The following is a 115,343-nucleotide window of genomic DNA, read 5'->3' as shown; positions in this document are numbered from 1 at the left end:
TGACCATCGTTGCCATAAAAGTCTTCGATGATCAGCGCCGGATGCTCAAGATCGTCACCTTCCAAGCTGACGTGCAGGTTCTTGCCGACACGTTTGACCGTGATGTTCTCAGGCGCGTGGCCCGTCTTTTCGTCGGCCAGCATGAACTTGCCGCCCTTGAATGCACGCACCTTCGCTGGTGCGCCTTGCTTGCCGCTGCGCAGTTCAGCAGCTTGGGTGACGGTCTTGCCGTCCACGACGGCCAGCTTCACGGTACTCGTATCCACAGTAATGGTCCTTAGTAAGCATGCTGGCCCTCTGCCAGCAAGAACGAAACGAGAAAAAACGACCGGCCTTTTGCAGGCCATTTATCACGAGGGATTCTCCTCAGATGCCTGGCGTGGAGATATGAGACTGGCTGCGAGATGCCTCGGACGAGTACGAAAGTTCAAGGCACGATGACCAACGTGCCCACCGGGCTCGCGCAGGCAAGAAGAAAGGCCGAGAACGTGGAGCTCTCGGCCTTTTCTGTACGCACCTATCCGTGCGATCGGGTTAGGTATTGAACCCTGGCATTGACGGGGCACTCGCAAACACAAAGGCCAGGCCCCTAAGGGTTCCTGGCCTGTGTTGCTGCGCTCCGTTCGTCAAGACGAGTCTTGCGCCTCGTACTGCGTGGCGCCCTGTTGGATGCTCTCGCGCCACAGCTGCGCCAGCTTGCGCCGCTGCGCCGGCGAGGCCAGCAGGTAGTCATTCAGCGCACAGTTGAAGCCGCGCTGGCCATCCTCCTTCAAGTCAATGAAGGCGCACAGGACTTCCATGACTGCGGGCGGCAATCGCCGGTTGCTCTCGCATATCACTCAGGTCTCCCGTTCCTGGTTTGTTCTTGCGGACACGCGCTGCTGCCTGGTGTCCTGGCAGCTGCGCTTGCCCTGCTCTCTCTCAGTTGGCCGCTGCGCTGGTGACGTCTGCCCGCACGACCACGCGCCGGTTCGGCGCGTAGCAGGCGACCAGCTGCTGGCGACTGCCCTTGCAGTCGGTGACCACCGGTTCGCTGTTGCCCGCGCTCTGCACTTCGACGCGCTCGCCCGGCAGCCCGCGCTCAATGAGCACGCGACGTACGGTCTGGGCGCGCTGCAGGCCAAGCGCTTCGGCGGCGGCAGCCGAGCCGATCTGGTCTGCGTGCCCCACCACGACGATGCGCTTGGTGGTGGTGCCTTCTCGTTGCATCTGCGCGACGAGCCCAGCGATGGCATCCCGCCCTGCTGCGGTGATGTCGCGATAGCCGGACTTGCCGAAGGCGAACAGCAGGTCACCCTGGAGCGTGTAGTCCTTGTATTGCACTGCTGCGGGCTGCGCGGTGACGCGGCAGGCTTCCACGGTGGCGGCACGCGAGAGTGCGTGCACCTGGGCGTGGGCGCCCTGCAGCTCTTGCTCGGCCTGCTGGCGCGGGACGGCAACCGGGGCGCCACTGGCACCGCCTTCGCTCACCTTGAGGAAGTAGGTGTTGCCCGCTTTGAGGTCTGCGCGGTAGATGTCCTGGGTCTTGCCGCGGTAGGCGGGCGCGTCGTTCTGGTAGGCACCCAGGGTATGTACGCCAGGCTTGACGCAGAAGCTGGTGTAGCCGTTGGGCAGCAAGCTGGTCTGGTAGTGGCCGTCGATGTAGACGTTGGCGGCCGGACGCGCGACGCCTCCGCTCACCTGCTGGCGGTAGTAGATAACCTGGACCTGGTCGGCTGCGACCTGGCCGGCGGGTGCGTACACGGCGCCGAAGACGCGTCCGGCTTGTTGCCCGGCCTGGTCAACGCTGAGGCTTGTGTCGACTCGCCCTGCTGTGGCGGGTTGCGACGCTTGGGCCAGCACCGGGGCGCTGGCGAGGCTGGCGAGCAGTGCGCTCGCCAGGGCCAGTTGCTTGATCGATGGATGGAGATTCATGTTGGGTCTCTGCGCTTGGCGCAGGAAGCCAGACCCAGGCAACTGGGTCGCCCGGGGCCGGCTTCCTTTGCTGGCTTAGTGGTTGTCGAGGTTGGCGGTCACGCCCAGTTGGACGAGCAGCTCGACGTTGGTGGCTTCGTGGTAGTAGACGTTGTACTGCTCGCCTTCCACCGTCACCGTGCCCGCTTGCTGGGCCCAGTCGCCGATGTCGCTGCCGTCCTTGAGCAGGTCCGACAGCTCGACCGTGTCGCCTTCGTTGCCCTTGACCATCATCTGCGTCTTGCCGTCCGCGATGAACAGGTCCTTGCCTCCCTGCTCCAGTACGTCTGACAGATTCAGCTTCAGGGTGTTGTCGCCCGTGCCGGTGATGTCGATCACCTCCACAGATGACACGCCTTCCAGCTTGGACAAGTCCAGCACCTGGTTCTCGCCGGTCAGCTTGAGCGTGTCGATCACGCCTTCGGTGCCCTTGATTTCCAGTGTGTCCAGCTCGGCCACATCACTCACCTCGATCACCTGCCCAGGTTGTTGCACCACAGGGGCGTTCTCGGCTTGTGCGGATTCCTCAGCCTGCGAGGCTTCCTGCTCCGGCAATGTGGACGACTCAGGCTGCTTCGATGCAGCAGCATCGTCAGCTTGTGGCTCGTCCTGCTTGGGCTGCTGTGCCGCAGCGGCATCCTCAACCGGCGATGCATCCTGCTCGGCCTTGTCTTCTGACAACGCAGCGGCATTGGCTGCCTCGTCGTCAACAGCAGACTCCGTCGTATCCATCGTGCCACTACGGGGGACCCTCGTGCCCCAGACAAAATCATCCAGACCCTGTGACCAGCCGAGGTCCTCATAGACGTCCGGCACCCCACTATTTGTCCAGACCATATAGCCCAGCGTCTTTCCAGCAGGAGCCACAAAGCTGATGTTGATGGGGTTCGTCAAGAAGAAGGTGTAATTCTGCGTACCCAAAAGCTCACCCGTTGGGCTGTAGAACCTAACCGTACCGCCGTCGCGCTCGGCTGGCGTCCCCCCTCCGTTGCCAAAGCCTTGAACAACCCTAAACGAAACATCCGTGGTACCCGACTGGCCAAAGTCAACTCGGACCGTCACATCACGCTGCGCCGCAATCGCCGCATCGGTCCTGCTCGTGCCGCCGATGGGATCAAGCCCCAATCTGGTATGGCTACCACCACTCGAAAGGGTAGCGCTAATTCTCAGGCCGGAGTCTGTTGTGACCGATCCACCGTTAGTCGGAATACCAGTCGGGCCAGGACGACCGCCCACAGCGTATTCATTGAAGTCTTCACTCCCCGAGGAAAGGGGTGAAACCACCGTCAACGAGCGCGTTGTTGCTGTGCTGGTATTGCCGGCAAGGTCAGTCTGCGTGACGCTGAAGGTATGCGAGCCCAGCGACAGCGCCGGCGGCGTGAAGGTCCAGTTGCCGGAGGCATTGGCCGTGACGGTGTAGGCCGTACCGCCATCCACCTGGATGCGCACCGTAGCGCCCGGTTCTGCCGTGCCGTTCAGGGTCGGGGTGTTGTCATCGGTCGTACCAGCATTGGGGATATTTCCTGTGACCGGGCCCACGTCATCGATCACGCTGGTGATGACCGGTGCCACCACAGTCGCGTCGACCACCACCGAACGGGTCGTTGCGCCACTGGTGTTACCAGCAGGGTCAGTCTGCGAAACGCTGAACGTGTGGGTGCCGTCCGCCAGCGACGGCGGCGTGAAGGTCCAGACACCCGAGGCATTGGCTGTGACACTGTAGATCGTGCCGCCATCCACCTGGATACGGACAACGGCATTGGCTTCCGCCGTACCGTTCAGGGTCGGGGTCCTGTCATTGGTCAGCCCCCCATTGGGAATGTTGCCCACGATCCCACCTGCCACGTCATCGATCACGCTGGTGATGACCGGTGCCACCACAGTCGCGTCGACCACCACTGAGCGCGTCGCTGCGCCGCTGGTGTTGCCCGCAACGTCAGTCTGCGAAACGCTGAACGTATGGGTACCGTCCGCCAGCGCCGGCGGCGTGAAGGTCCAGGCACCCGAGGCATTGGCCGTGACGCTGTACACCGTGCCGCCATCCACCTGGATACGGACAACGGCATTGGCTTCCGCCGTACCGTTCAGGGTCGGGGTCCTGTCGTTGGTCAGCCCCCCATTGGGGATGTTGCCCACGATCCCGCCTGCCACGTCATCGATCACGCTGGTGATGACCGGTGCCACCACAGTCGCATCCACCACCACCGAGCGCGTCGCCGCGCCACTGGTGTTGCCCGCAACGTCGGTCTGCGAAACGCTGAACGTATGGGTACCGTCCGCCAGCGCCGGCGGCGTGAAGGTCCAGGCACCCGAGGCATTGGCCGTGACGCTGTACACCGTGCCGCCATCCACCTGGATGCGCACCGTGGCGCCCGCTTCTGCCGTGCCGTTCAGGGTCGGAGTCCTGTCGTTGGTCAGACCACCGTTGGGGATGTTGCCCACGATCCCGCCCGCCACGTCATCGATCACGCTGGTGATGACCGGTGCGTCGGCGTGCAGGTCCACCACCACCGAGCGCGTTGCTGCGCCGCTGGTGTTACCCGCAATGTCGGTCTGCGTGACGCTGAACGTATGGGTACCCTCCGTCAACGCCGGCGGCGTAAAGCTCCACGCACCGGAAGCACTTGCCGTGACGGTGTAGGACGTGCCGCCGTCCACCTGGATGCGCACCGTGGCGCCCGGTTCTGCCGTGCCGTTCAGGGTCGGGGTGGAGTCGTTGGTCAGACCGCCATTGGGAATGTCACCCACGATCCCGCCTGCCACGTCATCGATGACGCTGGTAATGACCGGTGGCAATGCCACCGTGTCCACCACGAAGTCGATCGGGGCGGTTTCCGGGCCGGCGTTGCCTGCCGGGTCAATCGGCTGTGCGGTGAACGAGTGATCGCCATCAGCCAGCGGGGTCTCCGGTTCGAACGTCCAGCTGCCGTCGTCCTTGACGATGGTCGTGCCGATGATCGTGCCGTTGTCGCGCACGACAATGGTGTCACCCGGCTCGCCGCCCGTGCCTTGGAAGGTGGGCTTGGTGTCGTCGGTGGTGTCACCGCTGTGGATCGGGCCCTGGATGCTACCGACGTCGTCGATCAGTTCCGGCGGGTTCAGTGCACCCGGCGCGGTGGTGTCGAGCACCAGGTCGAAGGTATCCGGGGCACTTTCCGCTTGGCCCGGGATCGTGACGGTGGCCTTCAGCGTGTGCGTGCCATCGCCTTCCAGTGCCGGCGTGGTGACGGTGAACGTCCACGAGCCGTCCACGTTGGCGACAGTCGAGCCCAGCAGCTTGTCACCGTCGTACAGCTTGACGATGCCGTTCGGCGTGGCGGTGCCATTCAGCGTCGGCGTCGTGTCGTCGGTCACGCCGCCTGCGGCGATCGCACCCGTGACGCTGCCTTCGTCGTCAATCACTTCGGTGATGGCGATGGTCGGCACGGTTGTATCCACCACGAAGTCGATCGGGGCGGTTTCCGGGCCGGCGTTGCCTGCCGGGTCAACCGGCTGTGCGGTGAACGAGTGATCACCGTTGGCCAGCGGGGTTTCCGGTTCGAACGTCCACGAGCCGTCTTCACCAACGATGGTGGTGCCGATGATGGTGCCGTTGTCGCGCACGACGATGGTGTCACCCGGCTCGCCGCCCGTGCCTTGGAAGGTGGGCTTGGTGTCGTCGGTGGTGTCACCGCTGTGGATCGGGCCGGTGATGTCACCGACGTCGTCGATCAGCTCCGGCGGGTTCAGTGCACCCGGCGCGGTGGTGTCGAGCACCAGGTCGAAGGTATCCGGGGCACTTTCCGCTTGGCCCGGGATCGTGACGGTGGCCTTCAGCGTGTGCGTGCCATCGCCTTCCAGTGCCGGCGTGGTGACGGTGAACGTCCACGAGCCGTCCACGTTGGCGACAGTCGAGCCCAGCAGCTTGTCACCGTCGTACAGTTTGACGATGCCGTTCGGCGTCGCGGTGCCGTTCAGCGTCGGCGTCGTGTCGTCGGTCACGCCACCTGCGGCGATCGCACCCGTGACGCTGCCTTCGTCGTCAATCACTTCAGTGATGGCGACGGTCGGCACGGTCGTGTCGACCACGAAGTCGATCGGGTCCGTTTCCGGGCCGGCGTTGCCTGCCGGGTCAACCGGCTGCGCGGTGAACGAGTGATCACCGTCCGTCAGCGGGGTCTCCGGCTCGAACGTCCAGCTGCCGTCGTCCTTGACGATGGTCGTGCCGATGATGGTGCCGTTGTCGCGCACGACGATGGTGTCACCCGGCTCGCCGCCCGTGCCTTGGAAGGTGGGCTTGGTGTCGTCGGTGGTGTCACCGCTGTGGATCGGGCCCTGGATGCTACCGACGTCGTCGATCAGCTCCGGCGGGTTCAGGGCGCCCGGCGCGGTGGTGTCGAGCACCAGGTCGAAGGTATCCGGGGCGCTTTCCGCTTGGCCCGGGATCGTGACGGTGGCCTTCAGCGTGTGCGTACCGTCGCCTTCGAGCTTCGGCTCGGTGACCGTGAACGTCCACGTGCCGTCGGCATTCGCGACGGTCGAGCCCAGCAGCTTGTCGCCGTCGTACAGCTTGACGATGCCGTTCGGCGTGGCGGTACCGTTCAGCGTCGGCGTCGTGTCGTCGGTCACGCCACCTGCGGCGATCGCACCCGTGACACTGCCTTCGTCGTCAATCACTTCGGAGATGGCGATAGTCGGCACGGTCGTGTCGACCACGAAGTCGATCGGGGCGGTTTCCGGACCGGCGTTGCCTGCCGGGTCAACCGGCTGTGCGGTGAACGAGTGGTCACCGTCGGTCAGCGGGGTCTCCGGCTCGAACGTCCAGCTGCCGTCGTCCTTGACGATGGTCGTGCCGATGATCGTGCCGTTGTCGCGCACGACGATGGTGTCACCCGGCTCGCCGCCCGTGCCTTGGAAGGTGGGCTTGGTGTCGTCGGTGGTGTCACCACTGTGGATCGGGCCGGTGATGTCACCGACGTCGTCGATCAGCTCCGGCGGGTTCAGGGCGCCCGGGGGCGTGCCGTCAACGATCACGGTCACGGGGTCAGACTTGGCGCTGTTGCCAGCCTCATCCTGCTCCACCACTTCGAACTTGTGCTTGCCGTCTTCCAGATCCGTCGGGATCTCGAACTCCCACTTGCCGTCGTCGCCGACGATGGTCGAGCCCACGACTTCGTCGTCCACGATCACGATGATCGTGTCGCCCGGCGTGCTGCCTTCACCGCCAATCACTGGCGTGCGGTCCTTGGTCACACCGCCGTCTTCGATCGGCACCAGGTTGCTCGGGTCGGTGTTGTCCCAGACGTCACCAATCGACGGCGTCGGGATGTCCGTGTCGATGATGACGGCCCACGGGTCAGACGGCTCGGAGCTGTTGCCCGCGGCGTCGCGCACGATGATGTTGAAGTCGTATGCGCCATCGGCCAGCGGGTTCTCCGGCGTGTAGCTCCACTTGCCTTCGCCGTTGGCGATGGTCGAGCCGATCACTTCGTCGCCGTTGCGCACGATGACGGTGGCGCCGGCTTCAGCCGTGCCAGAGAGCGTGGGGGTGCTGTCGTCGGTGACGCCGCCATCGGCAACCGTGCCTTGCTTGGTGCCAACGTCGTCATACACGTCGTCGATCGTGCCCGGCTGCGGGGCGACGGTGTCCAGCACCAGGCCGAAGGTGGCCGGGTCGCTTTCTGCTTGGCCTGGGACGGTGACGGTGGCGCGCAGCGTGTGCTCGCCCTCGCCTTCCAGTGCAGGGGTGGTGACGGTAAACGTCCACGTGCCGTCGGCATTGGCGACGGTCGAGCCCAGCAGCGTCTCGCCGTCGTACAGCTTGACGATGCCGTTGGGGGTGGCGCGGCCGTTGAGCGTCGGGGTGTCGTCGTCGGTGACGCCGCCCGGGGTGATCGGGCCGGTGACCGGGCCCTTGTCGTCGATCACGCTGGTGATGGAGACTTCAACGGCGCCGGTCTCGACGCGGAAGTCGATCGGGGTGGTGATCGGGCCGGCGTTGCCCACCGGGTCAACCGGTTGGGCGGTGAACGAGTGGTCGCCGTCGGGCAGCGGGGTGGCGGGGGTGAATTCCCACGAGCCGTCTTCCTTGACGATGGTGGTGCCGATGATGGTGCCGTTGTCGCGGATGACGATGGTGTCACCCGGGTCGCCGCCCGTGCCCTGGAAGGTGGGGTTGGCGTCGTCGGTGGTGTCGCCGCTGTGGATCGGGCCTTGGATGCTGCCGACGTCGTCGATCAGCTCCGGCGGGTTCAGCGCGCCCGGGGCGGTCAGGTCGACTTCGATCGGGTACAGGCCGGTCGGCGGGCTGATTTGGCCGCCCAGTTCGGCGGTGGCCTTGAGGTTGTGCTGGCCTTCGGCCAGGGCGTGGGCTTCGTCGGGGGTGAACTCCCAGCGGCCGTTGGCGTCGGCAATCGTGCTGCCCAGCAGCACTTCGTTGCCGTCAACCACGTCGTACACGCGCACCACGGCGCCCGGTTGGGCCGTGCCGACAACCGTGGGGCGTGTGTCGTCCGTCACACCACCCGGGGCGATGTTGCCCGTGACGCTACCAACGTCGTCGATCACGTTGATGATCGCCGGCGCCGTCGGGATACCGCCTGTCATGATGGTCAGGTCGAATGGAGCGCTGAAGCGGCTCCAGTTCCCTGCCGCGTCAAACGCACGAACGTCCAAGCGGTGCGTGCCGTTAAGCAGCGCGCTCGGCGTGATCTCCCAGTTGCCGCTTGCATCGGCATGGGTGCTGCCCACGGGCTGCCGTGCACCCGTGCCGGTGCGCTCGTACAGGATCACGAGGCTGCCTGCCTCGGCCGTGCCGCGCAGGGTCGGGGTGGTGTCATCGGTGACATCACCCGACTCCAGCGGGCCCGTCTGGTCGCCCACGTTGTCGATCACCTCGGTGATGAACGGGAGGCCCGGCGGCACGGTGTCCACGATCACCGTCCACGTAGCCGACGGATCGGAGACGATGCCCGCGGCGTTGCGCACGATCACGTTGAAGTTGTAGGTACCGTCGTTCAGCGGGTTGTCCGGCGTGTAGCGCCAGGTGCCGTCAGCGTTGGCAACAACCGAGCCAATCACTGTATTGCCATCACGGATGATGACCGTGGTGCCGGCTTCGGCCCGGCCCGTCAACGTCGGGGTCGAGTCATCAGTCGAGGTGCCCGGTACGATCGTGCCTTGGTAGATGCCCACGTCGTCGATGATGTCGACGATCGTGCCCGGGGCCGGCGGGGTGGTATCCACAACGCCAGCGCCCTCGCGCTGGCCGTCGGCGTTGATACCGTTATCACCGCCGTTGCCGCCGGCAACGGCGGCGCCCACCATGCCCAACGCGCCCAGGCCCAACAACGATGCAGCCCACGGGAACGAAGCCACGGCGGGCGCGGCCACCAGGCCGGTCATACCCGCCAGCGGCTGTGCGCTGAGCTCCGCCGGTGCACTGGCACCATCAGCCAGCAGAGAGGCTTCCTCTTCACCGGCACCATTCACGACGTACTCGTGGTATGCGCCATCTTCAGCCACGCCAGCCAGTTGGCTGTCGCTGCCATAATAGTCTTCGATGATCAGCGACGGCTGTTGAGCAGCATCGCCCTCCAGGGCAACGTGCAGGTCCTTGCCGACACGCTTGACCGTGACGTTCTCGGGTGCGTGGCCCGTCTTTTGGTCGGCCAGCACGAACTTGCCGCCCTTGATTGCGCGCACCTTGACGGGCGCACCTTGCGCGCCGCCATGCAGTTCCGCGGCTTGGGTGACGGTCTTGCCGTCCACGACGGCCAGCTTCACGGTACTCGTATCCACAGTAATGGTCCTTAATGAGTCTGCCGGCCCCTGCCAGCAAGAACAAAACGAGAGAAATCAAGGCCTTTTGAGGGCCCTTGGTCGCGGAATGATTCTCTCGAGATGCCCCTTGCGGAGATATGGGACTACCTGCGATGTGCATCAGACAGGTACGAAAGTGCAGTGCAAAGACGGCCAACATGCCCATCAAGACCGTGCACAAAAGAAAAGGCCGAGAACTTGGCGCTCTCGGCCCTTCCTATGGGTGCATCAGACAGCGGCGTCAGGATTTGCCCTCAGCTTTTGGCCCCTGCAGCCATTGCACCAAACCGCCAGCCGAGTGGTGCTCGCGGAACACCGCCAGATAGGCATCGAAGCGGTTGGTGACCTCGGCGACACGGTTGCCGTAGTGCTCGCTTTCTGCGGTGAGCACGTCCAGCAGGGTGCGCCGGCCCAGGTGGTACCACTGCTCGAAAAACGCCTTGCGGACCTTGTCGGTTTCGGCCGACAGGCCTTGGTAGAGATCGGCACGCTGCAGCATGGTCCGCGCGTCCTGGTCGGCGGCACGGATGGCGTGCTCCAGATCGCGCTGCTGCTGCTCCATACGCTGCCAACTTGCTGAGGCACGCGCACTCGCCGCTTCTGTCGCTGCATTGGCGGAGCCACCCCGGAAAGCGCCCCAGTTGAGCGAGAGCATGGTTTGCCACCCTTGCCGCTGGCCCAGCGCATCCTTATTCAGGCCGCCCGACACGACCCAGTTCAACTGGGGCCGGCCCGAGGCCTTCACGGCCTGGGCGTTGAGGTCAGCCGCTTCGGCTTCGGCCCGCACCTGTTGCAGCGTCGGATGCACGCTGGCTAGCGACAGCAGCTCTGGCAAATCGCCGGGCTCAATCGACCATTGCCGCGTACGCGGGATCATCACGTCGCCGTCACCAATCAGCTTGCTCAGGTTCAACTGGGCATCGCGCACCCTGGCTTCTGCGGTATCACGCTGCGCCTCGGCTTGCAGCAGGCGCGTCTTGGCTTGCGTCAGTTCACTGCCGCGCCCGCGGTCCACCTGCACGATCTCGCTCAGCATCTTGACGAGCGTTGCCATGCGGTCGACGTACTGCTGGCTCAACTCGACGATGTTGCGTTGCTTGCCGAGTTCGACCAGCGTGCTTGAAACCTCGAAACCGGAGTTTTCCATCGCGGTCTGGTAGGCCTGCTTGGCCGCAGTGGACAGGTGTTCACGACTGCCGATGGTGTTTTTCGTACGGCCCCAGTCAAACACGTTGGTCGTAACGTTCACCGTCAGCGGGTTGGAAAAATTGCCTCCGGTGCGCGAGTTGCCGCCAAAGTTGGCCGACGGGGATTGCGAGCCGATATCGACCTGCGGCCAGCGCTGGCCCTTGGCTTCAGCCACGTCGGCATTGGCTGCCAGATGATTCGCCTGGGCTTGTCGCACTTCCGGGCTACGGTCGGTCGCGCGGATCACGGCGTCCAGAAAGACTTGGCGCAGTTGGGAATCCGACAACGACGGGCCCTTGCCATAGGTATCGGGTTCGCTTTCCAGCCATTGTGCGAACTGGCCCGGCGCGGCGTTTCCAGCAACCGGCCGCACAGGGTCGCGGCGGGCGGCATCGAGGATCGCGCTGGTCTGCTGCCCCGCGGTGCGGGCCGTGGTTGCGGGCGAGGTCTTGCCCACGGCCTCCGGCGAATCTACGGGCGCATTTTGGGCAGTGGCGACGGGAGCGACGTCCCGGTTCTCGCGCGCAGCCTCTGCCAACGCTTGGGCGCGTACGGCGTCCGCCGTCTGCATGGACTCGGCTTCGCGCGCAGCTTCCGCCTCTCGCGCTTTTTGTGCGGCTTGCGCTGCCAGCTCGGCTTGTTGCGCCTGGGCTTCTGCCTGGCGACGCTGTGCTTGTGCGGCTTCGGCAGCTTGTTCCGCCTTGGCCTTGGCTTGCGCTTCGGCTGCTGCAATGCGCTCCGCTTCAGCGTGTCGCGCTGCTTCAGCCTGTTGGGCTTGCGCCGCCAAGCGCTGCTTTTCTTCTGCCTGCTGTGCTGCCAAACGCTGCCGCTCGGCTTCGCTGCGTCGAGCTGCCTCGGCTTCGGCTGTAGCCTTGGCGGCAGCATCGCGCTGGCGGGCCGCTTCAGTTTGCGCCTCGGCTTGGCGACGCAGCGCCTCGGCGTGCATCTGGGCTTGCTTGCGCGCCTCTTCGGCTTCCCGGCGAGCCTGCTCGGCAAGGCGTCGATTCTCTTCGGCCTCAGCCAGCGCCTTGCGGCGGGCGTCTTCAGCTTCGCGTTGGGCTTGCTCTGCGCGAGCACGTGCGGCGGCCTGTTCGCGCGCCACACGCTGTTGCTCTGCTTGTGCCTCGGCAGCTGCACGGCGCAGGGCTTCTGCCGTGCGCGCCTCTTCGTTCAAGCGCTGCGCCTCACGAGCCTGTGCGGCCTTGAGCATGTCTTCCTTCGCCGCCTGAGCGGCTTGCTGCAGCCGAGCTTCCTCGTCGCGCTTGGCTTGCGCAGCGAGCTTTGCCTGGCCAGCAGCCGTGTCGGTCTCAGCCAGCCGTTGCTTTTCGTCCGCACGCGCCTGGGCGGCCTGTTTGGCCTCCTGAGCCTGAGTGGCAGCAGACGTGTCAGGCGGAAGCTGGCTTGCCCATTCCGTCATGCGAACGTGCGAGCGCAGCCCGTCCAGGCTCTGCGCTGCAGCAGTCTCCGCCAATGCGAACGGTGCCAAGGCGAACAGCGAGGAAACCATCCACGCGATCGGCTTTTTCGCCGGGCGTGATGTCACCAAAGGACGTTGTCCGGCCATGATCAACGCTCCCGGAAGGCTTCACGCGCCTTGAAGATGGGCTTGAGCAAGTAGTCGAGGATGGTCTTCTCGCCCGTGCGAATGTCAACGGTCGACACCATGCCGGGCAGGATGGGCAGCGTCTTACCGCCAGCGTGCAGCGCGCTCGAATCGGTCAGCACAAGCACGCGGTAGTACGTTGCATCCGGGCGGCCCGATGCTGCCTTCTGGTCATCCTTGAGCGTATCGGGGCTGATGTGTTCCACCTTGCCCTTGAGGCCGCCGTAGATACCAAAGTCGTAGGCCGTCACCTTCACCATGGCCGGTTGACCAGGGTGCAGGAACGCCACGTCCGACGGCTTGATGCGCGCCTCGACCAGCAGTTGGTCTTCCAGCGGCACGATTTCCATGATGTGCTCGCCCGGCTGGATCACACCACCGATGGTATTGACGCGAATGTTCTTGACCGTGCCATAGACAGGTGCGACCACCGTCGTGCGTTGCAGGACGTCAGCGCGGCCGACCACGGTTTCGCTGGTCTGTGCGAGTTCCAGTTCGAGCTTGGTCAGCTCGGAGTTGGCATCGGCCTGAAAACGATTGCGGCGGTCCACGATCTGAGAACGCAGCTCGTTTGCCTGGCGGCGCATACGCAGCAGCTCGACTTCCGACACCAGGCCGCGTGCGGCCAGCGGCTCGGCCAGCCCGATCTCCTTTTGCGACAGCGCGTAGCTCTTCTCCAGCGCGGCGACGGTATCGTCCAGTGCGCGACGGCGCGCGTTGTAGGCCAGCGTTTCCTGCTGGACCACCGCCTTCACGGTCTTCACATCATCCGGAAACACCAACGGCTGGCTATAAGCTTCCGCACGCAGGCGTGCGATGGTCGCCTTCAGGCCGATCTGCTTTGACCACGCCTCGCGGTAGCTCGTTTCGGCCCGGGTCGGATCGATCTTGGCCAGCACCTGGCCTTTCTTGACGACGTCGCCTTCGCGCACGTCGAGCTGCTCCAGGATGCCGCCCTCCAGACTCTGGATCACCTGCTCGCGGCTCTTGGAGATGATGGTGCCGTCGCCGTGCGTCACCTCTTCCACCCGTGCAAACTTCGCCCAGGTCACGCCGCAGATGATGATGGCGCCGATCAGGTACAGCACCAGCATCGAACCAGGCGTCGACTGCGTAAGCAGCGACTCCTGCACGTCGTTCATGAATTCGGCATCGCCGGGGGTCAGCTTTGGCTTCTTCGGCAGCCACGCCTTGAGGAAATCGAGTTTCATCACTTCGTCTCCTGGTTCACGGAACGCGCGGTCTCGCGCGGCGTGACGGGGTTCGCGTTGGGCGAGCTGTTGGCAGCAAGCGCCGCCTGGTCGCTATTGGCAGCGATGCGCTCTGGGCTCACAGATGCAGGCGCCGGGCGCCTCTCACTGGAACCAGAGAGCGCAGCGAGAACCTTGTCCTTCGGCCCATCGGCCGCGACCTTGCCGTCCTCGACAACGATGATTCGCTCCACCAGTTGCAACAGCGACGGACGGTGCGTGACCACCACGAGCGTCTGACCCTCGGTCGCACGGACAAGGTGATCGAGGAAGATGGTTTCGGTCTGGCTGTCCATCGCGCTGGTCGGCTCGTCAAGCAGCAACAGCTGCGGACGCGCAAGCAGCGTGCGGGCCAGCGACACCAGTTGGCGCTGACCACCGGAGATACCCTCTCCGCCCTCGCTGATCGGCAGGTTGATGCCCCGCGGGTGCTTGGCCGCCACCTGGTCCAGACCTGTCAGGCGCAGCACGCGCAGAAATTCTTCGGCCGAAGCTTCAGGGCGTCCGATCATGACGTTCTCGCGCAGCGTGCCGTGGAACAGGCGTGCATCCTGGCCAACGTAGCCCACTGTCTTGCGCCAGTCGGCCGGATCAATCTGCTCGACGTCCAGGCCATCGGTCAACATCTGACCCTTGGTGGGTGCGTACAGCCGGCCCATCACGCGTAGCAGCGTCGACTTGCCGCTACCAATGCGGCCGAGAATGGCAACCCGCTCACCCGGTTTGATCGACAGGTTCACCCCCTTGAGGATGGCCGGGTTGGGCTGCATCGGCGGCGCCGGGTAGGAGAATTCCACACGCTTGAGCGACAGTTGGCCGGTCAGCGGAGGCTTGGGCAGGTATTCCCGGGTCGGATCACGATCGACCGGTTTCTTCATCAGCTCGTTGAGCGAATGGAATGCAGCCTTGGCTTGCTGGAAACGCAGCGCCAGTCCCATCACCTGGCTCAGCGGTGCCGTGATGCGGCCCGCCAGCATGACGGTACCGATCAGCGCGCCCTGGGTGAGTTGACCGGCATCGATCAGGTACACGCCCAGCACCACCAGCACCACGGTTTGCATCTGCTGCAGAAAGGTCACCACGCTGGTGGCCTTGCTGGAGATCTTGCGCGAGCGCATGGCCGAAGACGCCGCCATACCGCTATAGCGTTCCCAACGGCGCTGCATGTAGCCCTCGCCGCCAACCGCCTTCAGCGTTTCCAGCCCTTCGATCGATTCAATCAGCACGCCTTGCTTGAGCGAGGCTTCGCGCAGGCTTTCCTTCATGACCTTTGCCAACGGCCATTGCACCAGCACGCTGATACCGATGATGAGCGGCACCATGAGCGCAGGCACCCAGCCGAGGTTGCCCCCAATCATGAAGACCACGCCGATGAAGAGGAACACGAACGGCAGATCAGAGACCGTTGCAAGCGTGGCGGACGTTGCAAAGTCACGTACCGATTCGTACTCGCGCAACTGGTTCGCAAACGAGCCTGCCGACGACGGCTTGTTCTCCATCCGGATCGACAACGCCTGGCGGAACAGCAAGGTGCCCATCACCAGATCGGCCTTCTTGCCCGCGACATCCAGCAAGTGCGCGCGAACGTGGCGGGAGATCGCCTCGAACGTCATCGCCACGCACACGCCAATGGCGAGCGACCACAGGGTGACGAACGCCTGGTTCGGCACCACACGGTCATACACGTTCATGGTGAAGAAAATGCTGGCCAGGCCAAGCACGTTGATGAGCAGCGCGCCCAGCGCGGCGCTCGCGTAGTACCGGCGGTAGCGCCACAGCGTGCGCAACAGCCAGTGGCCAGCCGGCTCGGGGTCTTGCTCGCCGGCGCGGGTGTCCACCTTGGCCGCCGGCTTCACGAGAATGGCGTAGCCCGAGTAGATCTCGTTCATCTCCTCCTGCGTGTACTCGACAGGATCGGGACCGATGTCCGACATGATGACCTGATACAGGACGCGACTCTTGGCCTCCTTATCCGGGTTGGCGCGACGGCCGAGCAGAATGCACGCACCTGCACGCTTATGCAGCAGGATCATCGGCATCACGTGCGCGGGCAGCAGTTGCAGATGGCGATCAACCAGGCCGGCCGTCAGACCAGCGTTGGCCAGTGCATCAAGCGCAAGCGAAGGCGTCAGCAGCCCAGCCTTGGGCAGCCCAGCCAGCAGGGCTTCGGGCGTCTTGCCGTAGCCATAGCGATCGCACATCCACAGGACAGCGTCGAGCAGCCCGTCGTGATTGGTCTTGGACTTCGCCGGCTCGGGTTCCGCCGGATGTTGCGAGTCCTGAGGGAGCAATGCGTCTTGAGTCATGGTCTGAGATGGTTAGAGCCGCTCTCGACGCGCGCGACGGAACATCGCGTTCCGCGCTGATGGGTTTCGTACTGCCGAGCGGCTAGCAACCATGGAGGTTGGTTGCGAAACGGGCTCAATTCTGTGGAAATCGTCGCGGCAGCGGTATGCGACACCGCTCTGACGCACATAGGACAGGTACGAAAACCAGAAACCCCAAACAATCCAGTTCGATGCGGCCTAGGCCTACATTGACCTTGCGGGCCTTCATCCGTACTCCACAAGGCCGAGCGCTGTATCAGATGACGAGATCGCGACGGCAGTTTTAGTACTTTTCCGATATGCCGAAGATTGTCGTCACACTAAAGTCATGTTTAACAAACGCTGTGACGGTCGATGACATATCCAGGAACACACGAGGCATTGCCACCATTGATCGCGCCCACCCATCCCAAACAGGACCGAGCTATATGGACAATTTTTCCATCCGTGTGATCGTGGCGGACGATCATCCCGCAATCGTCGAAGGCATGAAGTCAACACTGGGGGAGCACCGCACGGTCAACGTTACGGCCACTGCCGCCAACTCGACCGAGTTGATCGCGGCGCTCAATGCGCACCCATGCGATGTGCTGATTTGCGACTACGCGATGCCCGGCGGTGAATTTGGCGACGGCATCACACTGTTTTCGTTCCTGCGTCGCCGCTACCCGAACAAGCGCATCGTCGTGCTGTCGATGATGGACAACCCTGGCGTCATCCGTTCGCTCCTCAAGCTCGGCATTCAGTGCATTCTGAGCAAGTCCGATTCGACTGCGCACGTACTGCCGGCCATCCATGGCGCCTATGCCGATGGTCGCTATTTCTCACCGGCCATTGCCAAGATCGTCTGGCAGCTCGACGTGGAAGAGCCGGACAGTGCCAAGCGTGAGCTGACCACGCGTGAAGCCGAGGTCATCCGACTGTTTGTGTCGGGACAGAGCATCAATGAGATTGCCGCCACGCTCCGCCGCAGCAAACAGACCATCAGCTCGCAAAAGAGCAACGCAATGAAAAAGCTCGGCATTACCAGTGATACCGACCTCATCAAGTTCATGCTGGGTGTTGAGCTTGCGCGCTCGGATAGCATGCCGACGGCAGCGCCGCCGGTCGAACATCAAGACCGCACGGACGTGGCGCTCGCGCAATAAGCGTCACGCTGTTGAGTCACGCAGCGTGCCCCATATAGGCACGCATTCCCTCAAATTTCGACATGCCTCGCCATCGCTCATGGCGACTGGCATGTCGCCGCCTCGCGCTCAAGAATCATGTCCAGACGCAGCCCTCCTCACGCGCGGTTTGCGCAGAAAAAGCCCTTGCCCAACCGCAACGCACGCGCCCAGATCACGCCGGCTCAGTTTCAGCAATTGGCGGAACAGTTCCGCAAGGCAATGGCCGAGCAAGACTATGTCGCCGGGGTGCAACTCGCGCGCCGAGCGCTTGAAATCACCCCCAACAACATCACCGTGCTAGGCGACTACGCGCTCAGCCTGATGCGCACCGGCGCTCACGAAGAGGCCTATCGCGTCTACCAGCAGATTCACGATGCACCGCCCGAGCAGCGCGCGCGGGCGGCGGGTACGTGGCTCGATGGCCTGGCGGAAGTCTGCGGCTGGCTGGGGCGCACTGACGAAGTACGCCAATATGGATCACGTTCGCTGCGCGAGGCTGACGAGCGACATCGACATGGAGAGCGCTGGCCGCTGCCTGCCACGCCGCCGGCATTCAATGCACAGGCGCCAGAACGCAACATCATTGCCTACAGCCTGTTCGGCGCGCAGCCACGCTATTGCGAGAGCGCAGTGATGAATGCGCGCATCGCACACGAGTTGTTCCCGGCCTGGACTTGCCGCTTCTACCTGGACAGCAGCGTACCGGCGCACGTACAGGCGCGACTGCGCGCAGCCGGCGCACAGGTGGTTGAAATGGATGACCACCCTTACCGTGATATCCCGGCCACGCTCTGGCGCTTTCTCGTGATGGATGACCCGCAAGTCGATCGCTTCCTGGTACGCGACGCCGATGCCTTGCTCTCCGAGCGGGAAGTCCCCGCAATTGAGGCATGGCTCACCAGTGGACGGTTCTTCCACCACATCCGCGACTATTTCACGCACACCGAGCTGCTGCTGGCCGGGCTATGGGGCGGTTGCACAGGCGTACTGCCGCCCATTGCACCGAAAATGCGTGCGTACACCACGACCTATCGCGGTGCGGCACGCTTCACCGATCAGGCCTTCCTGCGAGAAGTGCTCTGGCCAACGGTGCGCGAAAGCATCCTGAACCATGACGAACTGTTCGGCTTTCATGACGCCGCCCCCCTGCCCACCCATGCGCCGCTGCGCTGGGAGAGCAGCGATTTTCATATCGGCAGCAATGCAGCCTATCGCAGCATCGGCGGCAAAACGACAGCGGCTGATGACGCCCTCGTGCGCGTGAAGTTCACCTGCGACGACGAAGCGCCATTCTGCTATGACGCTCCGGTACGCAATGGTGCGTGGCGACTGAGCCTGCCCTTCTTCATGGTCAACGAGATCGAGGCAGGCCGCCTGCAAGTTCTCGCGCAGGCGGCGGGCTGACACGGCCGCAGTCTGTGACAATCCACGGCCAAAACGAAACAGCCCGCTTGGTTTGCATCATGCGGGCTGCTTTATTTTGATGCGGGCCTCAATCCCGGCTACGACGGCCTGCCATGCTGCAATGCAGGGGTACTACCACGCATCTGAGAGAAACCGGCCGCAGAAAAAAGAAAACCCCGGAAGACCGCGATCTTCCGGGGTTGTTCCGCCATTGCTGGCGGAGACGGAGGGATTCGAACCCTCGATCCAGGTTTTGGCCCGGATGCTCCCTTAGCAGGGGAGTGCCTTCGACCTCTCGGCCACGTCTCCCAAACTGACCGTCGCACGAAGGAGCCCGTGCGACGAAGCGCGTATTCTAGCTACTTCACCCCATCCGGTCAACGACAACTGCATGACAACGTGGTGAGAATCTGTGGCTCCCGGGGGTCGCCACCCCGGCCACCCGGTACCGGCTCAGTCGATTACGCCTGATCCAGCTCGAACGCTTTGTGGAGCGCGCGCACGGCCAGCTCCATGTACTTCTCGTCGATCAGCACCGAAATCTTGATTTCCGAGGTGGAGATCATCTGGATGTTGATGCCCTCTTCCGAAAGCGTGCGGAACATCTTGCTGGCGATGCCCACGTGCGAGCGCATGCCCACACCCACCACCGACACCTTCGACACCTTCGGGTCACCCGACACGCTGGCGGCACCGATGTGGCCCTTCACGCTGTCGTTCAGGATCGCCAGGGCACGCTGATATTCGCCGCGCGGCACGGTGAAGGTGAAGTCCGTCTTACCTTCCACCGACTGGTTCTGGATGATCATGTCGACGTCAATGTTGGCGTCGGCAACCGGACCCAGGATCTGATACGCGATGCCGGGCTTGTCCGGCACACCGATCACGGTGATCTTGGCTTCGTCGCGGGCAAAGGCGATGCCGGAAATGGCGGCGGCTTCCATGTTCGAATCTTCCTCAAAAGTAATCAGCGTGCCCGAGTTCATCTCGACGTCGAGCGACATCAGCGGGTCAGTCAGCGACGACAATACGCGGGTCTTCACGCGATACTTGCCGGCAAACTCCACCGAGCGAATCTGCAGCACCTTGGAGCCGAGGCTGGCCATTTCCAGCATCTCTTCGAAGGTGATCTTGTCCAGGCGGCGGGCGTCGTCCACCACGCGCGGGTCGGTCGTGTAGACGCCGTCGACGTCGGTATAGATCAGGCACTCGTCGGCTTCGAGCGCAGCGGCAACCGCCACGGCCGAGGTGTCCGAACCGCCACGGCCGAGCGTGGTGATGTGGCCTTCGCCATCGATACCCTGGAAACCGGTGATGACGACCACGCGGCCGGCGTCGAGGTCAACGCGCACGCGCGCGTCGTCGATCGACTGGATGCGGGCCTTGGTGTAGGCCGAATCGGTCTTCACCGGCACTTGCCAGCCGGTATAGCTGCGGGCGTCGATGCCTTCGGCATGCAGCGCGATGGCCAGCAAGCCCACGCTCACCTGCTCGCCGGTCGAGGCAATCATGTCGAGTTCACGCGGGTCGGGTTGGGCCGCAATCTCTTTGGCCATACCCAGCAGGCGGTTGGTTTCGCCGGACATGGCCGACGGAACGACCACGATCTGGTGACCGGCACGGTGCCACTTGGCAACGCGCTTGGCGACATTCTTGATGCGTTCAACTGAACCCATCGAGGTGCCACCGTACTTGTGAACGATGAGAGCCATCTTGGAAAGATCGAGAGGAGGCGGAACGGTGCAAAAGCTTTTGAAAATACAGCAATTTGCATCGATCGGCAAGCAATTCGCCAGTGAAGATGTGTATCAGGAAGCACCTTGGGTGGCCGACAACCACGCGATCTGCCAGCCGGGGCCGCTGCCTGCGGCTGCCCGGTCGATACCCAGTCCAGCCGCAAAAACCAGTGTTTCGCCAGCGTAGAGCAGTGGCAAACGCCGGCGCTCCCAAGCCGGAATGCCAGCCTCCTGATAGGCCTGTTTGAGTGCGCGCGATGGCCCACCCGGACGCAGCACGATGCGCTCTCCGCCACGACGAGGCGCCAACGCCAGCGGCGCTTGCAGGATTTGCTCAGCGATACCGTCTGCGGCCACAGGTGAAAACACCAGCGCCCCGCCCCACTCAGCCACACTCACACGTTGACTGGTCCGCCGTGCCGGGTCGAACCGCCCAGCATCAAGTGCGACAGGTGCTGGCGTGGCCGCATCGCCAACCCCTGACTCAATCCACGCAGCGCCGCGATAGCGTCTGACTTGCCCGGCCGGCAATTCGATGCACAGCGCGCCATCGTCACGTGCATCGATCAGTTGCGTGCGCAGATCATCAAGGCGGCGCGCGGACAGCGCACGCATACCCGCCTGTGTCAACCACGCCCGCAGCACCGCTCGCTGACGCGGCGCGGATAGCGCGGCCAGCGCCGCCACGTCGAGTTCATCTGTTGAAGCGACCTGCGCCAGATCCGCCTGCGCAATTTCTTCGATCAACGCTGCAGCATCCGCCAGATGGGCAGCGCTGCGTGCAAGCGCCTCCCGATAGCCGGGGAAATGCCCGGCCATGCCCGCCAGCAGCGGCCGCAGCGCATTGCGTGCGTAACGCGAATCTTCATTGGAAGGATCATCGACCCACGCGAGCGCGTGAGTGTGAGCGTACTGCTCGATGTCACTGCGCGGCACATCAAGCCATGGGCGCAGCAACGTGACGCAACTCGCGCGAGTCATCGGCATGGCGGAAAGGCCATCGAGGCCGGCGCCACGCATCAGTTGCAGCAAGATGGTCTCGGCCTGATCGTCCAGATGATGCGCAGTGAGCAGAATCGTGGCACCGGCCTGCGCGCACAGGTCAGCGAGTGCGGCATAGCGGGCCTCGCGCGCGGCCTCTTCCACGCCACGCCCGGCATCAACCGCAACGATCACACGGCGCGCATGAAACTCAGCAGCCGCTGCTTGGGCCATGCGAGCACAGGCAGTTTCCCAGGCATCCGCATCCGCTTGCAAACCATGGTGGACATGCAAGGCAACGAGGCGCACAGGCACGCCAGCATCTCGCCACACGGCGCACGCGTGCAGCAGCGCCGCAGAATCACGCCCACCCGACAAGGCAATCGCGACCGTCGGCACCTCGCCAGAAACAACAAAGGCCGCACACGCGGCAACGCGTTGTGCGACCTTGTCGACCAGCCGGGCTGACGAATCAGCGACCCTCGGTTTCCTTGAACTTGCCATAAGCCATCAGGCGCTCGTGACGACGTGCCTGCAGTTCCGACGTCTTCATGCCCTGGAACTGGCGCAGCGATTCAGCCAGCGCGCGCTTGAGCATCGAAGCCATACCCCTAGGATCGCGATGCGCGCCACCCAGCGGCTCGTTGACGATCTTGTCGATCAGGCCCAGCGCCTTCAGGCGGTGTGCCGTCAGACCCATCGCCTCGGCGGCTTCCGGTGCCTTCTCGGCGGTCTTCCACAGGATCGATGCGCAGCCTTCCGGCGAGATCACGGCATACGTGGCGAATTGCAGCATGATCACCGAATCGCCCATGGCGATGGCCAGCGCACCACCCGAACCGCCTTCACCAATGATGGTGGCGATCAGGGGCACCTTCAGGCCAGCCATCACGAACAGGTTGTGACCGATGGCCTCGGACTGGCCGCGCTCTTCCGCATCAATGCCCGGGAATGCGCCCGGCGTATCGACGAAGGTGAAGATCGGCAGACCGAACTTGTCGGCCAACTCCATCAGGCGCTTGGCTTTGCGGTAGCCCTCGGGCTTGGACATGCCGAAGTTGCGCAGCGCGCGCTCCTTCGTGTCGCGGCCCTTCTGGTGACCGATCACCATGCAAGGCTGGCCGTTGAAGCGTGCCAGACCGCCCACGATCGACAGGTCGTCCGCGAAGGTGCGGTCGCCGTGCAGTTCGTGGAAGTCGGTGAAGATTTCGCGGACGTAGTCGAGCGTGTATGGACGCTGCGGGTGCCGGGCGATCTGTGCGACCTGCCAAGGTGTCAGGTTGGCGTACAGATCTTTGGTGAGTTGCTGGCTCTTGGAGGCCAGGCGGGAGATTTCTTCAGAAATATCGACAGCGGAATCGTCTTGAACGAATCGAAGCTCTTCGATCTTCGATTCAAGTTCTGCGATCGGCTGCTCGAACTCCAGGAAGGTTGTTTTCATGGATCTTCTGAAAGGCTCTTGAAGGCGCGCATTCTACCGGATTTTGACCACCGATCGACGCTGCGCGTTTCATCGAAATTAACAGATCAATAGGTGGTCGCCGTGTCGAGGCTGCGCCACATATACCAGGTGGCCACTGTGCGCCACGGTTCCCAGTTAGCTGCCACTTCGCGCGCTTCGCTGCGAGTGACGGGTTCGCCACTGAAATAATTCTGTGAGATTGCGTTGATCAGCCCGATGTCATCCAGCGGCAGCACGTTCGGGCGCATCAGGTTGAACATCAGGAACATCTCCGCCGTCCAGCGGCCGATGCCGCGGATCTGCGTGAGTTCTGCAATCACATCCTCGTCGTCCATCTCGGCCCATTTGGCGACGTGTACGGTGCCGTTGCGGAAGTGATCGGCAAGATCGAGGATGTACTCGGCCTTGCGCTTGGACAGGCCACAACCCGCCAGCTTCTCTTGCCCGGCGCGCAGGAACTGCGCAGGGACCAGCTTGGGGCACGCAGCCACCACCCGCTCCCACACGGATTGCGCCGCCTTGACCGAAATCTGTTGACCGACAATCGACCGCGCCAGCGTAACGAACGGATCGCCGCGCGACGCCAGGTGCGCCGGACCATACGCGGGAATGATCTTGCGCAGGATACGGTCGCGCTTCATCAGGTCAGCACAGGCCTCCAGCCAATACTCGGGCGGCCCGGACAACACCACCTCGGCCGGCACCGGCTCGTTGGTGGCGAGCGCCTCTGGCAAGGGCACCTTCGATGCGGGCGCGCGCTTGGCTGACACCTTTTCGACGATCTTGGCAACCTTGCCAGCCTTGATGGTCGTGCTCTTGGCGGCCACCGTCTTGCTGGCCACGCCGTCGACCTTCTTGGCGTCCACCTTCTTTGCAGGTGCCTTCACGGCCGGCGCCTTCTTGGCAACCGTACTGCGCACTGCGCTGGCTTTCTTGGCCACCGCGTTCATGCGCGTCTCCACTCGGTCACGCCACCCGGCTTGTCTTCCAGCACGATGCCGGCGGCCAGCAGATCGGCACGAATGGCATCTGCGCGCGCGAAGTCACGCGCGGCCTTGGAGGCGCGGCGTTCTTCGATACGTGCCTCCACTTCAGCCGCATCCAGGCCATCGGCCGTCACGCCGCCTTGAAGGAAGGCATGCGGATCGCGCCCCAGCAGGCCCATCACACCCGCCAGCGCCGCCAGTTGATTGGCCAACTCGGGCGAGCGCGTCTTGTTCACTTCGCTTGCCAGCTCGAACAGCACCGACACCGCCACTGGCGTGTTGAAGTCGTCGTTCATCGCTTCGAGGAAGCGCTTGCCGTGCGGCTCGCTCCAATCGGGCTTGGCATCAGCAGCGGCAGACACGTCCTTGAGCGCCGTGTACAGGCGCGTGAGCGCGTGACGGGCATCATCCAGGTGAGCGTCGCTGTAGTTGAGGTCGCTGCGATAGTGCGAGCGCAGGATGAAAAAGCGCACGACTTCAGCGTCGTACACCTTCAGCACGTCACGGATGGTGAAGAAGTTGCCGAGCGATTTCGACATCTTCTCGTCATTCACGCGCACGAAGCCGTTGTGCATCCACGTGTTGACGAACGTCTTGCCGGTCGCGCCTTCAGACTGGGCGATCTCGTTCTCGTGATGCGGGAACTGCAGGTCGGCGCCACCGCCGTGCAGGTCGAAATGCTCACCCAGCAGTTCGCAGCTCATGGCCGAGCACTCGATATGCCAGCCCGGGCGGCCCTCGCCCCACTGCGAGGCCCAGCGCGATTCAGCCGGCTCGTCAGCCTTGGCGGACTTCCACAGCACGAAGTCCAGCGGATCGCGCTTGGCGTCGTTGGTATCGACGCGCTCGCCGGCGCGTAGGTCTTCGAGCGACTTGCCCGAAAGCTTGCCGTAGCCAGGGAACTTGCGCACCGCGTAGTTCACATCACCGTCGGTCGCCTGATAGGCCAGACCGTTGGTCTGCAGCTTGCCGATCATGCTCAGCATCTGCGGCACGTATTCGGTGGCGCGCGGCTCGTGATCGGGGCGCTGCGTACCGAGCGCGGCGAAATCTTCGTGCATCGCATCGATGAAGCGGCCGGTGAGCGCGCTCATGGTCTCGCCGTTCTCGACCGCACGCTTGATGATCTTGTCGTCGATGTCGGTGATGTTGCGGACGTACGTGACGTCGTAGCCCGACGCGCGCAGCCAGCGCTGCACCATGTCGAACACCACCACCACCCGCGCATGCCCGACGTGACAGTAGTCGTACACCGTCATCCCGCACACGTACATACGCACGCGGCCGGGCTCGATGGGGACGAACGTCTGTTTCTCACGCGCGAGCGTGTTATAGATCTTGAGTGATTCCATGAAGCGGTGTCGGGAGATTCGGTGCGCCGCCACGTACTGAGGTACTGGGCTGGATGCCGGCGGGCGCAGAGCGTCGGCTGGCGACGCACTGTAAAACCAGCGGCATATCTTACCGGAACTGCATGAACAGGGCCGACGAGGCGGGCGACCAACGTGCCTCGCTGCTTCCCGCCAAGAACCTTTTCCGGTGCGCATTGCCGCTGCTGCGCACAAAGACGGTTTGTTAGAATGCGGCGGAGTATAACGGAACCGATTCTCATGAACAGACCGCTGCGAGATCGCGCTGTAACCCCGCACGCTGCAACCCTGTGCGCTGCCGTCGTAAGCGCCCTGCTGGCCACGGCAGCTGCGCCCGCCTTTGCCCAGACCGCCGGCATTGCCCTGCCGGCCGATCTGACGCCCAGCACCCAGCAGCAGCCGCAGGTCGCGCGCCAGAAGCGCATTGACGACTGGCTCGCCAAGAAGCAATACACCCAGGCCCTGACGGAACTGGACAAGGAGATCACCGAACAACCGCGCAACGCGCAGGCCCGTTTCCAGCGCGGCGTGGCGCTTGCCGGCCTGGGCCGCGGCGACGACGCCATCGTCGCGTTCGGCCAGATGACGCAGGATTTCCCCGAGCTGCCCGAGCCGTACATCAACCTGGCTGCACTCTATGCAGAACGCGGTGAACTGCTGCGCGCCCGCGACAGCCTCATCATGGCGAGCCGCGTGGCACCGGAGAATGCGCAGGCGCAGGCCAACCTCGGCGATGTCTATGTCCGCCTGGCCGCGCAGTCCTATCAAGGCGCGCTCAAGCTCAATCCCAAGAACGCCACTGCGCGCGCCCGTCTCGATGCCTTGCCCAATGTGCCGGGTGTGCGCCCGGCGGCTGCACCCGCAAAGCCTGCCGCACCTGCTGTGGTGGCACCCGCCGCCAGCAGCGTGAGCGCCAAACCGGCCAAGTAACCACAAGAAGCGGCCGCCCCGTTTTCCCACCCCCAAGCTCTCTCTCCTCTAGACCATGCTCCGTATCCGTTCTCTCTTTGCCGGGCTCGTATGCGCACTGGCCGTGTCCGCTGCCGCGGCCGCCACACCGGCGCCGCGTGTGCAGTTCAAGACGTCGATGGGCAACTTCACCGTCGAGGTCTATCCGGACAAGGCCCCCAAAACCGTCGCCAACTTCCTGCAGTACGTAAAGGACGGCTTCTACAAGGGCACGATCTTCCACCGCGTGATGGACGGCTTCATGATCCAGGGCGGCGGCTTCACGCCCGACATGAAGCAGAAGGACACCCGCCCGCCGGTCGAGATCGAATCAAAGAACGGCCTGAAGAACGATAAGTACACGATCGCCATGGCTCGCACCATGGACCCGAACTCCGCCACCGCGCAGTTCTATGTGAACGTGGTCGATAACAACATGCTGAACTACCCTGGTCAGGACGGCTACGGCTATACCGTCTTCGGCAAGGTGGTCGATGGCACCGACACCATCGACAAGATCAAGGCGGTGGAAACCACCACCAAGTTCCCGCACCAGAATGTGCCCGTGAAGCCGATCACGATTGAATCGGCCACCGTCGTCACCAAGTAACGCCCGAGCAACACCCAAGCCACGTATTCCGCATTACCCAAGGAACTCACCATGACCCAAGTCAAGCTGCACACCAACCACGGCGACATCACCCTGGCCCTGGACGCCGAAAAGGCACCCAAGTCGGTTGCCAACTTCGTCGCTTATGTGAAGGACGGTCACTACAACGGCACGGTGTTCCACCGCGTCATCAAGGGCTTCATGATCCAGGGCGGTGGCTTCGAGCCGGGCGAGAAGATGAGCCAAAAGCCGACCAAGGCCCCGATCGACAACGAAGCCAACAACGGCCTGAAGAACGAGCGCGGTGCCATTGCCATGGCACGCACCAACGATCCGCACTCGGCCACGGCCCAGTTCTTCATCAACACGGTCGACAACGACTTCCTGAACCACACCTCGCCAACGCCGCAAGGCTGGGGCTATGCCGTGTTCGGCAAGGTGACCGAAGGCATGGACGTGGTCGACAAGATCCGCTCGGTGCGCACGGGCAACCGCGGCTTCCACCAGGACGTGCCGATGGAAGACGTGATCATCGAAAGCGCTGAAGTGATCGAATGAGTGACGCAGCGCACGCCTCACAGGCCTCCGCGCTGAAGACACCGGTCCGGGTTTCCGGGCCGGTGTTTTTTATTTCGGATCTGCACCTGACGGCCAGCATGCCGGCCACCGCCGCCGCGTTCGAGCACTTCCTGCGCACGCGTGCCCGCGAGGCACGCACGCTCGTCATCCTGGGTGATTTCTTCGAATACTGGGTCGGCGATGAAGAGTTGGCCGATCCGTTCCACCGGCACATCGCTAACCTGCTCGCCGAACTGGCGGAGGCGGGCACGCGCGTGCTGTTCATGCACGGCAACCGCGACTTCCTGTTGGGCAAACGCTTCCTGACCGCCGCGCACGCGACGCTGCTGCCCGACCCCAGCGTGCTGGAAGTCGATGGACAACGCATCGCACTCGCCCACGGCGATGCCCTCTGCACGCGCGACACGGCCTACATGCGCTTCCGCCACTGGACGCGCAAGCGCTGGGTGCAACGGATTTTCCTGACGATGCCGCTGCGCTGGCGGCTGAAGATCGCGCAGAAGATGCGCGCCGAAAGCGAAGCCGGCCGCGCCATGTCAGCCAACGTGGCAGGCGAGCCGCGCGCCGCAGCGATGATGGGCGACGTGGCGCCCGAAGCCGTCGACGCGCTGTTCAAGGCCACAAGCACAACCACGCTGATCCACGGCCACACGCACCGCCCGCAGTTACATCACGAGCCGAGCGGTGAACGCTGGGTGCTCTCAGACTGGGATTTCGATCAAGCGCAACCGCGCGGCAGTTTTCTCAAACTGCAGGACGGTGCGCTAACGGTTGAACAAGTGACGGCATAGGTTGACGTAACCTCGCGCCATCCCCCGCCCTTCCCTTACTTCAGCATCCGCTTCAGCTCGCTCGCATCAAACGGATCGTTCGGCGAGTTTTCCAGATGCGCGCCCAGGCGATCGAGCGCCGAGAGAATCGACTCGATACGCTCCTGCTGGAGTTCGCTGTGGTCGATCAATCGCTTGAGCGCCAGCGACACCGGATCATCCGCATCCGGCGTGATGCCGTAGGCCGAGAACTCCTGCTTGAGCGCAGACTGGGCCTCGGCCGCCACATCGCGTTCGATGATGCGCGCCGGAATACCCACCGCTGTCGCACCCGGTGGCACCGGCTTGAGCACCACCGCGTTGGACCCAACGCGCGCGCCATCGCCAATGACAAAGCCGCCGAGCACCTTGGCGCCCGCGCTCACCACCACGCCCTTGCCGAGCGTCGGATGGCGCTTGGCGCCCTTGTACAGCGAGGTACCGCCCAGCGTCACGCCCTGGTAGATCGTGCAGTCGTCGCCGATCTCTGCCGTCTCTCCGATCACGACACCCATGCCGTGATCGATGAACACACGCCGGCCGACGGTCGCACCCGGGTGGATCTCGATGCCGGTCAGGAAACGCCCGAGATGCGAGAACCACCGCCCCAGCAGCTTGAAGCCGCCGTGCCAACACGCATGCGCGACCCGATGGACGATGACGGCGTGCAGACCTGGGTAGCAGGTCAACACTTCCCAGCGGCTGCGCGCGGCCGGGTCTCGCTCCATGATGGCGGCAATATCTTCGCGAATGCGTGTGAACATCTTGGTGGTGTGGGTGGATCGTTATATCGATATGCGCAATGCGCTGAGGGCAGTGTAAGGCATTCCCTTGGCCTTCTACGGCAAGGGTTTTAGCCCGACATGCAGGAGGATGCCGCCTCACTGTGGCGGCTTTCGAAAGGGGTCAGCGACAGTCGTCGGCTGCGCCGGTCGGCGCCTTGGCCATATCGACCGCCTCGCCGCGGCGGCCAAGCATGCGCTTGGCGATCCCGCGCAGAATGTTGACCTCCTCGGTCTCCAACTGCGTGCGCGCAAACAGACGCCGCAAGCGCGGCATCAGCTTCTTCGGCTGGGCGGGGTCGAGAAAACCGATCTCAACCAGGCCCTGCTCCAGATGTTCGAACATGCCGTCGATCTGCTCGGCGGTGGCCGGCTCGCCGACAAAGCCGACGCCTTCCATGCGCGTGTCGCTCGTGCCGGTGTCGGCCAGCAGCGCCATGCGCACCTCGTACGCAATCAACTGCACCGCTTGCGACAGGTTCAACGAGGCATACGCAGGATTGGCGGGAATGTGCGTAACGACGTGGCAGCGCTCCACCACCTCGTTCGGCAAACCAAAGCGCTCGTTGCCGAAGACGAAGGCAACCGCGGTGTCCGGCGCGGCCAGCAAGGCAGCCACCTCTTCTGCCGCAGCACGCGGGCCGATGCGGCGTGGGCCGAACTCGCGTGGGCGGGCCGTCAAGGCAATCGTGAGAGACGCACCAGCCAATGCTTCGCCAATGTCATCGACCACTCGGGCACCGGCCAGCACATCGTCTGCGCCGCTTGCCATGGCAACGGCATCGGCGTGGGACTGGGCATCGGCCTCGCGCGGGCGGACAAGCACGAAACTGCCTAGCTCACCAAACCCCATGGTCTTGAGCGCGCGTGCTGTGGATCCGACATTGCCTGGATGGCTGGTCTCGACCAGCACGAAACGGCAGCGTGCGGCGCGCCGGGACAACGTTTCCGGGTCAGCGGGTGCGGCGTTCGATGGGTTTTCCAGGACGCTGGAAGCGGGGTTCATATACAATACGGCCACTCTTTTGACGGCGGGCAGGATCGTGTGATTGGCCCGCCGCTCGTTCTTCTACAATTCGCTGTGTTGTTCGTCAGTTGCCAAAAGCGCACTGACGCGGAGATCCGTCATGCATCCGATGCTCAATATCGCCGTCCGCGCTGCTCGCAAGGCCGGTACCGTCATCAATCGCGCGTCCTTCGACGTCGATAGCCTGCGCACCGAGCGCAAACAACACAACGATTTCGTCACCGAAGTCGATCGCGCGGCTGAAGCCGCGATCATCGAAGTCATCAAGACTGCCTACCCCGATCACGCGATTCTAGCGGAAGAGTCCGGCCAATCCTGGGCCGACGGCGAAACCGTGAGCGAAAACGTCTGGGTGATCGACCCGCTGGACGGCACCACCAACTTCATCCACGGCTTCCCGCAATATTGTGTGTCAATTGCGCTGATGCAGCGTGGCGTCGTCACGCAAGCCGTGGTGTATGACCCGACGCGCGATGAACTCTTCACTGCTTCCAAGGGCGCGGGCGCCTTCCTGAACAACCGCCGCATCCGCGTCACACGTCGCGACAAGCTGGCTGACTGCCTGATCGGCACCGGCTTCCCGTACCGCGACATGGAAGGCCTGTACGACTACACCCGCCTGTTTGCCACCATGACCGAGAACTGCGCCGGCCTGCGCCGCCCGGGCGCTGCCGCACTGGACCTCGCCTACGTGGCCTGCGGTCGTCTCGACGGTTTCTTCGAGCAGGGCATCAACGCGTGGGACATGGCGGCCGGTTCACTCCTGATCACGGAATCGGGCGGCCTGGTCGGTAATTACTGCGGCGAAGCCGGCTACCTGGACCAAGGCGAAATCCTGGCCGGCAACCCGAAGGCCTTCGTGCAAATGCTCAAGATCACGACGCCGTTCTCGCGTTCTAAGGCATCGGAATAAGCCTGCCCTGCCGAAAAAAAGCCCGCTTTCCAGCGGGCTTTTTTGTTGCTGCGGTTTCGTTACTGGTTTCGTTACTTCTTGGCCGCTGGCGGCTCGTTCGGCGCGAAGCTCAGCGACGGCAGTTCGGACTGCGCCTTTTCCGGCGTTTCCAGTTCCGGCACCACACGACCCACGATCAGGCCCAGCGACGGCGAGGTACGCACGTACTTGGTTTCGCCCGCATCCAGCGCGAAGCTCAGCGTTTTCTCGGTCTCGGTTGCCGTCGACACAACGTACTTGCCGGCAGGACGGTCCACGAAGAAGAAGCCACCCGGCTTGGACTGCCCGACCACTTCGCTGTTGAGCTTGATGTCCGGTTGCAGTGCGGCGCCGATCAGCGACGACGAGCGGAAGAAATACACGCGGCCCTGATCCTGCTTGAGGGTCGGGATGGTCGAGGCCATCTCGGAATACTTCACGCCCGAGGCGCACCCGGCCATGAGGACGGTGATACCAATGGCCGAAGCCAGTGCGCGCAAAACTCCCTTCATTGTGGTTCTCCTGTTGTGATTGGAACGGCTTTGGAAAGCGGGGAATACGCCTGCTCGCCCGGCAGATAGAACCCGACCAGACGTTGATCAGCGATAACGAGGTAGGCCTCGTGAACCTGGCGACCTTCGATCGTGAAGATCGTGCCGACCGGGCGATAGACTGCGCCCTGGGACAGCGAGCCCACACGCTGCCAGTTCGAGCCTGCCGCGAGCGTGCGCGTATAGCCCGTCTCCAGGCGGATCTCGGTTGGCGTTTTCAGTTGGAGGTGCGACGGACTTGTCGCGCTATCGATGGCCAGTGTGGCCGGTGCGGTGGATACCATCGGCGCACACGCGCCGAGGGCGGCTACGGCAATGCATGCCGCAGCCAACTGCAACATTGGCTTTCGCACTACTCACTCCCTGATCTTGTTATGGGTGCCGCATGACGCTGACACGGCGTTTGTGGGGAGCGATCTTAGTGAAGTGCTGCAGAAGTGGCATCCCCCCGAGCCCGTTTTTTCGAGGGGATGCCGATGCAAGTTTCTAAAGACTGATTTAAGTGGCGTTTAGCTTGCTGCATTCGGAGCACTGACGACGACCAGCACCTCGGCCTGCTCTGCCCCCACGGAACGCGTCCGATGCGGAATGCACGCATCGAACACCACCGAATCGCCAACGGCCAGCAGCACGGTCTGCCCGGCAAACGCGACCTCCACCTCGCCGCGATGCACGAACAGCAACTCCTCCCCGTCGTGCTCCTTGAACGGCGACGCGCTGAAATCGGCTGGCGGATAGATCATGAACGGCAGCAGCGTCTTGCCGCTGCGCTGCGTGGCGATCCCCTCATACAGCGGCTGCGTGCCGGCGTTACCAACGCGCGTGCGTTCCCCCGCCCGCACGATGGTGATGGCAGCGGATGACGCCGCCTCGCCAAACAGGTCTTCGGTAGGCACGCCAAGTGCCTGCGCCAGCTTCATCGCCACGGCAATCGACGGCACCGAGACACCGCGCTCGACCTTGGAGAGGTAGCTCTTGGTCAGGCCGGTGCGCTCGGCCAGGGTTTCGAGCGTCCAGCCATGGTTCTTGCGCAGCGGTTTCAGGCGTACCGTCATGGGGATGATTGTGTCATTGGCGTCGCCATCATTGTCACATAGGACACCTTGTGTCATACAATGCAAACCCGCCGATACCTCTTGCCTGACCATGAAAACCGCCCTCGCCCTGCGCCACGTTCCGTTCGAGCATCTCGGTATCCTGCAGCCGCTGCTGGAAGCACGCGGCTATGCGGTGCGCTATGTGGACGTGGGGGTGCAATCCGTGCCGGCCGACGACATGGCCACGGCCGATTTGCTGATTGTGCTGGGCGGCCCCATCGGCGCGTATGACGACGCGGCGTATCCGTTCGTGTGCGACGAAGCGCAGGCCATTGCGCAGCGCCTGGCGGCACGCAAACCGCTGCTCGGCATCTGCCTGGGCGCGCAATTGATGGCGCGGGCGCTGGGTGCCGCGGTCAAGCCGATGGGCGTGAAAGAGATCGGCTTCGCGCCCATCACGCTCACCGCTGAGGGTGCAGATTCGCCGCTCGCACCGCTGGCCGACGGCACGCCAGTGCTGCACTGGCATGGTGACCGCTATGACCTACCGCCCGGTGCGCGTCGGTTGGCGTTCACGGCGATCTGCGCAGAGCAAGCCTTCGCCATCGGCGACCACGCACTGGGCCTGCAATTCCACCTGGAAGCGAATCTAGGTGAGCTGGAGGCGTGGCTGATCGGCCATGCAGCAGAACTTGGTGCGGCGGGCATCGACCCGCGCACGTTACGTGCACAAGCGCCGGTCGTCGCTGAGCGTCTGGCGCAGCGCGCTCGCGATGTGTTCACCGCTTGGCTCGACTGCGCGGAGGCGGCATGACGTTGCCCGCACCCATCCGCATCGATGCGGTCCTCACCGGCCGCGCCGTCGACTACACACGCCCCAGCTCACGCAGCGCCATCGACAAGCGCCGCGTGGTCGATGCGGTGCAGGTGGATATCAACGGCATCGTCGGCGATGAGCAAGGAGACCCGCGCGTACACGGTGGCCCCGACAAGGCGATCCACCACTACCCGTTCGACCATTACGCCGCGTGGCGCGCAGACATCGGAGCGCTGCCGGTGCTCGCGCAGCCTGGTGCGTTTGGCGAAAACCTGAGCACCACGGGCATCACCGAAGCCGACATCTGCGTGGGTGACCGCCTGCGCGCGGGCAATGTGGTGCTGGAGGTGTCGCAGCTACGCCAGCCATGCTGGAAACTCAACGACCGCTTTGACACGCGCGACATGGCCCGCCGCGTGCAGCGCACAGGGCGCACAGGCTGGTACTACCGGGTACTGGAGGGCGGCACGCTGTGCGCGGGCGACACGCTTGAGTGGTTCGAACGCCCATGGCCGCAATGGCCCTTAGCGCGCGTGCTGGACGTGCTCTATCGCAACATGCTGGACCGCGCCGCGCTGGAGGACATGCTGGCGCTGCCGCTCACGCCGTCGTGGCGCAAGCTCGTGGAAGGCCGTCTCACGCTCGGCGAGGTGGAAAGCTGGGCCAAGCGCATCGATGGCCCAGCGAGTACTACGGCCTGATCAGAAGGTTTCCCAATCGGCGTCAGAACCGCCGCCGACCACCGCCAGCGGTTGCTTCTTGGCGGGCACGGGCGCCGCAGGAGCGGAGGCAGCCGGCTGAACGGCCAGCTTCGGCTCGCGCTTGCGAACCACTGGGCTCAATGGTTTGACGGGCTTGGCCGGCTTGACGGCCACGGTTGTTGCGGTGGCCGCTGGCTTGACAGGTCTCGCCAGTTGGGGCGCTGCGAACGCGACCGTCTCGGCACCATCCAAGCGGAACTGCGACACCACCTGCGTGAGGTTCTTCGCCTGCTCTTCGAGCGACTGTGCGGCAGCCGCAGCCTCTTCCACCAGCGCGGCATTCTGCTGCGTCACCTGCTCCATCTCCGACACCGCCTGGCCGATCTGCATGATGCCTTGCGTCTGCTCGGCCGATGCCGCGGCAATGTCCTCGACGATGTTGGCGACGCGGCGCACGGCTTCCACCGTCTCGGTGATCGTCTCCCCCGCCTGCGACACTTGCGTGTGGCCGGCCTGCACGCGCGAGACCGAGTCGTCGATCAGCGTCTTGATTTCCTTGGCGGCGGCCGCGCTGCGCTGGGCCAGCGCACGCACCTCGCCCGCCACCACGGCAAACCCACGGCCCTGCTCGCCTGCACGCGCGGCCTCCACGGCAGCGTTGAGTGCGAGGATGTTGGTCTGGAAGGCGATGCCGTCGATCACACCAATGATGTCGGCCATCTTGCGCGAGCCTGCGCTGATGTCATCCATGGTGGCCACCACGCCACGCACCACCTCGCCGCCACGCGACGCCAAATCGGCGGCGTTTGATGCCAGTGCACTGGCTTGACGAGCGCTCTCGGAGTTGTTGCTGACGGTAGACGTCATCTGCTCCATGCTGGCAGCGGTCTTCTCCAGCGAGGCCGATTGCTGCTCGGTGCGCGTGGACAGATCCAGGTTGCCGCTGGCAATTTCATGCGCGCCGGTGTTGACCGAATCCGAACTGCTGCGTACCTGGCGCACGGTGTTGACCAGGCTCTCGCGCATGCGCGCCACGGCCGCCAGCAGGCGACCGAGTTCATTGCGGCCACCGGTCTCGACATGGACAGCCAGATCGCCCTCCGCCACGCGCGAGAGCACCGTCACCGCTTCATTGAGCGGCGTGATCACGAAGGCCCTGAGCGCGTAGAACACAGCCACGATCAGCGCCAGCGCCATCGCAATGCCCAGCGCAACGAACTTGAGGATCGTTTCGTAGCGCGCGCGACCGCCATCGGCCTGGTCCTTGGCGAGCTTCTTGACGAGTTGCTGGAAGTTTTCGATCTGGGTCGACCAAGCTGCGCCCGTATCCGTCACGTCCTTGTAGTTGAGGGGCGCGTAGGCCGCGGCATCGCCGGCGCGCAGGGCGGCCAGGGCACGCTGGACGGCTTCGATGTGCGTTTGTGCGGCCTGGACGATTGACTGGCGCAACGCGTCGTCCACACCCTCGATGGGTGGCGCGTTCTTGAATGCTTCGACCTGCGCAACGGCCTTCTTCAGGCCCCTCTCCGAGCTTTCAAGCGCAGCGGTCTTGGCTGCGTCGTCCATGTTCTCGCGCAGCACGCTGTACAGGCGTGACATGCCGGTACGCGCGCGCTGCATGTCCTTGTAGGCGTCGTTCAGGAGCATGCTGCGATCCGAGATGTCATGCACACGCTCGGTTGCAGCATTGGTCGTGCGCAGTGCGATCACGCCAACGGCAGCCCCGACCACGATCATCAGCGCGAAGGTGATCAGAATCGCCAGCAAGCCAGCACGCACGCTGGCGTTCTTCAGAACGCGGTCCATCTTTGTCTCCAGAGCCCGGTCAGCACACGATTGCGCCGCGCCGGAAGCAGGCGCGCCATGGCGCCCGCAAGATCAGCGAAGGGAATCGATCAGAAGGTTTCCCAGTCGGAATCGTCGCCGGCGGCCACCATTGGCTTGGGCTTCGCAAGGCTGGCGGGTGCCGCAACAGACGCTGCAACCGCCGGTTTGTCGATCGGCTTACCTGCCGCCTTGCGCAGCAACGGTGCCTTGCGCGGCGTCAGCTTGGGCTTGGCCGCTTCGGTGCTCGGTTTAGCGGGTTCACGGCGCAGTGCTTCGGCCTTGGGCGCAGCCGGCGCAGCGGGTGATACAGGTGCAACGGTCGGCTCGACCTTGGCAACCATCGCCGGTGCACGCAGCGCTTGGGCATCCAGGCGGAACTGCGCAACAACCTGCGTCAGGCTCACGGCCTGCTCTTCCAGCGATTGCGCAGCGGCGGCGGCCTCTTCCACGAGCGCGGCATTCTGCTGTGTCGCGTCGTCAAGCTGGGTGACGGCGTGGCTCACTTCTTCAATGCCCGAACGCTGCTCCTGGCTCGCGGAGGAAATCTCGCCCACGATGTCCGTCACGCGCTTCACGCTCGCAACGATCTCGCGCATGGTCGTGCCAGCCTCTTCCACCAGCGCGCTGCCTGCATCCACGTTGATGACGGAATCATCGATCAACGCCTTGATCTCCTTGGCCGCCGCAGCACTGCGCTGCGCGAGGCTGCGCACCTCACCGGCAACGACGGCAAAGCCACGGCCCTGCTCGCCGGCACGTGCCGCTTCCACGGCCGCGTTGAGCGCGAGGATGTTGGTCTGGAAAGCAATGCCGTCAATCACGCCGATGATGTCGACGATCTTGCGCGACGACGCGTTGATCGAGCCCATCGTCTCCACCACGCGCGTCACCACTTCACCACCGCGCACCGCAACGTCGGATGCAGACACGGCAAGCTGGTTGGCCTGCTGCGCGTTGTCGGCATTCTGCTGCACCGTCGACATGAGTTCTTCCATGGCCGACGCCGTTTCTTCCAGCGAGCTGGCCTGTTGCTCCGTGCGCGAAGACAGATCCAGGTTGCCGCTGGCGATTTCGCGCGTGGCCGTGCCAATGGTGTCCGACGCACCCTTGATACGGCCGATGGTCTGCACCAGCGCGCCGCGCATGCGGCCCATGGCGTAGAGCAGGCTGTGGTTGTCGTCGGCGCGGGTGTTGATCTCGACGGTCAGGTCGCCGCCGGCAATGCGGTTGGCCACATCAGCTGCGTAGGTGGGGTCACCGCCCAGTGTGCGCTGCAGGCTGCGGTTGGCGACACCCGCCAGCGCCACCAGCGCCAGTGCCACGAGCACCAGCAGTCCACCGGTCTGGTACAGCGAGGTCATGAACGCGGCGTTGATGTCGTCCATGTAGACGCCGGTCGAAAACACCCAGTCCCACGGCTCATAGCGCATGGCGAAAGCGGTCTTGGGTACCGGCTCCGTGCCGCCGACCTTCGGCCACACATAGCTGGTGAAGCCGCCTTTCGGATCCTTGGCGGCGTTGGTCAGGCCAACGTAGACGGCGTTGCCCTGCGCATCTTTGAAACCGGATTGGTCTTTGCCGATGAACTCGGCCTTGATCGGATGCATCACCACCACGTTGGTGGAGTTGGTGATGGTGAAGTAGCCATCCTTGTCGTAGCGCAGCGCCTTGAAGCGGTCCAGTGCCTGCTTCTGCGCATCGTCCTTGGTCAGCGCGCCACTCTTGGCCAGGTCGTCGTACTGCTTGACCAGGTTCATGGCCATGGTGGTCACGCTGACGAGGTTGTTCTTGCGTTCCTCGATGCGGATCTCGCGCGCCTGATAGGCGTTGAACACTGAGATCAGGGTCAGCGCGATCAGGCTGATCACCAGCGGCAGCCAAAGCTTTTGGCGGAAGCTGAGCTTGCTCATTCCAGAGTCTCCGGAGTGGGAATCGCCTGCACCAAGTGCGCAATGCGTCTCCCTATGGTTTTAGAGTTCCGGATGATCTATCGGCAACGTGTTCACCAATCTTGAGTCGTCCGCACAGGCAAGTCCTCAGGTACAGGTTGCGGGCGCCCCGGTTCTCGCCGGGTTCCGGACGCGTGTGACTTTGCAAGAATGGCTGCGTTGTGCAGAATATTCTTGACTTGAAATTGACAATCAACAATGAAAACAACGCTCGAAGAACTGCTCGCCTTCCGCACGGTGGTGGATACCGGCTCCGTGACGGCCGCTGCCGAGCAGCTTGGCCAGACCGTCTCGGGCGTGAGCCGCGCGCTGCGCCGGCTGGAAGAGAAGCTGGAAACCACGTTGCTGTCGCGCACCACGCGCCGCCTGTCGCTGACCGACGAAGGCACCTTGTTTCTGGCGCAGGCGCGGCAGATTCTGTCCGCCGTGGATGAAGCCGAAGAGCAGATCGCCCTGCGCCGCCAGCAACCCGCCGGGCGCTTGCGCGTGAACGCCGCCATGCCGTTCATGCTGCACGTGATTGCGCCGCTGGTGCCCGACTTTCGCGCGCAGTATCCGCAGATCGAACTGGAACTGAACACTAACGACCTGATCATCGATCTGCTGGAAGAGGACACCGATGTCGCCATCCGCATCGGCACACTGCGCGATTCCACGCTGCGCGCGCGGCTGCTTGGCACGCGCAGGCTGCGGGTGCTGGCAAGCCCGGCCTACCTCAAGGCGCATGGCCGGCCGCGCTCGGTCCATGAGCTGCAGAAACACACGCTGCTCGGCTTCGTTCAGCCTGAATCGCTCAACCTGTGGCCCCTGCGCGGCCCGCACGGCGATCATTTGCGCATCGAGCCCGCGCTCAAGGCATCCAGCGGTGAAACCTTGCGCCAGCTTGCCCTGCAAGGCGCCGGCATCGTCTGCCTGGCCGATTTCATGACCGAGGAAGACCGCCGCACCGGCGATCTCGCCCAAGTCTTGCCGGATGCCACGGTCGAGGTGCTGCAACCCATTCACGCGGTCTACTACCGCAATACGCAATTGGCCTCACGGATTGCATGCTTTCTGGATTTTCTGGAAGCACGACTGGCCTCCTGACCCCATGACTTCTTCACACGTGCTGATCCGCCCCGAAGCCCCCGCCGACGCGGCCTCCATTGAAGCCGTCACCATTGCCGCCTTTCGCCAGGCGGAGCACACAAGCCACAACGAGCAGGACATCGTCCGCGCACTGCGTGCGGCGGGCGCGCTCACGGTGTCGCTTGTCGCCGAGCGCGATGATGCGGTGGTCGGACACGTCACCATCTCACCGGTATCGATTGCCGATGGCGCATCGGATTGGTTTGGGCTTGGGCCGATTTCCGTACTGCCGGAGCAGCAAGGCTGTGGCATCGGCGCGAGCCTAATGCGCGCCGCACTGGACCAATTGCGCACGCTGGGCGCGGCGGGCTGCGTCGTGCTCGGTGATCCGGCCTACTACGGCCGCATTCCGGGGCACGCTGCCCAGCGGGGCAGTCACCTACCACCGGGCGTTCTACGCCTGACATTTCGACCCATCCTGCTGCGGACAATTCGCCAGGAGGCGGCCGCCCACCTGTGCAACAATTGCGCGATTCAACACCTTCCGCGCGCGATCCCATCGCATCACATCGGATCGCGCGCCGCGCCTTAGTACTCATTGCACCGCATGGCTGAACACTCCGCTCCGGCTCTGGAGATCGACCCGAAATACGGCCCCTTCGACAAGCACACCCCGATGATGCAGCAGTATCTGCGTCTGAAATCGGGGCACCCGAACACGCTTGTCTTCTATCGCATGGGTGACTTCTACGAGCTCTTCTTTGAAGACGCTGAGAAAGCCTCCCGCCTGCTCGACATCACGCTCACCGCACGCGGCAGCTCCAACGGGCACCCGATCCGCATGGCGGGCATCCCGTTCCACGCCGCCGAGCAATACCTCGCCAAGCTGGTCAAGCTGGGTGAATCGGTCGCCATCTGCGAGCAGATCGGGGACCCGGCCACCACCAAGGGCCCAGTCGAACGCAAGGTCGTGCGCGTGGTCACACCCGGCACGTTGACGGATGCTGCGCTGCTCTCCGACAAGGTCAACAACCACCTGCTTGCCATCGCAAACCTGCCCGGCAAGCGCGGCAGCGCACCGCTGATTGGCCTTGCATGGCTGAACCTGGTCGGCGGCGAGCTACGCATGATGGAATGCAGCCCCGACCAGCTCGAGCGCGAACTCGAACGCATCCGCCCCGCCGAAGTCCTGGCCGATGACGCCACGCTGAACACCCTCCAGATCGACGTCGCCCGCACACGCCTGCCCGATTGGCACTTCGACGTTGAAGCTGGCACGCGTCGCCTGCGCGAGCAACTGGGCGTCGCAAGCCTCGTCGCCTTTGGCGCGGAAACGTTGACGGCTGCACTGGCCGCCGCCGGCGCGCTGCTGAACTACGCAGCGGCAACACAGGGCCAATCGCTGCGCCACGTGATCGGCCTGACCGTCGAGCACGAAAGCGAATTCATCGGCCTGGACACCGCCACGCGCCGCAACCTGGAACTGACGGAAACGCTGCGCGGGCAGGAGTCACCCACGCTGTTCTCGCTGCTCGATACGTGCGCGACCAGCATGGGCAGCCGCCTGCTGCGCCACTGGCTGCATCACCCGCTGCGCGACCGCGCCGTGCCGCAAGCACGTCAGCAGGCCATTGAAGTGCTGCTCGGCAGCGACTGGCAGACGCTGCGCGCAACGCTGCGCACGCTGTCAGATGTGGAGCGCATTACCGGGCGGCTGGCGCTGCTGTCGGCGCGCCCGCGTGATCTCTCCTCGCTGCGCGATACGCTTGTACGCCTGCCTGAGATTCGTGAAGAGTTGCCGCAGAGCGATGCCGCCCCGTTGCTCGCCGAGTTGTACGCCGCGCTCACGCTGCCCGAAGATGCCCACGCCCTGCTCCAGCGCGCCGTCATGGCCGAACCGGCCGCCATGGTGCGCGACGGCGGCGTCATCGCCCGCGGCTACGATGCGGATCTCGACGAGCTGCGCGACATCTCCGAAAACTGCGGCCAGTTCCTCGTCGACCTGGAAGCGCGCGAGCGCGAGCGCACCGGCATCGCCAACCTGCGCGTCGAATACAACCGCGTGCACGGCTTCTACATCGAAGTCACCAACGGCCAAGCCGCGAAGGTGCCCGACGACTACCGCCGCCGCCAAACGCTCAAGAACGCCGAGCGCTACATCACGCCCGAGCTGAAGGCGTTTGAGGACAAGGCGCTTTCCGCGCAGGACCGCGCCCTGTCGCGCGAAAAACTCCTATACGAAGAGCTGCTGCAGAAGTTGTTGCCGCACCTGGCCGAGTTCAAGCGCATTGCCGCGGCACTGGCGCAAGCCGACGTACTGGCCACGCTGGCCGAGCGCGCGCATGCACTGTCGTGGTCGCGCCCGATGTTGACGGATGCGCCAGGCATCGAACTGGCACGCGCACGCCATCCTGTCGTCGAACAGCAGGTCGAGCAGTTCGTCGCCAATGACTGCGTCCTGCAGGAAGCACGCAAGCTGCTGCTCATCACCGGCCCGAACATGGGCGGTAAATCGACCTTCATGCGGCAAACCGCGCTGGTCGTGCTGCTCGCCTACGTGGGTGCGTTCGTGCCGGCGGAGGGCGCCACCATCGGCCCGATCGACCGCATCTTCACGCGTATCGGCGCAGCAGATGACCTGGCGGGCGGACGGTCGACCTTCATGGTCGAGATGACCGAAGCCGCTGCCATCCTGCACCGCGCCACCGCCAACAGCCTGGTGCTGATGGATGAAATCGGGCGAGGCACGAGCACGTTCGATGGCCTGGCGCTCGCCTGGGCGATCGCACGCCACTTGCTGTCGCACAACCGCAGCCACACGCTGTTTGCTACACACTATTTCGAACTGACGCAACTGCCACAGGAATTTGCGCAGGCGGCCAACGTGCATCTCTCGGCAGTCGAACATGGTGATGGCATCGTCTTCCTGCATGCCGTGCAGGAAGGCCCTGCCAGCCAGAGCTATGGTCTGCAGGTCGCGCAACTGGCGGGTGTGCCGCAGCCGGTCATTCGCGCCGCGCGCAAGCGGCTGGCCTGGCTGGAACAGCATTCAGCGGACACCGGCGCCACGCCGCAGCTCGATCTGTTTGCGCTCGCAGCGGAAACGCCCATCGACGATGAGGATGAGGACGAAGCGCCGGCCGGCATGGCCAACAGCGCGCTGACGGATGCCCTGGCCGGCATCGACCCCGATGACATGACGCCGCGTGAAGCGCTCGACGCGCTGTACCGGCTCAAGGCGCTGTCCAACCCTTCTGCCTGATGACCCGGCTCGGCTCGGTTTCGCGCACGCTCAACGGCATCGTCATCGCGTTGGCGATGCTGGTGCCGGCCGCCTCGATAGCGGCCACCGCTGCGCCGAAGGATGCCAAGCCAGCCGCTCCGCCCAGCTTCACTTTTTCGGTCATCAGCAATGTGCCCGAACGCGCCGACGAGGAAGGCTCGGTGCGCACACTGCTCGACGCCATCGACGCAGAACACCCGGCCTTTGTCGTCCACCTGGGCAACCTGAAAGGCCGCGACGAGTCGTGCGCGGACAGCCTGCTCGAAGCACGCCATGACTTGCTCGACAGCCTGAGCGCGCCGCTCATCTACATCCCGGGCGACCATGACTGGAGCGACTGCCAGCGTCCCGCCGCCGGCCGCTTCGACCCGATCGAACGCCTGTTGCGGCTGCGCGAATTGTTCTACCCCGACGACAACACGCTCGGTCAGCGCGCCATGACGATCATGCGCCAGTCCGATCAGGCCAAGTTCCGCAGCTACCGCGAGAACACGCGCTGGGAAACCGACGGTGTACTGTTCGTCACCCTCAACGTGCCGGGCGACAACAACAACTACAAGACCGCCGGCGGCCGCAACGGCGAGTACGAAGACCGCCTCGAAGCCAATCGCCAATGGCTGGCGCGCGCCTTTGCGGTTGCCCGTCAGCGCAAGGCGCCTGGTGTGGTCATCATGATGCAGGCTGACCCGCTGTTCGAAGATGGCTGGGAGCGTCGTCGCGCACCCAACCTGCTGGACGGTCTGCTACGCCGTCGCCCGCATGACGGCTACCTCGCGCTCAAGCGCCAGTTGCGCACGCTCACGCGCGACTATGACGGCGCCGTCCTGCTCATTCACGGCGCCAGCCAGAGCTTCCTGCTCGACCGCCCGATGAAGGACGAAGACGGCCGTCCGGACCCGCATGTCATGCGTGCCCGCACGTATGGCTCACCCACGCTTGATCAATGGCTGGAAGTGTCGGTCACACCGGGCCGCATGCCGCTGTTTCATGTACGCGGCCGCCGCATCGCCGGCCGCATGGACAGCGGGCCACCGGAAGCCCCAGCCGCACCGGCACAGTAAAACTCGGTGCAATAAAAACGGGAGCCTAGGCTCCCGTTCTCACATGTGCAGCAAACGATCAATGCAGCGTGTGCGGCTTGTCGTCATCTTCGTCTTCGTCGACCACTTCGATGCCGCTTTCGCCGTGCACGTGACCGTGCTCGATCTCTTCGGCAGTGGCTTCACGCACGTCCGTCACCTTCAGTTCGAAGCGCAGCGCCATGCCGGCCAGCGGGTGATTGCCGTCCAGCACAACCTTGTCTTCCGCCACGTCGGTGACGGTGTAGACCACCGCGTCTTCTTCATCGCCGTCTTCAGGCACGCCTTCAAACTGCATGCCGACTTCGAGCGGCTCCGGAAAGCGATCACGCGGCTCGATCTTGATCAGCTCCTGGTCGTACTCGCCGAAAGCGTCGTCCGGTTCCAGTTGCAGCTTGGTCTCGAAGCCTTGCTCCTGGCCGTCGAGCGCTTCCTCGATCTTGGGGAACGTGCCATCATAGCCGCCGTGCAAGTACACCATCGGCTCATCGGATTCCTCGATGACGTTGCCCTGCGCGTCGGACAGTTTGTAAGCCACCGACACCACCGTATTCTTCGCGATTTTCAATTGCGCACTCCATGAACGAAGTCCCATTATACGCTGCCGATGGCGGCGTCCAACCCGCTCTTCCGGCGGGGCATTCCGCGCAGTTGCTGGGCGGCCTGTCACCGCGCGATTTCATGCGTACGCACTGGCAGAAGAAGCCTCTGCTGATCCGCCAGGCGCTGTCGCCTGAAGAGATGCGTGCACTGCACTTTCCGCTCTCACCCGAGCGCGTGCTGGCCCTGGCTGAACGTCCGGACGTCGAATCCCGCCTGATCGCCCAATCGCGTGGGCGCTGGTCATTCACGCAAGGCCCGTTCGACGAGCGCCCCCTGCCCTCGCGCAAGACCCGCAACTGGTCGGTGCTCGTGCAGGGCGCGAACCTCGTCGAACCTGCAGTTGAAGCGCTCATGCAGCGTTTCCGCTTCATCCCCGATGCGCGGCTCGATGATGTGATGATCAGTTTTGCAACCGACGGTGGCGGTGTCGGCCCGCATTTCGATTCGTACGACGTGTTCCTGCTGCAAGCCCACGGCAAGCGCCGTTGGCGCATTTCGGCGCAGGATGACCTCACGTTAGTGCCAGACCTGCCGCTCAAGATTCTTGCCAACTTCCAGCCCGAAGAAGAGTTTGTACTCGAGCCCGGCGACATGCTCTACCTGCCCCCGCACTACGCGCACGACGGCGTGGCCGAAGGCGACTGCATGACGTATTCGATCGGTTTCCGATCACCGTCGTACCGCGAGCTGGCGGGCCACTTTCTCGGCTTCCTGTCGCAAACGCTGGAGGACGACGCCAACTTTGAAGGCCGCTACACCGATCCGGAGCAGAAACCCACGGAACGCCCCGGTGAATTGCCTGCCGCCATGGTCAAGGCGCTTGCACACAAGCTCAACGCGCTGCGCTGGACACCCGAACTCGTCGGTGAATTCCTCGGTGCCTACCTGACCGAACCGAAGGACCACATCGACTTCATCACCCAGCCGCGCCTGCCCCTCGCACGCTTCGCTGCCCGGGCACGCAAGGAGGGCATCGTGCTGGATGCGCGCACACAGGCGCTCTACAGCGGTCAGCACTTCTGGATCAACGGTGACACCTTTGAGCCGCCGGGTACGCTGCTTGCGTGGCTCTCTGCGTTGTCAGACCAGCGCAGCGCCAGCGGAGCATCCGTTGACGCGGCCGCAGATCTGCCGGACCTGATGGACACGCTGCATGCCTGGTATGAAGAGGGTTGGCTGCGTTTGGCAGGACCAGGTACGCGCTGATCCGCATTGAAACAGATCGTTACAAAAGCGCGTGAATCCCGTGTGTAGCAAGCCGGACTCAACTACACAGGGTGTGTAAAGGTCGCTATAATCCGTCGCTAGCTTGCTGGCCGGCGTTGCCTTTGTGCAGGTTGGCTGGAAGCACAGAAGAAGGTGTAGTTCCAGAGCGATAATTACCGGTAATTATTCATCGCGCTTTCTGTTGTCCGCTTTCCATATTCAGTTTAAGGATCGAAAAAATGAAAAAGTCTCTCCTGATCGCCTCGCTGATGGCTGCTGTGGCTCTGGCTGCTTGCGGTAAGAAGGAAGAAGCTGCTGCTCCGGCTGCTGCTCCGGAAGCTTCGGCTCCGGCCGCTGCCCCGGCCGCTCCGGAAGCCTCGGCTCCGGCTGCTGCCCCGGCCGCTTCGGACGCTGCTGCTGCCGCTCCGGCTGCTTCGGACGCTGCTGCTTCGGCTCCGGCTGCAGAAGCTTCGGCTCCGGCTGCCAAGCAATAATCGCGTTTCTCGCGAGACAAAAAAGCCGACCTTCGGGTCGGCTTTTTCATGGGCGCATGACCGGATGATGTCGTTGCCGGCCCACTCGCCACTCAAAGTTGTATCTGAATCTTACAGGTCGCTCACAGCCGCATTAGACGGTGCACCAGGGTAGCCCTTCCTCCTGATCGGCGACCGGTACATCGCCTGCATCTATGCCCAGCGCCACAGCAATTGCCTGGCCTGCCAACAGCGGCGTGTTGTTCTGCTTGGACAAATGCGCAGCCACCACGGTATGCAAGGCCGCATGCCTCACGCGCGCAAGAATTGCGCTGGCAATGTCATTGGCCAAGTGACCGAAATCCCCACCGATCCGCTGTTTCAATGACCACGGATAGGCCGAGTTGGCCAGCATCTCGCGGTCATGATTGCACTCCAGAACGAGCGCATGCATGTTTTCCAGATGCGCGCACAGGTACTCAGTCGACATGCCGGCGTCCGTCAATACACCGAGGCGGCGTGCGCCGTCGTTGAAGACGAACTGGAGCGGCTCTCGTGCATCGTGCGGCACGGTGTACGGCAAGATCTGCAGATCGCCGACGTTGAACACATCATCGGCACGGCAAAAGCGCACAGCTGCTCGATCGGCGCCGCGCATGTTCACGGTGGCGCGATACGTGCCGTGGCTGGTCCAGACGGGGATGTTGTATTTGGCGGCAACCGTATAGGCACTGCCAACGTGATCACCATGCTCGTGCGTGACGAGGATGGCGTTGAGGGATTCTGGAGCACAGCCTAGACGTTCGAGCCGGCGCACGGTTTCGCGGATACCGAATCCGCAATCGAGCAGGATGCGCGTGCTCGTCGTTCCATCCGAGGACTCAACGAGCAGTGCATTCCCTTCACTGCCGCTGCCGAGGCTGGCGAATCTCAGTGTCATCGCCCACCCAGGCAGCCGTACTCCATGATGCTGATTACCGCAGTTGCTCGTCGAGCAGCGACAGAATGCGCTTGCCGATGTCGCCGGTCTGTGCCGAGCCATCGTCGTTCTGCACCAGTACCGTCGACGAAGCACCGCCGTCCTTGACCACCACGCGATAGCGCTTGGCACGCTTCAGGTCTTCAATCTTCGTGCCCGAGAACAGGCGCGAGAAGAAGCCCGGCGCATTCGCTTCGGCCTTGGTATCGGCATAGCGGACGAAGTACACGCCTTGCGAGCGGTCGCGATCATCCACGGTAAAGTTCACGCGATCCAGTGCCAGGCCCACGGTGCGCCAGGCGCGATCGAACGGTTCCGGCACGTTCAACACCGGTTGACCATTGGCTTGCGCCAGCAGCGACGGCCCTGCGGCACGTGCAGCCTGCACACCCTCAGTTGCCTTCGCACCCTCTTCCACCGGATGCGCAGCCTGTGTCTGCGCAAGCTTCTGCTGCGCGGCTTCCTTGCTGGCGCCCAGACGTTGCATCAGGCGCGAGAGGAATTCGGCTTCGAGCTCAGGATCTGCCGGACGCGGTGTCCACACAGTCTGGTCCTTGGACGAGCCAACCAGTTGTTCCTGCGCGCCACGGTGCGAGATGTAGACCTCGACCGTGCCGTTCGGGCCCTTCTCGATGCGGGTGCGGAACTTGTCGCGCTCACCGGTCGAATACAGACCGTCGAACACCTTGCCGACCGTGCGGCGGATGATGTCCTGCGGAATCTTCGCGCGGTTCTCAGCCCAGTCGGTTTCCATGATGCCGGTCTCGGGCGAGTCGATCACCAGCAGGAAGCCGAGTTCTTGCCAGAACGTGCGCAGGCTCGGCCACAGGGCGTCCGGCGTGGTCTTCACGACCAACCAGCGCTGATTGCCGTCACGCTCGATGCGCATGTCGGACACAGCAGGCAGCACGTTGCCGGAGCCCGAACCAGGCGTCGTGACCTTGGGGGCGGTCGACGTGTAGGCCGACAGCGTGGTCGTGCCCGTGTCCGGCGCAGCATAACGGCGGTCAGCCTGGACGCTGGTCAGGTCGGGCGGCACTTCCAGCGTCGGGCCCTTCTTGGCCTGCGACTTGTAGTCGATGCGGTCCGGCTGCATCACTTCATTGACGGTATCGCAACCGGAAATCATGGCAACCGACAGCGCGGCCAGCAACAGTTGAGCGGACGTCGCCACAGCCCCGCGACGGGTTTGGAGCAGTTTCATTGACTTGCGATCCTTCAAACGAGAACGATGGCCTTAGTGGGCCAGGAAGAGCCGGTGAACATCAGGAGAGCAGCCCGGCATCCTTCAGGGATGCACGCACCACTTCGTGATACTGGGGTGCCAGCGGCGTCAACGGCAGGCGGATACCGCCCTCCATCATGCCCATGGCTTGCAGGGCCCACTTGACGGGAATCGGATTCGATTCAACGAACAAGTTCTTATGTACCGACAGCAGTTGCATGTGGATGCGGCGGGCCGTCTCCACGTCGCCGCGCATGGAGGCAGCGCACAACTCGTGCATGGCGCGCGGCGCCACGTTGGCGGTGACGGAGATGTTGCCATGGCCGCCCAGCAGCATCAGCGCGATGGCAGTCGGATCATCCCCGCTGTAGATCTTGAACGAGGCCGGCGCGCCCTTGATGAGCTGTGCAGCGCGGTCGATGTTGCCAGTGGCTTCCTTCACGCCGATGATGCCTGGCACGTCAGCTAGACGCAGCATGGTCTCGACCGTCATATCGGCCACGGTGCGGCCCGGCACGTTGTACAGGATGACCGGCAGGTCGACCGACTCGGCCACCTTGCGGAAATGCAGATAGATGCCTTCCTGCGTCGGCTTGTTGTAGTACGGCACGACTTGCAGCGAGGCATCGGCGCCCACCTGCTTGGCGTAGGCCGTCAGCTCTACAGCCTCGACGGTAGAGTTGCCGCCGGTACCAGCGATGATGGGGATACGCTTATTGGCCTGCTCGACCGCCACGCGGATCAGCTCACGGTGCTCTTCCACCGACACCGTCGGGGATTCACCGCTGGTGCCGACGATGACGATGCCGTCGGTGCCTTCAGCGATGTGCCAGTCGATAAGCTTGCGCAGGGACGGGAAATCAAGGCTGCCGTCCTCGTGCATAGGCGTGACGATGGCGACGAGACTGCCGGAAATCTGGGTCATGGTTTCGAAAGCAAACAAAAGCGTCAACGTAAACAGTCGGATTGTACCGGATCGTCAAAACGAATTCGCCACATCGGATGCCCGCCAAGAGACGGGTAAGCCTCTGTCGTCAGCAACTTCAAAGTGCGTACCGGGGCGACGATGCCCCTGAACGCTCGCGTACCGCACAAACTCGCTGTACGTAAGCGTCTCGGGGCGACGAGGTGAATCCGTCTTCGTAGCCGATCACACGCAATTGACCCTGCACTGCGCTGAGCAGTTCACCCGGCAGCAGCAGGAATGCGGGGTTGGACGGCTTACCGACGGTTTCGTTTCCAAGGGCGAAGGTTTCGTAGATCAGGCGCCCGCCCGGCGCGACGGCCGCCAGCAATTTCGGCCACAGCGGCCGGTGCAGGTAATTGGTGACCACCACGGCATCGAAAACCGCGCCAGCGGCCAACGGCCACAGGCCGCCCTCGATGTCGGCAATGATGGTTTCGGCGATCCCCGCAAGGCCGGCGAGCGCTGCCGCGTCTCGGTCGATGCCAGTCACGCGCAGACCGCGCGCGGCGAGCCAGCGCGCATGACGTCCGCTACCACAGGCCACATCCAGCACGGACGCACCGGCCGGCAACTCGGCCGCCCAGCGCGCCACCCAAGGGGACGGCGCAGCAAGCGTATGCGGATCGAACACAGCGGCGGACATCAACGGCCCATCAGCTGTAAGTCAGACCCATCGCCTCGCGCACTTCACGCATGGTCTCTTGTGTGACCTTGCGTGCGTTGTCGCAGCCGTCGGCGATGATGGCGCGCAGCAGGGACGGATCGTCCATGTACTTCTGGGCGCGTTCGAGCATCGGCTGCTGCTCACGTAGGATGCCTTCGATCACGGGTTGCTTGCACTCCAGGCAACCAATGCCAGCGCTACGGCAGCCCTTCTGCACCCACTCTTTGGTGTCCGCGTCGGAGTAGACCTGGTGCAGCTGCCAGACCGGACACTTGTCCGGGTTGCCCGGATCCGTGCGGCGCACGCGGGCCGGGTCGGTCGGCATGGTGCGAACCTTTTTCTCGACGCTTTCCTTGTCCTCGCGCATGCGGATGGTGTTGCCGTACGACTTGGACATCTTCTGGCCGTCGAGGCCCGGCATACGCGACGCCTCGGTCAACAGCACCTGAGGCTCGGGCAGGATGATCTTGCGTGCGCCTTCCAGGTAGCCGAACAGACGTTCGCGGTCGCCCAGCGAAAGGCTTTGTGACTCAGCCAGCAGCGCGCGGGCCTGCTCCAGGGCTTCGTCTTCGCCGCGTTCCTGGTAGGCGGTGCGCAGTTCGAGATACAGCTTGGCGCGCTTGCCGCCGAGCTTCTTGGCGGCTTCCAGCGCCTTCTCTTCGAAGCCCGGCTCACGGCCGTACAGGTAGTTGAAGCGACGGGCGACCTCGCGCGTCATCTCGACGTGCGGCACCTGGTCTTCGCCCACCGGCACGAAACCGGCGCGGTAGATGAGGATGTCGGCGGCCTGCAGCAGCGGGTAGCCCAGGAAGCCGTAGGTGGACAGGTCCTTTTCCTTGAGCTTCTCGATCTGGTCCTTGTAGGTCGGCACGCGTTCGAGCCAGCCCAGCGGCGTGCCCATCGAGAGCAGCAGGAACAGTTCGGCGTGCTCCGGCACGCGGCTCTGGATGAACAGCGTGGCCTGCGACGGGTCAACGCCCGCGGCCAGCCAGTCGATCAGCATTTCCCACACGGATTCCTCGATCACCTCGGGCGATTCGTAGTGCGTGGTCAGCGCGTGCCAGTCGGCGACAAAAAAGTAGCACGGGTATTCGGCCTGCAGCCGGACCCAGTTTTTCAGAACGCCGTGGTAGTGCCCCAGGTGCAGGGCACCGGTCGGACGCATGCCGGAAAGTACGCGGTCAGGAAACATGTGGGTGTAAGTTGAACAAGGAATTATGAAAGGACAGCCTTCAGCGGACTCAGCATAGCGAGCAAAACCTGCGCCAGCACCGTAACGACCGGCCGCATCCAGAGTTGCGTTAGAACGCCCGTGAAGATCAGCGCCATGACAATGTAGAAGCCGTACGCCTCAACCCGAGCGAAGGCGGGTGCAAAGCGCTGCGGCAAAATCGCCGCCAGCACCCGCCCCCCGTCCAATGGGGGTACCGGCACCAGCGCCAGGGCTGCCATCGCCAGATTGACGCGCAGGCCGGCGAGCGCCATACCGGTGAAGAAGCGCTCCTCCACGCCTGCAGCAGCCAGACACATGCTGGCCACACCCCAAGCAAACGCCATCACAAAACTTGCCGCCGGTGCGGCCAGTGCGGTCTGCAGCCCATGCCAGCGCGGATTGCGCAACGCCTGGAAATCCACCGGCACCGGCTTCGAGTAGCCGAACACCAGACTGCCACTGGTCAAGAGATACAGCAGCACCGGCATCAGGACGGTACCGATCGGATCGATATGGCGCAGCGGATTGAAACTCAGGCGGCCGGCTAGAAAGGCGGTGTTGTCCCCGTGGTATCGGGCGACATAACCGCGCGCGACGGCCGGCACGGTGATCGCGAACAGCACCGGAATCGCGTAGACCGCGATGGTTTGAATGACAGTGGAATCCATAGGCGGGCTATTGTAGCAAGCACGCGCGGCGGCACGCCGGCCGCGCATACCGCATCGGCACTTGCCTACAGGCCGACGCGAGCCGGATCGCCACGCCCTAGGCGCACGAGTTCCGGCTCACCGCCGGTCAGGTCGATGACAGTGGTGGGTTCGGCCGGAGCCGGGCCGCCGTCAATGACGAGTTCTAGCTGCTTTTCCAGCCGCTCACGGATGGTCTCGGCTTCGTTCAGCGGTGCGTCATCGCCGGGCAGTTGCAGCGTGGAGGTAAGCAGTGGCTCACCCAGTTCGGCCATCAGCGCCAGGGGAATCGCGTGTTCCGGTACGCGCAGGCCAATGGTCTTGCGCGACGGGTGCGAGAGCCGGCGCGGCACCTCCTTGGTCGCTTCGAGCAGAAACACGAATGGGCCCGGCGTAGCCGCCTTCACCACGCGGTATTGCTTGTTGTCGACGCGTGCGAATGTGGCCAGCTCAGAAAGATCCCGGCACATCAGCGCGAGGTGTTGCTTCTCGTCGATGCCGCGCACGCGGCGCAAGCGCTCGACGGCCGACTTGTCGTCCAGATGACAGGCCAGTGCGTAACAGGAGTCGGTGGGCAGTGCGACCAGGCCGCCGGCGCGGATGATTTCCGCCGCTTGGCGAATCAAGCGCCCTTGCGGTGTGGTTGGGTGAATCTGGAAGAACTGGGACATGCGGGGCGCAGGTGAGTTGGATAGACGGTGGAGTTAAGACATCCACCGGCTCCACACCGGCGTCAGGTTGTCGGGCAACGGCGGCAGCTCGCCCAGTTCGATGCGCCCTTCTCCGGGGCCATGGAAATCCGAGCCGCGCGAAGCCAGCAGCCCATAGCGGCGCGCCACGTCGGCGTAGAGCGCGTATTGATCGGGCGTATGGCTGCCGGTGATGACTTCGACACCTTCTCCGCCCAGATCCTTGAACTCGTCGAACAGCGCACTGTGCTCGACCAGCGAGAGCGTGTAACGGCCCGGATGCGCCATCACCGCGACGCCGCCCGCGCCCTTGATCCACCCGATGGCTTCGGTCAGGCGTGACCAACGGTGCGGCACGTAGCCCGGTTTGCCTTCGCCCAGGTAGCGGCTGAACACCTCCTGAATGTCGCGGCAATGGCCGTGCTCGACCAGGAAGCGCGCGAAGTGAGTGCGCGAGATCATGTCCGGGTTGCCGGCGTAGCCCAGCGCGCCCTCATAGGCGCCCTCAATGCCCAGCTTGGCGAGCGCTGCGCTCATATCTTCCGCACGGGCGCAGCGGCCCGAACGCGTGCGCTCCAGCCCCTGCACCAGTTCAGCGTTGTCCGGATCGATGCCCAAGCCGACGATGTGCAGTGTGCGTCCCGCCCACGTGACGGAAATCTCCACACCCGACAGATACGCCATGCCAAACGACGTAGCCGCCTCGCGTGCGGCAGCCTGGCCGCCCACTTCATCGTGATCGGTCAGCGCCCATAGCGTCACGCCATGCGCAGCGGCACGCGCGGCCACATCTTGAGGCGAGAGCAGGCCATCCGACACGGTGGAATGGCAGTGCAGATCAGCATTACGGGCGGAAGCGGTGGAAAGATTCGGCATTTCATCATTTTACTGCTGCGACGCGGGATCGGGGGACCACCCCCCACCTCTTGCCGCCGATCAAGAAAAACCGGGAAGACCCGACTCCCCGTGCCGGTGTTGGCAGCCGACTGCCTGCTGCGCGCTATAGTGGCCGCATTGTTTTGTTCTCTTCGCTTTTCCATGACAACCACAGCCACTCTTCCCACCAATTCCCCCAAGCCAGTCGAACAACGCATCGACGTGCTCGTGGTGGGTGCCGGGCCGGTCGGCCTGTTCGCCGCATTTCAGGCAGGCGTGCTGGGGCTGTCGTGCGTGCTAGTGGATGCGCTGGACCGCCCGGGTGGTCAGTGCACCGAGCTGTACCCAGAAAAGCCGATCTACGACATCCCCGCGCTGGTGTCGTGCACCGCGCAGGAACTCGTCGACCGCCTGATGGCCCAGTGCGCGCCGTTCGGCTATCCCATCCTGTGCGGCCGACGCGCCGAAACCGTGGAGACCATCGAAGGCGAGCGCGGCCAGCGATTCCGCGTCACCACCAATGCCGGCGACGTGTTCGACTGTGCGGCTGTGCTCATCACGGCTGGTAACGGCGCTTTCGCCCCGCAACGCGTGTCCTTGCCCGAAGCCGCCGCACTGGAAAACCGTCACGTGCACTACGCCGTGCGCGATACCGCGCGCTTTGCCGGCAAGCGTGTCGTGATTGCCGGCGGCGGGGACTCCGCTCTCGACTGGGCGCTGGCGCTACGCAAGACTGCTGCACGCGTCACGCTCGTTCACCGGCGGGAAGGCTTCCGCGCCGCCGATGCGTCCGTTGCCGAGATGCGCGCCGCCGTCGCCGCTGGCGAAATGGATTTCGTACTCGGTATGCTCTCGCGGTTGGACAGCACGCCCGAGGGCACGCTCACCGGTGTTGCCATCCGCGGGCGCGAGGGCGAAGTCACCCTGCCTTGCGATGAACTGATCGCGCTGTATGGGCTGGTTTCCGAGCCCGGCCCGATCGCCAACTGGGACGTGGAAATGCGCGCCGGGCGCATCGTGGTGGAAACCACGGCATATGAAACTTCACGCCCCGGCATCTTTGCCGCTGGCGATATCGCGCTGTATCCGAACAAGCAGAAGCTGATCCTCTCGGGCTTCCATGAAGTAGCCATGGCGCTGCGCCGTGCGTACCGCTATGCCAATCCTGACAAGGCGCTGGTGCATACGCATTCGAGCAATGACACGGGGCTGCAGACCAAGCTGCATGTGACGGCGGGTTGAATGACCGCACCCCTGCGAGCAGCGCACGTCGTTGTCATCGGCGGCTACGGCTTTTTCGGGCGGCGACTGGTCGAGCGCCTGTGCATCCACGCATCCCTGACGGTGACGATTGCGGGGCGATCGCTGGCACGGGCGCAGGCTCTGGTCGATACGTTGCAGCCAACGGCGCACGCCGCACTGCGCGCAGCAGCCATCGACATCCATGCGCCCGACTTCGGCCACCATCTGCAGGCGCTGTCGCCCGACCTGCTGATCCACACGGGTGGGCCGTTTCAGGGGCAGGACTACCACGTGGCCCGCACGTGCATCGCTGCGCGCGTGCACTACATCGACCTCGCCGACGGCCGTGCCTTCGTGCAAGACATCACAACGTTGAACGATGCCGCAGCACGGGCCGGCGTACTTGTTGTCAGCGGTGCCAGCTCGGTACCAGCGCTGTCCGGCGCGGCCGTTGATCACCTCGCGCGCGACATGGCGTCGGTGTGCTCCATCGACATCGGCATCAGCCCGGGCAATCGCACCGAGCGTGGACTGTCGACGATCCAGGCAATCCTCACGTATTGCGGCAAACCGCTGCCGTCTGCGGGTGAACCGGTCTTCGGCTGGAGCGGCACGTGGCGCCATATCTATCCCGCGCCAGTGGGTGAGCGATTGATGTCGCCGTGCGATGTACCGGACTTGGCGCTCTTTCCGCGGCGCTATGCGGGCACGCCTCAAGTACGCTTTGGCGCGGGGCTGGAGCTGCGCTTCCTGCATCGCGGGATGAATGCGATGGCTGCGTTGGCGCGGGCCGGGCTGGTCAAGGACTGGGCACGCCATTCGCGCTGGCTGAAAGCCGCGTCCGACTGGTTCCTGCACTGGGGCTCAGACGTGGGCGGCATGCATCTGCGTGTCGAAGGTCTGGATGCTGGTGGCACGTTGTACTCGCGCCTGTGGCACCTGCTGGCCATTCGCGGCGACGGCCCTTACGTGCCGACACTCGCAGCTGCAGCGCTGGTCCGCCGGTTCCTGGAAGGCACGCTGCCGCAGCGCGGGGCGATGCCGTGCATCGGGCTGCTGACGCTGGACGACTTTGCGCGCGAGACCGCCGGTCTGGCGATCACGATGCAAGAGGCGCAGGTATGACTGCCTCGCTCTACGAAACGGTGCTCGGCGCACAGTACGCACAACTCGCGCCCGCCGTGCAGACGTTCCATCGAATGGCCGGACTGGTGGCATTGCGTGGCGAGGTCGAGACGGAGCCACCCGCTACCCGCGTGGCACGCTGGCTCGCCTGGTGTATCCGCACACCACGCACGCCGACGCGCGGCCCCATCCGTTTCACACTCGACGCCACCGCCACCGAAGAAACCTGGACGCGCCATTTTCCGCGCCAGACGATGCGCTCCACGCTGTCGCTGCATCAAGGTCGCATCATGGAGCGGCTTGGCGCGGTGCGCCTGTTCTTCGCGCTGGAGGCAGAGCACGGCATGCTAAGGATGCGCCTGGAGGGCTTGCGCTTTCTCGGCGTCCCCTGCCCCACGTGGCTGCGACCAGCCGTCGTCGCCGAGGAAACCGGCGATGGGGACCGCTTCCACTTCAACGTACGCGCCAGCGTGCCGTTGCTCGGTGTGGTTGCTGCGTACCGCGGCTATCTCGATCTGACAACAATGGAGCCCGCATGATCGTCGTCTACGATGCGCACTGCCTGCTGTGCAGCGGCTTCACGCAATTCCTGCTGCGACACGATCGGCAAGGCATGCTGCGCTTTGCGTCCATGCAGGGACAGACTGGGCGGCAACTGCTCGCACAGGCGGGTGTGAATCCAGACGATGTTGATACGGTGCTCTTCGTGCGAGACGGCCATGCATGGCGCGAAAGCGCTGCCGTGCTGCGCATCCTGCATGTGCTCGGCTGGCCGTGGCGGCTGGCATGGGTTGGCTGGCTGATCCCGGTGCCGCTGCGCGACGCACTCTACCGCTGCGTCGCACGCAACCGCTACCGGTGGTTCGGGCGTTCAGATGCCTGCATCCTGCCGCCGCCCGGCGCAGCACAGCGGTTTCTCGACTGAGACTGGCCCACGGATCAGCCGTGCTGGCAAAACTCCTCGATCAGCATAGCCACCTGTTCCGGCTGGTCGTGATGCAGCATGTGGCCCGCATCGGCGATCAAGACCTCGCGGAAGTCCGGAAACGCTGCAAAGCGCGCCTTGAACTCGGGCAGCGGCATCTCACCGGCAATCGCCTTGAGCGTGGGTGAGTCGACTGCCTCGACGTGCAGCACCGGCGCGGTCACGCGGCGCCAGATTTCCATCACTTCATCCAGGCGATAGAGCTGCGGGTTGATGATCTTGTGTGCGGGGTCGCCCAAAATCTCCCAGCGGCCATCGGCGTTCTGGCGCGACCAGTGCTGCGCGAGAAATGCAGCCTTGTCCGCAGGCAGGCGCGGGTTGGTCTTCTGCAGGCGCGCGGCAACGTCTTCAACGGTGGCGTAGGTGTTCAGGCGCGGCTTGTCCTTGAGCTCATCCAGCCAGCGCGCATAGCGGCGCGGTGCCTGCGAGGCTTTGGAGGCCGTCATGCCGAAGCCCTCCAGATCGACCAGGCGGCGCACGCGCTCGGGCCGGATGCCGGCGTACAGACACACCACGTTGGCACCCAGGCTGTGGCCGACCAGCGTGACCTGTCCTTCCGGCTGGTAGTGATCGACGATGGCTTCCAGATCGGCCACGTAGTCGGCAAACCAATAGCTCTCGACGCCGGGGGCGTCCGTCGAGCGGGCCGACTCGCCGTAGCCGCGCCAGTCCGGCGCCACGATATGCCAGCGCTCGCGCAACGCGTCCACCAGAAACTGGAACGACGCCGACACATCCATCCAGCCGTGGAACAGGAACAGGATGGGCGCGCCGGGCTCCCCCCATTCACGGATGTGATAGCGCAGGCCGCGCACATCCAAGTAAGTCGAGCGAGAGGCTTGGCGCATGGCCGGCAGCGTGGTCGAGTTCATGGTTTCCATCACCGAATAATCGAACGATCGTTCTTTTCTGGTGATTATAGCGACGACTGCCCGACCGCGTGCCGCTTAGAACGAGGCTTCCAGCGCAGCGATCTCGTCGTCGTCAAAACCGGCCTGGCGACGCGCTTCGAGATTGAACGGCCCGCGCAGGCGCGGCGCGCCGTATTGCTCGGCCAGCTTGCGGTAGGTAGACAGAGGGTCGAGCCCCGCGCGCTCGCACAGCCAGCGGTACCAGCGGTTGCCCACTGCCACGTGGCCGATCTCATCGCGCAGGATGATATCGAGGATGCCGGCGGCCGCCATGTCACCCGCCTGCGCCAGCTTGGCTCGAATGGGCGGTGACGCATCGAGCCCGCGCGCCTCCAGCGTGCGCGGCACCAGCGCCATGCGGGCGAGCGGATCAGCGGCGGTCTTTTCGGTCATCTGCCACAGGCCATCGTGGGCGGGGTGATCGCCATAGCGGCAATCCAGCGTGGCCAGATGCGCCGACAGCAACGAGAAATGCGTCGCCTCCTCTGCCGCCACGCGCATCCAGTCCTGATAAAAGGCGACCGGCATGCCGCCAAAGCGCCATACGGCATCGAGCGCGAGGTTGATGGCGTTGAATTCGATATGGGCGAGTGCATGCAGCAGCACGGCGCGGCCATGTTGCGTATCAATGGCACGGCGGCGCGGTACCTCGGAGGGCGGCACGAGACTCGGCGTATCGGGCCGGCCAGGGATACCCGTGGCCGGCGCGGCGATCGCCTCATCGGCGCCCCAGGCTGGGGCGTCAGCGTTCTGTGCGCGTTCGCCCAGGCGCAAGGTCGCGTCAACTTTGCTGGCAGGATGGGTGAGGCACAAGGCCGCCAGAGCGGCGTGGCGCAAGCTGTCTGAGGGCAACTGGGCGGGGGACTGAGAAACGTTCATCAGCGTACAATTCGGGCTTTCCGCCATTTTAATTCGACGTGTCGGGCCCGCCCCGCCGGCAGGCTTGAAGACGCGCGCAATTTCCCCATCTAGACAGATTCTGGAGACCGATCGCATGGCCCTCTACCAACTCGGCGACGTTGCCCCGACCATTGACGAAAACGCCTACGTGGCCCCCGAAGCGACCGTGATCGGCCGCGTGGAGCTCAAGGCACGCGCCAGCGTATGGCCCGGCGCCGTCATCCGCGGCGACAACGAACCGATCACTGTGGGCGAGGCCAGCAACGTGCAGGAAGGTTCGGTGCTGCACACCGACCCAGGCTGCCCGCTAAACATCGGCGACCGCGTGACGATCGGCCACCAGGCCATGCTGCACGGCTGCACGATCGGCGAAGGCTCGCTGATCGGCATCCAGGCGGTGGTGCTCAATCGCGCGGTGATCGGCAAGAACTGCCTGGTGGGCGCGGGTGCGATCGTCACCGAAGGCAAGGTCTTCGAAGACGGCACGCTCATCCTGGGCGCGCCCGCCAAGGCCGTGCGCAAACTGACGGAAGACGACATCGCCAAGATGCACCTGAACACCGAAACGTATGCGGTGCGCCAGGCGATGTACAAGCAGCAACTGAAACGGATCGATGGATGACTGACGAGCTGAAGAAATTCGTATTTGACGCCGCGCCCGTGCGCGGTGAACTGGTGCGCCTGGAAGGCACCTGGCAAGAGATCCTGCGCCGCCGCCGCTACCCTGCCCCGGTGCAAACGCTGCTGGGCGAGATGATGGCGGCCGCTGCACTGCTGTCAGCCAACCTGAAGTTCAACGGCGCACTGGTCATGCAGCTGCACGGCGACGGCCCGGTGCGCATGCTTGTGGTGGAGTGCAACTCCGATATGTCGATGCGCGCGACCGCCAAGATCGCCGAAGGCGCCGAGATTGCCGACGACGCCACACTGGCCTCGATGGTCAACGTGCATGGCCGCGGCCGCTTCGCAATCACACTCGATCCGCACGACAAGCTGCCGGGCCAGCAGCCCTACCAAGGCATCGTGCCGCTGTCGGACGAAACTGGGCCGCTGACCAGCATGACCGAGGTGCTTGAGCAATACATGCAGGCCTCTGAGCAGCTCGACACGCGCCTCTGGCTGGCTGCCGACAACAAGGTCGCCTCGGGCATGCTGCTGCAGCGCCTGCCCTCGTATGGCGGCACCATGGAGGGCCGCCCCGATCGTGAGCCAGCGCAAGTAGGCGAGACCGGCCAGCCGCTGCACAAGGACGTGCAGGAGCAGGATCTCGACACGTGGGAACGTGTCTGCCAGCTCGGCAAGACGCTGCGCCGCGAAGAACTGCTCGAACAGCCGGTCGACACACTCATCAAGCGCCTGTACTGGGAAGAGATGGAGGCCGCCGGCATCCGCATGTTCGAGCCATTGGCACCGCACTTCCGCTGCTCGTGCTCGCGCCTGCGTGTAGGCGCCATGCTGCGCACGCTCGGTCAGCCCGAAATCGACGGCATTCTGGAAGAGCGCGGCAAGGTGGAAATCGACTGCGAGTTCTGCGGCCAGCACTACAGCTTCGACGCCGTGGATTGTGCGCAACTCTTCGTGCAGGAAACCGTCGCACAAGCCGTCCAAAGCGCACCCGACCAGCGCCATTGAGCGCGGCGACATAATATGAAGAAGCGTGGCGCGCGGCACTTACTTGGGCCGCCCACGCTCTAAGTCGCCAGTTTCATCATCTGCCGCCTGCCGCGGAGCGCATCATGTCTGAGCCCATTACCCGGTCGTTGAATCTGCCTCGCGCTGGCGCGCTGCTGCTACCCGTCGTGGCAGCCGTGCTGGCATCGGCATGCGTTGCCGTACCGCGCGGCCCCGGCGGTACGCCTTACACGGCGCGCCTGCCTGCGGACATGCAGCCGCCTGCACCTGCCGCCACGCTGTCGGCAGAAGATCGCAAAAAGCTGGATGACTTGAACGCTAAGGCACTGCGCGAATCCGACCAGGCGATCAAGCGCGACGCGCAGGCACGTGCCTATGCGGCCGCACCCTACTATGCCCCCTATCCCTACTACGGTGGCTACTCGGTCTACTACGGCAGTGGATGGCGCCACCATGGTGGCTGGGGTGTCAGCTACGGCACGCCCGTCTGGGGCTATCCGTACTACTGGTAAATCTGGGAATTGCTTGGTAAGCGAGTGCAGCCGGAAAGGCGCGTTCGCTAGGCACGCTCAGTGCCGTTTTTGTTGCCCGGCCGGAGGCGGCGGGGGCGGAAGTGTGTCGCTGGTCTTCGGCGCCGGCGCCACGAACTGCACGAAGACTTCGTCGTCCTTGACCATCCCCAGCTCATAACGCGCGCGCTCTTCGATGGCACCCGTGCCATCCCTCAGGTCCTTCACTTCCCCTTCGAGCTTGACATTGCGCTGCTTGAGATCCGTGTTGTGCTGATTCTGCGCAGTCACCTGCTTCTGCATATCCCAGACGCGCAGCCAACCGCCCTTACCCAGCCAGAGCGGGTATTGGATGGCAAGCAACAACAGCAACAGGAACAGCGTAATCAGGCGCATACAGTAGGCGTTGGCGGTACAACCCCCAAATACCACGCGACCGCCACAGCGGCGGTCGCACGGTCATCCGAGGCGAAACTGCGAAGGATTATCGCAGGTTATAGAACGCCGACTTGCCCGGGTAGCTGGCGATATCACCGAGGTCTTCTTCGATACGCAGCAGCTGGTTGTACTTTGCCATGCGGTCCGAGCGCGACAGCGAGCCCGTCTTGATCTGGCCAGCGTTCGTGCCAACGGCGATGTCGGCGATCGTGCTGTCTTCGGTTTCGCCCGAGCGGTGCGAGATCACGGCGGTGTAGCCGGCGCGCTTGGCCATCTCGATGGCGGCGAAGGTCTCGGTCAGCGTGCCGATCTGGTTGATCTTGATGAGGATCGAGTTGGCGATGCCCTTCTCGATGCCTTCCTTCAGGATCTTGGTGTTGGTAACGAACAGATCGTCACCCACCAGTTGGACCTTCTTGCCGAGCTTCTCGGTCAGGGCCTTCCAGCCTGCCCAGTCGCTCTCGTGCATGCCGTCTTCGATCGACACGATCGGGAACTTGTCGGCCAGGTTCGCCAGGTAGTTGGCGAAGTCTTCCGACGACAGTTGCAGGCCTTCGCCTTCCAGGTGGTACTTGCCGTCCTTGTAGAACTCGGACGCGGCGCAATCCAGCGCCAGCAGCACGTCTTCACCGGCCTTGTAGCCAGCCTGCTCGATGGCCGACAGAATGGTGTTCAGGCACTCTTCGTTGCTGGCGAAGTTCGGTGCGAAACCGCCTTCGTCGCCCACGGCCGTGCTCATGCCCTTGTCAGCCAGAATCTTCTTCAGCGCGTGGAAGATCTCGGCGCCGCAGCGCAGGGCTTCACGGAAGCTCGACTGGCCGACCGGCATCACCATGAATTCCTGGATGTCCAGGCTGTTGTTGGCGTGCGCGCCACCGTTGACGATGTTCATCATCGGCACCGGCATCTGCATTGCGCCCGAACCACCGAAGTAGCGGTACAGCGGCAGGCCGGCTTCTTCGGCAGCAGCCTTGGCCACGGCCATCGACACGGCCAGCATGGCGTTGGCGCCCAGGCGGCTCTTGTTCTCGGTGCCGTCCAGGTCGATCAGGGTACGGTCCAGGAAGGCCTGTTCCGATGCGTCCAGGCCCATGATGGCCTCGGAGATTTCGGTGTTGATGTGCTCGACGGCCTTGAGCACGCCCTTGCCCAGGTAGCGCGACTTGTCGCCGTCACGCAGTTCGATGGCTTCGCGCGAGCCGGTGGAGGCGCCCGACGGCACCGCGGCGCGGCCCATCACGCCCGATTCCAGCAGCACGTCGCATTCGACGGTGGGGTTGCCGCGCGAGTCCAGCACTTCGCGACCGATGATATCTACGATGGCACTCATGTAATCCCTCTTGATGTCTTAAAGCAGGTAACGCTACGAAGTCGAAAGCGCCCGTCAGACGCCTTCGACCACGATCATGTTCATGTGGGCAGCCTTGGCGCGCGCATTGCGGGCAGCCAGGTATTCCTCGCTGTCATAGAACGCCTTGGCGGCATCGTAGCTGGGGAACTTCAGCACGACGACGCGGGTGGGGTTCCACTCGCCCTCCAACGATTCAGCCTTGCCGCCACGCACCAGCGGCTCGGCGCCGTGGGCCTGAAAGGCTTTGGTCGATAACACCTTGTATTGCTCGTATTGCACGGGGTCCGTCACGTCCACGTACGCGAGGATGTAGCCAGCGGCCATGTGTCTCTCTCCGGAAGCAGCAACAAACGACGACGGCAGCATACGCTGCCGCCGGTCGAGGTGGGATCAGTCAATCAGTCGAACTGATTTTCCAGGAAACCGCTGCGCTTGGTGAGCGCATCCAGTTCTTTCAGTACTGACAGCAAGTCTTTCATGCGGCGCAGCGGCACGGCATTCGGGCCGTCTGATTTTGCGCATGCGGGATCGGGATGCGTTTCCATGAACACGCCCGACACGCCCGTGGCGATGGCAGCACGCGCCAGCACCGGCACGAACTCGCGCTGACCGCCCGAGCTGGTGCCCTGGCCACCCGGCAATTGCACCGAATGCGTGGCGTCGAACACCACCGGGGCACCCGTCTCGCGCATGATCGCCAGCGAGCGCATGTCCGACACGAGGTTGTTGTAGCCGAACGAGGCACCGCGTTCGCAGGCCATGAAGTTGTCTTCCGGCAGGCCGGCATCTCGGGCGGCGTGACGCGCCTTGTCGATGACGTTCTTCATGTCGTGCGGCGCGAGGAACTGGCCCTTCTTGATGTTCACGGGCTTGCCGCTCTGCGCGCAGGCGCGGATGAAATCAGTCTGACGGCACAGGAACGCCGGCGTCTGCAGCACGTCCACGACGCTGGCCACCGGCTTGATCTCGTCGATCTCGTGGATGTCGGTCAGCACCGGCACGCCCACCTGCTTGCGGACTTCCGCCAGGATGCGCAACCCCTCTTCCATACCCAGGCCACGGAACGAGGCGTCCGACGACCGGTTCGCTTTGTCGAACGACGACTTGTAGATGAACGGAATGCCCAGCGCACCCGTGATTTCCTTGAGCGTGCCGGCGGTGTCGATCGCCATCTGCTCGGATTCGATCACGCAGGTGCCGGCAATCAGGAAGAACGGTTTGTCGAGGCCGACTTCGAAATCGCAGAGTTTCATGATGTTCCCGTGTGTCAGCGCTTAAGCGACAGCGCTTTTTTGGACAACTGCGGTGGTCTGCTGGTGATGCGCCAACGCGGCTTCCACATAGGCCTTGAACAGCGGATGGCCATCGCGCGGCGTCGAGGTAAATTCCGGGTGGAACTGCACACCGACGAACCACGGGTGCATCGAGCTCGGCAGCTCCATCATTTCCGGCAGGTTTTCCGACGGCGTACGCGCCGAGATGATCATCCCGGCCTTTTCCAGCTGCGGTACATAGTGGTTGTTCACCTCGTAGCGATGACGATGGCGCTCGTTGACTTCCGCGCCGTAGATCGTCGCTGCCTTGGTGCCCGATTGCACCGGTACGCGCTGCGAGCCCAGGCGCATCGTGCCGCCCATGTCCGAATCGGCCGAGCGCTTTTCCACCGCGCCGTCGCGATCCAGCCATTCGGTGATGAGGGCCACCACCGGGTGCTGGGTTTCGTCGTTGAATTCCGTGCTGTTGGCGTCGGTCATGCCGGCCAGGTGGCGAGCAAATTCGATCACGGCCAGCTGCATCCCCAGGCAGATGCCCAGGTACGGCACGCCCTTCTCACGGGCGTACTGGATCGCGCGGATCTTGCCTTCCGTACCGCGCTTGCCGAAGCCGCCCGGCACCAGGACCGCGTCCAGCGAATCCAGCACCTGCGTATGACCCGACTCCAGCTCTTCGGAATCGATGTACTCGATGTTGACGCGCGTCGAGGTGTGCAGGCCGGCGTGGCGCAGCGCCTCGATCAGCGACTTGTACGACTCGGTCAGGTCGACATACTTGCCGACCATGCCGATGGTGATCTCGTGCTGCGGGTTCTCCAGCGTGTGCACCATGTGCGCCCACACCGAGAGGTCCGCCGGCGGCGCATCAATGCGCAACTCTTCGCAGATGATGCGATCCAGCCCCTGCTCGTTGAGCATCTGCGGGATCTTGTAGATGGTGTCGACATCCCACACCGAGATGACCGCGTCCTGCGGCATGTTGGCGAACAGCGAAATCTTCGCGCGCTCATCATCGGGGATCGGACGGTCGGCGCGGCACAGCAGCGCGGTCGGCTGCACGCCGATTTCACGCAGCTTCTGCACCGAGTGCTGCGTCGGCTTGGTCTTCAGTTCACCGGCGCTGGCAATGAACGGCACCAGCGTCAGGTGAATGAACGCTGCCTGGTTGCGGCCCAGGCGCAGGCTCATCTGACGCGCGGCTTCCAGGAACGGCAGCGATTCGATATCGCCCACCGTACCGCCGATTTCCACGATCGCCACGTCGGCCTTGCCATCGTGCGAGGCTGCGGCGCCGCGCTCGATGAATGCCTGGATTTCGTTGGTGATGTGCGGAATGACTTGCACCGTCTTGCCGAGGTATTCACCGCGACGCTCCTTGCGGATCACGGATTCATAGACCTGGCCGGTGGTGAAGTTGTTCGACTTGCGCATCTTGGCTGAGACGAAACGCTCGTAGTGGCCAAGATCGAGGTCGGTTTCTGCGCCGTCTTCGGTCACAAACACCTCGCCGTGCTGAAGCGGGCTCATGGTGCCCGGGTCGACGTTGATGTAGGGATCGAGTTTGAGGAGGGTGACTTTGAGGCCGCGCGACTCAAGAATGGCCGCGAGCGAGGCGGCGGCGATGCCCTTGCCGAGTGAGGACACTACGCCACCGGTAACGAATACGAACTTGGTCATGACCTAGCTTGCCGGGGAAAGCCGGATTATAGCAAAGGTGCCCTGTTCGATCCGTGACAGAACGGTGGAATTTGCCCCAGCGCGGTCTTGCTTATGCAGCGTGCCGCATGGCGCCTGCATTGGCGCGCATTTCGTTGATCAACTGGCGGATCAACTCGGCCGTTTCCAGCGGCTTTTCCATCGGATACAGATGGCTGCCCTCGATCCAGCGCAGCTTGCTGCCGACAATGCGCCGGGTTGCGCCCAAGCCGACCTGACGAATCTCGCGTGATCGGGTACCGGCCACGAAGCTGACCGGGAACGGCGTGCCGGCGGCAACCTTGCGGCCCATATTGGTCGGCAGCGTGCGGTAGATCTGGTATTCGATCTCACGCGAAAAGCGCAGCGTGCGCTCGCGATCGCGGCCGGTGGGCTCGGTGCCGTGCTCCACGTAGTCGCGCAGCACGTCTTCGTCCCAGCGGTCGAACTTGCGCTTGGCCTTGAAGTGACTCCAGACGGAATCGAGATCCGGCCATAAATTGCGGCGGTTCTTGGTGGCCGCTGCTGGCGACTGGCTCTCGTCGATATCCAGCCATTGCGCCACGCGCAGCAGCTTGGCGCGCCAGCCGGCAATGATGGGCGAATCGAGCATCAACACGCCGCGCACGCGCTCAGGCCGGCGCAGCGCCGCCATCAAGCTCAGGAAGCCGCCCAGCGAGTGACCAACCAGCCAGACCGGCTCGGGCTGCGCGTCAATTTCCGTCAGCAACTCCTTCACCAGCCCCGGCCACGACCGCGTGACAGGGAAACGGGGGTCATGCCCGAAGCGTTCAACCGCGCGGATGTCGAATTCGTCACCCAGCACGCCGAGCATCTTGCGGTAGGTGCCAATGGGAAAGCCGTTGGCATGCGAAAAGAGAATCACATCACGCATCGAACCCGCCTCCGTGCCAACACTCAGTGCGAGTCCTTCGAACCACCACCCGCCACGCGTTGGAGCGTCGACACCTGCTCGAACACGGGGCCAGGCGCGCGTTCCGGCGTGGCCGGAGCATCCGCCACAGGCGGGGCAATGCGTACGGGCTCCACTTTGATCGAAGGATGCCCCTCGCGGCGCAGGGGATGTGTCGGACTGGTATCCGTCTCCCAGTCCGGGTCGTCAATCTCGGCAAACACTTGGCGTAGGCGCTTGCCCCACGTGCCGCGGATCATCGCGAAATATGGGTTCTCTTCGTCAATCGCCACGAAGCGCGTCACGCGCAGCGAATTGGTCTCGTAGACCAGCAAATCCAGCGGCAGCCCCACCGAAATATTCGACTTCAGCGTCGAATCCATCGAGATCAGCGCGCATTTTGCGGCCTCATCCAATGGCAGCCCGGGGGAAACCACACGGTCGATGATGGGCTTGCCGTATTTGGCCTCGCCGATCTGGAAATAGCAGTTCTCGGGCGTCGCCTCGATGAAGTTGCCGGCGGCATAGACGTTGAACAGGCGCGGACGCTCGGCGCCGATCTGTCCGCCGAAGATGATGCTGACGTTGAAGTCGATCTTGGCCTTGGCCAGCGCCGCAGCATCCCGGTCGTACACCTCGCGCACGGCTTCGCCGACGATGGTGGCCGCTTCGAACATGTCACGCGCCGTCCACAGTGAGCGCGGCTTGTCGCGCGCCTCGGTCAGCACCTGCCGCACTGCCTGGCTAATGGCAAGGTTGCCGGCCGTCAGCAGCACCATGACGCGATCGCCTTCGCGCTCGAAGACGGTCATCTTGCGGAACGTGGAGATGGCATCGACACCCGCGTTGGTGCGGGAATCCGACAGGAAGACCAGGCCAGCGTCCAGGCGCATGGCAACGCAATAAGTCATGGGGGCAGCGACAAACGAAATCGGTGGGTTGCAAGCATTCTAGCGTGTCGACCGCAATGCATCGGCACGCTTGGAAGCGGTGTTCAGTTCACTCAGGCGGCCTCAGCAGGCAAGGGCTCGATCGAGATGCTGACGTCCAGCGTCTCTGCCCCACCACCCTGGCGGATACCGCGGATCGGCGCGGCGGATTGGTAGTCGCGGCCGACCGCTAGGCGGATATGGCGCCCGTCGGTAAAGCACTGGTGCGTGACGTCGATACTGCACCAAGTATGCGATTCGGCATCTTGGCAGACGTCGACCCAGGCGTGGCTGGCGAGGTCTTCCTCGCCAGCGGCGTGGAAATAGCCACTGACATAGCGGGCCGGCACGCCCAGCGCGCGGCAGCACGCCACCATCACCTGCGCCTGATCCTGGCAGACGCCAGCGCTCAGGTTAAAGGCCTCGGCCGCGGTCGTCCCGACATCGGTGGTATTGGGCTTGTAGCGCACACGCTGCGCAATGGCGCGGGCGAGGCTCAGCGCCGAATCAGCATCGCCACGCACCAGCGCATGTTCGCGTGCGAAATCGATCATCTCGGGCGGCGCGGAAGTCAGCGGCGTGGTGCTCAGGAAGTACAGCGGCGACACACGGTAGCGCCCCTCCCCGGGAGCATCGGTAAAGCTGCGGCTGCCCGGCGCTGCGGACGGGAAGGCCTCGACGATGCCACGGGCTTCGATGGTGACGTCGCCCGTACGGTTGCCCAGGGTGAAGTGATGCACCACGTTGCCGAAGCCGTCGGTGGCGCGCGTCAGGTTGCCGGGGGCGTGGATCTGCCAGTTGTCCACCTGTTGCAGCTGCCCGCTGCGGGGGGTCAATCGCAGCTCGTGCACGCTGTGGCGCAGCGGCTCGGCATAACGGTAGACCGTCGTATGTCGAATTTGGTATTTCACGATGGCGCGGGCGCTGCCCGAAGGTAACGCCCTGATGTATACAAAATGCCCCGCGCGTCACACTGCATCGAGCGGCACCAGGAAGTCCTGGCTGATGCCGTTGCCCAGATCGCCAATGCGCTCCAGGAAACTGGTCAGCCACGGGTGCAGGCCGACCGCAAAAATGTCTTCGATGCGGGCATACCGCAGGTCGGCGTGCAGTTTACCAGCGCGTCGCTCCGTCTCCGCGGACTGGCTGTTACGTACGGTGGACAGAATCGCCACGACTTCGTCCATGCTGGCCAGCAGCGAGCGCGGCATATCGCTGCGCAGGATCAGCAGCTCGGCCACGCGCGTCGGCGTGATGACGTTGCGATAGATCTTGCGGTAGACCTCGAAGCCGGATACCGAACGCAGCGTGGCCGCCCAGTGATAGAAATCGCCCTGTTCTGCGGCGGCTTCATCGCGCGTGGGGGTGGACTGGAATTTCACGTCGAGCAGCCGTGCAGTGTTGTCGGCGCGCTCCAGGAAGGTGCCCAGACGCATGAAATGGAAGGCGTCGTCCGTGAGCATGGTGCCGACCTGCACGCCGCGCGACAAGTGCGAGCGGAACTTGACCCACTCGAAGAACTGCGACGGATCATCGCGCAGCATGCCCTCGGCCATCAGACGCTGCACGTCCAGCCAGGTAGTGTTGATGGTCTCCCACACCTCAGTTGTGAGGGAGCCGCGCACGGCCCGGGCGTTCTCACGCGCGCCGCGCAAGCAACTCATGATCGACGACGGGTTGGTCATGTCGCGGACCATGAAGTCGATCACGTCGTCGCGCGAAAGCAAGCCATAGCGGTCGGCAAAAACCCGCGTGAGTTCGGAAATATCGAGCATCGCCCACCAGCCCTGCTCCGCCACTTCCGCCGATTGCGGCATCAGCGAGGTCTGATAGTTCACGTCGAGCATGCGAGCGGTGTTCTCGGCGCGTTCGGTGTAGCGCGCCATCCAGAAAAGGTGGTCTGCGGTGCGGCTGAGCATGGCGTTCCCTTCTACGTATTCGATATGCGTTTGATCGACTGCGATGGCTAAGCTTCAGCGCTCCAGCACCCACGTATCCTTCGTCCCGCCCCCCTGCGACGAGTTGACCACCAGCGAGCCCGCGCGCAACGCCACGCGCGTCAGGCCGCCCGGCACCATGCGCACGTCCTTGCCAGACAGCACAAAGGGCCGCAGGTCAATATGGCGCGGCGCGATGCCAGCTTCCACGTAGGTCGGGCAGGTCGACAGCGCCAGTGTCGGCTGGGCGATGTACTGATCGGGGCGCGCCTTCACGACTTCGCGGAACGCGGCAATCTCATCCTTGGTGGCCGCAGGGCCGACCAGCATGCCGTAGCCGCCTGCACCGTGCGTCTCCTTGACCACCAGTTCGCCCATGTGGTCGAGCACGTACTGCAGGTCGTCAGGCCGGCGGCACATGTAGGTCGGCACGTTGTTCAGGATCGGCTCCTCGCCCAGGTAGAAGCGGATCATGTCGGGCACGTACGGGTAGATCGACTTGTCGTCCGCCACGCCGGTACCGATGGCATTGCAGATGGTGACGTTGCCCGCGCGATAGACCGACAGCAGCCCCGCTGCACCGAGCGACGAATCCGGGCGGAAGACCAGCGGATCGAGGAAGTCATCATCGACACGGCGGTAGATGACGTCGATGCGCTGCGGGCCCTGTGTGGTGCGCATGTAGAGGTGGTCGTCCTGCACGAACAGGTCGTGCCCTTCCACCAACTCCACACCCATCTGCTGCGCAAGGAACGCGTGCTCAAAGTACGCCGAGTTGTACATGCCCGGCGTGAGCACCACCACGGTCGGGTCCGCAATGTTCTGCGGCGACACACTGCGCAGCATGTCGAGCAGCAAGTCTGGGTAATGCGCGACCGGCGCCACACGATTGCGTGCGAACAGTTCGGGGAACAACCGCATCATCATCTTGCGGTTTTCCAGCATGTACGACACACCCGACGGTACGCGCAGGTTGTCTTCCAGCACGTAGAACTCGCCCTCGCCGGCACGCACGATGTCGATGCCGGCCACGTGCGCGTAGATGTCGCGCGGCACGTTCACGCCGAGCATGTCGGGGCGGTATTGCGCGTTGTTGTAGATCTGGTCGGGCGGGATGACACCGGCGCGCAGGATGTTCTGCTCGTGGTAGATGTCATGCAGGAAGCGGTTGAGCGCATCCACACGCTGGCGCAGGCCGCGCTCAAGCGTGGCCCATTCACTGGCCGGGAAGATGCGCGGAATGATGTCGAACGGAATCGTGCGCTCGGTGCCGCTGTTCGATTCGTCCTTGTCGCCATACACCGCGAAGGTGATACCGACGCGGCGGAAGATGAGATCGGCCTCGGCACGCTTGTTCTGCAGCGTGGTGGCGGACTGCGTGCCCAGCCATTCGGCGAAGCGTCCATAGTGGCTGCGCACCTCGCCCTGCTGGACGAGGGCTGCCGGGGCCGGTTCGGCGGCATGCGGGCTGCGTTCGCCATGCCAGTTGAGCATTTCATCGTAGAACCGGACTGCCATGCTGTTCTCCCCTGACGGACTGCCATGTCGCACGGGTGCGCGACATGTGGTTTTTATAGCACAGCGGTTTTAGGCGCCACAATGGGGCCAACCCGCGATGCAACCAAGTTTTACGGCAGCGCATCAATCTCGGCTGCGGCTGTCGCCAGGGCTTCCACTTCCAGCGCGGAGGACCAGTAGCGCGGCCGCATCGACCGTGCCGTCTGCACCTCCAGCGCATCGCCGCGCGTCTCGATGACGACGGCGCCGGTCTGGTCGGTCCGCAGCCGCTCGATGTCGCGCGCCACATAGCGCTGCCACACTTGGCGGTGCGGATGTCCGTACCGGTTGCGGTAGCCGACCTGGAAAACCGCCACCTGCGGTGACACTGCGTCCAAAAACGCACCGCTGGAGCTTGTCTTGCTGCCGTGATGGGGTACTAGCAAGATGTCTGCCATCAGCCGCTCCGGCGCCTCTCGGGCAACGAGTGCCGCTTCCTGCGCGGTTTCGATATCGCCGGTCAATAGCGCGGCGTGGCGCCCATTGCCGATGCGCAGCACGCAACTGCGGGCGTTGCTCGACACGCGCGCACCGTCGGTGGGCGGCTGCACCGGGTGGAGCATCTCGAAGGTCACGCCATCCCAGGTCCATGCTTGCCCAGCCAAGCAGCTTGTCAGACCGATATCGTGCGCGGCGGCCGTCTCGTATAGCGCATGTCCGTCTGGCAGAGACGCCAACATGGTGCGTATCGGCACCGCGTCGATCACCGTTTTGGTGCCACCGGCGTGGTCACTGTCTTCGTGGCTGACGACCAGCGCATCCAGGGCTTCGATGCCGTGCCCGCGCAGATAGGGTGTGATGACGCGGGCGGCCGCATCGGCATGGTCGCCGTAGCGCGGACCGGTGTCGAACAGGAGGCGATGGTTGGCCGTTTCAACGAGCGTGGCGGCACCCTGACCAATGTCGAACGCGACGACCCGAAACTCGCCCGGCAACGGCACCGGAACACGTGCCAGCACCATCGGCACGAGCAGCAATGCGCCCTGCGCGCGCCATGCCCAGGCACGATGCGCACCCGGCACCAGCAGCAGGGCTACACCGCCCGTCGCCAGCAGCAATGCCCACGCGGGGGCGGCTGGCGCAACCCAAACCGACCAGGTTGGCCGCGCCAACCACTCAAGCCACACTACCAACCAGCGAAAGCTCACCTCGGACAGTGTCAACACTGGCTGGGCCAACGGATCAGGCAACGCTGCGCCGGCCAGCGCCAGCGGTGTCGTCAAGAAGCTCACCACCGGAATCGCCAATCCATTGGCCGCTGCCGAGACCACCGATGTCTGCTGGAACAGCAGCAACGTCATCGGCAGCAACCCAAACGTGACGGCAAATTGAATGCGCGTCGAACTGGCAAACCCGCGTTGGTAACGCGCCCACCATCCTTCCGCCTCGCGATTGCGCCGCCCATCGAGCACCATCTGCGCCGCCAGAAAGATGATCGCCACCGCGCCAAACGACAGCCAGAACCCGGCCGACATAACGGCCCAAGGATCGACCACTGCCACCACGGCCGCTGCCCAGCACAGCGACAGGCTTGCCGGCACGTTGCGATCGGTCAGCCGCGCAATCGCGACAGTCGACAACATCAGCAGCGTGCGTTGCGCGGGAACCCCCATCCCCGCGAGCAGGCAGTAGCCGAAGGCCGCCAGCATGGCTGCAATGGCTCCTGCTCGCGGCGTCGGCATACGCAGTGGCAACGGCGTGCGCAAGCAGCGCGCCAGCCCGAACGAGCGGCGCCATAACGCCATCCAGAACGCGGCAAACAACCCGGCAATCATCGTGATGTGCAAACCGGAGATGCTGACGAGGTGGCTGATGCCAGTGCGGCGAAACAACTCCCAATCCTCACGGGCGATGCCGCTCTGATCGCCCACCACGAGTGCGACGATGACGGGCGCATACCGCGCGTCGGGCAATGCAGCCAGGATGTGGCGCCGCACGGCAGCGCGCCAACGCTCTACGCTGATCCCCAAGCCTGCCTCGGCCTCGCCCAGCGCGATGTTCTGTGCGCGCTTGCCGGTGCGCACGTAGCCGGTGGCGCGGATGTCATCGGCGAGCATCGCGTATTCACCATCAAAGCCGCCGGGGTTGGACAGGCTATGCGGGCGTTTGAGGCGCAGCGTCAGTTGCCAACGTTGGCCGGGCTGCAGGTCGGGGATGCCGGCGCGACGATCAGGCTCGACGCCCTCCTCACCCATCCCGCCCCAGTTGTGTGTGCCGTACCAAGAAAGGCGTACACGAGAAGGTACGGCGTCGCCAGCATCGCTGGATTCGATCTGGAAGAGAAAGCGCGTGGCGTCTTCGGTCACTTGCGGAAGTTCGGCCACCACGCCTGTCGCGATGATGTCCTTACCTTCCCATACGGGGCTGAGCACGACGGACAATCGCTGTTGCGCGCGCCAGTCGCTCCAGCCAAAGCCAGCAACGAAAGCACTGGTGACCAGCAGGACAGAAAGCAGAATCGGTTTGCGACGCGCCACAAAGGCGAGCAGCAAACACAGCGCCAGCACCACAACCGCTTGCCACGCAGGCATGAGCACGGCCTGCATCTGCAGCGCCACGCACCCGGCGACGAACCCAACCAACCCCAACCGCATGGGCAGGCGTCAGGGTGTCAACAGCGCTGCCAGACGAGGAATGGCCTCGATGCTATTCCGGCGCGCCTGGGCGGCCAGCGCATCGACGGAGATACCACGCAGCTCCGCCATGGCGGCGGCAATGCCTGCCACCTCGGCGGGCGCATTGCGTGCGCCGACCTGCTCGCTGAACTGATCATCAGCAAGCCACGCCGGGGCGAGGTCCGGAGCGTCGGTCTCCAGCACGATCGCTTCAATCGGCATCTCGGCGGCAAGCCGACGGACACGGTTGGCACGCGAAAAGGTGAACACGCCGCCGAACCCTAGCTTGAAGCCAGAATCGACATAGGCGCGGGCTTGATCAGGACTGCCGTTGAACGCATGCGCGATGCCACGTACGCCTGCCTTGGCGGCTGCACTACGCACCTGGTCTTGCGACTTGCGCACGTGCATCAGCACCGGCAAATCAAACTCGCGTGCAATGCGCAGTTGCGCCTGGTAGACGGCGGTCTGCCGCTCGACGTTCGGATCGGGGATGAAGAAATCGAGCCCGATCTCGCCAATCGCAACAAAGCGCGGATCGTCCATCGACGCTGCGACTTGGCGTCGCAGTTCGGCCAGATCGTCGTCGCTGGCCTGGGCAGCACACATCGGGTGAATGCCAAGCGCGTAGCTGCAGCCCGCATGCCGGTGCGCCAACGTGCGCACCGTGTCGAAGTTCCAGCGCGCCACGGCTGGCACGACGATGTGGCTCACGCCCGCCGCATGCGCCTGTGCCACGACCGTGTCACGGTCTGCGTCAAATTCGCGGGCGTCGAGATGGCAATGGGTGTCAATCCACATGATCGGCTCAGGGCTATCGAAAAACGGCAACGTACCGGAAAGACAGGCGTTCTAGAATCCGCCTTTTCTGATACTGGGTGCCTCCGCCCGCACAATGCGATGAAAACAGCCTACCTGACTTGCACCGCACTCGCCGCACTCCTGACCGCCCTGCCCGCCAGCGCGGAAACGCTGCGCTGCGGCAGCGGCTACATCGTCCGCATCGGCGACAACAAGTCGGACGTCCTGCAGAACTGCGGCGAGCCCGTGATGCGCGATACCTTCTGCGCCGCCACAGGCACCGGCAGCACGCAGCCCGCCATCAACGGTGCCTGCAACAATGTCGACGAGTGGACCTACAACCCGGGCACCGGCCAGTTCATGACGACGCTGCGCTTTGTCGAGGGCCGGCTGCAGTCCATCCGCTACGGCAGCCGAGCTCGCTAACGCGCGGCGTCGCGCAGGTATCAACGCTCTATATGCAGGTGGCCGTCGCGCAAGCGCAGAATGCGATCGCAACGGCCAGCCAGCTCGATGTCATGCGTCACGATGACGAAGCTGGTGCCCAGCGTGCGCGTCAGTTCCAGCATCAGATTGAAAACGTCGCCAGCGGTGTGGTCGTCCAGATTGCCGGTTGGCTCGTCGGCGAGCACGCAAGCGGGTGAGCCGACCAGCGCGCGCGCGATGGCCACACGCTGACGCTCGCCGCCGGACAGCTCGCCCGGACGGTGCGCCGTGCGCGGGCCTAGCCCCACGCGTTCGAGCGTCATCTGCGCGGTGTGGCGTGCCTGCGCCTCGTTCACGCCGCGAATGCGCAGCGGCATCGCCACGTTGTCCAGCGCGGTGAACTCCGGCAGCAGGTGGTGGAACTGGTAGACAAAACCCAGCGCCTGGTTGCGCAGCGTGTTGCGCTCGCGCTCTTTCATCGCGGTAAAGGGCTTGCCGAGCAGCGACACGCGGCCGGAGGTGGGTTCATCCAGCCCGCCCAGCACATGCAGCAGCGTGCTCTTGCCCGAGCCCGACGCGCCCACGATCGCCACCTTCTCACCCACACCGATGCGGATGTCGACGCCCTTGAGCACGTCGACATTCAACCCACCCTGCTTGAACGACTTGGACAGCCCCTCGGCCTGCAGCACCGCACCCAGCCGTGCATCGGCCGGCGCATCCATGGAAGTCATGACGGCCTCACTCATAGCGCAGGGCCTCCGCCGGGTTCACGCGCGAGGCGTGCCAGCTCGGATACAGCGTCGCCACCGAGGCGAGGATGAAGGAAATGACGCCGATGGTCGCAATGTCGTTCACGCGGGGGTCCGAGGGCAGTTCGCTGATGAAGTAAATGTCCTTCGGCAGGAATTGCACGCCGAAGAGGTGTTCGATAAAGGGCACGATCACGTCGATGTTGTAGGCGATGAGCGTGCCCAGGCCCACGCCCAGCAGCGTCCCCATGAAGCCAATGGCCACGCCCTGCACGATGAAGATCTTCATGATGGAGCCCGGCTGCGCGCCCATCGTGCGCAGGATGGCGATGTCGGCCTGCTTGTCCGTCACCGTCATCACCAGCGTGGAAACCAGGTTGAACGCCGCCACGGCAATGATGAGCGTGAGGATGATGAACATCATCTTCTTCTCGGTCTTCACCGCCGCAAACCAGTTGCGGTTCTGGCGCGACCAATCGCGGATATACAGCTCGCCGGTGAGCGTGCGTGAGAGCGCCTCGGCCACCTGGGGTGCGCGATCCATATCGGTCAACTTGAGGCGCACGCCGGTCGGGCCATCCAGTCGGAACAGGCGCTCGGCGTCTTCCATGTTGATGAGCGCGAGCGAGCTGTCGAACTCGTAGTGCCCCGATTCAAACGTGCCGATCACGGTGAACTGCTTCAGGCGCGGCAGCACACCAGCTGGGGTGATGGTGCCCTGCGGGGCCACCAGCGTGACCTTGTCCCCCTGGCGCACGCCCAGGCCCTGAGCCAACTGGTTGCCCAGGGCGATGCCGAATTCGCCGGGTTTCAGATCGTCGATGGTGCCGGACTTGAAGTCCTTGGCGATGTCCGACACCTTCGGCTCGTCGGCCGGCGACACGCCGCGCAGCAGCACGCCACGCACGGCGTCATCGCGCGTAATCATGGCTTGCGCGCCCACATACGGCGCCGCGCCAATGACTTCCTTGTTCTGCATCGCCTCGTTGGCGGTGCGCTGCCAGTCGGGCAGGCTGCCCGGCGCCATGACCTCGATGTGCGCGAGCACGGACAGCATGCGGTCACGCACTTCCTTCTGGAAGCCGTTCATGACCGACAGCACGATGATCAGCGCCGCCACGCCCAGCGCAATGCCAAGCATGGAGATGAGCGAGATGAAGGAAATGAAGCTGTTGCGGCTGGCACGCTTGCCCGCGCGCGTATAGCGCCAGCCGATCTGCCATTCGTATGGAAATTTCAAAGGGGCATCCCCGTGTGGTGTGACCGTGTGATGTGACGATGCTGTGTGACTTCGCCGGCGCACGCGCCGGGCAGCCGGAAGTTTACAATCTCGGAGCCATGATCCCTGAACTCTTTCTGATTGTCCCGTTTTGCGCCCCCGCCGCCGAGGTGGCGGACGACGCCTACCGTCAATTGACCTTGCCGGGCCTGGAAAGGTTGCTTGCCCGCGCGCGTGAGACGGAACGCGAGCGCCACGACGACGCCTACCTGCCCACACTGCCGCACGAACGCTGGCTGGCAGCGCGCGCCGGGCTGCCGGTCGCGCCGTTGCCGTCCGCCCCGTATATGCGCCTGGCCGACGGCAGCACCGCCGACACGCGCACCTGGGCCTGCCTGCAACCGGTGCATATTCATGCCGCGCGCGACCATCTGGTGATGCTCGACCCAGCGCAACTCCGGCTGGAAGCGGCCGATGCCGACGCGCTGCGCGCCGCCATCGCCCCACTGCTGGCCGACATGAACTTGCACTTGGACGCCCCGCAGGCTGCCCGCTGGTATATCTCAGATGCGCCGTTTGGCGAGCTGATTGCAGCGGCCCCGCAACGCGCCACCGGCCACAATATCGACATCTGGATGCACAAAGGCGAGCAGGAACGCGCCTGGCGCAAGTTCCAGAACGAAATCCAGATGACGTGGTACGACCACCCCGTCAACCAGGCCCGCGAAGCGCGCGGCCTGCTGCCGGTCAACTCGGTCTGGCTGTTCGGCCAGGGTGCCCTGCTTGATACGCGCCAGATTGCCGAGCGCATGATCGGCGCCGATCCGTTCTTCGCTGGGCTGTGCCACGCCGCCAATGCCACCGAGCTGTGCGCCGAAACGCTGGCCGCCTTGCCGGCTGACGGCACAAGCGCCGCCGTACTCCTCAACGACGCCGGCAAGCCCTACCTTTCCGCCGACTGGTACGACTGGATCGAAACCCTGCGCGCCTACGACCGCGACTGGTTCACCCCCGCCGCCGACGCGCTGGCCGACGGCCGCATCGACGCTGTCTCACTCGTGCTGACCGGCGATTCGCACTACGCCCACTACCGCGTCACCCGCCGCGAACTGGCCAACGGGCCGTTCGGCTGGCTGCGGCGCTTGCGGCCCGCACGCACCTTGCGCGATGCGCTGTCCCCGCTTTCCATGGCTGCCTGAATGACCCGTATCGCTGTCCGCTCACACTCCTCCGAGGCCGCCAACACGCTGGCCGGCCACGGCATCCACCCTGTTCTGGCGCGCATCCTGGCCGCACGCGGCGTTGCTCGACCCGATGAACTGTCGACCGAGCTGGCCGACCTGCTGCCACCGGCGCAACTCAAAGGCATCGACGACGCGGCGCGCTATCTGGCCGACGCCATCGCCGCCAGCAAGCGCCTGCTAATCATTGCCGACTACGACTGCGACGGCGCCACCGCCTGCGCCGTGGGCGTGCGCGGGTTGCGCATGCTGGGCGCGCAGGTGAGCTACATCGTCCCGAACCGCTTTGAATACGGCTACGGCCTGTCGCCCGAGATCGTAGCGCTGGCCGCGCGCGAGAAGCCGGACGTGCTGGTCACGGTCGACAACGGCATTGCCGATGTGGCCGGCGTGGCAGCAGCCAATGCGCTGGGCATCGACGTGGTCGTGACAGATCACCACATGCCGGGCGCGCAACTGCCCGAGGCGCGCGTGATCGTCAACCCGAACCAGCCGGGCTGCGGTTTCCCGAGCAAGAACCTGGCGGGCGTGGGCGTGATGTTCTACGTGCTGCTGGCGCTGCGAGCCGAGCTGCGTGCCCGTGGCGTCTTCTCACCGCGGGAACAACCTCGCCTCGATGCGTTGCTCGATCTGGTGGCGCTGGGCACTGTGGCAGACGTGGTCAAGCTCGACGCCAATAACCGCCTGCTGGTCGCGCAAGGCCTCAAGCGCATGCGTGCCGGCCGGATGTGCCCGGGCATCGCCGCACTCTTCCGCGTGGCAGGGCGTGAGGCGCGTCGAGCGTCGACGTTCGACCTCGGCTTCGGCCTCGGCCCTCGCCTGAATGCGGCTGGACGATTGGCCGACATGTCGCTCGGCATCGAATGCCTGCTCACCGACGATTACGATCGCGCCATGGCCATCGCCGCCGAACTCGACGGCATGAACCGCGAGCGCCGCGAGATCGAAGCCGGCATGCAACAGGAAGCGCTGACGATCCTCGACGGCATGAACACCCTGGATGGCGCTGGCCGACACACGATCGCCGTCTACAACGAAACGTGGCACCAAGGCGTGATCGGCATCGTCGCCTCGCGCATCAAGGACAAGTTCCACCGCCCCGTCTTCACCTTCGCACCCGGCGACGATGGCGTCATCAAGGGCTCGGGCCGCTCGATTCCCGGGTTCCACCTGCGTGATGCGCTGGACGCCGTGCACAAGCGCAGTCCCGGGCTGATCGTCAAGTTTGGCGGCCACGCAATGGCGGCTGGCCTCACGCTGCGCGAAGACGGCTTCGACGAATTTGTTGCCAGCTTTGAGACCATTGGCCGCGAATGGCTGACCGAGGCCCTGCTCTCCCGCGTGCTGGAAACCGACGGCGAGGCCGACCCCGAGTGCTTCTCGCCGCAGTTCGTTGAACTGCTCGAAACCCAGGTCTGGGGCCAGGGCTTTCCGGTGCCGAGCTTCTGCGGGGAGTTCGACGTGCTGTCGCAGGCGGTGCTCAAGGACAAGCACCTCAAGCTCAAGCTCGGCCGCGGCAAACAGCATTTCGATGCGATCTGGTTCAACCACGCAGAGCCCCTTGGCGCCTCGGCTTACGTGGCTTATCGGCTCGACAACAACACCTTCAACGGCATCACACGCGTGCAGATGGTGATCGAACACGCGCAATAGCCACCTGCCCAAACCTTGCGCCAGCGCATAAACACATGCCAAAACTGTCTGACGGTGCGCAGATGACGCAGCCGTCGGGCACGGCGGCTGCGTTACAATGCGTGTTCGCCGGCTTGGCACCTGCCATGACCGCGCGCCCCACGAATTCCTAGCATTAACTTCCAAGCGAAATGACTCACGTCGTTACCGAAAGCTGTGTCCGCTGCAAGTACACCGACTGCGTGGACGTCTGCCCCGTCGACTGCTTCCGCGAAGGCCCGAACTTCCTGACCATCGATCCGGACGAGTGCATCGACTGCGCCGTCTGCGTGGCCGAGTGCCCGGTCAACGCCATCTACGCCGAAGAAGACGTGCCGGCCGATCAACAGAAGTGGATCGCCATCAATGCCGAACTCTCAACCATCGGCTGGCCGTCCATCACCAAGACCAAGCAACCCCTGCCCGACGCCGACGACTGGAAGGACGTGAAGGACAAGGAGCAGTACCTCGAACGCTGATCTCCAACCTTTTTTACCGTCAACGCAAAAAAGGTGTTGACGGGCAGATCGGAAATTAGCTAGAATTCATTTCTTCGCTGTTGCAGCGATTCCTCGATAGCTCAGTCGGTAGAGCGCCGGACTGTTAATCCGTAGGTCCCTGGTTCGAGCCCAGGTCGAGGAGCCAAGTACTTAAGCCCTTGCGAGAAATCGCAAGGGCTTTTTACTTTGGTGAATGGACGTCAATATTGGACAGCCGTCCAATTTCATTTGTGGCATCGGTGTCGTGTATTGTCTTGCACCGATCGTCGTGCCCGAGTGGTGAAATTGGTAGACACCGCGGACTTAAAATCCGCTGCGCCCTCACCGGCGCGTGCCGGTTCGATCCCGGCCTCGGGCACCAATCCCCTTCTCTTCTTTTTCTTGCTCCTGCTGCCTCACGAAGCGTGGCATGCGTGCGCCTTCGGCGCATCGTCGTATTCATCGTGACGGCGCACCCATGACATGGGACCGGTCTCGTTGCGGCCCAGCGGCGCGCGATCAAGCAGCAGCAATGTGCCAACCATGTCTTCCAATCCGCGCGCGTAGGTCGAATACGTGTGGAACACGTTGCCGGCGTCATCCTGATAGAACGCGCTCATGCCGGGCAACTCGTCGTGGGCTTCGGCTCTCGGGGTGGCCGTGTAGTTGTAGTCGACGGCCCCACTGTCCAGCTCTTCGGGCGAGAAGCTCACGCGGTAGTCGTGATTGAACGTAGTGCCGAACGACGAGACCCACGGGAAATGCCAGCCCATGCGCTGCTTGTAAGCCGCAATCTCCGCCATCGATGCGCGCGACACGGCAACCAGCGTCACGTCGTGATGATTCAGATGCGGCAGCATGCCGCCCAGATGATCGGAAAGAAACGAGCACCCGGGGCAACCCGCCTCCCAGCCCGGACCGAGCATGAAGTGATAGACGATGAGCTGACTGCGCCCATCGAACAGTTCCGCCAGCGTTTTCTTGCCGTCGGGCGTATCGAATACGTACTGCGTGTCGACCTTCACCCACGGCAATGCCTGGCGCTCAGCGTTGATGGCGTCGCGCAGGTGAATTGCCTCTTTCTCACGCGCCAGCAGTTCGCGACGCTTGATGAGCCATTCGTCTCTTGAAACCACAGGATGCGGTTGCATGATGAAGCCCTCGTCTACGACAGTCAGACAGGACTTCATACTAGGCCGCCTCTCGCGAATGAAAAGGCGCGGCGCGCAAGTCGCGATTCGGATGCGACCTGCGCGCCATGGAAGAGAATCCGCCGTCTCTACATACCCGACGCCGGGTGTCGAGATCAGCCCATCAGCCAGCGCACACCGACGTTGATCAGCGCACCACCCACCACCAGACCGACCCACAGCACGGCCGCACACAGCAGCGGGCGCACGCCGGACTTCAACAGCATCGGCACATGCGTCTGCGTGCCGATGGCGAACATCGCGCAGGCCAGCATCGCCGTGTCGATCGCGTCGATCGGGGCGTGCCATGCGGCCGGAATTGCACCTGCCGAGTTCAACAGCGTCACGCCGAGCAGGCCGACAGCAAACCACGGCATCGCCTTCCATGCGTGACCGGCTGCCTTACGCAGCGCACCCGCACGAGATTGCGTGGAGGTGGCAGCGTCATCAGCAGCGGGCGTCGTGCAAGCCAGCACCACCAGCAGCGGCGCCAGGGCCAGCACACGCACCATCTTGCTGACGACAGCGGCATTGGTGGCGTCGTCGCCCAGCGGCTTCGCAGCAGCAATCACTTGCGCAACCTCGTGCATCGTCGAGCCGATGTAGACACCGAAGTGTTCCTGCGCCACCGCCATGCCGGCATGCGCCAACAGCGCGTAAAGCCACGGATACAGGAAGATGCCGACGGTGCCGAACAGCACCACACTCGCAATTGCCACGGCCGTCTCACGCGGTTGCGCCTTGACGGCTGGCGCCACAGCCAGCACCGCCGCCGCGCCGCACACTGCGCTGCCCGCCGCCACCAGCACTGCCTGCGTGCGAGCAAGGCCGAACCAGCGTGTGCCGATCCAGGTGCCGGCCAGCATGGTCAGCGCCAGCACCAGCAGCGGAATCGCCACGCCGGAAGCACCCAGGTCGTGGATCTGCGCCAGCGTCAGCCGGGCGCCATAAAGAACCACCCCGGCACGCAGCAGCGTGTGGCGTGCAAACTGAATCGCGCCGGGTGTCAGCCAACGCTCGCGCCCCGGCACATGCCCCATCACCATGCCGAGCAGGATGGCCAGCGTCAGCGCACTCAAACCCAGGTGGCTCGCCCAGCTCATTCCGCCCAGCACCACGGCCACGCCCGCGCATCCGAACAACACACCCACGCTCAGCAGGGTCCGACCATCAAACCCGGGCAGCACGCCCTGGGGGGGCAATTGTTTCTGTGCAATCGTCATCACATCCGCCTTGCTTATTCGTTATACGCATAACGATATGCGGCACGTGATAACATGTAAAATGGGTAATTTTTCTAAGAATGACCAGTTTTATGGATAACAAAGCCCCTCGCGTCACGCTACGCCAATGGGCGGTCTTTGCGGCCATCGCCCAGTGCGAGACCACCACGGCCGCCGGCGAGCAGCTCGGCCTGTCGCAATCGGCAGTGAGCGCGGCGCTGGCAGAGTTGGAATCGACGCTCGGGCACCCACTGTTCGACCGGCACGCACGGCGCCTGCACCTGAACGCGCTGGGGCGACAACTGCTGCCGCAAGCCCAGGCCCTGCTCGACCATGCCGACGCCCTGGAGCACGCTACCGCGCAACCCAACGTGCGCCTGAAGCTCGCTGCCAGCAGCACGATCGGCAACTACGTGCTGCCCGCCCTGCTCGCGGGCTTCCGGCAGCAGATCGCACCTGACAGCCAACTCGACGTGCTGATCGGCAACACACAGGACGTGGTCGACGCGGTACAGCGCTTCGAGGTGGACATCGGCCTGATCGAAGGAACGTGTCGCGGAGAAGCGCTGGAAATCGAAACGTGGATCGACGACGAGATGGTGATCGTCGCTGCGCCGGATCACCTGCTTGCACGTGGGCCGGTCTCATACGCGGCGCTGCGCGAAGCCGGCTGGTTGATGCGCGAACCGGGCTCCGGCACGCGGGAGTTGATCGACAGCCGCATCGCCTCAGTCGTCGGGCCACTGCATGTGGCACTCGAACTCGGGCACTCGGAGGCGATTCAACGCACGGTGGCGGCGGGCTATGGCATCAGTTGCCTGTCGCGCCACGTGGTGGCTGATGCATTGCGCGACGGCCGGCTCGTAGAAGTGCAGAGCGACCTGCCGCGCATCGCCCGCCCGCTGCTCATCGTGCGCCATCGCGACAAGCATCCGACGCACGGCCTAACGCAATTCATCGACGCACTGCGCAGTCACGCAGGCCTGCACGCGAGCCTTTCATAAAAAAATCGCACAAAGGACTAGCGCGATCCGAAAAAGGTTGATATAGTCTCATTTCTTCGCGGGGCGTTAGCTCAGTTGGTAGAGCAGCGGACTCTTAATCCGTAGGTCGAGTGTTCGAGTCACTCACGCCCCACCAGAATATGGAAGGCCCGACAGGCAACTGTCGGGCCTTTTTCATTTCCATCATTCCAGCGAAGACATGGATCCATGCAGACCCATGTCAACGTAGCGCAGCGGCCGTCATCACACGCCGCCATCCTCCACAAACGACACGAACTGCGCAGACGACCACACCTTCTGGTCGCCCCGCTCCCGCCCGTGGAAATACACCGGCCGGAAGCCGAACGGTCCATTGACGGGCTCGACCTCCAGCGCCCCGCTCACGTCGATCGGCAGAGCCTGCTCCGTCAACCGCTCCACCGCAATGAAGAGCTCGGTTCCGCCAAGCTCGAGCCGCAGCCCATCCTTGGCAAGCAACTCGGCCCCGCTGATCTCCCAGTGGAAATCCGGCGCATGTGCGAATGGATTGCGCTGCAGCGGATCGCCGACCTTGATGTAGCTGTCGATGTGCCCCTCGATCACGATCCGTGCGGCAGCGAGGTTGCCGATGTCGATCTCCACGCTATCGGCATCGCCGTAGGTGTCGCTGCGAAAGCCGATGTCGGTGGTGCCTTCACGCCAGCAGGATTCCTCCAGGTGCTCGAAGCCGTTGCCGCCGAAGCGGTGAATGGTGCCGTTGAGAATGCGGATGCGCCCTTGCCAGGCAGCCCAGCGGTAACGATCGCGGATGCGAGCGCCGCCCCAGCGTACGCGGACCAGTCGATCGGAGAAGCCGGCCTCCTGATGCAGGTTGCGCTCCCAGATCAGGCCGGTGTGGTCATATGCGGCGAGGTATTCCCAGCCGGCCTGGCCGAGAAATCGGTAGTCAAAGCGCGCGGGGCCTCGATGTGTGAAGGCATCGCCCTGGATATGTTTGCCGCTGCGCACGAGCAGCGCCGTGTGCTCGCCGGTGCTGGCCCAGGTGTGGCGCGCGCGCAGGGCACGGCCGATCGATTGGCGATCGAGCCGCTCAGCCAGCACACCCGTCAGGCCGCCGCGCACACCGAACACCTGCACACCAGGCGCGCCACCTGCAGGCCGCCCGCGATGCTCATCGCCGCTGGCAGCCACGCCGAGCTGGTAACCGCGTGCAATCACGTCGCGGTACAGCCAGTCGAAGTGCCCCCAACTGGAGGCGATCTCCACCAGTCGCTCAAGCTGCGGGTGATGCCAGTCCGGGATATAGCGGCGCCCGCCCACGTGCGGCATGATCAGGTGTTCTTCGGGCGCGTCGATGTACGCGTCCCACAACTCCTCAATCGGCCAGCGGCCGAGTTCGGCGGCGCTGCCCTTCATGTCCTCGTTCCATACCAGCGTGCGGTTGTGTTCGCCGCGCGCGTTGTACGGAAAACCCGGCGCCTCATCGCCGAGGAAGACGACGTTGTGATCACCACCGGCGGTGGAACTGCCGCACCACTCCTGCACCGGGTACGCAACAAAGCGGCCCGGCTCGTTGAATGCGTTGACGGCATCCAGCCCGAGCTTCCAGTTGGCATCGGTGATCTGGAAATCGTTGACGGTATAGCCGAACACATCAATGCCACCGATATCGCGCGCGTAGGCGGCGTTGTACGCGGGGCTATTGGTGCCGACGGTGTCGTGGGCGTGCACATGCAGGTCTGCATAGAACGCACGCGGCGCGTTGGGCGTGTCGAAGATCGACAACCAGGCCGTGGCCTTGCTCACGTGCGGCGCATTCAGCAGAACGGCCTCCAGCCGCAGCGTGCCGGCGCCCGTGGGTAGGTCATCGATACCGAGCGTGGCCCAGCCGTCTTGCGGCACGGGGTAGTCGCGCTGGTGCACGGGCGTATTGCCATCCCATGCCGTCAGCCGGATCGTGCCGCCGGCATCCGAGCTGATGTTTCCCCAACTGTCGAGCAACGACGCGCGCACCACCAGCGGCGTACCCGGCCGGGCGAAGCGCGGCGCCTGGAGCAGCACCTGTGCTGGCTGCCCGGCGTGGATGTCGATCACCACGTCGCCCGGCACCGCCACGAAGCGCGAGGTGCCCAGCGGGTCCACATACAGACGGAAGCGGAAGCTGTCTTCGATGAAGGTCTGCACGCGCGTGCCGGGCCCGCCGCGCCGCCGGTCACCCAGGCGGATCAGGATGTGGTCGCCCGCGTTCAGGTAGCCGTCGACCACGTCAACAATGATCGCCTTCTGGAACGGCCGCTCGTGGCCCTTCTGCTCGAAGCGCACGTTCAGCGCCTGGACAGTCGCCGGGCTTTGGCCGGGCACCAGCGGGCCGGCCTGGTATTCCGCGCTGAGGTAGTTGGCGCCAGAGGGGTCGCTGGTCTGGAACAGCGCCCAGTCGGAATAGAACTTGAAGGTAGCCTTCAGCCAGGCACCATCGGCGATGCCCGAGGCGCCGACTTCATAGTCGATCAGGATCTCAGCCCACTCGCCCGCCTCCAGCCGGCTCACCGAGCAGGTGGCTCGACCGGCGAACGGCAGCGCCTTGTTCTTTTCATACAGGCCTGCAGGCGCGTAATGCTCGCCCAGCCGCTCACGCAGGGCGGCATAGCCCAACGCTGGGGATGCTCGATCGTTCATGGAAGGACTCCGATCAATGGAAAGGCCACGGCGCACCCGCATCCCAGACGGGGATGCCGAGATGCGCGTACCACGGCGCCATCACGAACACGCCATAGGCGATGCCGATCAGCACGGACACCACGCCCACCTTCGCGTAGTCCGCAGTGGTGAAGGTGCCGCTGCTGTAAGCCACCACGGCGGCGGTGATCTGCGTGGGGAGGATGTAAGCAAAGCTGTCGCTGTCGCACACCAGCAGCGTGAAGGCCACGGGATGCAGCCCCAGCTTGGGTGCGAGCGCCAGCATGATGGGCGCGATCATGGTGACGGCGGCCACGTTGGAGAGCATGGCGAGCCGCGCCACATGCGTGCCGACCATCACGATCAGCAATGCCAGCCACCACGGGTGGCCTTGCGCGAAACGCCGCAGCCAATCGGCCACCCACGGCGCGAGGCCAGTGTCGCTGATGGCGGCGGACAGGCTCAACGCGCCCGCCAGCAGGAAGAACGTGCCCCAGATCGTGCGGTTCTGGATGTCCTTCCAGCCCAGCCCGGTCAGCCCCGGCACGAACAACGCCGCCAGACCGAGCAAGGCCACGATCTCGGAAGGCAAGCCATGCCATGCCTCAGTCGCCCACAGCACCGCCACCGCCGCAAACACCAGGAGGATGGCCTTGGCATGCACATCCACCGGCGGCAGCGCAGCACGTTCAGCTGTGATGGCGGAAGCGCCGCCTGGCAGACGCACCGCGCGCGACTTGAAGTAGAACTGCACCCACAGTTGCGTCAGCACGAACATGCCCAGGTACGGCCACTGCAGCTTGAACCAGTCCAGATAGGACAGATGCAGCCCGAGTTGCTTCTGCAACAAGCCCACGATCACCAGGTTGGGCAAGTGCGCGGTCAAGATGCACATGCCACTGATCATCGAGCCATACACCAGCGACTGGATGACGATGGCCTTCTTGGCGCTACGCTCGCGCGGCGACTCGCCAAACAGATCGGCAATGCCATTGACCACCGGCAGCAGTGCCGCCGCGCGCGCGTTGGCCGCCGGCACCAGAAAGCTCAACACGAAGTTGATGGCGAACATGGACCAGATCACGCCATTGGCGGTGCTGGTTTTGAGCTTGTCGAGCAACCACAGGGCGATACGGCGATCCAGCCCCGCCCCCTGCATGATCGACGAGAACAGAAACGCGGTCAGGCACAGGAACACCACCGGCGTGGCAAAGCCGCTGGCCGCCTTGGAAAACGGCGTGACGGCATGTGCGAGCACCAGCAGCGCGGGAATGAGGATGCCGCTCACACCCACCGGCACCGCCTCGGTCATCCAGATCACGGCCGCCCAGGCCACGACAGCCAAGGTGGCACGCCCAGCAGGCGACAGACCTTCCGGTTGCGGCAATACGAACAAGACAAGAAAGAATGCCGCCCACGCTGCCAGAAAGCCCAGGCGCGCCTTGCGCAGCGGATTCAGCCGGAAACGAGCACCAGCGATTGCCGGTCCAGCTGGCCAGCCAGACTGCGAAGACAGCGATGACGGATTGACTGGACTGCTCACGATGTGACCCCATGACGGTTTGCCGGATGCACAAAGACGCCATGCTGGTCAATCTGCTCCCCTTCTGGAGCCATGCTACGGACTTATCCCGGGCCACCAACGAATCAGTTTGCATATCGTCATGACCCGGCTGTCAGCGCGGTGACGATGCCCGCACGGATCGTCCACCTAGCCTTGAAACTGGGGCGGCAGCCCAGCCGGCCTATCGGCTAGATCACCTGGAGCTCAGCGGCGAGCAATTCCAGAACGGCATCCACCTTAGGCAACAGTTGCCGCCCGACTGGCCACGCGAGATTGAGCGGCAAACCATCGGTCGCCAGTTCCGGCAGGATCTGCACCAGATCGCCGCGCGCAATGTCGTCGCACACCAGCCACGTCGCCAGCTGTGCGATGCCGCATCCAGCCTTGACTGCGGCGACCTGGGCCTCGCCGTTGCCGACGGTGATGCGGCCTTCCATCGTCCGCCGTTCGATCGTCCCCGCGTCATGCGCGATCAGCCAGGGGCTGGTGGCTCCATCACTCTTGCCATAGAGCACCAGGTCGTGCCGGGACAGTTCGGCGGGCGATACAGGCGTGCCGTTCCGCGCCAAGTAATCTGGAGCCGCACAGAAGATCAGGCGCTCGCGGCCCAGGTATCGGTGCCCGACCGAGGCTGGCCAATGGTCGGGGCCGCCAATGCGCACGGTCACGTCGATGCCTTCATCGAGCAAATCGACAAAACGATCAGTGAACGAGACGTCCAGACGCACATGCGCATGCTGCTGTGCGAACCGGAGCAACAACGGCCAGACCCGCAAACGCCCGAACGTTGCGGGTGCGTCCAGGCGCAGGCGTCCCAGCGGCTCGCTGCGCTGCACGGCCAGCACGGCTTCGGCCTCGTCCAGGTCGGACAGGATACGCACGCACGTGCGATAGAACGCGGCGCCAGCGTCCGTCAGCGCGAGCCGACGGGTCGTCCGTTCGAACAGCCGGGTACCGAGTCGCTCCTCCAGACGTGCCACGCTCTTACTCACCGCGGAACTGGTGAGATGCAGTTGCTCCGCCGCCGCCGTGAAGCTACCCGCATCCGCTGTTGTCACGAAGGTTTCAATACCTTTGAGTCGTTCCGAAGACATCATGCTGCGCCCACCAATTCAAGAATCCAATTCCGAAATAAACAGAAAACATATCAGAAATAGGAATCCACTTCCTAAATACACTGCGAGCAACCGCAAACCCTCGCAGGAGCCACCTGATGTCTTCCCTCGCAGCGCCGAGCGCCGCCACTTCGGCCGGCCGCACGGGCCTTTCCATTGCCATCCTGGCGGTGGCTGCCTTCGTCATCGTCACCACCGAATACCTGATCGTGGGTCTGTTGCCGGCACTGGCGCGCGACCTGGAAATTTCGATCTCGGCAGCGGGCCAGCTCGTCACGCTGTTCGCTTTCACGGTCATGCTGTTCGGCCCGGTGCTGACCGCATTGCTGTCGCATCTCGAACGCAAGCGTCTGTTCGTCGCCATTCTTCTGATCTTTGCAGCATCCAACGCCCTGGCCGCGGTCGCGCCCAACGTTTGGGTGCTGGCGGTCGCACGGTTCATTGCGGCACTGGTGCTGCCGGTGTTCTGGGGAACGGCCAGCGAAACGGCCGGGCAGTTGGTCGGGCCGATGCATGCAGGCCGCGCCGTTTCGCAGGTGTACCTCGGCATCTCTGCCGCCTTGTTGTTCGGCGTTCCGCTGGGCACGCTGGCCTCCGACGCCATCGGCTGGCGCGGAACCTTCTGGATACTGGCCGCGCTATCAATGGCAATGGCACTGGCCCTGGTGGCCTTGATGCCCACGGTTGCGCGGCCCCAGCGGATGCGCCTGGCAGAGCAGTCCCGCATCCTCAAGAACCCGTATTTCGTCGCCAACGTCCTGCTGTCCGTGGCGGTGTTCACCGCCATGTTCACCGCCTATACCTATCTGGCTGACACGCTGGAGCGTATCGCCGGTGTGACGCCGGCCCACGTCGGATGGTGGCTCATGGGCTTCGGTGCCATCGGTCTGATCGGCAACTGGCTGGGAGGACGTTTCGTTGACCGTCACCCGCTGCGGGCAACGGCTGCGTTTTCCCTGCTGCTGAGCGTGGGCATGGCGGCCAGCGTGCCGCTGGCAGGCTCGCTCGTCCTACTGGGGCTGGCACTCGCACTGTGGGGCATTGCCTACACCGCGCTGTTCCCCATCTGCCAGGTGCGGGTCATGCAATCCGCCTCGCAGGCTCAGGCACTGGCCGGCACCTTGAATGTCTCCGCCGCCAATGCCGGCACGGGCCTGGGGGCCATCATCGGTGGCCTGGCAATTCCACAATGGGGGTTGGAGAGCATCGGCTATGTCGCCACCGGCATCGCACTGGTGGCGACCCTGATGACGATTTGGATTGCACGGCTGCGGCCATGACCGACCGCGCCGCCCCAGCCTTCAGAGATCAGCCAACGGCGGCGGCGATACGCAGTTGCATGCGCAGGTGCAATGTCTCGCCGGGCGCGAGAACACGAAGCCCTGTCCCGTCCCAGCCTTGCTCGGCCAGATTGATCGCATCGGCCACGTGCGAAACCGGCTCCAAGCAGAAGTACGGTTGTCCAGCCGGCGCATGCAGGATGAAATGATCGAGAGGATCCTCGGCGCGCAACGTGAGCGTTGCACCGTCGGCGCGGGATATGACGGCCTGCTGCCGCCAATTGCTGTAGTAGACGCTCAGGCCGTCGTCCGGCAACGCACGCGCATTGCGGAAATCTTCACGCGACGTGATTGGCTCGTGCCGGATGGCGACCTCACCGGCATCGGTCGGCCACATCGTCTCAGCAACAAACTGCACGCGCATGCCGGGCACGCAAGCGAAGTACGGGTGAAAGCCTCCACCGGCAGGCATGTCGCTGTTGCCGTCGTTACGCAAGGTCATGACGGCTTCAAGCCCCTCGGGGCTCAGCACCAGCGTTTGTGTGGCGGTGAACAGCCAGGGCCAGTTGTCAGCTTCGGGCACATAGCGCAGACCGAGCACGATCGACGAGGCGGTCAGCTGCTCGACCGTCCACGCACGCGCATGCGCCAGACCGTGCATGGCATGCGGCTGGCCCGGATGCGGCGCGAGACGAATCTCGCGGCCGCCCCATACAAAGCGGCCATCGCGGATGCGGTTGGAGAACGGCAACAACGGGTAGCAGCCCGTCTTGGGCCATGCCAAACCGTCGAAGCCATCATGCAGGCATGCCTCGGACATCGGCGCCAGCCAATCGATGCGCTGGCCGCCCTCGCCGGCCGAAGCCAGCGAGGCAATCCGGCCACCGGCCGCCGGCGCGACCTCCATCGTCAACGCGCCGGCCTGCAGCGTATGCACCAGCCCCGGAGCAAGCCACGCTGACATCGTCAGAAGAAGTGGCGAATGCCGATCATGCCGACGAACTGGCTCGGGCCGCTCGACGGCGTACCGTTCTGCGAGTCCCCAACCGAGGCCACAGCGTTGACGATGCTACCCGTCGAGCTCAGCGTCTGGCCGCTTGCCTTCTGGTAACCCTCCACCGCGTAGAGCGCCGTGCGCTTGGAGAACGAATACAGCTGCTCCAGCGAGATCTGGTGATAGCGCGCTGCCTTGTCGACGCCATTGCGCTTGTTCTCGGCGGTGTAGCTGTAGCCGGCGGCCAGGGTCAATGCGGGCGTGAGCGCGTACGTGGCAATGGCACCAAAGGTGTTGAACGACGCCGTCTGTGCAAAGCCGGCCGGCGAACCTGCGCCCGGGCGGTACTGCACGTTGGAGTAGTTCAGGCCCATCATCACCTTGCCGATGGTGTAACGCGCAGCCGTGCCGATGATCTGTGCGGTATCGGCCGTTGCATAGCCCTTGTTGATGGGCGCGTTGTTGGCGAAATCGCCCGTATTGTTTTGGAAGGTGCCAACGTTCTTCAGGCGGATATAGCCAGCCGACCAGGCAAAAGCCTGGTAGTCATACCGCATCGCCGCACTGAAGGCGCTGCCATTCGACATGCTGCCCGCTTGCTCGCCCATGCCGTATTGCAAGCCTGCCTGGAAACCACCGAAGGTGGGCGACGTATAGGTGACCGAATTCGGGACGCGCAGCGTGGTGTCCATCGCATCGATATCGCCCGGGTGTGCACCGATCGCGCCCGTCAGCACGTTGGTCGGGCCCAGCGCGGCAACGTACTGGAAGTACGGCGTGTACTGGCGGCCCATTGTGATCTGGCCGTAGCTCTTGTTGCTCAGGCCAACATACGCTTGGCGGTTGAAGATAACGTTCGCCTTGCTTTGCGCGCCCGTGTCGGCCGCAAAGCCGTTCTCCAGGCGGAACAGCGCCTGATTACCGCCGCCCAGGTCTTCGGTGCCATACAGACCAAACTTGCTGGCCGCGAGCGCACCAGAGTTCATGTACGTATTGGAATGCCCGCCCTGATTGCTCGAATAGGCAAGGGCGTTATCGACCACGCCGTACAGCGTGACCGAGCTTTGCGCAGCAGCCTGCATCGAAACGCCCGCGCACAGCAGCGCAGCCGATGCATAGACCGGGTTGAAGGAAAAAGAACGTTTGGCTCGTGTGGTTTTCATCGTTGTTATCTCGGTAATCTCCTGCACCAAGGGAAAACCGCGCATCACAGGCTCTCCTGGCCCGGGACGTGACGCGCGGCGGGGATGCGGCGTTAAGCCGGCAACTGCAACGTCAGGCGGCGCCAGCCACCCGCGACAGAGGTTTCAAGCACGCGGGCTTGCGGCGTCTGCACCTGCCGCGCGTCACCTACGGGCAGATGCACTTCAACCGTATCGGCCTGCGTCGGCATCTTGCCCTCGCGCGACACGTGCAACGTGATGGTTTGCGCATCAGACACCGCACGCACATTCCAGCGGCCCTGCTCGCCGTTGCGCCATGCTTCGGTTTCGCCGTCGTCTTCGATACTGCCGCCAATGGTTTCACCGGCACCCGGCATCGGCACAACGAGGAAGCCACGTTGATCGGCGCGTTGATCGAAATGCTGCTCGGCCACGTTCAGCGCAATCACACCGCCTTCGCGAATCAGCATCACCGGTTGGTCCCACGGTGCGGGCAGCGTAACGGTCTGTCCGCCGCCGAACACCTCGCCGCTCCAGTACGACACCCAGCGTACGCCGGCCGGCAGGTAGACCTTGCGTTCGGTCTGCCCTTCGTCCACGGTGGGCGCCACCAGCAGCGAGGAACCCAGCATCATGTCGTCGCACTCTTCATAGCAACGACGGTCTGTCGGGAATTCGGCAAAGGTCGGGCGCAGCACCGGCTCATAGGCCTGTGTGGATTGCCACAGCAGTTCGTACAAATACGGAATCAGGCGATAGCGCAGCTTGATGAGCGACGCGATCTGCGCGGTGACTTGCGGATACATCCACGGCTCGTTGACCGTCTTGTCGTCATTCCACGAGTGGATGGAGAAGCGCGGCATGAACACGCCAAACGCCACCCAGCGCACCAGCAGTTCGGGCGAAGGCGCCGGGCCGGAGAACCCTCCGATATCGTGCCCGATGTTCGACACCCCCGAGAGCGAAAGCCCCAGGCCCATCTTCAGGTTGTAGCGCAGCGTTTCCCACGAGGTGTAGTTGTCGCCGGACCAGGTCTGCACGTAACGCTGCATGCCGACGCCGCCTGAGCGCGACACCAGGAACGGCCGACGCTGCGGCGCGTACTCGACTTGTGCCTCGCGCGAGGCACGCATCATCAGCATGGTGTGCAGTACCTTGGCCTCGCGGATCGGATGCTTCTTGCCAAACCCCTGCGCAAACGCATCGGGTGACCACACCTCAAACTCGTTGTTGTCGTTCCAGGTGGAAACCATGCCGTATTCGAGCAGCGTGTTCTTGACGTTGGCCTTCCACCAGTCGAGTGTCTTCGGATTGGTGAAGTCGAGATAGGCGCCCACCTCATCCCAGAACTGCACCCAGGCCGGTTCACCGTTGGCGTCGCAGACCAACAGCCCCGCTTCCTTCGCCTCGGCAAACTTGGGGTGATCCTGCAGCAGGCACGGCTTGATGTTGGGACACAGGCGAATGCCGGCATCCATGTAGCTCTGCACGAAGCCGCGTGCATCCGGAAACTTGTCGGTGTTCCAGTTGAAAACGTAGCGCTTCGGGCCGATCGACGTGTAACCCGACGACAGGTGGAACGAATCACACAGGATGTCGTGCTCGCGGCAACCCTTGATGAACTCGCCCATCTGCTCCTGCGCGTTGGGCGCGTCGGTATACGTCATGGTCGAGCCGGAATAGCCCAGGCCCCATTTCGGCATCCACGCCGGGCGGCCGGTCATCCACGTGAAGCGACGCGTGGCGTCAAGCGGCGTGTCGGGCGAGGCGATGAAGTAGTAATCCAGATCGCCGAACGGCGCGGCAAAGTAACGATAGTGGCCGTGATAGTTGTCCAGCTCGCGGCCCATGTCGAAGCTGCAATCGGACAGCGTGTCGTAGAACAGGCCGAAACCGGTGCCGTTCTCCGGGTGCCACGTCACGTAGAACGGGATGTGCTTGTACAGCGGATCGGTCGTGCGTGCGCTGTAGCCCATCGCGTCGATGTTGCGCATCTCGTAGCGCTGATGCGCGCGGTTGAGCTCACCCGCGCGTTCACCCAGGCCGAAGTACATCTCGCCCGGTTCGCGGCGCACGTAGTGATAGACCTGCTCGTCCCAGTAGCCGAAGTTGTAGGCCTGGGTGGCGCGATCGTGCAGCACGGACTGCCATTGGCCAGCGCGGTTGATCTCCCACGTGCAGAAGCCGCCCGCGAGCGCAACGCTCAGGCGAATCTTGCTGGTCTGCACATGCAGCGTGTTGGCGTCAGACTGCAGTGCAAATGCCGGCAGCGAGAATCCGCTGAGGTCACGCCGATCACGCCCTTCGAGCGGCGTATCGTCGGCGCCCGGCGCAATCGACCACGTGGCCGGACCACGCAAGTCACCGTGCGGCAGCACCAGCACGCGGATGATGTCTTCTTCCAGCACGAAGACTTCAATCGCAGCACCGGTGCTGCTGGCCAGGCGAAGGCGGTTGCCTTCTTGCGCCTGGAGTTCGAATCGGGGGGGATGCAACATGGACATCGGTTTCAACTCAATTTGAAGCGGAGAGTTTCATCTGGCGTGCAGCACGTTCTTCCTGAGACTGACCGCGGATCAGGATGATCAGCAGCACGGCGGCAATCACGTCGAACGCGCCCAGCAGACTGAACAGCGGGCCATAGCCAACCGTATCGGCCAGGGCACCCACCACAGCAGTGAATGCCAGACCTCCGATCCAGCCGGACATCCCGGCAAAACCGCTGGCCGTACCCACTTCTTGCGGATCGAACACGTCTGCGCTCAGCGTATTGACGGACACGGAAATCATCTGGTGCGCGAAACCACCCACGCAGAACAGCGCGATGGCCACATACGGCGATGCCACCAGCCCCACGCACGCCGGGCCGATCATCATCAGCGCGCCCAGTACCACGCCGCCCACGCGCGACCACACCAGCGGCAGGCGGCCATACTTCATCAGCAGCGGCGACAGATAACCGCCGGCCATGCCACCCAAGTCCGCCGCGAGGAACGGCAGCCACGCAAACATGGCGATCTGCTTCAGATCCATGCCGCGCTCTTTGAAGAAGTACAGCGGGATCCAGAAGCTCAGCGTCTGCCAGGCTGGCTCGGTAAAAAAGCGCGCCAGAGCGATCGCCCAGAAACGGCGCGACAACACGATCTCGGAGATCGGACGCTTTTCGCGCTTCTCCCCCGCCGAACGCAACTGCCCGTCGGTGATTTTTTGCAGCTCTTGTTTGGACAACCGTGGATGCTCGTTTGGCGAGCGGTAGAAGGCGTACCACAATGCAGCCCAGAAGAAGCCCAGCGCCCCCGTCACCACAAAGGCAGCTTGCCAGCCGTGCCGCATGGAGAGGAACAGCACCAGCGGCGGGGCCAGCATGGCACCGAACGACGTGCCCACGTTGAACCAGCCCGTCGCCACCGATTTTTCCTTGTCCGGAAACCACTCCGCCACGGCCTTCATGCCCGATGGAATGGCTGCCGCCTCCGTCAAGCCCATGAACGTGCGGAACCCTGCCAGTGACAGCCAGCCCGTCGCACCAGCGTGCAGCACACCGGAAAACGACCACAACACGGCAAACAGCGCAAAGCCAATGCGCAAGCCGATCAGATCGACGATGAAGCCGCACACCGGCTGCATGAGTGTGTAGCCAAACTGAAACGCCATGACCACGTAGCCATACTGCTGCGTGGTCATGGACAGCTCTTCTTTAAGCGTTGGCGCCAGCACGCCCAGTGAATTGCGCGCCAGGTAGTTCATGATCGTGCCCAAACACACCAGCACGATGATCCACCAGCGCAAGCCCTTGATGGTCTTCAAGATTCGTCTCCAGATACTTTTTTATTATTTGAAAGGCGGCCTGAGACCGCCCCAGCGTCTGCCTACATCAACGCACTAGACACGGACGCTTGTTGTTGAACGTCCAGTTCGGCACCAGGCACTGCATGGCAGCCGCATCGTCGCGTGCACCCAGCCCGTGCTGCTTGTACAGCGCGTGCGCCTTCTCCACTTGCGCCATGTCGAGCGTCACACCCAAACCCGGCGCGGCAGGCACATCGATCTCACCACCAACGATCTGGAACGGCTCACGCGTCAGGCGCTGGCCGTCCTGCCAGATCCAGTGCGTGTCGATGGCGGTGATGTTGCCCGGTGCGGCTGCGGCCACGTGGGTGAACATCGCCAGCGAAATGTCGAAGTGGTTGTTGGAATGCGAGCCCCAGGTCAGGCCCCAGTCGTCGCACATCTGCGCCACGCGCACGGAGCCCTGCATGGTCCAGAAGTGCGGATCGGCCAGCGGAATGTCGACCGAGTGCAACTGGATGGCGTGGCCCATCTGGCGCCAGTCGGTGGCGATCATGTTGGTGGCGGTCGGTAGGCCGGTGGCACGGCGGAACTCGGCCATCACCTCACGGCCGGAGTAGCCGCCTTCGGCACCGCACGGGTCTTCGGCATAGGCCAGCACGTCGTGCTTGTCGCGGCACAGGCGGATGGCCTCTTCCAGCGACCAGGCCCCGTTCGGGTCCAGCGTGACACGCGCGTCGGGAAAGGCTTCGGCCAGCGCAGTGGTGACGACCATCTCGTCATCGCCGCTCAGCACGCCGCCCTTGAGCTTGAAATCCTTGAAGCCGTAGCGGGCGTGCGCGGCCTTGGCCAGGCGTACGACGGCTTCGGGCGTCAACGCTTCTTCGTGACGCACGCGGGTCCAGTCGTCGGTGGCGTCGCTGCCGTCGGCGTAGTCAAGGTTCGTGCGCTTGCGGTCGCCCACGAAGAACAGATAGCCCAACACCGGCACCTTGGCGCGCTGTTGCCCCTGCCCCAGCAAGGCGGCCACCGGCACGCCCAGATGCTGACCCAGCAAATCCAACAAGGCGCTTTCCAGCGCCGTAACCGCGTGCACCGTGGTGCGCAGGTCAAACGTCTGCAGCCCGCGCCCGGTCGCGTCGCGGTCGGCAAATTGCCGGCGCACGCTGTTGAGCACGTTGTTGTAGGCACCGATCGGCTGCCCCACCACCAGCGGCGTCGCGTCTTCAATCGTCTTGCGGATCGCCTCGCCGCCCGGCACTTCGCCCACGCCGGTATGGCCGTCGGAATCTTCCAGGATGACGATGTTGCGGGTGAAGAACGGGGCGTGTGCGCCACTCAGGTTCAGCAGCATGCTGTCGCGTCCGGCCACGGGGATGACCTGGAGGCGGGTGATGCGCGGCGTGCGCAGGGTGGATTCAGCAGAGTTGTGATTCATGGCCGTCACGTACGTTATCAGTCGTCATACAACATGGAGCGGAATATAATGGACGCATCCACGCAGAACTACCCCTGGTAAACCCGAAACCCGCCCGGAGACAGCATGCCAACCCCAGGCTCCCCCGCAACGCTCGCGCGCCGCACCCAAAGCCTGGCGGAAGTGGTGGTCGATTACGTCAAGCAGCGCATCACCACTGGCGACCTGCGCATCGGCGACAAGCTGCCCACCGAATCGGAACTGATGGAAGCGCTGGGCGTCAGCCGCACCGTGGTGCGCGAGGCGATTTCACGCCTGCAAGCCAAGGCACTGATCGAGACGCGCCACGGCATCGGCAGCTTTGTGCTACCCCCGCGCCAGGACAACACCATCCAGCTGGGCGCCGCCTCCACGCTGCACGACATCCTGGCCATGCTGGAGCTGCGCGTGGCGCTGGAAACCGAGTGCGCTGGCCTGGCCGCACAGCGCGCCACACCGGAGGCGCTCGCCACGCTGCGGCAGGCGCTCGAGGCCATTGAAGACGACCAGGCCGCCGGCCGTGACAGCGCGGCGTCCGATCTGCGCTTCCACCTGAGCATTGCGCGTGCCACCGGCAACCAGCATTTCGTGACCGTGCTCGACCAACTGGGCAAAACGCTGATCCCGCGCAGCCGCATCGATGCATCGCAGGTCGGCTATCTGAACTCGCAGGAATCGCGCGCCACAGTCAATCGCGAGCACCACAGCATCTTTGAGGCCATCTCCCGCAAGGAGCCGGAAGCCGCTCGCGCCGCCATGCGCATGCACCTGTCGAACAGCCGCGAACGGTTGCGCCGCGCGCACGATTTGGCCGATACAGCCGCGCCGGAAGCCTTTACCTGAACCCTGCAGCGCCTGGATCGGGCATCCAATCTTTAGTTGTACGACGTCTTACAACAAATCGATATACATCGGCGAAGTACGGCATCGGGCTGGTGTTGATAAAGATTTGCATTGTGTCGGTGCCAGCCACGTAACCTGCATAGGCACCGACCCCTCGTGGGTGCGCTCCGGTCGCGGAAGAGAGAGCCGCGATCTACTTGGCCCTGATGCTGCTGTCCCGAGTATCAGGGCGTTTTTCTTTGAGCACGCGCCCCTCCCCGCCCCCCTCTCTTCGACCAACAAAAAAGCCCCGACTGGCGGGGCTTTGTGTTGTGCGGGACGCGCTCTGCGTTGCAGCGTCAGCAAACCGTGCGTTCCATGACACGCTCCAGGCAGAAACCCTGTCCGTAGATTGCCCGCAGGCGCAGCCCATTCTCGTTGCCCAGCAGCAACTTCTTGCGCAGGCGGGAGACATGCGTATCGAGCGTACGCGAGTATGGGCTCAACTCTCGGCCCCACAACGCCAGTTCAATGTCAGCGCGGGACAGCACGCGCCCGGCGTTCGCAAACAGCAGCAACGCCAGTTCAAACTCGCGCGCGTGCACTGCCACCTGCGTGTCCCGCAGGCGGATCGAACGATTCTGCCGGTCAATCGTATAAGGCCCCAAGCAGATTTCTGACGCGCGCACCGCGCGGCTGACAGCAAAGCGGCGGATCAGCGCATCAAGGCGGGCGAGCAGCTCGGGCGGGCGAATATCGCCCTGGAAGCACAGATCTGCACCGTGATTCAGTGCGTCGGCGGTCTCGATGTCAGCCTGACCGTCGGCAAGGTAGACGATGGCCATGCCGGGGCCCACGCGCTCGCGCACGGTGCGCACCAGGGACAGGCCCGGCATGTCATGCGCATTTGCACCGACCATCAGCAGGTTGATGCCGTGCACGTCGATGGCCTCGAACACCTGGCGGGAGAGAAACAGTGGCACGCATTCGAAGCGTGACGGCTGCAGCGCGGAGTGAATTGCCTGTTGGCGGGCGACATGTGTGTCGATCAGGCCGATCTTCATGGCTCGGTCTCTTTCTGGATGGGCCGCGAGATGCATCAAACGCCTGCTTCGCGTAAATCAACTGCAAACGACATCACGCTGGCACGCATCAACCCGACTGATGCCCTCGCCGCGCAAAGCGAATAAACGCCGACCAGCCAGCCAGACACGCGCATCCTGCGGCAGATTCCCGTTGCCGCGCAGGGCTTGGTGCAGTTGCATGCGAAGGTGTTCGTATTCGCATTCGCTCAGCACATCGGTTGCGGTCTTGCTCAACATACGGTGCACCTCGGGTCGCCGGTCTTTCTTGCGTGGTTTGCTTCTGCCTGCGCTTCCGGTTCTCGCTCAGGTGCCGCCGTCTCTCTACCGGGTGCATCCCCCGAGTACGTTGTGCCAGTCGGCCAATGAACTGTAGGGCCGCCAGACAAGCGGATTGCAAATGATTGAAAAGGGAAAGTGGCAGAAGCCGCACCGTGTATGCGGTTGCCGATGTCGCAAACGCCTGCGTGATCAGGCGTCGTGGTGAAGCGGCCCGCGCGGCAGCCAGATCGTGAAGGTGGAGCCCAGCCCCGGCGCGCTCTGCACGGCAATGCGGCCGCCATGGCGTTCAACGGCGGTCTTCACGAAGACGAGGCCAAGACCGGCGCCAGCCGGCGCATTGGCCCCCGTTTCATGCAGGCGATGGAAGGGCTGGAACAGTCTTGGCTGATCCGCCAGCGCGATGCCCGCACCCTGATCGGCCACGGCCACCGTGAACATCGCGTCATCGATCCCCACCGATACCGTCACCACCGAGCCCGGCGCGCTGAACTTGATGGCATTGTTGAGCAGGTTCACCAAGGCGCGCACCAGCAGACGCGGCTCACCGCGCACGGGCGCTTCGATGTCGGCGTGCACACGCACCTCGACCTGATGCCGATTCGCCAGGGCCCAGACCTCGTCGGCGGCATCGAGCACCAGGCCGACCAAATCCACATCCACCAGCTTGAGCGCCTGCGATTCGGCACGCGCCAGGTCGATGAAGGTGTCGGCCAGCTCCAGCGTGCGCGACGAAAGCTGCTCGATACGCGAGAGCAGCGTTTCGCGATCCAGCGCCCGCGAGGCATCGCGCTGCAGCTCGATGAGCGCAAGGATCGCGCTCTGCGGTGAGCGCATGTCGTGCGAGATGAAGCGCAGCGCTTCTTCACGATGGCGCTCAGCCTGGCGTACGGGGGTGATGTCGGCAAAGCTGACGATGATGTCAATGGGCCGGCCGGCGTCGTCGCGCAAGGCGGCAGCGTGCATGAGCATCGAGCGGCCGTCGTGTGTATGCAGCTCGACAGGCTCCAGCTTGGCATCGGGCCCAGCCAACCAGTCCACCCAGTAACGTTCACCCGCGGTCGGGTCGGAAAATGCGCGCGCCAGCAGGCTCGACAGGTCACGCAGCGCAGCGGCACGGTTCTGGCCAGGCGTGCTCGGCTGGCCGGCAAGCCCTGCACTGCGGCCATTGGCCAAGCGGATCGTGCCGTCGGGTGCGCAGATGACCGTGGCATCGGGCAAGCTTTCCAGCGCATCGGCCAGGAAACGGCGCAGCCCGCGCAGCTTGTCGATGAGCGAGGCCACTGCGTCCATATGCGCGCCGAGCGTGCGGCCCGTACGGGCCAGCGGCGCCGTATCGGTGAGCACGCCAGGCTCGCGCGCCAGGCGATACAGCTCGTCGCGCAGGAAACGCAAGGCAGCCTCCTGCTGGCGCCAGCTCCACAGCGGATACAGCACCAATGGCCCGACCAGCGCTGCAAACGGCGGCAGCCAGCGGTTACCCAGCACCAGCACACCGACCACGCCAAGCAGCAGCGCTGCCGCACTCGCCAGCGCCACCGCCAGCGCCATGCGTGGCGTGAGCCAGCGCACCGCGCACGCCGTCATCAGCAACGGCAGCAGCGTCATTACCCAGAACACACCGGTCGGCACCGGCAGGATGGCGCTGCCGTTGAGCACCGTTTGCGTGGCGTTGGCCAGCACCTCCACGCCGCTCATCGTGCGCGATGTGGGCGTGGCGAAAATGTCCGACACGCCCGAAGCCGTGGCGCCGATCAACACCAGCTTGCCCGCGAACACATCAGGCGGCACGCGCCCATTGAGCACATCTAGCGCCGGCACATGTCGGAACGTACCAGCCGGCCCGGCAAAGTTCAGGCGGATATGCGCCTGCCGCGTCCACCCGCCGGCGTCGGTTTCCAGGTCGAGCGTGGCTGGCGTCGACGCGGGCGCCTGTGCCGCCAGCCGCGCAAGTTGAACCGCCAGGTGGTCGAGCACGTGCCCACGTGGGCCTTCAGCCAGATACATGCCGCGCACCACGCTATCCGCATCGGCGGCTGCATTGATGTGTGCAACGGTGGCCTCAATGCCGAGGAACGGATAGTGATACACGCGTCCCTGCTCCGTGCGCTCCGGCAGCGCAGGCAGGATGACGTGACCAGCCTGGGCGATGGCCGCGGTCAGGGCGCGATCGCCTTCGGGGTGCGCGAGGTCCGGTTCGATGAACAGAATATCGACGCCGATTCCCCGCGGGTGCGCCACCCCCACACGCGCCAGCAGATCGGCCAGACGGCTGCGCGGCCACGGCCAGCGGCCCACTGCATCCAGGCTCTGATCATCGATGGCGACGATGACGATATCGTCGCGCGCTGGATGCCCATGCAGCGTGATCACGGTGTCGTACAGCGCCGAGTCCAGCCGCTCGACCACACTCCAGCGCACTGCACCGATCGTCAGCAGCGCAGCCAACAGCACCAGCACGCCCCACTCCACCAGAGAGCGCAGCCTGCCGCGCGGAGCCGCGCGCATCGGTTCAGCGAGGGTTGGTACGACCGGACCAGTCATTGAGCAGGAGGTTGCCGCCGCCGCTCTGCACCGGGCTGCGCGACGAATCGCCGACGAACGCGCCAACGTCAATGCGCTGCGGCTTGGCGTACACGACCGATGCCGGGTCGCCCAGGTCAACACCCGTGCGGATGTAGTACGTACCGGCTGGCGGCTGCGGAATGGCGGCTTCGCTGCCGTCGCTCACGATGTCGGCAACCGGCTTGGCAAAGGTCGGCTCGCTGGCGAGTTGCACACGCGTACGTGCGCCGGCTGCCGCCAGTTCGGGTGTCAGCGCAGGCCAGTGGGCGTGAAGCATGCCGTCGTTGCCCGCGTCGATGGAAGCCGGCGGCACAGCGCCCGGTGGAATATCGAGCGCCTGAAAACGCAGCGCGTCGGTCCACGGGCCAGTCTTGCCGTCCTCAGCCACCGAGCGAACACGCCACCACCAGGTGCCCGCGCTCAACGTCCTGGTCACGCGCACGTCCTGCCCGTGCTCCTGGATTGCGGGCGATGCAAAGGTCTCTGCGTCGGCCACTTCCATATCGTAGCTGCGCACATCCGACACCGCCGCCCACGAGAACGCCAGTTCACCGCTGCGATAGGTTTTTCCACTCGCCGGCTGAATCGTGTACGGCGCCTCCGGATGCAGGCGCACCGTAAAGGGCCGCGTGGCCGACGGGCTGGTCAGGCCGAGCGTGTCAATGCTCTGCACGACCAGCGTGTAGTCGCCGTCTTCGTCACCACACAGCGTGGCGCCCGGTGTCTTGCTGTGCTGATAGGCACTCAGTTCGGTCAAGGCGGCATCACGCGCAACGGCTGCACGGTAGGCAACCGCCCCTTTCACCGGCTGCCACGTCGCCCGGAAACACGGCCGCTGCACCAGATCCGGAATGGCGTCGAGTTTAGGCGCCGCCGGCAGCGCCGCGCGCTTGAGATGTCCGCCTGAGACCTGCACGCCAAACCCGGCCTTGACGCCCTGCGTTCGACGGCCGGCCTTGGTGGCCACCTCCCCTTCGAGCACGGAACTGGTCGACACGGACTCGCTCGCCTGCACGCGGAAGCGCGTGCCGCGCACGCCCGTCACGAGCGCAGGTGTGGAAATTTCATAGCGGCCGACGCCGGTTTTCTTGGGCGAAACGTTCGACTCGGCCTCGCCCTGCTTCACGTGCACACGCACATCGATCAACCCGGCGCGCGCAAACGCACGCACACGCGACAGCGCCACGCGGCTGCCCGGCGGCACCGTCACGCGCGAGCCGTCATCAAATGCGAGCGTGACGGCGCCCTTGTCGCCGGTTTCGATCTGCGCGTCTTCTGCGAGCTTCATGCCAGCCTGCAGCGGCTTGCGGTCGGCAGTCGTGGCGTCGCGCGCAAACACGACCTGCGCCGTGGCCGGCACCACCGGAATGCGATCGAAGGGAATCCGCAGCACAGAGCCTGGCTGCAAGCGGTACGGATCGGCGACATGGTTGCGCTGCTGCAGCAGGCGCCAGCCCTCGACGCTGTTCATGTAGCGGTCAGCTAGGCTGATCAGCGTATCGCCCGGCTGCACGCGGTAGAGAAAATCGTTGCCGTCTGCGCCGGAGGGTTGAGCAACCGCCGCCTGCCAAACGCCCCCAAAAACAACAAACGCGCCGACAACCGCGGCGCGCCCGAACCCTTCGCGTCGAAACGCTTCAACCTGCTTCGCCATCTTCTTGTGTGGTTTCGAGTCGATAGCCATGCGAGTACACCGAGACCAGCCGCACGCCATTCTTCTGATTGAGATCCAGCTTAAGCCGCAGTTTGGAGATATGCGTGGCGAGCGTGCGCGAATCCGGGCCGATGCTGCGCCCCCAGACCGCCTGCTCGATCAGCTCGCGCGGCACCAGCTTGCCGACATTGCGGAACAGGTACAGCCCCAGGTCGAACTCCCGCGGCGACAGCTCGACCTGCGAGCCGTTCAGCGTCAGCACACGCCCGATCGGGTCCACTGCGTACGGGCCCACCCGGATGCGCTCCAGGGATTCGCTTGTACGCGGTGCAGCGCGGCGCAGCAGTGCACCCACGCGCGCCACCAGCTCGGCGCGACGCACCGGCTTGATGACGTAATCGTCCGCGCCGGCAGCCAGCCCGCGTACCACGTCGTCTTCGAGTGAGCGATTGGTCAGGAACAGCACCGGCAACGCCGGGCCAACCGTCTGCCGCACCCAACTCACGAGCTGGATGCCACTGATGTCCGGCAACTGCCAGTCAAGCAGCAGCAGATCGAAGGTTCGATCCCGCAGCGCCTTGACGAAGGCGTCCCCGCTACTGAAAGACTCGCATTCGTATCCGGACGAAACCAGGATCTCTCGAATCAACTCCGATTGCGCCTGGTTGTCTTCTACCGAGGCAATTCGTATCGCCATCTGGACTGCCCTTTCCCCGCTCCGGGTCCGGCTGTTTAGCCGGCTCCCGCCGCCGCTACATGGGACGCCGGCTCGCTCCCTTTGTCGTTGTGATCGGGGTCCCGGACCAGCGCATCATGGTTTGATTCACCGGCCACCTCCGGCGCGGCACCGACTCCCGCGCAAGACCTTACCCAGGCCGCCGACATGCCTTACATATCGACTTGGGCCCAGGTCATCCTAAAAGGCCGCCCCTGTCATATTGCAAACAATTGTGAAAACCTAGACGCAGAGCCAAGGTTTTGTCGTGTTCTATCATTTTTCACTATGTCAGAACAAGGCAGAACCCTTCGAAAAGTATAGGGCCCGGCTTATCGAATGGCAGGCCAGCCGGGTATACACCGGTCCGGCAGGCCCCACCAAGGGGGGAATTGCTAGCGCGCCTCTATCTCCAGCCGGCGCGTCCACGCCGCAGTTGCCGCCCAGAACCCCAGCGCCGCCAAGCTGATACCCGCACCCAAGACACACACGCCCGACCACCCCGCCCGCGCGTACGTCGCCGTCGAGGCCATCGCCCCGAGCCCGCTACCAGCCGCATAGAACAGCATATAGGCACCCACCAGCCGGCTATGCGCCTCCGGGTGCAAGCGGAAGATCAAGCTCTGGTTGAGCACGTGGACGGCCTGCCCACCCAGGTCGAGCAGGATGACACCGACAACGAGCCACGCCAGATGCTGCAAGCCCACCCCCAAGGGCACCCATGCGATCAGCAGCAACCCCAGCGCGGCAGCCGTGGCCGACTGCGCCCGGCCTCGGTCAGCCAGGCGCCCGGCACGTGCCGCCGCCAGCGCCCCAACCGCCCCCACCAGCCCGAACGCGCCAATTCCCGCCGGCGAAAATGCATACGGCGGCGCGCTCAACGCCAATGCCAACGCGCTCCAGAACACGCTGAACGCCGCAAACATCAGAAAGGCGATCAGGCCACGTACCTGCAGCACGCGCTCACTCAGCAGCAGTTGCCACATCGAGCGCAGCAGCGCGCCGTAGCGCATAGGGGCTGACGCCATCACCGGTGCCGGCAGCCAGCGCCACAACGCAGCCAGCATCGCCACCGAGATGCCCGCCGACACGACATACACGGCTCGCCAGCCCCAGGCATCTGCGATCACGCCCGCCACCGTCCGCGCAAGCAACAAGCCGATCACCACACCACCCTGCACCACGCCGAGGACACGGCCGCGCTCCGACGCCAACGCCAATGAGGCCGCACAAGCGATCAAACCCTGCGTCATCGCGGTCCCCAGCAAACCGACACCGAGCATGCCGAGCAACAAAGGCCAACGCGCTTGCGCAAGGCTCACGCCCAGCAGCGCCGCAGTCAGCAGCACAAGTTGAACAAGCAACAGCGGCTTGCGCAGCCAGCGGTCACCCAGCGGCACAACCAGCACCAACGCCAGCGCGCATCCCGCCTGGGTCGCACCGATGACGCCGCCTGCCCAGGCCTCGCTCAACGCAAAGTCGTGCGCCAACGCATCGAGCAAGGGCTGCGCAAAGTAAACGTTGGCCACACTGGCAGCCGCACACGTCGCCAACATGACCACCCACGCCCGCGACATAGGCGCCGCAGAAACAGCCCCCGTCTCCGGCGAATCAGCAACAAGAGAATCGACAGCCATGCATCACCCCATCTAGTTTCAAATTAAAACCAGATGAGTCTAGGCAGACTTGTTTTATCATGCAACCACTTGATGGAAACAGCCATTCGTGGCCAATGGAACATGGTTCAACGCAAACGCTTCGACGATTCCGCCTGCCCTGTCGCCCGCGCACTCGACCTGGTGGGCGACCGCTGGATGCTGCTGATCGTGCGCGACGCCTTCGACGGCCTGCGCCGCTTCAGCGAATTTCAGAAGAGCACCGGCGCGGCGCGCAACATCCTGGCCGACCGCCTGCGCCTGCTGGTCAAGCACGGCATCTTTGCCGTGGCGCCAGCCTCCGACGGCACGGCGTATCAAGAGTACGTGCTGACCCCCAGGGGCGAAGCGCTCTTCCCGCTGGTGGTCGGTCTGCGGCAATGGGGCGAGGCGCATCTGTTTGCACGCGGCGAGAAGCATTCCGTGCTGGTCGACAAACAAACGGAGCAGCCGCTCGCGCCAATGCAGCCCAGGACGCGCGACGGTCGCGCGATACAGGCGCCAGAAACGGAAGTACGGAAGGTGACGGTCAAAGCGCGCGGCTAGGCGCGATGCCAAAGAAAAAGCCCCGAACCAGTCGGGGCTTTTCTGCATTCTGGAGGCGGAGGCCGGAATCGAACCGGCGTACACGGCTTTGCAGGCCGCTGCATAACCACTTTGCTACCCCGCCAAGGGCTCAACACCGCATTGTAGCAATTCGTGAAGAACCGCGTGCTTGCCGCGCCGATAAAGAAAAAGGGAAGCAAGGCTTCCCTTCGGGATTGGAGCGGGAAACGAGGCTCGAACTCGCGACCTCAACCTTGGCAAGGTTGCGCTCTACCAACTGAGCTATTCCCGCGTAACCGGTTATGCCGCCATGCCATCACATCCACATGGCCACACATTCAAAACTGGAGCGGGAAACGAGGCTCGAACTCGCGACCTCAACCTTGGCAAGGTTGCGCTCTACCAACTGAGCTATTCCCGCATTTTGGCTACCAGCACCGCCGTACAACCTTTGTGCTGCCAGACCGTTTCGTCACATCGCTGCAACGAGAAAGAGATTATGGCAAAAAAGAACCGTTCTCGTCAACACTTTTGCGCAAGAGTTTTTGCAGGCTCATTTTGCGCGCTCGCGAATCTGCGGCCAGGCGAGTTTCATGTAGTACGCCATCGACCACAGCGTGAGCACCGCCGCCACATAGATCAGCCACGTGCCCCACACATGCGCGTCGATCACGTCGAGCAGCTTGCCCTCGAACAACAGCAGCGGAATCGCGATCATCTGGAAGGTCGTCTTCAGCTTGCCGAGCATATTGACGGCTACGCTCTTTGACGCGCCGATCTGCGCCATCCACTCGCGCAGCGCCGAGATGGTGATCTCGCGGCCGATGATGATCAACGCGACGATGTCCGAGACACGGCCCAACGCCAGCAATACCAGCAGCGCAGCCGCCACCATCAGCTTGTCTGCCACCGGATCGAGAAAGGCACCGAACGATGAAGTCTGGTTCCAGCGGCGCGCGAGGAAGCCATCAAACCAATCGGTCAGTGCTGCGACGATAAAGAACACCGCGGCCGTCAGATTCTTGGCAGGCAGCGCCATCCAAGTGTCCGGCAGGTAGAACACGCCCACCACCAGCGGGATCATGGCCACACGCAGCCAGGTCAGGAGGATCGGGAAGTTGAAAGGCATGGCAAGTCGAGAGAACAATTGCCGCACCAGGTCATGCACCGGCGCGGCAAGATGGGGCATTGTCGCCGATCAGTGCAGCTGGCGGTAGATTTCTTCAGCCAGGGTCTGGGAGATGCCTTCCACCGTGGCCAGCTCATCCACGCTGGCGGACATCACACCGCGCAGGCCGCCGAAGCGCGCCAGCAGCCGCTGCCGGCGCTTGGCGCCGATGCCTTCGATCTCTTCCAGCCGCGAGGTGTTGCGTGCCTTTGCCCGCTTCGCACGCATACCCGTAATAGCAAAGCGATGCGCCTCATCACGGATCTGCGCAACGAGCATCAGTGCGGCACTGCCCTGCCCCAGCTCTAGTGAGGGACGGCCATCGGCGAAGATCAGCGTCTCCAGGCCGACCTTGCGGCCCTCGCCCTTGGCCACGCCGACCAGCAAACCGATGTCGAGTCCCAGCTCTTCAAACACTTGGCGCGCGACTTCCACCTGCCCCTTACCACCGTCGATCAGCACGATGGTCGGCATGTTGGGCGTGTCTTCGCCGGACTGCTCGACGATCTTCTGATAGCGGCGCGTGAGGACCTGGCGCATGGCCGCGTAGTCGTCGCCGGGAGTGATGTCCTGGATGTTGTAGCGGCGGTATTCGCCGTTCTGCATGGCGTGGCTGTGGAAGACCACGCACGACGCCTGCGTGGCCTCGCCGGCGGTATGGCTGATATCGAAGCATTCGACGCGCAGCGCGGCAAGGTCTTCCAGATCGATGCCGATGGTCTCCGCCAGCGCGCGCGTGCGGGCCTGCTGGCTGCCTTGCTCGGAAAGCCGTCGCATGAGGGACAGCTCCGCGCCCTTCTCGGCCATCTCCAGCCACGCGCGACGCCCGCCCTGCGGCTGGCGCACGACCGACACACGGCGCCCGGCCTGCTCGGCCAGCGCATCAATCAACTCGGTCGCGTGGATCGGGTGGCTGACCACCAGCACCGGCGGCACGAACTGATCAAGATAGTGCTGCGCGACAAAGGCTTCAAGGATGTCGCTGGCCATGCGCTCTGAATCGCGTGCCGACTCGGTTGCGGTGGCGACCTCGGCTTCCACATCTTCTCCGACGATAGCAGCGCCGTCCTCCACATGCGTGGGGAAGTAAGCCTTGTCGCCCAGATGCCGGCCGCCGCGCACCATCGCCAGGTTCACGCAGGCGTGGCCGCCCTTGACGGCCACGGCCAGGATGTCGATGTCGCTGGCCTGCCCGACCTCCTCCACCGACTGCTGTGTGAGCACCGTCGACAGCGCGCCGATCTGGTCACGCACGACGGCCGCCTGCTCGAACTGAAGCGCTTCGGAATAGCGCTGCATCTTGTCTTGCAGCGTCTGCATGACTTCGTCCTGGCGCCCTTGCAGGAACCCGGCCGCGTTGGCGACATCACGGGCATAGTCTTCAGAACTGATCGCCTGCACGCACGGGCCACTGCAGCGATGGATCTGGTGCAGCAGGCACGGGCGCGTGCGGTTGTTGAAAACCGTGTCTTCACACGTGCGCAGCTGGAACACCTTCTGCAGGATCTGCATGCTCTCGCGCACGGCATGCGCACTCGGGAACGGGCCGAAGTACTGGTGCTTGCGATCGGTCGCGCCGCGGTAGTACGCCATGCGCGGATACGCATGCTGCGTGAGCTTGAGATACGGATAGGACTTGTCGTCGCGGAACAGGATGTTGTAGCGCGGCGCCAGCGCCTTGATCAGGTTGTTCTCCAGCAGCAGCGCTTCGGCCTCGCTGCGCACGACCGTGGTGTCGATGCGCGCGATCTTCGCCACCATCATGGCGATGCGCGGTGACAGCAGCGTCTTGTTGAAGTAGCTGGAAACACGCTTCTTCAGATCACGCGCCTTGCCCACATAGAGCACGTTGCCCTGCGTATCAAAGTAGCGGTACACGCCGGGTAGATTCGGCAGGCGCGCGATGTATGCTTTCGCGTCAAAGTCGGGCGCGCTGGGCTCAACGCTCTCGGGCGTCTCAGGCAGATCGGGGGGCGTGGGGTCGGACGGCATGACGTTCGCAGGCTCAGAGGGCGTCAGTGTAGAACAAGCCGCCGACTACAATGTCGGCCCACCGTCTTTCCTGCCCTACTCCCCTTTTCTGTATGCGCACCATCACGTCCTGGGATCTCTTCTGCCGCGTCGTCGACAACTATGGCGACATTGGCGTGTGCTGGCGCCTGGCCCGGCAGCTCACGCAGGAGCACGGCCATACCGTGCGGCTGTGGGTCGATGACCTGCGCTCATTTGAAAAGCTCTGCCCCGCCGTTGACGTGGCAGCCGAGGCGCAGCACGTCTCGGGCGTCGACATCCGGCAGTGGGGCGATGATGCGCAGGTGGCCGCACTGCTCGCCGCTGATGCGCATCCCGCGCCGCATGACGCGGTGATCGGGGCCTTCGCATGCGCCGTCCCGGAGCCGATGCTGCAGGGCATGGCCGCGCTGGCATCGCAGGGCACGGCGCCGGTCTGGATCAACCTGGAATATCTCAGCGCAGAAAACTGGGTGGCCGAGTTCCACGCGATGCCATCGCCACATCCGCAACTGCCGCTGGTGAAGTACTTCTTCTTCCCAGGGTTCGCGCGCAACACGGGCGGCGTACTACGTGAAACGCATCTGGGCGCCCAGCGCGCAACGTTCAACGCCAGCCCGGCGGCTCACCAGGCGCTGTGGCACCGGCTCGGCGTGGACGACCTGATGCGTGAACACCCCGACGCACTGCGCGTGAGCCTGTTTGCGTATGCCAACCCGGCATTGCCGGCACTGGTCGCCCAATGGGAGGCCTCCCCGCAGCCAGTGATCTGCCTGGTGCCCGAAGGCTTGGCCGCCACACAGATCGCCGAGTTGTTCGGGGACCCCAGCGCCGCCAAAGTGGGCGCCCGCTGGACGCGCGGCCAATTGACCGTCGCGGTGGTGCCGTTTGTCCCCCAGGAGCACTACGACCCACTCCTGTGGGCCTGCGACATCAACTTCGTGCGCGGAGAGGATTCCTTCGTGCGCGCGCAGTGGGCGCTGCAGCCGTTCATTTGGCACATCTATCCGCAGAGCGACGATGTGCACCTGGTCAAGCTGGACGCCTTTCTGGCGCGCTACACCCCTGCCTTGCCTCAAGCGGAGGCCGATGCACTCCACACGTTCTGGCATGCTTGGAATGGCAAGCCGGAGACACTCAACTGGCCAGCGCTGATGGCCGCCGCACCGGCCCTGCGCACCCGCGCGAGCACCTGGGAGCACACCTTGTTGCATCTGGGGGATCTCGCCGCGAATTTGGTGGCATTTTGCGAAAAACAGGTAAAATAGAGGGCTGATCTCTGTATGCGGCCCCGGCTTTGACCTGGTTCGCGCGACCCGAGGGTATCGCGCGGTGCTTCGTTGCTTGGCGCGCATCGAACCCTCTTACTCTCAGGAAATGTGAAATGGCTTTGAAAATCGCGCAAGAACTCCGCGCTGGCAACGTGTTCATGTGGGGCCCTCCCGGCAAGACCCAAGAGGCGTTGGTTGTGCTCAAGACCGAATACAGCCGCTCCGGCCGTCAAGGCGCTGTTGTCAAAATGAAGTACAAGAACCTGCTCAACGGTGCTGGTGGCGAATGGGTATTCAGCGCCGACGACAAGCTGGATCAGGTCATCCTGGACAAGAAGGAAGCTGAGTACTCCTACTTCGACGGCACGATGTACGTGTTCATGGACCCCGTCAGCTACGAGCAGTACAACGTTGAGCCGGCCGCCATGGGCAGCGCGCTGAACTACCTGCAAGACGGCATGAAGGTCGAAGTGACGTTCTATAACGAGAACGCCATCTCGGTGGAACTGCCGACCACGGTTGTCCGCGAAATCGTCTACACCGAACCGGCCGTCAAGGGTGATACGTCGTCGGGCAAGGTTCTGAAGGCTGCTCGTATCAACGACAACGAAGAATTCTCGATCATGGTTCCGCTGTTCTGCAACATCGGCGAGAAGATCGAAATCGATACGCGTACGGACGAGTACAAGAGCCGCGCCAAGTAAGCTGGCGCAGCACCAACAAAAAAGGCAGCTTCGCGCTGCCTTTTTTGTTGCCCGCAAGGAACGAAGCGGGCTCAACATCCGCCTTCGCTCTTCTGCGCTTACGCGATCAGCCGAGCCTCACGCAACGTACGCAGCGCCTGCTTGTATGCCGATTGCTGCTGCAGCTTCGACCAGTCCTTGACTGCCCTGCCGCCGAACAGCCGACGCACACGCCGCTGCGACGCTTTGCCCATCGCCACATCCAACTCACCCAGCAGGCGATCGGCCTTGTCCGGCGCATTGCAGATCAGCACCATGTCGCAGCCCGCAGCCAGTGCCGCACGGGCACCGTCCACCACCGAGCCGGCGACGCTCGCGCCTTCCATGCTCAGGTCGTCGCTGAAAATCACGCCGTCGAAGTTGAAATGCGCACGCAGCATGTCCTGCAGCCAGAAACGCGAGAAGCCGGCCGGATTCGGATCCACCTTCGAATAGATGACGTGCGCCGGCATCACCGATTGCAGGCCGAGGCCCATCCAGCCGTAGGGCTGTGCGTCGTCAGCAAGGATGGCTTCAAGCGGACGGTCGTCCACGGGGACAGCGATGTGCGAATCGGCCTGGACATAGCCGTGGCCAGGGAAGTGCTTGCCGCAATTGGACATGCCGGCCAGGCGCAGGCCGAGCGTCAGATGATTGGCGAGCATGGTGACCACGCGCGGATCACGGTGGAAAGCACGGTCGCCGATGACACTGCTGGTGCCGTAATCGAGATCGAGCACCGGCGTAAAGCTCAGGTCGATGTCGCACGCGCGCAGTTCAGCAGCCAGCACGTAGCCGCACGCGGTCGCGGCACGCGTGGCGGCCAGCACGTCACGGTCCCACAGTTGGCCCAGCGCGCCCATGGCAGGCAAGTGCGTGAAGCCATCGGTCTTGGCGCGCTGCACGCGGCCGCCTTCGTGATCGATACAGATCAGTACATCGTCACGGACGGCGCGGATCGCCTGTGTGAGCGCCGTCAATTGTGCACGCGACTCAAAGTTGCGGGCAAACAGGATCACGCCGCCCGTCAGCGGGTGCGCAATTCGGCGGACATCGTCGGGGCCAAGCTGAAGGCCTGCCACGTCGAGAACGATCGGACCGGGGCGTTTCTGCGTCTTTGCTGTGGAATTCATGCGGTGGGTTTCGTTTGCAACTCAGCAACGGCAAAGGCAACTGCGTAGTCGCGCTCGTCCGTCACGCTGATCTGGATGTGGAGGCCGTGCTGCGCAATCCAGTCGGCCAGTTCGCCGCTGTAGCGCACCACGGGTTGCCCTGAGGGCAAGTTGAGCGTCTGCACGGCGCGCCACGTCATCGGCCAGCGCATGCCCAGGCCGATGGCCTTGGACACGGCTTCCTTGGCGGCAAAGCGCGTCGCCAGAAAGGCCAGCCCGCGGCGCTCGGAGCGTGCCTTGCGTGCGTGGTAGACACGCAGCTCATCCGGTCCGAGCACCTTTTCGGCAAAGCGGCCGTTGGTCCGCTGCATCACCCCTTCCACGCGCTCGATCTGGATGATGTCGGTGCCGATGCCGTAGATAGCACCGGACGCCGTGGCAGCGGCAGCCCGCTCGCTCATACAGGCACGCCCGGATGGGCCGCAGTGGGCGTCATGGACGACAGACGCGCCGCCACCATGATTGCCTTCATCTCACGCACCGCGTTCTGCCAGCCAGCAAACACGGCGTGCGCCACGACGGCATGACCGATGTTCAGCTCGTGGATGCCCGCGATGGCGGCAATCGGCTGCACGTTGGTGTAGTGCAGGCCGTGGCCGGCATTCACACGCACGCCCCAGCGAATGCCTTCTTCGACTGCCGTTTCGATGCGGACGAGTTCTGCCTTCAGTTCGGCATCGTCGGTGGCCTCGGCGTAGCGGCCGGTGTGCAGTTCGATGACGGGAGCACCTGCGGCGGCAGCGGCCTCAATCTGCGCTGCGTCCGGGTCGATGAACAACGACACGCGGATACCCGCATCGGCCAGCTGCTTGCACGCTGCCTGCACCTTGGCAAAACCGCCCACCACGTCGAGGCCGCCCTCGGTGGTCACTTCCTGGCGGCGCTCGGGCACTAGGCAGACATCCTGCGGGCCGATGTCGCAGGCGATATCGAGCATCTCTTGCGTGACGGCGCACTCGAGGTTCATGCGCGTGCGCAATTGCGGGCGCAGCGTGCGGACGTCAGCATCTTTGATGTGGCGGCGATCTTCGCGCAGATGCAGCGTGATGAGATCGGCGCCCGCCTCTTCCGCCAGCAATGCCGCGGCGATCGGGTCCGGGTACGTGGTGCCGCGCGCGTTGCGCAACGTGGCGACGTGGTCAATGTTGATGCCCAGGTCGATAACGCCCGGCGAAGCATGAAAGATCATAGTTTCTGCAAGTCGATCAGGATCTGGCGCGTCGAAAGCGGCGTGCCGTGCAAATGATAATGCAGCAGGAAGCGCATCAGGCTGCGGCTCTGCTGCGCGGTCGTGGGGCGAGAGGCGTAATCGTCTCGCTCCATGTCGATCAGGGTCTGGCCGCGCAGCACGGGCCAGGACGATGGGTCGCTCGGCAACGCACGGCGAATGCCGCGTTCCGGATGATAGACGTAGTCGCCCTCGGCCTGCACCGGCTCGCCGTCGATGCAGCGGTCAAGCTGGGCAGCAAAACCGGTCTCTCGCAAGAGCACACGCTCGAACGCGCGCAGTGTGAGGGCCGCGGGTTCTCTGTGAGCGAGTTTGTTAAGCGTTTCGACGTAGTGTGCGAACAGCACAGGGTGGCCGTCTTCGCGGGCAACGAACTTGACCAGCAGTTCGTTCAGGTAGAAGCCCGACAGCAGTCCCTCCCCACCCAGCGGCACCATACCGCCCACCCACTCCGCGCGGGTCAGCGTGCGCACATCACCGCGGCCGCTCCATGACAACGACAGCGGCTGAAACGTCTGCAGCACGGCACGCAGCGCCGAGTGCGGCCGCTTGGCGCCCTTGGCCACCAGCGCCATGCGACCGTAGTCTGGCGTGAAGACGTCGATGATGAGGCTTGTCTCGCGGTACGGATAGCTGTGCAGCACGAAGGCCGGCTGCGCCGCAACACGTGTCTCGGAACGCCCGGCAGGGAAGCCCCTGCGCGGCGCGGCGCCGGCAACGCCTTCTTCGGCCAGCCATTCCGCCGCCTCGTCCGGAATCGGATCGGATCGTCCCGCCATCGAGCGTGTGTGGAGTGACCAGCGAACGGTGAATGGCTAACGGTTACTCGTAGCCGTAGGCGCGCAGGCCGGCTTCGTTGTCAGCCCAGCCGCTCTTGACCTTGATCCAGACCTCCAGATACACCTTGCCATCGAACAGTTTTTCCATGTCCATGCGGGCTTCGGTGGAGATCTGCTTGAGCTTGGCACCCTTGGCGCCAATGATCATCGCCTTGTGCGCGTCGCGGTCGACCAGGATGGTCACGAACACGCGGCGCAGGCGGCCTTCGGTCTCGAACTTGTCGACGACGACAGTGCTGGAATACGGCAACTCATCGCCCGTCCAGCGGAAGACTTTCTCGCGGACGATCTCGGCGGCCAGGAAGCGCTCGCTGCGATCCGTCAGCGCTTCGGGGTCGTACATCGGCTCGCCTTCCGGCAGGTACGGACGCACGATGCCGAGCAAGCGGTCGATATCGTCGCGGTTCTTGGCCGACATCGGCACGATTTCCGCAAACGGAAACACCTGCGCCATGTCTTGCAGGAACGTGGCCACCATCTCGGCGCGCGTGTAAGCATCGAGCCGGTCGACCTTGTTGACGATCAGGATCACGGGCGTTTCGCGCGGCAGCAGCGACAGCACCTTCTCGTCATCCGGGCCATAGCGACCGGCTTCGACCACGAACAGCACGGCATCCACCGACGTGAGCGTGGACGTGACCGCGCGGTTCAGCGAGCGGTTCAGTGCCGTAGCGTGACGTGTCTGAAAGCCAGGCGTATCCACGAAGACGAACTGCGCGTCTTCCGTCGTCTGGATACCGGTGATGCGATGGCGCGTGGTCTGCGCCTTGCG

General features: G+C 64.0%; 99 protein-coding genes and 7 tRNA genes (2 of these 106 running past the window's edge). 35 read left to right on the top strand and 71 right to left on the bottom strand.

Features of this window, described 5'->3' with window-relative positions:
- The 7 genes from ACS13N_RS13775 to ACS13N_RS13745 form a co-directional block, all read right to left on the bottom strand.
- Positions 1-266, bottom strand: the 5' end (the start) of a protein-coding gene (locus ACS13N_RS13775) for an Ig-like domain-containing protein (RefSeq protein ID WP_438932157.1). 6,679 nt of this gene lie to the left of the window's left edge; 266 of the gene's 6,945 nt are visible here — the first part of the coding sequence; it begins with the start codon at positions 264-266; its stop codon lies off the left edge, out of view.
- Between the two features lie 360 nt (positions 267-626).
- Complete coding sequence (locus ACS13N_RS13770; protein ID WP_438932156.1) at positions 627-800, bottom strand: hypothetical protein; 174 nt, start codon at positions 798-800, stop codon at positions 627-629.
- Positions 801-921: 121 nt separating this feature from the next.
- Positions 922-1,914 carry an OmpA family protein gene (locus tag ACS13N_RS13765; RefSeq protein ID WP_438932155.1) on the bottom strand — a complete coding sequence of 331 codons (993 nt, stop codon included), beginning with the start codon at positions 1,912-1,914 and terminating at the stop codon, positions 922-924.
- Between the two features lie 75 nt (positions 1,915-1,989).
- Positions 1,990-9,732: an Ig-like domain-containing protein gene (locus tag ACS13N_RS13760; RefSeq protein WP_438932154.1), complete on the bottom strand. Its 7,743-nt coding sequence runs from the start codon at positions 9,730-9,732 to the stop codon at positions 1,990-1,992.
- A gap of 262 nt (positions 9,733-9,994) precedes the next feature.
- The gene (locus ACS13N_RS13755) at positions 9,995-12,448 is read right to left on the bottom strand and encodes a TolC family protein (RefSeq protein ID WP_438932153.1); all 2,454 of its coding nucleotides are present in this window, start codon (positions 12,446-12,448) and stop codon (positions 9,995-9,997) included.
- 59 nt (positions 12,449-12,507) lie between these two features.
- Positions 12,508-13,755, bottom strand: a complete 1,248-nt coding sequence (locus tag ACS13N_RS13750; protein ID WP_438932152.1) for an HlyD family type I secretion periplasmic adaptor subunit — start codon at positions 13,753-13,755, stop codon at positions 12,508-12,510.
- Positions 13,755-16,100 (bottom strand): type I secretion system permease/ATPase, encoded by a 2,346-nt coding sequence (locus tag ACS13N_RS13745; RefSeq protein ID WP_438932151.1) that lies wholly within the window; start codon positions 16,098-16,100, stop codon positions 13,755-13,757. The genes ACS13N_RS13750 and ACS13N_RS13745 overlap by 1 nt, the downstream gene beginning before the upstream one ends.
- A 449-nt stretch (positions 16,101-16,549) precedes the next feature.
- Between ACS13N_RS13745 and ACS13N_RS13740 the strand changes: the two genes are divergently transcribed.
- Together ACS13N_RS13740 and ACS13N_RS13735 are read left to right on the top strand one after the other, a co-directional pair.
- Positions 16,550-17,269 carry a response regulator gene (locus ACS13N_RS13740; RefSeq protein WP_438932150.1) on the top strand — a complete coding sequence of 240 codons (720 nt, stop codon included), beginning with the start codon at positions 16,550-16,552 and terminating at the stop codon, positions 17,267-17,269.
- A gap of 165 nt (positions 17,270-17,434) precedes the next feature.
- Complete coding sequence (locus ACS13N_RS13735) at positions 17,435-18,694, top strand: tetratricopeptide repeat protein (protein ID WP_438932149.1); 1,260 nt, start codon at positions 17,435-17,437, stop codon at positions 18,692-18,694.
- 215 nt (positions 18,695-18,909) lie between these two features.
- On the opposite strand, the gene ACS13N_RS13730 is transcribed toward ACS13N_RS13735, so the two are convergent.
- From ACS13N_RS13730 to cysS, 6 genes are all read right to left on the bottom strand, one after another.
- Positions 18,910-19,003, bottom strand: a tRNA-Ser gene (locus ACS13N_RS13730).
- Positions 19,004-19,155: 152 nt separating this feature from the next.
- Positions 19,156-20,406 carry an aspartate kinase gene (locus ACS13N_RS13725; protein WP_438932148.1) on the bottom strand — a complete coding sequence of 417 codons (1,251 nt, stop codon included), beginning with the start codon at positions 20,404-20,406 and terminating at the stop codon, positions 19,156-19,158.
- A gap of 96 nt (positions 20,407-20,502) precedes the next feature.
- Positions 20,503-21,915 carry a tRNA lysidine(34) synthetase TilS gene (gene tilS / locus ACS13N_RS13720; protein ID WP_438932147.1) on the bottom strand — a complete coding sequence of 471 codons (1,413 nt, stop codon included), beginning with the start codon at positions 21,913-21,915 and terminating at the stop codon, positions 20,503-20,505.
- Positions 21,884-22,852 carry an acetyl-CoA carboxylase carboxyltransferase subunit alpha gene (locus ACS13N_RS13715; protein WP_438932146.1) on the bottom strand — a complete coding sequence of 323 codons (969 nt, stop codon included), beginning with the start codon at positions 22,850-22,852 and terminating at the stop codon, positions 21,884-21,886. Before ACS13N_RS13715 ends, tilS begins: the two co-directional genes overlap by 32 nt.
- Before the next feature lie 86 nt (positions 22,853-22,938).
- Complete coding sequence (locus ACS13N_RS13710; RefSeq protein ID WP_438932145.1) at positions 22,939-23,823, bottom strand: DNA-3-methyladenine glycosylase 2 family protein; 885 nt, start codon at positions 23,821-23,823, stop codon at positions 22,939-22,941.
- Entirely contained in the window at positions 23,820-25,211 is a 1,392-nt protein-coding gene (gene cysS, locus ACS13N_RS13705; RefSeq protein WP_438932144.1) for a cysteine--tRNA ligase, read from the bottom strand. Before cysS ends, ACS13N_RS13710 begins: the two co-directional genes overlap by 4 nt.
- 258 nt (positions 25,212-25,469) lie before the next feature.
- On the opposite strand from cysS, the gene ACS13N_RS13700 reads away from it, so the two are divergent.
- Genes ACS13N_RS13700 through ACS13N_RS13685 form a run of 4 tightly spaced genes read left to right on the top strand, consistent with a single transcriptional unit; the run spans position 25,470 to position 28,157 of the window.
- Positions 25,470-26,159, top strand: a complete 690-nt coding sequence (locus tag ACS13N_RS13700) for a hypothetical protein (RefSeq protein WP_438932143.1) — start codon at positions 25,470-25,472, stop codon at positions 26,157-26,159.
- A gap of 55 nt (positions 26,160-26,214) precedes the next feature.
- Entirely contained in the window at positions 26,215-26,787 is a 573-nt protein-coding gene (locus ACS13N_RS13695) for a peptidylprolyl isomerase (protein WP_438932142.1), read from the top strand.
- Between the two features lie 51 nt (positions 26,788-26,838).
- The gene (locus tag ACS13N_RS13690) at positions 26,839-27,345 is read left to right on the top strand and encodes a peptidylprolyl isomerase (protein ID WP_438932141.1); all 507 of its coding nucleotides are present in this window, start codon (positions 26,839-26,841) and stop codon (positions 27,343-27,345) included.
- Positions 27,342-28,157 carry a UDP-2,3-diacylglucosamine diphosphatase gene (locus ACS13N_RS13685; RefSeq protein WP_438932140.1) on the top strand — a complete coding sequence of 272 codons (816 nt, stop codon included), beginning with the start codon at positions 27,342-27,344 and terminating at the stop codon, positions 28,155-28,157. Before ACS13N_RS13690 ends, ACS13N_RS13685 begins: the two co-directional genes overlap by 4 nt.
- Before the next feature lie 35 nt (positions 28,158-28,192).
- Here ACS13N_RS13685 and cysE read toward each other — a convergent pair whose 3' ends face one another.
- Together cysE and ACS13N_RS13675 are read right to left on the bottom strand one after the other, a co-directional pair.
- Entirely contained in the window at positions 28,193-28,939 is a 747-nt protein-coding gene (gene cysE / locus ACS13N_RS13680) for a serine O-acetyltransferase (RefSeq protein WP_438932139.1), read from the bottom strand.
- A 142-nt stretch (positions 28,940-29,081) separates the two neighbouring features.
- On the bottom strand, positions 29,082-29,963 hold the full coding sequence (locus ACS13N_RS13675; protein ID WP_438932138.1) for an RNA methyltransferase: 882 nt from the start codon (positions 29,961-29,963) through the stop codon (positions 29,082-29,084).
- 121 nt (positions 29,964-30,084) lie between these two features.
- Here ACS13N_RS13675 and ACS13N_RS13670 point away from each other — a divergent pair, with 121 nt between their 5' ends.
- Complete coding sequence (locus tag ACS13N_RS13670) at positions 30,085-30,897, top strand: inositol monophosphatase family protein (protein ID WP_438932137.1); 813 nt, start codon at positions 30,085-30,087, stop codon at positions 30,895-30,897.
- 71 nt (positions 30,898-30,968) lie between these two features.
- Here ACS13N_RS13670 and ACS13N_RS13665 read toward each other — a convergent pair whose 3' ends face one another.
- From ACS13N_RS13665 to ACS13N_RS13655, 3 genes are all read right to left on the bottom strand, one after another.
- On the bottom strand, positions 30,969-31,427 hold the full coding sequence (locus ACS13N_RS13665) for a DUF2846 domain-containing protein (protein ID WP_438932136.1): 459 nt from the start codon (positions 31,425-31,427) through the stop codon (positions 30,969-30,971).
- Positions 31,424-31,819 carry a hypothetical protein gene (locus tag ACS13N_RS13660; RefSeq protein WP_438932135.1) on the bottom strand — a complete coding sequence of 132 codons (396 nt, stop codon included), beginning with the start codon at positions 31,817-31,819 and terminating at the stop codon, positions 31,424-31,426. The genes ACS13N_RS13665 and ACS13N_RS13660 overlap by 4 nt, the downstream gene beginning before the upstream one ends.
- Positions 31,820-31,975: 156 nt before the next feature.
- Complete coding sequence (locus ACS13N_RS13655) at positions 31,976-32,521, bottom strand: helix-turn-helix domain-containing protein (RefSeq protein WP_438932134.1); 546 nt, start codon at positions 32,519-32,521, stop codon at positions 31,976-31,978.
- Positions 32,522-32,612: 91 nt separating this feature from the next.
- Here ACS13N_RS13655 and ACS13N_RS13650 point away from each other — a divergent pair, with 91 nt between their 5' ends.
- Together ACS13N_RS13650 and ACS13N_RS13645 are read left to right on the top strand one after the other, a co-directional pair.
- The gene (locus ACS13N_RS13650; protein WP_438932133.1) at positions 32,613-33,317 is read left to right on the top strand and encodes a glutamine amidotransferase; all 705 of its coding nucleotides are present in this window, start codon (positions 32,613-32,615) and stop codon (positions 33,315-33,317) included.
- A complete protein-coding gene (locus ACS13N_RS13645) occupies positions 33,314-34,021 on the top strand; it encodes an MOSC domain-containing protein (RefSeq protein WP_438932132.1) in 708 nt (235 codons plus the stop codon). Before ACS13N_RS13650 ends, ACS13N_RS13645 begins: the two co-directional genes overlap by 4 nt.
- Here ACS13N_RS13645 and ACS13N_RS13640 read toward each other — a convergent pair whose 3' ends face one another.
- Entirely contained in the window at positions 34,022-35,827 is a 1,806-nt protein-coding gene (locus ACS13N_RS13640) for a methyl-accepting chemotaxis protein (protein ID WP_438932131.1), read from the bottom strand.
- An 89-nt stretch (positions 35,828-35,916) separates the two neighbouring features.
- On the bottom strand, positions 35,917-37,758 hold the full coding sequence (locus ACS13N_RS13635; protein WP_438932130.1) for a methyl-accepting chemotaxis protein: 1,842 nt from the start codon (positions 37,756-37,758) through the stop codon (positions 35,917-35,919).
- A gap of 237 nt (positions 37,759-37,995) precedes the next feature.
- On the opposite strand from ACS13N_RS13635, the gene ACS13N_RS13630 reads away from it, so the two are divergent.
- The 4 genes from ACS13N_RS13630 to ACS13N_RS13615 are packed head-to-tail and all read left to right on the top strand — an operon-like array spanning position 37,996 to position 43,209.
- Positions 37,996-38,883, top strand: a complete 888-nt coding sequence (locus ACS13N_RS13630) for a LysR substrate-binding domain-containing protein (protein WP_438932129.1) — start codon at positions 37,996-37,998, stop codon at positions 38,881-38,883.
- A 4-nt stretch (positions 38,884-38,887) separates the two neighbouring features.
- Positions 38,888-39,457 carry a GNAT family N-acetyltransferase gene (locus tag ACS13N_RS13625; RefSeq protein WP_438932128.1) on the top strand — a complete coding sequence of 190 codons (570 nt, stop codon included), beginning with the start codon at positions 38,888-38,890 and terminating at the stop codon, positions 39,455-39,457.
- A 15-nt stretch (positions 39,458-39,472) separates the two neighbouring features.
- The gene (gene mutS, locus ACS13N_RS13620) at positions 39,473-42,127 is read left to right on the top strand and encodes a DNA mismatch repair protein MutS (RefSeq protein WP_438932127.1); all 2,655 of its coding nucleotides are present in this window, start codon (positions 39,473-39,475) and stop codon (positions 42,125-42,127) included.
- Positions 42,127-43,209 carry a metallophosphoesterase family protein gene (locus tag ACS13N_RS13615; protein ID WP_438932126.1) on the top strand — a complete coding sequence of 361 codons (1,083 nt, stop codon included), beginning with the start codon at positions 42,127-42,129 and terminating at the stop codon, positions 43,207-43,209. Before mutS ends, ACS13N_RS13615 begins: the two co-directional genes overlap by 1 nt.
- A 58-nt stretch (positions 43,210-43,267) precedes the next feature.
- Here ACS13N_RS13615 and ACS13N_RS13610 read toward each other — a convergent pair whose 3' ends face one another.
- The gene (locus tag ACS13N_RS13610) at positions 43,268-43,795 is read right to left on the bottom strand and encodes an FKBP-type peptidyl-prolyl cis-trans isomerase (RefSeq protein ID WP_438932125.1); all 528 of its coding nucleotides are present in this window, start codon (positions 43,793-43,795) and stop codon (positions 43,268-43,270) included.
- Positions 43,796-43,806: 11 nt separating this feature from the next.
- On the opposite strand from ACS13N_RS13610, the gene ACS13N_RS13605 reads away from it, so the two are divergent.
- Positions 43,807-45,036: a ribosomal protein uL16 3-hydroxylase gene (locus ACS13N_RS13605; RefSeq protein WP_438932124.1), complete on the top strand. Its 1,230-nt coding sequence runs from the start codon at positions 43,807-43,809 to the stop codon at positions 45,034-45,036.
- A gap of 239 nt (positions 45,037-45,275) precedes the next feature.
- Entirely contained in the window at positions 45,276-45,530 is a 255-nt protein-coding gene (locus ACS13N_RS13600; protein WP_438932123.1) for a hypothetical protein, read from the top strand.
- A gap of 133 nt (positions 45,531-45,663) precedes the next feature.
- Here the strand turns inward: ACS13N_RS13600 and ACS13N_RS13595 are convergent, their stop codons facing one another.
- The 8 genes from ACS13N_RS13595 to ACS13N_RS13560 form a co-directional block, all read right to left on the bottom strand.
- Entirely contained in the window at positions 45,664-46,449 is a 786-nt protein-coding gene (locus tag ACS13N_RS13595; RefSeq protein WP_438932122.1) for an MBL fold metallo-hydrolase, read from the bottom strand.
- A 34-nt stretch (positions 46,450-46,483) separates the two neighbouring features.
- Entirely contained in the window at positions 46,484-47,692 is a 1,209-nt protein-coding gene (bamC, locus tag ACS13N_RS13590) for an outer membrane protein assembly factor BamC (protein WP_438932121.1), read from the bottom strand.
- A gap of 61 nt (positions 47,693-47,753) precedes the next feature.
- Positions 47,754-48,638: a 4-hydroxy-tetrahydrodipicolinate synthase gene (dapA, locus tag ACS13N_RS13585; protein ID WP_438932120.1), complete on the bottom strand. Its 885-nt coding sequence runs from the start codon at positions 48,636-48,638 to the stop codon at positions 47,754-47,756.
- 118 nt (positions 48,639-48,756) lie between these two features.
- The gene (locus tag ACS13N_RS13580; protein WP_438932119.1) at positions 48,757-49,323 is read right to left on the bottom strand and encodes a class I SAM-dependent methyltransferase; all 567 of its coding nucleotides are present in this window, start codon (positions 49,321-49,323) and stop codon (positions 48,757-48,759) included.
- A 10-nt stretch (positions 49,324-49,333) separates the two neighbouring features.
- On the bottom strand, positions 49,334-50,536 hold the full coding sequence (locus ACS13N_RS13575; protein ID WP_438932118.1) for a tryptophan--tRNA ligase: 1,203 nt from the start codon (positions 50,534-50,536) through the stop codon (positions 49,334-49,336).
- Between the two features lie 23 nt (positions 50,537-50,559).
- Entirely contained in the window at positions 50,560-51,225 is a 666-nt protein-coding gene (locus ACS13N_RS13570) for a site-2 protease family protein (RefSeq protein WP_438932117.1), read from the bottom strand.
- A 65-nt stretch (positions 51,226-51,290) separates the two neighbouring features.
- On the bottom strand, positions 51,291-51,914 hold the full coding sequence (locus ACS13N_RS13565) for an L-threonylcarbamoyladenylate synthase (RefSeq protein ID WP_438932116.1): 624 nt from the start codon (positions 51,912-51,914) through the stop codon (positions 51,291-51,293).
- Positions 51,915-51,947: 33 nt separating this feature from the next.
- A complete protein-coding gene (locus tag ACS13N_RS13560) occupies positions 51,948-52,808 on the bottom strand; it encodes a 3',5'-nucleoside bisphosphate phosphatase (RefSeq protein ID WP_438932115.1) in 861 nt (286 codons plus the stop codon).
- A gap of 162 nt (positions 52,809-52,970) precedes the next feature.
- Between ACS13N_RS13560 and ACS13N_RS13555 the strand changes: the two genes are divergently transcribed.
- From ACS13N_RS13555 to ACS13N_RS13540, 4 genes are read left to right on the top strand one after another with little or no spacing between them, the layout of a single operon-like run.
- Entirely contained in the window at positions 52,971-54,050 is a 1,080-nt protein-coding gene (locus tag ACS13N_RS13555) for an NAD(P)/FAD-dependent oxidoreductase (protein WP_438932114.1), read from the top strand.
- A complete protein-coding gene (locus ACS13N_RS13550; protein WP_438932113.1) occupies positions 54,051-55,175 on the top strand; it encodes a saccharopine dehydrogenase family protein in 1,125 nt (374 codons plus the stop codon).
- On the top strand, positions 55,172-55,714 hold the full coding sequence (locus ACS13N_RS13545; RefSeq protein ID WP_438932112.1) for a DUF4166 domain-containing protein: 543 nt from the start codon (positions 55,172-55,174) through the stop codon (positions 55,712-55,714). Before ACS13N_RS13550 ends, ACS13N_RS13545 begins: the two co-directional genes overlap by 4 nt.
- Complete coding sequence (locus tag ACS13N_RS13540; RefSeq protein ID WP_438932111.1) at positions 55,711-56,100, top strand: thiol-disulfide oxidoreductase DCC family protein; 390 nt, start codon at positions 55,711-55,713, stop codon at positions 56,098-56,100. The genes ACS13N_RS13545 and ACS13N_RS13540 overlap by 4 nt, the downstream gene beginning before the upstream one ends.
- A gap of 14 nt (positions 56,101-56,114) precedes the next feature.
- On the opposite strand, the gene ACS13N_RS13535 is transcribed toward ACS13N_RS13540, so the two are convergent.
- Together ACS13N_RS13535 and ACS13N_RS13530 are read right to left on the bottom strand one after the other, a co-directional pair.
- Positions 56,115-57,032: an alpha/beta fold hydrolase gene (locus ACS13N_RS13535; RefSeq protein WP_438932856.1), complete on the bottom strand. Its 918-nt coding sequence runs from the start codon at positions 57,030-57,032 to the stop codon at positions 56,115-56,117.
- A 75-nt stretch (positions 57,033-57,107) separates the two neighbouring features.
- Entirely contained in the window at positions 57,108-57,977 is an 870-nt protein-coding gene (locus ACS13N_RS13530) for a ferritin-like domain-containing protein (RefSeq protein ID WP_438932110.1), read from the bottom strand.
- Between the two features lie 88 nt (positions 57,978-58,065).
- Here ACS13N_RS13530 and ACS13N_RS13525 point away from each other — a divergent pair, with 88 nt between their 5' ends.
- The 3 genes from ACS13N_RS13525 (at position 58,066) to ACS13N_RS13515 (ending at position 60,115) form a co-directional block, all read left to right on the top strand.
- On the top strand, positions 58,066-58,593 hold the full coding sequence (locus tag ACS13N_RS13525; RefSeq protein ID WP_021194083.1) for a gamma carbonic anhydrase family protein: 528 nt from the start codon (positions 58,066-58,068) through the stop codon (positions 58,591-58,593).
- Positions 58,590-59,603 (top strand): Hsp33 family molecular chaperone HslO, encoded by a 1,014-nt coding sequence (locus ACS13N_RS13520; protein ID WP_438932109.1) that lies wholly within the window; start codon positions 58,590-58,592, stop codon positions 59,601-59,603. The genes ACS13N_RS13525 and ACS13N_RS13520 overlap by 4 nt, the downstream gene beginning before the upstream one ends.
- 104 nt (positions 59,604-59,707) lie before the next feature.
- Positions 59,708-60,115 carry a hypothetical protein gene (locus ACS13N_RS13515; RefSeq protein ID WP_438932108.1) on the top strand — a complete coding sequence of 136 codons (408 nt, stop codon included), beginning with the start codon at positions 59,708-59,710 and terminating at the stop codon, positions 60,113-60,115.
- A 57-nt stretch (positions 60,116-60,172) separates the two neighbouring features.
- Here ACS13N_RS13515 and ftsB read toward each other — a convergent pair whose 3' ends face one another.
- The 12 genes from ftsB to ACS13N_RS13455 all read right to left on the bottom strand — a co-directional run bounded on the left by ftsB (position 60,173) and on the right by ACS13N_RS13455 (position 73,622).
- Positions 60,173-60,508: a cell division protein FtsB gene (gene ftsB / locus ACS13N_RS13510; protein ID WP_438932107.1), complete on the bottom strand. Its 336-nt coding sequence runs from the start codon at positions 60,506-60,508 to the stop codon at positions 60,173-60,175.
- 88 nt (positions 60,509-60,596) lie between these two features.
- Positions 60,597-61,880: a phosphopyruvate hydratase gene (gene eno / locus ACS13N_RS13505; protein WP_009238483.1), complete on the bottom strand. Its 1,284-nt coding sequence runs from the start codon at positions 61,878-61,880 to the stop codon at positions 60,597-60,599.
- A gap of 54 nt (positions 61,881-61,934) precedes the next feature.
- Positions 61,935-62,225: a DUF1330 domain-containing protein gene (locus ACS13N_RS13500; RefSeq protein ID WP_438932106.1), complete on the bottom strand. Its 291-nt coding sequence runs from the start codon at positions 62,223-62,225 to the stop codon at positions 61,935-61,937.
- 74 nt (positions 62,226-62,299) lie between these two features.
- Positions 62,300-63,154 (bottom strand): 3-deoxy-8-phosphooctulonate synthase, encoded by an 855-nt coding sequence (kdsA, locus tag ACS13N_RS13495; protein ID WP_438932105.1) that lies wholly within the window; start codon positions 63,152-63,154, stop codon positions 62,300-62,302.
- Positions 63,155-63,175: 21 nt separating this feature from the next.
- Positions 63,176-64,852 carry a CTP synthase gene (locus ACS13N_RS13490; protein ID WP_438932104.1) on the bottom strand — a complete coding sequence of 559 codons (1,677 nt, stop codon included), beginning with the start codon at positions 64,850-64,852 and terminating at the stop codon, positions 63,176-63,178.
- 91 nt (positions 64,853-64,943) lie between these two features.
- Entirely contained in the window at positions 64,944-65,765 is an 822-nt protein-coding gene (locus ACS13N_RS13485) for an alpha/beta fold hydrolase (protein ID WP_438932103.1), read from the bottom strand.
- Between the two features lie 23 nt (positions 65,766-65,788).
- Positions 65,789-66,694 carry a peptidase gene (locus ACS13N_RS13480; protein WP_438932102.1) on the bottom strand — a complete coding sequence of 302 codons (906 nt, stop codon included), beginning with the start codon at positions 66,692-66,694 and terminating at the stop codon, positions 65,789-65,791.
- Positions 66,695-66,786: 92 nt separating this feature from the next.
- Positions 66,787-67,623 carry a transglutaminase family protein gene (locus ACS13N_RS13475; RefSeq protein WP_438932101.1) on the bottom strand — a complete coding sequence of 279 codons (837 nt, stop codon included), beginning with the start codon at positions 67,621-67,623 and terminating at the stop codon, positions 66,787-66,789.
- A gap of 57 nt (positions 67,624-67,680) precedes the next feature.
- Complete coding sequence (locus tag ACS13N_RS13470; RefSeq protein ID WP_438932100.1) at positions 67,681-68,631, bottom strand: alpha-E domain-containing protein; 951 nt, start codon at positions 68,629-68,631, stop codon at positions 67,681-67,683.
- Between the two features lie 54 nt (positions 68,632-68,685).
- The gene (locus ACS13N_RS13465) at positions 68,686-70,167 is read right to left on the bottom strand and encodes a circularly permuted type 2 ATP-grasp protein (RefSeq protein ID WP_438932099.1); all 1,482 of its coding nucleotides are present in this window, start codon (positions 70,165-70,167) and stop codon (positions 68,686-68,688) included.
- Positions 70,168-70,277: 110 nt separating this feature from the next.
- A complete protein-coding gene (locus tag ACS13N_RS13460; protein ID WP_438932098.1) occupies positions 70,278-72,800 on the bottom strand; it encodes a DNA internalization-related competence protein ComEC/Rec2 in 2,523 nt (840 codons plus the stop codon).
- A gap of 9 nt (positions 72,801-72,809) precedes the next feature.
- A complete protein-coding gene (locus ACS13N_RS13455) occupies positions 72,810-73,622 on the bottom strand; it encodes a TatD family hydrolase (RefSeq protein WP_438932097.1) in 813 nt (270 codons plus the stop codon).
- 99 nt (positions 73,623-73,721) lie between these two features.
- On the opposite strand from ACS13N_RS13455, the gene ACS13N_RS13450 reads away from it, so the two are divergent.
- Positions 73,722-74,048 (top strand): DUF2845 domain-containing protein, encoded by a 327-nt coding sequence (locus ACS13N_RS13450; protein ID WP_438932096.1) that lies wholly within the window; start codon positions 73,722-73,724, stop codon positions 74,046-74,048.
- A gap of 20 nt (positions 74,049-74,068) precedes the next feature.
- Here the strand turns inward: ACS13N_RS13450 and lolD are convergent, their stop codons facing one another.
- Together lolD and ACS13N_RS13440 are read right to left on the bottom strand one after the other, a co-directional pair.
- On the bottom strand, positions 74,069-74,797 hold the full coding sequence (lolD, locus tag ACS13N_RS13445) for a lipoprotein-releasing ABC transporter ATP-binding protein LolD (protein ID WP_438932095.1): 729 nt from the start codon (positions 74,795-74,797) through the stop codon (positions 74,069-74,071).
- Positions 74,790-76,040 (bottom strand): lipoprotein-releasing ABC transporter permease subunit, encoded by a 1,251-nt coding sequence (locus tag ACS13N_RS13440; RefSeq protein WP_438932094.1) that lies wholly within the window; start codon positions 76,038-76,040, stop codon positions 74,790-74,792. The genes lolD and ACS13N_RS13440 overlap by 8 nt, the downstream gene beginning before the upstream one ends.
- Before the next feature lie 98 nt (positions 76,041-76,138).
- On the opposite strand from ACS13N_RS13440, the gene ACS13N_RS13435 reads away from it, so the two are divergent.
- From ACS13N_RS13435 to ACS13N_RS13415, 5 genes are all read left to right on the top strand, one after another.
- Positions 76,139-77,218 (top strand): hypothetical protein, encoded by a 1,080-nt coding sequence (locus ACS13N_RS13435; RefSeq protein ID WP_438932093.1) that lies wholly within the window; start codon positions 76,139-76,141, stop codon positions 77,216-77,218.
- Positions 77,219-78,913 (top strand): single-stranded-DNA-specific exonuclease RecJ, encoded by a 1,695-nt coding sequence (recJ, locus tag ACS13N_RS13430; protein ID WP_438932092.1) that lies wholly within the window; start codon positions 77,219-77,221, stop codon positions 78,911-78,913.
- 170 nt (positions 78,914-79,083) lie between these two features.
- Positions 79,084-79,410 carry a ferredoxin FdxA gene (fdxA, locus tag ACS13N_RS13425; protein ID WP_021194063.1) on the top strand — a complete coding sequence of 109 codons (327 nt, stop codon included), beginning with the start codon at positions 79,084-79,086 and terminating at the stop codon, positions 79,408-79,410.
- Between the two features lie 90 nt (positions 79,411-79,500).
- Positions 79,501-79,576: transfer RNA gene (locus tag ACS13N_RS13420), tRNA-Asn, on the top strand.
- Positions 79,577-79,701: 125 nt separating this feature from the next.
- Positions 79,702-79,792: transfer RNA gene (locus ACS13N_RS13415), tRNA-Leu, on the top strand.
- A 34-nt stretch (positions 79,793-79,826) separates the two neighbouring features.
- On the opposite strand, the gene ACS13N_RS13410 is transcribed toward ACS13N_RS13415, so the two are convergent.
- Positions 79,827-80,561 (bottom strand): DUF899 domain-containing protein, encoded by a 735-nt coding sequence (locus tag ACS13N_RS13410; RefSeq protein WP_438932091.1) that lies wholly within the window; start codon positions 80,559-80,561, stop codon positions 79,827-79,829.
- Positions 80,562-80,716: 155 nt separating this feature from the next.
- Positions 80,717-81,823 (bottom strand): YeiH family protein, encoded by a 1,107-nt coding sequence (locus ACS13N_RS13405; protein ID WP_438932090.1) that lies wholly within the window; start codon positions 81,821-81,823, stop codon positions 80,717-80,719.
- Between the two features lie 92 nt (positions 81,824-81,915).
- Between ACS13N_RS13405 and ACS13N_RS13400 the strand changes: the two genes are divergently transcribed.
- Positions 81,916-82,827, top strand: a complete 912-nt coding sequence (locus ACS13N_RS13400) for a LysR family transcriptional regulator (protein WP_438932089.1) — start codon at positions 81,916-81,918, stop codon at positions 82,825-82,827.
- A gap of 60 nt (positions 82,828-82,887) precedes the next feature.
- Positions 82,888-82,963, top strand: a tRNA-Lys gene (locus tag ACS13N_RS13395).
- A 107-nt stretch (positions 82,964-83,070) separates the two neighbouring features.
- On the opposite strand, the gene ACS13N_RS13390 is transcribed toward ACS13N_RS13395, so the two are convergent.
- From ACS13N_RS13390 to ACS13N_RS13380, 3 genes are all read right to left on the bottom strand, one after another.
- On the bottom strand, positions 83,071-85,482 hold the full coding sequence (locus ACS13N_RS13390) for a hypothetical protein (RefSeq protein WP_438932088.1): 2,412 nt from the start codon (positions 85,480-85,482) through the stop codon (positions 83,071-83,073).
- A gap of 13 nt (positions 85,483-85,495) precedes the next feature.
- Entirely contained in the window at positions 85,496-87,025 is a 1,530-nt protein-coding gene (locus tag ACS13N_RS13385; protein WP_438932087.1) for an SLC13 family permease, read from the bottom strand.
- Between the two features lie 209 nt (positions 87,026-87,234).
- Positions 87,235-88,143, bottom strand: coding sequence for a LysR family transcriptional regulator (locus ACS13N_RS13380; RefSeq protein ID WP_438932086.1), 909 nt, complete (start codon positions 88,141-88,143; stop codon positions 87,235-87,237).
- 116 nt (positions 88,144-88,259) lie between these two features.
- Here ACS13N_RS13380 and ACS13N_RS13375 point away from each other — a divergent pair, with 116 nt between their 5' ends.
- Entirely contained in the window at positions 88,260-89,441 is a 1,182-nt protein-coding gene (locus ACS13N_RS13375; RefSeq protein WP_438932085.1) for an MFS transporter, read from the top strand.
- A 28-nt stretch (positions 89,442-89,469) separates the two neighbouring features.
- On the opposite strand, the gene ACS13N_RS13370 is transcribed toward ACS13N_RS13375, so the two are convergent.
- The 5 genes from ACS13N_RS13370 to gudD all read right to left on the bottom strand — a co-directional run bounded on the left by ACS13N_RS13370 (position 89,470) and on the right by gudD (position 96,825).
- Positions 89,470-90,405, bottom strand: a complete 936-nt coding sequence (locus tag ACS13N_RS13370) for an aldose 1-epimerase (RefSeq protein WP_438932084.1) — start codon at positions 90,403-90,405, stop codon at positions 89,470-89,472.
- Positions 90,406-90,407: 2 nt separating this feature from the next.
- The gene (locus ACS13N_RS13365; protein ID WP_438932083.1) at positions 90,408-91,598 is read right to left on the bottom strand and encodes a porin; all 1,191 of its coding nucleotides are present in this window, start codon (positions 91,596-91,598) and stop codon (positions 90,408-90,410) included.
- Between the two features lie 92 nt (positions 91,599-91,690).
- Complete coding sequence (locus tag ACS13N_RS13360; RefSeq protein ID WP_438932082.1) at positions 91,691-94,102, bottom strand: TIM-barrel domain-containing protein; 2,412 nt, start codon at positions 94,100-94,102, stop codon at positions 91,691-91,693.
- Positions 94,103-94,112: 10 nt separating this feature from the next.
- Positions 94,113-95,405, bottom strand: a complete 1,293-nt coding sequence (locus ACS13N_RS13355) for an MFS transporter (protein ID WP_438932081.1) — start codon at positions 95,403-95,405, stop codon at positions 94,113-94,115.
- Between the two features lie 67 nt (positions 95,406-95,472).
- The gene (gudD, locus tag ACS13N_RS13350; RefSeq protein WP_438932080.1) at positions 95,473-96,825 is read right to left on the bottom strand and encodes a glucarate dehydratase; all 1,353 of its coding nucleotides are present in this window, start codon (positions 96,823-96,825) and stop codon (positions 95,473-95,475) included.
- A gap of 105 nt (positions 96,826-96,930) precedes the next feature.
- On the opposite strand from gudD, the gene ACS13N_RS13345 reads away from it, so the two are divergent.
- Entirely contained in the window at positions 96,931-97,686 is a 756-nt protein-coding gene (locus ACS13N_RS13345) for a FadR/GntR family transcriptional regulator (RefSeq protein ID WP_438932079.1), read from the top strand.
- A gap of 338 nt (positions 97,687-98,024) precedes the next feature.
- Here the strand turns inward: ACS13N_RS13345 and ACS13N_RS13340 are convergent, their stop codons facing one another.
- From ACS13N_RS13340 to ACS13N_RS13315, 6 genes are all read right to left on the bottom strand, one after another.
- Positions 98,025-98,729 carry a response regulator transcription factor gene (locus ACS13N_RS13340; RefSeq protein WP_438932078.1) on the bottom strand — a complete coding sequence of 235 codons (705 nt, stop codon included), beginning with the start codon at positions 98,727-98,729 and terminating at the stop codon, positions 98,025-98,027.
- 57 nt (positions 98,730-98,786) lie between these two features.
- Positions 98,787-98,987, bottom strand: coding sequence for a hypothetical protein (locus ACS13N_RS13335; RefSeq protein ID WP_438932077.1), 201 nt, complete (start codon positions 98,985-98,987; stop codon positions 98,787-98,789).
- Between the two features lie 231 nt (positions 98,988-99,218).
- Entirely contained in the window at positions 99,219-101,570 is a 2,352-nt protein-coding gene (locus tag ACS13N_RS13330) for a CHASE2 domain-containing protein (protein WP_438932076.1), read from the bottom strand.
- Positions 101,539-103,245, bottom strand: coding sequence for a FecR domain-containing protein (locus ACS13N_RS13325; RefSeq protein WP_438932855.1), 1,707 nt, complete (start codon positions 103,243-103,245; stop codon positions 101,539-101,541). Before ACS13N_RS13325 ends, ACS13N_RS13330 begins: the two co-directional genes overlap by 32 nt.
- A complete protein-coding gene (locus ACS13N_RS13320; RefSeq protein ID WP_021195289.1) occupies positions 103,229-103,942 on the bottom strand; it encodes a response regulator transcription factor in 714 nt (237 codons plus the stop codon). Before ACS13N_RS13320 ends, ACS13N_RS13325 begins: the two co-directional genes overlap by 17 nt.
- Positions 103,943-104,355: 413 nt before the next feature.
- Positions 104,356-105,597 (bottom strand): MFS transporter, encoded by a 1,242-nt coding sequence (locus ACS13N_RS13315; protein ID WP_438932075.1) that lies wholly within the window; start codon positions 105,595-105,597, stop codon positions 104,356-104,358.
- 102 nt (positions 105,598-105,699) lie between these two features.
- Between ACS13N_RS13315 and ACS13N_RS13310 the strand changes: the two genes are divergently transcribed.
- The gene (locus tag ACS13N_RS13310; RefSeq protein WP_438932074.1) at positions 105,700-106,161 is read left to right on the top strand and encodes a winged helix-turn-helix transcriptional regulator; all 462 of its coding nucleotides are present in this window, start codon (positions 105,700-105,702) and stop codon (positions 106,159-106,161) included.
- 50 nt (positions 106,162-106,211) lie between these two features.
- Here ACS13N_RS13310 and ACS13N_RS13305 read toward each other — a convergent pair.
- The 5 genes from ACS13N_RS13305 to uvrC form a co-directional block, all read right to left on the bottom strand.
- Positions 106,212-106,285 (bottom strand) — tRNA-Cys (locus tag ACS13N_RS13305).
- A gap of 92 nt (positions 106,286-106,377) precedes the next feature.
- Positions 106,378-106,453: transfer RNA gene (locus tag ACS13N_RS13300), tRNA-Gly, on the bottom strand.
- Positions 106,454-106,506: 53 nt separating this feature from the next.
- Positions 106,507-106,582 (bottom strand) — tRNA-Gly (locus ACS13N_RS13295).
- Between the two features lie 132 nt (positions 106,583-106,714).
- Positions 106,715-107,290: a CDP-diacylglycerol--glycerol-3-phosphate 3-phosphatidyltransferase gene (gene pgsA / locus ACS13N_RS13290; RefSeq protein ID WP_021195352.1), complete on the bottom strand. Its 576-nt coding sequence runs from the start codon at positions 107,288-107,290 to the stop codon at positions 106,715-106,717.
- 69 nt (positions 107,291-107,359) lie between these two features.
- Positions 107,360-109,321 carry an excinuclease ABC subunit UvrC gene (uvrC, locus tag ACS13N_RS13285; RefSeq protein WP_438932073.1) on the bottom strand — a complete coding sequence of 654 codons (1,962 nt, stop codon included), beginning with the start codon at positions 109,319-109,321 and terminating at the stop codon, positions 107,360-107,362.
- Between the two features lie 92 nt (positions 109,322-109,413).
- Here uvrC and earP point away from each other — a divergent pair, with 92 nt between their 5' ends.
- Together earP and efp are read left to right on the top strand one after the other, a co-directional pair.
- Positions 109,414-110,607, top strand: coding sequence for an elongation factor P maturation arginine rhamnosyltransferase EarP (gene earP / locus ACS13N_RS13280; protein ID WP_438932854.1), 1,194 nt, complete (start codon positions 109,414-109,416; stop codon positions 110,605-110,607).
- Positions 110,608-110,729: 122 nt separating this feature from the next.
- Positions 110,730-111,314, top strand: coding sequence for an elongation factor P (efp, locus tag ACS13N_RS13275; RefSeq protein ID WP_438932853.1), 585 nt, complete (start codon positions 110,730-110,732; stop codon positions 111,312-111,314).
- Between the two features lie 98 nt (positions 111,315-111,412).
- On the opposite strand, the gene nagZ is transcribed toward efp, so the two are convergent.
- The 5 genes in view from nagZ to era are tightly spaced (at most 43 nt apart) and all read right to left on the bottom strand, a layout consistent with a single transcriptional unit that may run on beyond the window.
- Positions 111,413-112,465 carry a beta-N-acetylhexosaminidase gene (gene nagZ / locus ACS13N_RS13270; RefSeq protein WP_438932072.1) on the bottom strand — a complete coding sequence of 351 codons (1,053 nt, stop codon included), beginning with the start codon at positions 112,463-112,465 and terminating at the stop codon, positions 111,413-111,415.
- Positions 112,462-112,905 (bottom strand): holo-ACP synthase, encoded by a 444-nt coding sequence (gene acpS, locus ACS13N_RS13265; RefSeq protein ID WP_438932071.1) that lies wholly within the window; start codon positions 112,903-112,905, stop codon positions 112,462-112,464. The genes nagZ and acpS overlap by 4 nt, the downstream gene beginning before the upstream one ends.
- Positions 112,902-113,693 carry a pyridoxine 5'-phosphate synthase gene (gene pdxJ, locus ACS13N_RS13260; protein ID WP_039596224.1) on the bottom strand — a complete coding sequence of 264 codons (792 nt, stop codon included), beginning with the start codon at positions 113,691-113,693 and terminating at the stop codon, positions 112,902-112,904. The genes acpS and pdxJ overlap by 4 nt, the downstream gene beginning before the upstream one ends.
- The gene (gene recO / locus ACS13N_RS13255; RefSeq protein WP_438932070.1) at positions 113,690-114,511 is read right to left on the bottom strand and encodes a DNA repair protein RecO; all 822 of its coding nucleotides are present in this window, start codon (positions 114,509-114,511) and stop codon (positions 113,690-113,692) included. Before recO ends, pdxJ begins: the two co-directional genes overlap by 4 nt.
- A 43-nt stretch (positions 114,512-114,554) precedes the next feature.
- Positions 114,555-115,343: the 3' portion of a GTPase Era gene (era, locus tag ACS13N_RS13250; protein ID WP_438932069.1), read on the bottom strand. 150 nt of this gene lie beyond the right edge of the window; only the last 789 of its 939 coding nucleotides appear in the window; its start codon lies beyond the right edge, outside the window — the gene reads right to left on this strand; the stop codon is at positions 114,555-114,557.

Source organism: Ralstonia sp. 24A2 (assembly GCF_051783885.1).
GTDB lineage: Bacteria > Pseudomonadota > Gammaproteobacteria > Burkholderiales > Burkholderiaceae > Ralstonia.
This window is presented reverse-complemented; position numbering and strand designations above follow the sequence as displayed.

Bases quoted from the DNA above. Each gene is read 5' to 3' on its own strand.
- ACS13N_RS13770 (WP_438932156.1), bottom strand. From the start codon at position 800: ATGGAAGTCCTGTGCGCCTTCATTGACTTGAAGGAGGATGGCCAGCGC.
- ACS13N_RS13765 (WP_438932155.1), bottom strand. From the start codon at position 1,914: ATGAATCTCCATCCATCGATCAAGCAACTGGCCCTGGCGAGCGCACTG.
- ACS13N_RS13755 (WP_438932153.1), bottom strand. From the start codon at position 12,448: ATGGTTTCCTCGCTGTTCGCCTTGGCACCGTTCGCATTGGCGGAGACT.
- ACS13N_RS13750 (WP_438932152.1), bottom strand. From the start codon at position 13,755: ATGAAACTCGATTTCCTCAAGGCGTGGCTGCCGAAGAAGCCAAAGCTG.
- ACS13N_RS13745 (WP_438932151.1), bottom strand. From the start codon at position 16,100: ATGACTCAAGACGCATTGCTCCCTCAGGACTCGCAACATCCGGCGGAA.
- ACS13N_RS13740 (WP_438932150.1), top strand. From the start codon at position 16,550: ATGGACAATTTTTCCATCCGTGTGATCGTGGCGGACGATCATCCCGCA.
- ACS13N_RS13725 (WP_438932148.1), bottom strand. From the start codon at position 20,406: ATGGCTCTCATCGTTCACAAGTACGGTGGCACCTCGATGGGTTCAGTT.
- tilS (WP_438932147.1), bottom strand. From the start codon at position 21,915: ATGGCAAGTTCAAGGAAACCGAGGGTCGCTGATTCGTCAGCCCGGCTG.
- ACS13N_RS13715 (WP_438932146.1), bottom strand. From the start codon at position 22,852: ATGAAAACAACCTTCCTGGAGTTCGAGCAGCCGATCGCAGAACTTGAA.
- ACS13N_RS13710 (WP_438932145.1), bottom strand. From the start codon at position 23,823: ATGAACGCGGTGGCCAAGAAAGCCAGCGCAGTGCGCAGTACGGTTGCC.
- cysS (WP_438932144.1), bottom strand. From the start codon at position 25,211: ATGGAATCACTCAAGATCTATAACACGCTCGCGCGTGAGAAACAGACG.
- ACS13N_RS13700 (WP_438932143.1), top strand. From the start codon at position 25,470: ATGAACAGACCGCTGCGAGATCGCGCTGTAACCCCGCACGCTGCAACC.
- ACS13N_RS13695 (WP_438932142.1), top strand. From the start codon at position 26,215: ATGCTCCGTATCCGTTCTCTCTTTGCCGGGCTCGTATGCGCACTGGCC.
- ACS13N_RS13690 (WP_438932141.1), top strand. From the start codon at position 26,839: ATGACCCAAGTCAAGCTGCACACCAACCACGGCGACATCACCCTGGCC.
- ACS13N_RS13685 (WP_438932140.1), top strand. From the start codon at position 27,342: ATGAGTGACGCAGCGCACGCCTCACAGGCCTCCGCGCTGAAGACACCG.
- cysE (WP_438932139.1), bottom strand. From the start codon at position 28,939: ATGTTCACACGCATTCGCGAAGATATTGCCGCCATCATGGAGCGAGAC.
- ACS13N_RS13675 (WP_438932138.1), bottom strand. From the start codon at position 29,963: ATGAACCCCGCTTCCAGCGTCCTGGAAAACCCATCGAACGCCGCACCC.
- ACS13N_RS13670 (WP_438932137.1), top strand. From the start codon at position 30,085: ATGCATCCGATGCTCAATATCGCCGTCCGCGCTGCTCGCAAGGCCGGT.
- ACS13N_RS13665 (WP_438932136.1), bottom strand. From the start codon at position 31,427: ATGAAGGGAGTTTTGCGCGCACTGGCTTCGGCCATTGGTATCACCGTC.
- ACS13N_RS13655 (WP_438932134.1), bottom strand. From the start codon at position 32,521: ATGACGGTACGCCTGAAACCGCTGCGCAAGAACCATGGCTGGACGCTC.
- ACS13N_RS13650 (WP_438932133.1), top strand. From the start codon at position 32,613: ATGAAAACCGCCCTCGCCCTGCGCCACGTTCCGTTCGAGCATCTCGGT.
- ACS13N_RS13645 (WP_438932132.1), top strand. From the start codon at position 33,314: ATGACGTTGCCCGCACCCATCCGCATCGATGCGGTCCTCACCGGCCGC.
- ACS13N_RS13640 (WP_438932131.1), bottom strand. From the start codon at position 35,827: ATGGACCGCGTTCTGAAGAACGCCAGCGTGCGTGCTGGCTTGCTGGCG.
- ACS13N_RS13635 (WP_438932130.1), bottom strand. From the start codon at position 37,758: ATGAGCAAGCTCAGCTTCCGCCAAAAGCTTTGGCTGCCGCTGGTGATC.
- ACS13N_RS13630 (WP_438932129.1), top strand. From the start codon at position 37,996: ATGAAAACAACGCTCGAAGAACTGCTCGCCTTCCGCACGGTGGTGGAT.
- ACS13N_RS13625 (WP_438932128.1), top strand. From the start codon at position 38,888: ATGACTTCTTCACACGTGCTGATCCGCCCCGAAGCCCCCGCCGACGCG.
- mutS (WP_438932127.1), top strand. From the start codon at position 39,473: ATGGCTGAACACTCCGCTCCGGCTCTGGAGATCGACCCGAAATACGGC.
- ACS13N_RS13615 (WP_438932126.1), top strand. From the start codon at position 42,127: ATGACCCGGCTCGGCTCGGTTTCGCGCACGCTCAACGGCATCGTCATC.
- ACS13N_RS13605 (WP_438932124.1), top strand. From the start codon at position 43,807: ATGAACGAAGTCCCATTATACGCTGCCGATGGCGGCGTCCAACCCGCT.
- ACS13N_RS13600 (WP_438932123.1), top strand. From the start codon at position 45,276: ATGAAAAAGTCTCTCCTGATCGCCTCGCTGATGGCTGCTGTGGCTCTG.
- ACS13N_RS13595 (WP_438932122.1), bottom strand. From the start codon at position 46,449: ATGACACTGAGATTCGCCAGCCTCGGCAGCGGCAGTGAAGGGAATGCA.
- bamC (WP_438932121.1), bottom strand. From the start codon at position 47,692: ATGAAACTGCTCCAAACCCGTCGCGGGGCTGTGGCGACGTCCGCTCAA.
- dapA (WP_438932120.1), bottom strand. From the start codon at position 48,638: ATGACCCAGATTTCCGGCAGTCTCGTCGCCATCGTCACGCCTATGCAC.
- ACS13N_RS13580 (WP_438932119.1), bottom strand. From the start codon at position 49,323: ATGTCCGCCGCTGTGTTCGATCCGCATACGCTTGCTGCGCCGTCCCCT.
- ACS13N_RS13575 (WP_438932118.1), bottom strand. From the start codon at position 50,536: ATGTTTCCTGACCGCGTACTTTCCGGCATGCGTCCGACCGGTGCCCTG.
- ACS13N_RS13570 (WP_438932117.1), bottom strand. From the start codon at position 51,225: ATGGATTCCACTGTCATTCAAACCATCGCGGTCTACGCGATTCCGGTG.
- ACS13N_RS13565 (WP_438932116.1), bottom strand. From the start codon at position 51,914: ATGTCCCAGTTCTTCCAGATTCACCCAACCACACCGCAAGGGCGCTTG.
- ACS13N_RS13560 (WP_438932115.1), bottom strand. From the start codon at position 52,808: ATGCCGAATCTTTCCACCGCTTCCGCCCGTAATGCTGATCTGCACTGC.
- ACS13N_RS13555 (WP_438932114.1), top strand. From the start codon at position 52,971: ATGACAACCACAGCCACTCTTCCCACCAATTCCCCCAAGCCAGTCGAA.
- ACS13N_RS13550 (WP_438932113.1), top strand. From the start codon at position 54,051: ATGACCGCACCCCTGCGAGCAGCGCACGTCGTTGTCATCGGCGGCTAC.
- ACS13N_RS13545 (WP_438932112.1), top strand. From the start codon at position 55,172: ATGACTGCCTCGCTCTACGAAACGGTGCTCGGCGCACAGTACGCACAA.
- ACS13N_RS13540 (WP_438932111.1), top strand. From the start codon at position 55,711: ATGATCGTCGTCTACGATGCGCACTGCCTGCTGTGCAGCGGCTTCACG.
- ACS13N_RS13535 (WP_438932856.1), bottom strand. From the start codon at position 57,032: ATGAACTCGACCACGCTGCCGGCCATGCGCCAAGCCTCTCGCTCGACT.
- ACS13N_RS13530 (WP_438932110.1), bottom strand. From the start codon at position 57,977: ATGGCGGAAAGCCCGAATTGTACGCTGATGAACGTTTCTCAGTCCCCC.
- ACS13N_RS13525 (WP_021194083.1), top strand. From the start codon at position 58,066: ATGGCCCTCTACCAACTCGGCGACGTTGCCCCGACCATTGACGAAAAC.
- ACS13N_RS13520 (WP_438932109.1), top strand. From the start codon at position 58,590: ATGACTGACGAGCTGAAGAAATTCGTATTTGACGCCGCGCCCGTGCGC.
- ACS13N_RS13515 (WP_438932108.1), top strand. From the start codon at position 59,708: ATGTCTGAGCCCATTACCCGGTCGTTGAATCTGCCTCGCGCTGGCGCG.
- ftsB (WP_438932107.1), bottom strand. From the start codon at position 60,508: ATGCGCCTGATTACGCTGTTCCTGTTGCTGTTGTTGCTTGCCATCCAA.
- eno (WP_009238483.1), bottom strand. From the start codon at position 61,880: ATGAGTGCCATCGTAGATATCATCGGTCGCGAAGTGCTGGACTCGCGC.
- ACS13N_RS13500 (WP_438932106.1), bottom strand. From the start codon at position 62,225: ATGGCCGCTGGCTACATCCTCGCGTACGTGGACGTGACGGACCCCGTG.
- kdsA (WP_438932105.1), bottom strand. From the start codon at position 63,154: ATGAAACTCTGCGATTTCGAAGTCGGCCTCGACAAACCGTTCTTCCTG.
- ACS13N_RS13490 (WP_438932104.1), bottom strand. From the start codon at position 64,852: ATGACCAAGTTCGTATTCGTTACCGGTGGCGTAGTGTCCTCACTCGGC.
- ACS13N_RS13485 (WP_438932103.1), bottom strand. From the start codon at position 65,765: ATGCGTGATGTGATTCTCTTTTCGCATGCCAACGGCTTTCCCATTGGC.
- ACS13N_RS13480 (WP_438932102.1), bottom strand. From the start codon at position 66,694: ATGACTTATTGCGTTGCCATGCGCCTGGACGCTGGCCTGGTCTTCCTG.
- ACS13N_RS13470 (WP_438932100.1), bottom strand. From the start codon at position 68,631: ATGCTCAGCCGCACCGCAGACCACCTTTTCTGGATGGCGCGCTACACC.
- ACS13N_RS13465 (WP_438932099.1), bottom strand. From the start codon at position 70,167: ATGGCAGTCCGGTTCTACGATGAAATGCTCAACTGGCATGGCGAACGC.
- ACS13N_RS13460 (WP_438932098.1), bottom strand. From the start codon at position 72,800: ATGCGGTTGGGGTTGGTTGGGTTCGTCGCCGGGTGCGTGGCGCTGCAG.
- ACS13N_RS13455 (WP_438932097.1), bottom strand. From the start codon at position 73,622: ATGTGGATTGACACCCATTGCCATCTCGACGCCCGCGAATTTGACGCA.
- ACS13N_RS13450 (WP_438932096.1), top strand. From the start codon at position 73,722: ATGAAAACAGCCTACCTGACTTGCACCGCACTCGCCGCACTCCTGACC.
- lolD (WP_438932095.1), bottom strand. From the start codon at position 74,797: ATGAGTGAGGCCGTCATGACTTCCATGGATGCGCCGGCCGATGCACGG.
- ACS13N_RS13435 (WP_438932093.1), top strand. From the start codon at position 76,139: ATGATCCCTGAACTCTTTCTGATTGTCCCGTTTTGCGCCCCCGCCGCC.
- recJ (WP_438932092.1), top strand. From the start codon at position 77,219: ATGACCCGTATCGCTGTCCGCTCACACTCCTCCGAGGCCGCCAACACG.
- fdxA (WP_021194063.1), top strand. From the start codon at position 79,084: ATGACTCACGTCGTTACCGAAAGCTGTGTCCGCTGCAAGTACACCGAC.
- ACS13N_RS13410 (WP_438932091.1), bottom strand. From the start codon at position 80,561: ATGCAACCGCATCCTGTGGTTTCAAGAGACGAATGGCTCATCAAGCGT.
- ACS13N_RS13405 (WP_438932090.1), bottom strand. From the start codon at position 81,823: ATGACGATTGCACAGAAACAATTGCCCCCCCAGGGCGTGCTGCCCGGG.
- ACS13N_RS13400 (WP_438932089.1), top strand. From the start codon at position 81,916: ATGGATAACAAAGCCCCTCGCGTCACGCTACGCCAATGGGCGGTCTTT.
- ACS13N_RS13390 (WP_438932088.1), bottom strand. From the start codon at position 85,482: ATGAACGATCGAGCATCCCCAGCGTTGGGCTATGCCGCCCTGCGTGAG.
- ACS13N_RS13380 (WP_438932086.1), bottom strand. From the start codon at position 88,143: ATGATGTCTTCGGAACGACTCAAAGGTATTGAAACCTTCGTGACAACA.
- ACS13N_RS13375 (WP_438932085.1), top strand. From the start codon at position 88,260: ATGTCTTCCCTCGCAGCGCCGAGCGCCGCCACTTCGGCCGGCCGCACG.
- ACS13N_RS13370 (WP_438932084.1), bottom strand. From the start codon at position 90,405: ATGTCAGCGTGGCTTGCTCCGGGGCTGGTGCATACGCTGCAGGCCGGC.
- ACS13N_RS13365 (WP_438932083.1), bottom strand. From the start codon at position 91,598: ATGAAAACCACACGAGCCAAACGTTCTTTTTCCTTCAACCCGGTCTAT.
- ACS13N_RS13360 (WP_438932082.1), bottom strand. From the start codon at position 94,102: ATGTCCATGTTGCATCCCCCCCGATTCGAACTCCAGGCGCAAGAAGGC.
- gudD (WP_438932080.1), bottom strand. From the start codon at position 96,825: ATGAATCACAACTCTGCTGAATCCACCCTGCGCACGCCGCGCATCACC.
- ACS13N_RS13345 (WP_438932079.1), top strand. From the start codon at position 96,931: ATGCCAACCCCAGGCTCCCCCGCAACGCTCGCGCGCCGCACCCAAAGC.
- ACS13N_RS13340 (WP_438932078.1), bottom strand. From the start codon at position 98,729: ATGAAGATCGGCCTGATCGACACACATGTCGCCCGCCAACAGGCAATT.
- ACS13N_RS13335 (WP_438932077.1), bottom strand. From the start codon at position 98,987: ATGTTGAGCAAGACCGCAACCGATGTGCTGAGCGAATGCGAATACGAA.
- ACS13N_RS13330 (WP_438932076.1), bottom strand. From the start codon at position 101,570: ATGACTGGTCCGGTCGTACCAACCCTCGCTGAACCGATGCGCGCGGCT.
- ACS13N_RS13325 (WP_438932855.1), bottom strand. From the start codon at position 103,245: ATGGCGAAGCAGGTTGAAGCGTTTCGACGCGAAGGGTTCGGGCGCGCC.
- ACS13N_RS13320 (WP_021195289.1), bottom strand. From the start codon at position 103,942: ATGGCGATACGAATTGCCTCGGTAGAAGACAACCAGGCGCAATCGGAG.
- ACS13N_RS13315 (WP_438932075.1), bottom strand. From the start codon at position 105,597: ATGGCTGTCGATTCTCTTGTTGCTGATTCGCCGGAGACGGGGGCTGTT.
- ACS13N_RS13310 (WP_438932074.1), top strand. From the start codon at position 105,700: ATGGTTCAACGCAAACGCTTCGACGATTCCGCCTGCCCTGTCGCCCGC.
- pgsA (WP_021195352.1), bottom strand. From the start codon at position 107,290: ATGCCTTTCAACTTCCCGATCCTCCTGACCTGGCTGCGTGTGGCCATG.
- uvrC (WP_438932073.1), bottom strand. From the start codon at position 109,321: ATGCCGTCCGACCCCACGCCCCCCGATCTGCCTGAGACGCCCGAGAGC.
- earP (WP_438932854.1), top strand. From the start codon at position 109,414: ATGCGCACCATCACGTCCTGGGATCTCTTCTGCCGCGTCGTCGACAAC.
- nagZ (WP_438932072.1), bottom strand. From the start codon at position 112,465: ATGAATTCCACAGCAAAGACGCAGAAACGCCCCGGTCCGATCGTTCTC.
- acpS (WP_438932071.1), bottom strand. From the start codon at position 112,905: ATGAGCGAGCGGGCTGCCGCTGCCACGGCGTCCGGTGCTATCTACGGC.
- pdxJ (WP_039596224.1), bottom strand. From the start codon at position 113,693: ATGATCTTTCATGCTTCGCCGGGCGTTATCGACCTGGGCATCAACATT.
- recO (WP_438932070.1), bottom strand. From the start codon at position 114,511: ATGGCGGGACGATCCGATCCGATTCCGGACGAGGCGGCGGAATGGCTG.